This window comes from Tsukamurella pulmonis (genome assembly GCF_900103175.1).
Taxonomy (GTDB): Bacteria; Actinomycetota; Actinomycetes; order Mycobacteriales; family Mycobacteriaceae; genus Tsukamurella; species Tsukamurella pulmonis.
Genome location: NZ_FNLF01000002.1, coordinates 281,565 through 394,512, shown reverse-complemented (window position 1 = coordinate 394,512; position 112,948 = coordinate 281,565). Strand labels below are relative to the sequence as shown.

The 112,948-nt window shown below is 69.5% G+C and carries 110 protein-coding genes, 1 tRNA gene and 2 pseudogenes (2 of these 113 only partly in view); 48 read left to right on the top strand and 65 right to left on the bottom strand.

All coding sequences use genetic code 11. The annotated features are described in order from the left end of the window. On the top strand, positions 1-488 hold the 3' portion of the coding sequence (locus BLQ62_RS02200; protein WP_139184141.1) for a hypothetical protein. 16 nt of this gene lie to the left of the window's left edge; the window shows 488 of its 504 coding nt (coding positions 17-504); its start codon lies beyond the left edge, outside the window; it ends in the stop codon at positions 486-488. A gap of 323 nt (positions 489-811) precedes the next feature. Here BLQ62_RS02200 and BLQ62_RS02195 read toward each other — a convergent pair. Next, positions 812-896: transfer RNA gene (locus BLQ62_RS02195), tRNA-Ser, on the bottom strand. Positions 897-936: 40 nt separating this feature from the next. Beyond that, positions 937-2,112 carry a thiolase family protein gene (locus BLQ62_RS02190; RefSeq protein WP_068565019.1) on the bottom strand — a complete coding sequence of 392 codons (1,176 nt, stop codon included), beginning with the start codon at positions 2,110-2,112 and terminating at the stop codon, positions 937-939. 184 nt (positions 2,113-2,296) lie between these two features. Here BLQ62_RS02190 and BLQ62_RS02185 point away from each other — a divergent pair, with 184 nt between their 5' ends. Further along, positions 2,297-3,262 (top strand): NAD(P)H-quinone oxidoreductase, encoded by a 966-nt coding sequence (locus BLQ62_RS02185; RefSeq protein ID WP_068565022.1) that lies wholly within the window; start codon positions 2,297-2,299, stop codon positions 3,260-3,262. Beyond that, the gene (locus tag BLQ62_RS02180) at positions 3,259-4,248 is read left to right on the top strand and encodes a hypothetical protein (RefSeq protein ID WP_068565023.1); all 990 of its coding nucleotides are present in this window, start codon (positions 3,259-3,261) and stop codon (positions 4,246-4,248) included. The genes BLQ62_RS02185 and BLQ62_RS02180 overlap by 4 nt, the downstream gene beginning before the upstream one ends. 4 nt (positions 4,249-4,252) lie before the next feature. Here the strand turns inward: BLQ62_RS02180 and BLQ62_RS02175 are convergent, their stop codons facing one another. Together BLQ62_RS02175 and BLQ62_RS02170 are read right to left on the bottom strand one after the other, a co-directional pair. Beyond that, positions 4,253-4,894, bottom strand: coding sequence for a LysE family transporter (locus BLQ62_RS02175; protein ID WP_068565025.1), 642 nt, complete (start codon positions 4,892-4,894; stop codon positions 4,253-4,255). 3 nt (positions 4,895-4,897) lie between these two features. After that, on the bottom strand, positions 4,898-6,154 hold the full coding sequence (locus tag BLQ62_RS02170; RefSeq protein WP_082756343.1) for a cysteine desulfurase-like protein: 1,257 nt from the start codon (positions 6,152-6,154) through the stop codon (positions 4,898-4,900). A gap of 69 nt (positions 6,155-6,223) precedes the next feature. Between BLQ62_RS02170 and BLQ62_RS02165 the strand changes: the two genes are divergently transcribed. From BLQ62_RS02165 to BLQ62_RS02145, 5 genes are all read left to right on the top strand, one after another. Continuing rightward, complete coding sequence (locus BLQ62_RS02165; protein ID WP_068537131.1) at positions 6,224-6,730, top strand: bacterial proteasome activator family protein; 507 nt, start codon at positions 6,224-6,226, stop codon at positions 6,728-6,730. A gap of 102 nt (positions 6,731-6,832) precedes the next feature. Further along, positions 6,833-7,690, top strand: coding sequence for a galactan export ABC transporter permease subunit Wzm/RfbD (gene wzm, locus BLQ62_RS02160; RefSeq protein ID WP_068565027.1), 858 nt, complete (start codon positions 6,833-6,835; stop codon positions 7,688-7,690). A gap of 1 nt (position 7,691) precedes the next feature. Beyond that, a complete protein-coding gene (wzt, locus tag BLQ62_RS02155; protein ID WP_068537136.1) occupies positions 7,692-8,489 on the top strand; it encodes a galactan export ABC transporter ATP-binding subunit Wzt/RfbE in 798 nt (265 codons plus the stop codon). Beyond that, positions 8,482-9,384, top strand: a complete 903-nt coding sequence (gene glfT1 / locus BLQ62_RS02150; RefSeq protein WP_068565029.1) for a galactofuranosyltransferase GlfT1 — start codon at positions 8,482-8,484, stop codon at positions 9,382-9,384. The genes wzt and glfT1 overlap by 8 nt, the downstream gene beginning before the upstream one ends. An 80-nt stretch (positions 9,385-9,464) precedes the next feature. Next, a complete protein-coding gene (locus BLQ62_RS02145) occupies positions 9,465-11,105 on the top strand; it encodes an acyl-CoA synthetase (RefSeq protein ID WP_068537140.1) in 1,641 nt (546 codons plus the stop codon). Between the two features lie 79 nt (positions 11,106-11,184). Here the strand turns inward: BLQ62_RS02145 and BLQ62_RS02140 are convergent, their stop codons facing one another. The 6 genes from BLQ62_RS02140 to BLQ62_RS02115 form a co-directional block, all read right to left on the bottom strand. Beyond that, positions 11,185-11,601, bottom strand: a complete 417-nt coding sequence (locus BLQ62_RS02140) for a DoxX family membrane protein (protein ID WP_068565031.1) — start codon at positions 11,599-11,601, stop codon at positions 11,185-11,187. 101 nt (positions 11,602-11,702) lie between these two features. Continuing rightward, positions 11,703-12,887 (bottom strand): MFS transporter, encoded by a 1,185-nt coding sequence (locus BLQ62_RS02135; RefSeq protein WP_139184140.1) that lies wholly within the window; start codon positions 12,885-12,887, stop codon positions 11,703-11,705. A gap of 147 nt (positions 12,888-13,034) precedes the next feature. Beyond that, positions 13,035-14,681: a glycosyltransferase family 39 protein gene (locus tag BLQ62_RS02130; RefSeq protein ID WP_068565035.1), complete on the bottom strand. Its 1,647-nt coding sequence runs from the start codon at positions 14,679-14,681 to the stop codon at positions 13,035-13,037. Beyond that, positions 14,681-15,121 carry a GtrA family protein gene (locus tag BLQ62_RS02125; protein ID WP_068537148.1) on the bottom strand — a complete coding sequence of 147 codons (441 nt, stop codon included), beginning with the start codon at positions 15,119-15,121 and terminating at the stop codon, positions 14,681-14,683. The genes BLQ62_RS02130 and BLQ62_RS02125 overlap by 1 nt, the downstream gene beginning before the upstream one ends. Before the next feature lie 29 nt (positions 15,122-15,150). Further along, the gene (locus tag BLQ62_RS02120) at positions 15,151-15,642 is read right to left on the bottom strand and encodes a hypothetical protein (RefSeq protein ID WP_068565037.1); all 492 of its coding nucleotides are present in this window, start codon (positions 15,640-15,642) and stop codon (positions 15,151-15,153) included. Then, on the bottom strand, positions 15,632-15,847 hold the full coding sequence (locus BLQ62_RS02115) for a helix-turn-helix transcriptional regulator (RefSeq protein ID WP_068537152.1): 216 nt from the start codon (positions 15,845-15,847) through the stop codon (positions 15,632-15,634). The genes BLQ62_RS02120 and BLQ62_RS02115 overlap by 11 nt, the downstream gene beginning before the upstream one ends. Positions 15,848-15,997: 150 nt before the next feature. Between BLQ62_RS02115 and BLQ62_RS02110 the strand changes: the two genes are divergently transcribed. Beyond that, positions 15,998-16,258: a hypothetical protein gene (locus BLQ62_RS02110; RefSeq protein ID WP_068537154.1), complete on the top strand. Its 261-nt coding sequence runs from the start codon at positions 15,998-16,000 to the stop codon at positions 16,256-16,258. A 13-nt stretch (positions 16,259-16,271) separates the two neighbouring features. Then, on the top strand, positions 16,272-18,092 hold the full coding sequence (gene glmS, locus BLQ62_RS02105) for a glutamine--fructose-6-phosphate transaminase (isomerizing) (RefSeq protein WP_068565039.1): 1,821 nt from the start codon (positions 16,272-16,274) through the stop codon (positions 18,090-18,092). Here glmS and BLQ62_RS02100 read toward each other — a convergent pair whose 3' ends face one another. Genes BLQ62_RS02100 through doeB2 form a run of 4 tightly spaced genes read right to left on the bottom strand, consistent with a single transcriptional unit; the run spans position 18,093 to position 23,124 of the window. Further along, complete coding sequence (locus BLQ62_RS02100; RefSeq protein ID WP_082756345.1) at positions 18,093-19,472, bottom strand: NAD-dependent succinate-semialdehyde dehydrogenase; 1,380 nt, start codon at positions 19,470-19,472, stop codon at positions 18,093-18,095. It abuts the gene before it with no gap. Next, on the bottom strand, positions 19,469-20,692 hold the full coding sequence (gene doeA, locus BLQ62_RS02095; RefSeq protein WP_068565041.1) for an ectoine hydrolase: 1,224 nt from the start codon (positions 20,690-20,692) through the stop codon (positions 19,469-19,471). The genes BLQ62_RS02100 and doeA overlap by 4 nt, the downstream gene beginning before the upstream one ends. After that, positions 20,689-21,942 carry an aspartate aminotransferase family protein gene (locus BLQ62_RS02090; protein WP_068565043.1) on the bottom strand — a complete coding sequence of 418 codons (1,254 nt, stop codon included), beginning with the start codon at positions 21,940-21,942 and terminating at the stop codon, positions 20,689-20,691. Before BLQ62_RS02090 ends, doeA begins: the two co-directional genes overlap by 4 nt. Positions 21,943-21,975: 33 nt before the next feature. Next, a complete protein-coding gene (gene doeB2, locus BLQ62_RS02085) occupies positions 21,976-23,124 on the bottom strand; it encodes a N(2)-acetyl-L-2,4-diaminobutanoate deacetylase DoeB2 (protein ID WP_068565046.1) in 1,149 nt (382 codons plus the stop codon). Positions 23,125-23,250: 126 nt separating this feature from the next. Here doeB2 and BLQ62_RS02080 point away from each other — a divergent pair, with 126 nt between their 5' ends. Next, positions 23,251-23,484: a sigma factor-like helix-turn-helix DNA-binding protein gene (locus BLQ62_RS02080; RefSeq protein WP_139184139.1), complete on the top strand. Its 234-nt coding sequence runs from the start codon at positions 23,251-23,253 to the stop codon at positions 23,482-23,484. Here the strand turns inward: BLQ62_RS02080 and BLQ62_RS02075 are convergent. Then, positions 23,453-24,613, bottom strand: a complete 1,161-nt coding sequence (locus BLQ62_RS02075; protein ID WP_068537166.1) for an acyl-CoA dehydrogenase family protein — start codon at positions 24,611-24,613, stop codon at positions 23,453-23,455. The genes BLQ62_RS02080 and BLQ62_RS02075 overlap by 32 nt on opposite strands. 96 nt (positions 24,614-24,709) lie before the next feature. On the opposite strand from BLQ62_RS02075, the gene BLQ62_RS02070 reads away from it, so the two are divergent. The 4 genes from BLQ62_RS02070 (at position 24,710) to BLQ62_RS02055 (ending at position 29,524) form a co-directional block, all read left to right on the top strand. Beyond that, positions 24,710-25,336: a TetR/AcrR family transcriptional regulator gene (locus tag BLQ62_RS02070; RefSeq protein WP_068565048.1), complete on the top strand. Its 627-nt coding sequence runs from the start codon at positions 24,710-24,712 to the stop codon at positions 25,334-25,336. Positions 25,337-25,404: 68 nt separating this feature from the next. Next, the gene (dprE1, locus tag BLQ62_RS02065) at positions 25,405-26,835 is read left to right on the top strand and encodes a decaprenylphosphoryl-beta-D-ribose oxidase (RefSeq protein WP_068565050.1); all 1,431 of its coding nucleotides are present in this window, start codon (positions 25,405-25,407) and stop codon (positions 26,833-26,835) included. Between the two features lie 21 nt (positions 26,836-26,856). Further along, positions 26,857-27,618 carry a decaprenylphospho-beta-D-erythro-pentofuranosid-2-ulose 2-reductase gene (dprE2, locus tag BLQ62_RS02060; protein WP_068537172.1) on the top strand — a complete coding sequence of 254 codons (762 nt, stop codon included), beginning with the start codon at positions 26,857-26,859 and terminating at the stop codon, positions 27,616-27,618. A 10-nt stretch (positions 27,619-27,628) separates the two neighbouring features. Then, positions 27,629-29,524: an arabinofuranosyltransferase gene (locus BLQ62_RS02055; RefSeq protein WP_082756348.1), complete on the top strand. Its 1,896-nt coding sequence runs from the start codon at positions 27,629-27,631 to the stop codon at positions 29,522-29,524. On the opposite strand, the gene BLQ62_RS02050 is transcribed toward BLQ62_RS02055, so the two are convergent. Next, entirely contained in the window at positions 29,525-30,349 is an 825-nt protein-coding gene (locus BLQ62_RS02050; protein ID WP_068537174.1) for a hypothetical protein, read from the bottom strand. A gap of 300 nt (positions 30,350-30,649) precedes the next feature. Between BLQ62_RS02050 and BLQ62_RS02045 the strand changes: the two genes are divergently transcribed. From BLQ62_RS02045 to BLQ62_RS02030, 4 genes are all read left to right on the top strand, one after another. Then, a complete protein-coding gene (locus BLQ62_RS02045) occupies positions 30,650-31,258 on the top strand; it encodes a hypothetical protein (RefSeq protein WP_068537178.1) in 609 nt (202 codons plus the stop codon). 130 nt (positions 31,259-31,388) lie between these two features. Continuing rightward, positions 31,389-32,186: an SDR family NAD(P)-dependent oxidoreductase gene (locus BLQ62_RS02040; RefSeq protein ID WP_414929909.1), complete on the top strand. Its 798-nt coding sequence runs from the start codon at positions 31,389-31,391 to the stop codon at positions 32,184-32,186. Positions 32,187-32,259: 73 nt separating this feature from the next. Beyond that, positions 32,260-33,282, top strand: a complete 1,023-nt coding sequence (locus BLQ62_RS02035; RefSeq protein WP_068565116.1) for an ABC transporter substrate-binding protein — start codon at positions 32,260-32,262, stop codon at positions 33,280-33,282. A 174-nt stretch (positions 33,283-33,456) separates the two neighbouring features. Beyond that, complete coding sequence (locus BLQ62_RS02030) at positions 33,457-35,121, top strand: TIGR03767 family metallophosphoesterase (RefSeq protein ID WP_068565054.1); 1,665 nt, start codon at positions 33,457-33,459, stop codon at positions 35,119-35,121. 24 nt (positions 35,122-35,145) lie between these two features. On the opposite strand, the gene BLQ62_RS02025 is transcribed toward BLQ62_RS02030, so the two are convergent. Genes BLQ62_RS02025 through BLQ62_RS02015 form a run of 3 tightly spaced genes read right to left on the bottom strand, consistent with a single transcriptional unit; the run spans position 35,146 to position 37,003 of the window. After that, positions 35,146-35,721: an energy-coupling factor transporter transmembrane component T family protein gene (locus BLQ62_RS02025; RefSeq protein ID WP_068565057.1), complete on the bottom strand. Its 576-nt coding sequence runs from the start codon at positions 35,719-35,721 to the stop codon at positions 35,146-35,148. Further along, on the bottom strand, positions 35,721-36,404 hold the full coding sequence (locus BLQ62_RS02020) for an energy-coupling factor ABC transporter ATP-binding protein (protein WP_068565059.1): 684 nt from the start codon (positions 36,402-36,404) through the stop codon (positions 35,721-35,723). The genes BLQ62_RS02025 and BLQ62_RS02020 overlap by 1 nt, the downstream gene beginning before the upstream one ends. Then, on the bottom strand, positions 36,401-37,003 hold the full coding sequence (locus tag BLQ62_RS02015) for a biotin transporter BioY (RefSeq protein WP_068565061.1): 603 nt from the start codon (positions 37,001-37,003) through the stop codon (positions 36,401-36,403). The genes BLQ62_RS02020 and BLQ62_RS02015 overlap by 4 nt, the downstream gene beginning before the upstream one ends. A gap of 40 nt (positions 37,004-37,043) precedes the next feature. Between BLQ62_RS02015 and BLQ62_RS02010 the strand changes: the two genes are divergently transcribed. Continuing rightward, complete coding sequence (locus tag BLQ62_RS02010) at positions 37,044-37,625, top strand: TetR family transcriptional regulator (protein ID WP_068537190.1); 582 nt, start codon at positions 37,044-37,046, stop codon at positions 37,623-37,625. Here BLQ62_RS02010 and aroQ read toward each other — a convergent pair. Next, entirely contained in the window at positions 37,622-38,062 is a 441-nt protein-coding gene (gene aroQ, locus BLQ62_RS02005) for a type II 3-dehydroquinate dehydratase (RefSeq protein ID WP_068537192.1), read from the bottom strand. The two genes, BLQ62_RS02010 and aroQ, sit on opposite strands and share 4 nt — an antisense overlap. Positions 38,063-38,269: 207 nt before the next feature. Here aroQ and BLQ62_RS02000 point away from each other — a divergent pair, with 207 nt between their 5' ends. Further along, positions 38,270-38,581, top strand: coding sequence for a hypothetical protein (locus BLQ62_RS02000; RefSeq protein WP_068565063.1), 312 nt, complete (start codon positions 38,270-38,272; stop codon positions 38,579-38,581). A gap of 59 nt (positions 38,582-38,640) precedes the next feature. Here BLQ62_RS02000 and BLQ62_RS01995 read toward each other — a convergent pair whose 3' ends face one another. Continuing rightward, on the bottom strand, positions 38,641-39,696 hold the full coding sequence (locus BLQ62_RS01995; RefSeq protein ID WP_068537196.1) for a hypothetical protein: 1,056 nt from the start codon (positions 39,694-39,696) through the stop codon (positions 38,641-38,643). Next, positions 39,693-40,118: an ImmA/IrrE family metallo-endopeptidase gene (locus BLQ62_RS01990; RefSeq protein WP_114653093.1), complete on the bottom strand. Its 426-nt coding sequence runs from the start codon at positions 40,116-40,118 to the stop codon at positions 39,693-39,695. Before BLQ62_RS01990 ends, BLQ62_RS01995 begins: the two co-directional genes overlap by 4 nt. A gap of 101 nt (positions 40,119-40,219) precedes the next feature. Between BLQ62_RS01990 and BLQ62_RS01985 the strand changes: the two genes are divergently transcribed. From BLQ62_RS01985 to BLQ62_RS01975, 3 genes are all read left to right on the top strand, one after another. Then, a complete protein-coding gene (locus BLQ62_RS01985) occupies positions 40,220-43,471 on the top strand; it encodes an arabinosyltransferase domain-containing protein (RefSeq protein WP_068565068.1) in 3,252 nt (1,083 codons plus the stop codon). 110 nt (positions 43,472-43,581) lie between these two features. Then, positions 43,582-46,986 carry an arabinosyltransferase domain-containing protein gene (locus tag BLQ62_RS01980; RefSeq protein WP_082756352.1) on the top strand — a complete coding sequence of 1,135 codons (3,405 nt, stop codon included), beginning with the start codon at positions 43,582-43,584 and terminating at the stop codon, positions 46,984-46,986. A gap of 9 nt (positions 46,987-46,995) precedes the next feature. Next, positions 46,996-50,232 (top strand): arabinosyltransferase domain-containing protein, encoded by a 3,237-nt coding sequence (locus tag BLQ62_RS01975; protein ID WP_068565069.1) that lies wholly within the window; start codon positions 46,996-46,998, stop codon positions 50,230-50,232. Between the two features lie 28 nt (positions 50,233-50,260). On the opposite strand, the gene BLQ62_RS01970 is transcribed toward BLQ62_RS01975, so the two are convergent. From BLQ62_RS01970 to BLQ62_RS01930, 10 genes and pseudogenes are all read right to left on the bottom strand, one after another. Next, entirely contained in the window at positions 50,261-51,754 is a 1,494-nt protein-coding gene (locus BLQ62_RS01970; protein ID WP_068565072.1) for a carboxylesterase/lipase family protein, read from the bottom strand. Positions 51,755-51,764: 10 nt separating this feature from the next. Next, positions 51,765-53,537 carry a BCCT family transporter gene (locus tag BLQ62_RS01965; protein ID WP_068565073.1) on the bottom strand — a complete coding sequence of 591 codons (1,773 nt, stop codon included), beginning with the start codon at positions 53,535-53,537 and terminating at the stop codon, positions 51,765-51,767. A gap of 122 nt (positions 53,538-53,659) precedes the next feature. Next, entirely contained in the window at positions 53,660-54,340 is a 681-nt protein-coding gene (locus tag BLQ62_RS01960) for a TIGR00266 family protein (protein WP_068537209.1), read from the bottom strand. 64 nt (positions 54,341-54,404) lie between these two features. Continuing rightward, entirely contained in the window at positions 54,405-54,686 is a 282-nt protein-coding gene (locus BLQ62_RS01955; RefSeq protein WP_068565076.1) for a putative quinol monooxygenase, read from the bottom strand. Between the two features lie 51 nt (positions 54,687-54,737). Then, on the bottom strand, positions 54,738-55,040 hold the full coding sequence (locus tag BLQ62_RS24065; RefSeq protein ID WP_279386765.1) for a rhodanese-like domain-containing protein: 303 nt from the start codon (positions 55,038-55,040) through the stop codon (positions 54,738-54,740). A gap of 75 nt (positions 55,041-55,115) precedes the next feature. Then, positions 55,116-55,613, bottom strand: a pseudogene (locus tag BLQ62_RS24060) (cupin domain-containing protein); the annotation flags it as partial. A 77-nt stretch (positions 55,614-55,690) separates the two neighbouring features. Then, entirely contained in the window at positions 55,691-56,665 is a 975-nt protein-coding gene (locus BLQ62_RS01945; protein ID WP_231857573.1) for a glycine betaine ABC transporter substrate-binding protein, read from the bottom strand. Further along, entirely contained in the window at positions 56,662-57,459 is a 798-nt protein-coding gene (locus BLQ62_RS01940; protein WP_068565078.1) for an ABC transporter permease, read from the bottom strand. Before BLQ62_RS01940 ends, BLQ62_RS01945 begins: the two co-directional genes overlap by 4 nt. Next, complete coding sequence (locus tag BLQ62_RS01935; protein ID WP_068565080.1) at positions 57,456-58,628, bottom strand: ATP-binding cassette domain-containing protein; 1,173 nt, start codon at positions 58,626-58,628, stop codon at positions 57,456-57,458. Before BLQ62_RS01935 ends, BLQ62_RS01940 begins: the two co-directional genes overlap by 4 nt. Beyond that, on the bottom strand, positions 58,625-59,269 hold the full coding sequence (locus tag BLQ62_RS01930) for an ABC transporter permease (RefSeq protein ID WP_068537218.1): 645 nt from the start codon (positions 59,267-59,269) through the stop codon (positions 58,625-58,627). Before BLQ62_RS01930 ends, BLQ62_RS01935 begins: the two co-directional genes overlap by 4 nt. A gap of 208 nt (positions 59,270-59,477) precedes the next feature. Between BLQ62_RS01930 and helR the strand changes: the two genes are divergently transcribed. Beyond that, positions 59,478-61,676, top strand: coding sequence for an RNA polymerase recycling motor ATPase HelR (gene helR, locus BLQ62_RS01925; RefSeq protein ID WP_068565082.1), 2,199 nt, complete (start codon positions 59,478-59,480; stop codon positions 61,674-61,676). A gap of 18 nt (positions 61,677-61,694) precedes the next feature. Here the strand turns inward: helR and BLQ62_RS01920 are convergent, their stop codons facing one another. Next, a complete protein-coding gene (locus tag BLQ62_RS01920) occupies positions 61,695-62,309 on the bottom strand; it encodes a DUF1345 domain-containing protein (RefSeq protein WP_068537222.1) in 615 nt (204 codons plus the stop codon). 48 nt (positions 62,310-62,357) lie between these two features. Between BLQ62_RS01920 and BLQ62_RS01915 the strand changes: the two genes are divergently transcribed. Then, a complete protein-coding gene (locus BLQ62_RS01915; protein WP_068537224.1) occupies positions 62,358-62,942 on the top strand; it encodes a TetR/AcrR family transcriptional regulator in 585 nt (194 codons plus the stop codon). Between the two features lie 2 nt (positions 62,943-62,944). On the opposite strand, the gene BLQ62_RS01910 is transcribed toward BLQ62_RS01915, so the two are convergent. From BLQ62_RS01910 to BLQ62_RS01900, 3 genes are all read right to left on the bottom strand, one after another. After that, positions 62,945-64,132, bottom strand: coding sequence for a hypothetical protein (locus BLQ62_RS01910; RefSeq protein ID WP_139184137.1), 1,188 nt, complete (start codon positions 64,130-64,132; stop codon positions 62,945-62,947). Between the two features lie 139 nt (positions 64,133-64,271). Further along, entirely contained in the window at positions 64,272-65,633 is a 1,362-nt protein-coding gene (locus BLQ62_RS01905) for a purine-cytosine permease family protein (RefSeq protein WP_068565086.1), read from the bottom strand. Continuing rightward, complete coding sequence (locus tag BLQ62_RS01900) at positions 65,633-66,028, bottom strand: YybH family protein (RefSeq protein ID WP_068537230.1); 396 nt, start codon at positions 66,026-66,028, stop codon at positions 65,633-65,635. Before BLQ62_RS01900 ends, BLQ62_RS01905 begins: the two co-directional genes overlap by 1 nt. Positions 66,029-66,250: 222 nt before the next feature. On the opposite strand from BLQ62_RS01900, the gene BLQ62_RS01895 reads away from it, so the two are divergent. Further along, positions 66,251-67,135 carry an Lrp/AsnC family transcriptional regulator gene (locus BLQ62_RS01895; protein WP_068537233.1) on the top strand — a complete coding sequence of 295 codons (885 nt, stop codon included), beginning with the start codon at positions 66,251-66,253 and terminating at the stop codon, positions 67,133-67,135. A gap of 6 nt (positions 67,136-67,141) precedes the next feature. Here the strand turns inward: BLQ62_RS01895 and BLQ62_RS01890 are convergent, their stop codons facing one another. Further along, positions 67,142-67,852 (bottom strand): DinB family protein, encoded by a 711-nt coding sequence (locus BLQ62_RS01890; protein ID WP_068537235.1) that lies wholly within the window; start codon positions 67,850-67,852, stop codon positions 67,142-67,144. A 211-nt stretch (positions 67,853-68,063) separates the two neighbouring features. Next, on the bottom strand, positions 68,064-69,554 hold the full coding sequence (locus BLQ62_RS01885) for an NlpC/P60 family protein (protein ID WP_139057836.1): 1,491 nt from the start codon (positions 69,552-69,554) through the stop codon (positions 68,064-68,066). A 283-nt stretch (positions 69,555-69,837) separates the two neighbouring features. On the opposite strand from BLQ62_RS01885, the gene BLQ62_RS01880 reads away from it, so the two are divergent. Together BLQ62_RS01880 and BLQ62_RS01875 are read left to right on the top strand one after the other, a co-directional pair. After that, positions 69,838-70,203 (top strand): BlaI/MecI/CopY family transcriptional regulator, encoded by a 366-nt coding sequence (locus BLQ62_RS01880; RefSeq protein ID WP_040765956.1) that lies wholly within the window; start codon positions 69,838-69,840, stop codon positions 70,201-70,203. Positions 70,204-70,260: 57 nt separating this feature from the next. Beyond that, complete coding sequence (locus BLQ62_RS01875) at positions 70,261-71,232, top strand: M56 family metallopeptidase (protein ID WP_019201638.1); 972 nt, start codon at positions 70,261-70,263, stop codon at positions 71,230-71,232. Positions 71,233-71,427: 195 nt separating this feature from the next. Here the strand turns inward: BLQ62_RS01875 and BLQ62_RS01870 are convergent, their stop codons facing one another. Continuing rightward, a complete protein-coding gene (locus BLQ62_RS01870; RefSeq protein ID WP_019201637.1) occupies positions 71,428-71,964 on the bottom strand; it encodes a hypothetical protein in 537 nt (178 codons plus the stop codon). A gap of 221 nt (positions 71,965-72,185) precedes the next feature. Here BLQ62_RS01870 and BLQ62_RS01865 point away from each other — a divergent pair, with 221 nt between their 5' ends. Next, a complete protein-coding gene (locus tag BLQ62_RS01865; protein ID WP_160126343.1) occupies positions 72,186-73,304 on the top strand; it encodes a prolipoprotein diacylglyceryl transferase family protein in 1,119 nt (372 codons plus the stop codon). 67 nt (positions 73,305-73,371) lie between these two features. On the opposite strand, the gene BLQ62_RS01860 is transcribed toward BLQ62_RS01865, so the two are convergent. The 8 genes from BLQ62_RS01860 to BLQ62_RS01825 all read right to left on the bottom strand — a co-directional run bounded on the left by BLQ62_RS01860 (position 73,372) and on the right by BLQ62_RS01825 (position 82,640). After that, positions 73,372-74,628, bottom strand: a complete 1,257-nt coding sequence (locus BLQ62_RS01860; RefSeq protein ID WP_082756359.1) for a L,D-transpeptidase — start codon at positions 74,626-74,628, stop codon at positions 73,372-73,374. A 187-nt stretch (positions 74,629-74,815) separates the two neighbouring features. Continuing rightward, positions 74,816-75,523: a TlpA family protein disulfide reductase gene (locus BLQ62_RS01855; protein WP_082756361.1), complete on the bottom strand. Its 708-nt coding sequence runs from the start codon at positions 75,521-75,523 to the stop codon at positions 74,816-74,818. Then, complete coding sequence (gene lnt / locus BLQ62_RS01850) at positions 75,520-77,037, bottom strand: apolipoprotein N-acyltransferase (protein WP_082756363.1); 1,518 nt, start codon at positions 77,035-77,037, stop codon at positions 75,520-75,522. The genes BLQ62_RS01855 and lnt overlap by 4 nt, the downstream gene beginning before the upstream one ends. 222 nt (positions 77,038-77,259) lie before the next feature. Beyond that, the gene (locus BLQ62_RS01845) at positions 77,260-78,057 is read right to left on the bottom strand and encodes a cytochrome c biogenesis CcdA family protein (RefSeq protein ID WP_068565094.1); all 798 of its coding nucleotides are present in this window, start codon (positions 78,055-78,057) and stop codon (positions 77,260-77,262) included. Then, positions 78,057-78,620: a TlpA disulfide reductase family protein gene (locus tag BLQ62_RS01840; RefSeq protein ID WP_019201631.1), complete on the bottom strand. Its 564-nt coding sequence runs from the start codon at positions 78,618-78,620 to the stop codon at positions 78,057-78,059. Before BLQ62_RS01840 ends, BLQ62_RS01845 begins: the two co-directional genes overlap by 1 nt. A gap of 198 nt (positions 78,621-78,818) precedes the next feature. Continuing rightward, on the bottom strand, positions 78,819-80,312 hold the full coding sequence (locus BLQ62_RS01835; RefSeq protein WP_068565096.1) for a multicopper oxidase family protein: 1,494 nt from the start codon (positions 80,310-80,312) through the stop codon (positions 78,819-78,821). A gap of 310 nt (positions 80,313-80,622) precedes the next feature. Continuing rightward, complete coding sequence (locus BLQ62_RS01830; protein ID WP_068537247.1) at positions 80,623-81,873, bottom strand: sensor histidine kinase; 1,251 nt, start codon at positions 81,871-81,873, stop codon at positions 80,623-80,625. Then, positions 81,870-82,640: a response regulator transcription factor gene (locus BLQ62_RS01825; protein WP_068537249.1), complete on the bottom strand. Its 771-nt coding sequence runs from the start codon at positions 82,638-82,640 to the stop codon at positions 81,870-81,872. The genes BLQ62_RS01830 and BLQ62_RS01825 overlap by 4 nt, the downstream gene beginning before the upstream one ends. Before the next feature lie 349 nt (positions 82,641-82,989). On the opposite strand from BLQ62_RS01825, the gene BLQ62_RS01820 reads away from it, so the two are divergent. Then, entirely contained in the window at positions 82,990-84,069 is a 1,080-nt protein-coding gene (locus tag BLQ62_RS01820; protein WP_068537251.1) for a PLP-dependent cysteine synthase family protein, read from the top strand. Beyond that, entirely contained in the window at positions 84,066-85,370 is a 1,305-nt protein-coding gene (locus tag BLQ62_RS01815) for an MFS transporter (protein WP_068537254.1), read from the top strand. The genes BLQ62_RS01820 and BLQ62_RS01815 overlap by 4 nt, the downstream gene beginning before the upstream one ends. 83 nt (positions 85,371-85,453) lie before the next feature. On the opposite strand, the gene BLQ62_RS01810 is transcribed toward BLQ62_RS01815, so the two are convergent. The 3 genes from BLQ62_RS01810 to BLQ62_RS01805 form a co-directional block, all read right to left on the bottom strand. Continuing rightward, on the bottom strand, positions 85,454-87,715 hold the full coding sequence (locus BLQ62_RS01810) for a heavy metal translocating P-type ATPase (protein WP_414929908.1): 2,262 nt from the start codon (positions 87,713-87,715) through the stop codon (positions 85,454-85,456). A 69-nt stretch (positions 87,716-87,784) separates the two neighbouring features. Beyond that, positions 87,785-87,967 carry a hypothetical protein gene (locus BLQ62_RS23160; RefSeq protein ID WP_139057781.1) on the bottom strand — a complete coding sequence of 61 codons (183 nt, stop codon included), beginning with the start codon at positions 87,965-87,967 and terminating at the stop codon, positions 87,785-87,787. A gap of 5 nt (positions 87,968-87,972) precedes the next feature. After that, positions 87,973-88,185, bottom strand: a complete 213-nt coding sequence (locus tag BLQ62_RS01805) for a heavy-metal-associated domain-containing protein (RefSeq protein WP_019201623.1) — start codon at positions 88,183-88,185, stop codon at positions 87,973-87,975. A 245-nt stretch (positions 88,186-88,430) separates the two neighbouring features. Here BLQ62_RS01805 and BLQ62_RS01800 point away from each other — a divergent pair, with 245 nt between their 5' ends. The 5 genes from BLQ62_RS01800 (at position 88,431) to BLQ62_RS01780 (ending at position 91,808) form a co-directional block, all read left to right on the top strand. Beyond that, positions 88,431-88,706 carry a YHS domain-containing protein gene (locus BLQ62_RS01800; protein ID WP_019201622.1) on the top strand — a complete coding sequence of 92 codons (276 nt, stop codon included), beginning with the start codon at positions 88,431-88,433 and terminating at the stop codon, positions 88,704-88,706. Next, positions 88,703-89,038 (top strand): metal-sensitive transcriptional regulator, encoded by a 336-nt coding sequence (locus BLQ62_RS01795; RefSeq protein ID WP_019201621.1) that lies wholly within the window; start codon positions 88,703-88,705, stop codon positions 89,036-89,038. The genes BLQ62_RS01800 and BLQ62_RS01795 overlap by 4 nt, the downstream gene beginning before the upstream one ends. Before the next feature lie 52 nt (positions 89,039-89,090). Further along, the gene (locus BLQ62_RS01790; protein ID WP_040765953.1) at positions 89,091-89,909 is read left to right on the top strand and encodes a hypothetical protein; all 819 of its coding nucleotides are present in this window, start codon (positions 89,091-89,093) and stop codon (positions 89,907-89,909) included. Positions 89,910-89,994: 85 nt separating this feature from the next. Continuing rightward, positions 89,995-91,332: an MFS transporter gene (locus BLQ62_RS01785; RefSeq protein ID WP_231857574.1), complete on the top strand. Its 1,338-nt coding sequence runs from the start codon at positions 89,995-89,997 to the stop codon at positions 91,330-91,332. 143 nt (positions 91,333-91,475) lie between these two features. Then, a complete protein-coding gene (locus tag BLQ62_RS01780; RefSeq protein WP_068565098.1) occupies positions 91,476-91,808 on the top strand; it encodes a hypothetical protein in 333 nt (110 codons plus the stop codon). 16 nt (positions 91,809-91,824) lie between these two features. On the opposite strand, the gene BLQ62_RS01775 is transcribed toward BLQ62_RS01780, so the two are convergent. Both BLQ62_RS01775 and BLQ62_RS01770 read right to left on the bottom strand, forming a co-directional pair. Further along, complete coding sequence (locus tag BLQ62_RS01775; protein ID WP_068565100.1) at positions 91,825-92,208, bottom strand: hypothetical protein; 384 nt, start codon at positions 92,206-92,208, stop codon at positions 91,825-91,827. 58 nt (positions 92,209-92,266) lie between these two features. Next, positions 92,267-94,220: pseudogene (locus BLQ62_RS01770) on the bottom strand (heavy metal translocating P-type ATPase). Between the two features lie 101 nt (positions 94,221-94,321). On the opposite strand from BLQ62_RS01770, the gene BLQ62_RS01765 reads away from it, so the two are divergent. Further along, a complete protein-coding gene (locus BLQ62_RS01765) occupies positions 94,322-94,696 on the top strand; it encodes an ArsR/SmtB family transcription factor (RefSeq protein WP_068565102.1) in 375 nt (124 codons plus the stop codon). A 165-nt stretch (positions 94,697-94,861) separates the two neighbouring features. Here BLQ62_RS01765 and BLQ62_RS01760 read toward each other — a convergent pair whose 3' ends face one another. Further along, positions 94,862-96,259, bottom strand: coding sequence for an MFS transporter (locus BLQ62_RS01760; protein ID WP_082756367.1), 1,398 nt, complete (start codon positions 96,257-96,259; stop codon positions 94,862-94,864). A gap of 47 nt (positions 96,260-96,306) precedes the next feature. On the opposite strand from BLQ62_RS01760, the gene BLQ62_RS01755 reads away from it, so the two are divergent. The 3 genes from BLQ62_RS01755 to BLQ62_RS01745 all read left to right on the top strand — a co-directional run bounded on the left by BLQ62_RS01755 (position 96,307) and on the right by BLQ62_RS01745 (position 98,026). Then, a complete protein-coding gene (locus BLQ62_RS01755) occupies positions 96,307-96,657 on the top strand; it encodes an ArsR/SmtB family transcription factor (RefSeq protein ID WP_068565126.1) in 351 nt (116 codons plus the stop codon). Between the two features lie 26 nt (positions 96,658-96,683). Continuing rightward, positions 96,684-97,556: a hypothetical protein gene (locus tag BLQ62_RS01750; RefSeq protein ID WP_139184136.1), complete on the top strand. Its 873-nt coding sequence runs from the start codon at positions 96,684-96,686 to the stop codon at positions 97,554-97,556. Between the two features lie 116 nt (positions 97,557-97,672). Beyond that, positions 97,673-98,026, top strand: a complete 354-nt coding sequence (locus BLQ62_RS01745; protein WP_068565106.1) for a hypothetical protein — start codon at positions 97,673-97,675, stop codon at positions 98,024-98,026. Between the two features lie 60 nt (positions 98,027-98,086). Here BLQ62_RS01745 and BLQ62_RS01740 read toward each other — a convergent pair whose 3' ends face one another. From BLQ62_RS01740 to BLQ62_RS01710, 7 genes are all read right to left on the bottom strand, one after another. Continuing rightward, the gene (locus tag BLQ62_RS01740) at positions 98,087-98,500 is read right to left on the bottom strand and encodes a GNAT family N-acetyltransferase (protein WP_224644785.1); all 414 of its coding nucleotides are present in this window, start codon (positions 98,498-98,500) and stop codon (positions 98,087-98,089) included. Positions 98,501-98,610: 110 nt separating this feature from the next. Then, positions 98,611-100,032, bottom strand: coding sequence for an FAD-dependent oxidoreductase (locus tag BLQ62_RS01735; RefSeq protein ID WP_068526158.1), 1,422 nt, complete (start codon positions 100,030-100,032; stop codon positions 98,611-98,613). A 105-nt stretch (positions 100,033-100,137) separates the two neighbouring features. After that, on the bottom strand, positions 100,138-100,803 hold the full coding sequence (locus BLQ62_RS01730; RefSeq protein ID WP_068565108.1) for an arsenate reductase/protein-tyrosine-phosphatase family protein: 666 nt from the start codon (positions 100,801-100,803) through the stop codon (positions 100,138-100,140). A 43-nt stretch (positions 100,804-100,846) separates the two neighbouring features. After that, the gene (locus BLQ62_RS01725) at positions 100,847-101,296 is read right to left on the bottom strand and encodes an arsenate-mycothiol transferase ArsC (RefSeq protein ID WP_068565110.1); all 450 of its coding nucleotides are present in this window, start codon (positions 101,294-101,296) and stop codon (positions 100,847-100,849) included. Then, entirely contained in the window at positions 101,296-102,411 is a 1,116-nt protein-coding gene (gene arsB / locus BLQ62_RS01720) for an ACR3 family arsenite efflux transporter (RefSeq protein WP_083350781.1), read from the bottom strand. The genes BLQ62_RS01725 and arsB overlap by 1 nt, the downstream gene beginning before the upstream one ends. Next, positions 102,408-102,782 (bottom strand): ArsR/SmtB family transcription factor, encoded by a 375-nt coding sequence (locus tag BLQ62_RS01715; RefSeq protein ID WP_068526162.1) that lies wholly within the window; start codon positions 102,780-102,782, stop codon positions 102,408-102,410. Before BLQ62_RS01715 ends, arsB begins: the two co-directional genes overlap by 4 nt. A 46-nt stretch (positions 102,783-102,828) precedes the next feature. Further along, the gene (locus BLQ62_RS01710) at positions 102,829-103,218 is read right to left on the bottom strand and encodes a heavy metal-responsive transcriptional regulator (RefSeq protein ID WP_068526163.1); all 390 of its coding nucleotides are present in this window, start codon (positions 103,216-103,218) and stop codon (positions 102,829-102,831) included. A gap of 65 nt (positions 103,219-103,283) precedes the next feature. Here BLQ62_RS01710 and merA point away from each other — a divergent pair, with 65 nt between their 5' ends. From merA to BLQ62_RS23155, 3 genes are all read left to right on the top strand, one after another. Continuing rightward, positions 103,284-104,708, top strand: coding sequence for a mercury(II) reductase (merA, locus tag BLQ62_RS01705; RefSeq protein ID WP_068526164.1), 1,425 nt, complete (start codon positions 103,284-103,286; stop codon positions 104,706-104,708). Positions 104,709-104,746: 38 nt separating this feature from the next. Next, positions 104,747-105,409, top strand: coding sequence for an organomercurial lyase MerB (gene merB / locus BLQ62_RS01700; RefSeq protein WP_074850279.1), 663 nt, complete (start codon positions 104,747-104,749; stop codon positions 105,407-105,409). Between the two features lie 231 nt (positions 105,410-105,640). After that, positions 105,641-105,892, top strand: coding sequence for a hypothetical protein (locus BLQ62_RS23155; protein ID WP_133298647.1), 252 nt, complete (start codon positions 105,641-105,643; stop codon positions 105,890-105,892). Here BLQ62_RS23155 and istB read toward each other — a convergent pair. Together istB and istA are read right to left on the bottom strand one after the other, a co-directional pair. After that, positions 105,889-106,716, bottom strand: coding sequence for an IS21-like element helper ATPase IstB (istB, locus tag BLQ62_RS01695; protein ID WP_068526535.1), 828 nt, complete (start codon positions 106,714-106,716; stop codon positions 105,889-105,891). The genes BLQ62_RS23155 and istB overlap by 4 nt on opposite strands. After that, a complete protein-coding gene (istA, locus tag BLQ62_RS01690; RefSeq protein WP_231703188.1) occupies positions 106,713-108,470 on the bottom strand; it encodes an IS21 family transposase in 1,758 nt (585 codons plus the stop codon). Before istA ends, istB begins: the two co-directional genes overlap by 4 nt. Before the next feature lie 238 nt (positions 108,471-108,708). On the opposite strand from istA, the gene BLQ62_RS01685 reads away from it, so the two are divergent. Beyond that, positions 108,709-108,933 (top strand): hypothetical protein, encoded by a 225-nt coding sequence (locus BLQ62_RS01685; protein ID WP_068563593.1) that lies wholly within the window; start codon positions 108,709-108,711, stop codon positions 108,931-108,933. Between the two features lie 168 nt (positions 108,934-109,101). Here BLQ62_RS01685 and BLQ62_RS01680 read toward each other — a convergent pair whose 3' ends face one another. Further along, positions 109,102-109,563: an ArsI/CadI family heavy metal resistance metalloenzyme gene (locus BLQ62_RS01680; protein ID WP_068526166.1), complete on the bottom strand. Its 462-nt coding sequence runs from the start codon at positions 109,561-109,563 to the stop codon at positions 109,102-109,104. Positions 109,564-109,658: 95 nt separating this feature from the next. Here BLQ62_RS01680 and BLQ62_RS01675 point away from each other — a divergent pair, with 95 nt between their 5' ends. The 3 genes from BLQ62_RS01675 to BLQ62_RS01665 all read left to right on the top strand — a co-directional run bounded on the left by BLQ62_RS01675 (position 109,659) and on the right by BLQ62_RS01665 (position 111,308). Continuing rightward, positions 109,659-110,012 (top strand): Rv2640c family ArsR-like transcriptional regulator, encoded by a 354-nt coding sequence (locus tag BLQ62_RS01675; RefSeq protein WP_068526167.1) that lies wholly within the window; start codon positions 109,659-109,661, stop codon positions 110,010-110,012. A 304-nt stretch (positions 110,013-110,316) separates the two neighbouring features. Beyond that, the gene (locus tag BLQ62_RS01670) at positions 110,317-110,688 is read left to right on the top strand and encodes a hypothetical protein (RefSeq protein WP_068526168.1); all 372 of its coding nucleotides are present in this window, start codon (positions 110,317-110,319) and stop codon (positions 110,686-110,688) included. Next, positions 110,685-111,308: a hypothetical protein gene (locus BLQ62_RS01665; protein ID WP_068563591.1), complete on the top strand. Its 624-nt coding sequence runs from the start codon at positions 110,685-110,687 to the stop codon at positions 111,306-111,308. Before BLQ62_RS01670 ends, BLQ62_RS01665 begins: the two co-directional genes overlap by 4 nt. Here BLQ62_RS01665 and BLQ62_RS01660 read toward each other — a convergent pair. Both BLQ62_RS01660 and BLQ62_RS01655 read right to left on the bottom strand, forming a co-directional pair. Then, positions 111,283-112,335: a hypothetical protein gene (locus BLQ62_RS01660; RefSeq protein ID WP_068563588.1), complete on the bottom strand. Its 1,053-nt coding sequence runs from the start codon at positions 112,333-112,335 to the stop codon at positions 111,283-111,285. The two genes, BLQ62_RS01665 and BLQ62_RS01660, sit on opposite strands and share 26 nt — an antisense overlap. A gap of 468 nt (positions 112,336-112,803) precedes the next feature. Further along, positions 112,804-112,948, bottom strand: the 3' portion of a protein-coding gene (locus BLQ62_RS01655) for a TniQ family protein (protein WP_082756132.1). The gene runs 2,471 nt beyond the window's last position; only the last 145 of its 2,616 coding nucleotides appear in the window; the start codon falls outside the window, past its right edge — the gene reads right to left on this strand; it ends in the stop codon at positions 112,804-112,806.

The following is a 112,948-nucleotide window of genomic DNA, read 5'->3' as shown; positions in this document are numbered from 1 at the left end:
CTGGTGAAGTTTTGGCCGGTGAAATTCTTCGCGATTCGACCTTCGGTGGTCTACTTCGCTATGGCACTCGAACTACGAAGTTTCCCGCCGACTTCGAGGCCAGGGAGGGGCCGTGGGCGCAGACGACTGATACTGGAGTGATCATGGTGTCGACCGGCTACTTCGGGGCGGAATCGCAAGTGGCCGAGCTCGCAAGAACGACGCGATCACCGATCACTGTCTTCCTATGTGGCGAGACCACCGGCTTCTTAGCGCTTAACTACTACTCCGACGGTCAACTGCTCCGGTCCGTCAAGGAAGGCCCGGCCGGCAACCGCGAATCCGGCTCGCCCCTGCCCTACGAACTTGAGATCGCCCAATCCTGGTGGGGCGAGAATTTCCGCGGCTACGAACGCTACAGCAGCATCTTCGCCCAAACGGCCCGCTGCGACCTCAACATCCTTGCCGCGACGACCAGCATAGAGGTCCTCGAACCGCCGCTAACGTAACCGCCGGTTGGCGGATCGCAGCCGCAACGAACTCACGACACCTTATCGACCAGCACAGTGCCCTTAGGTTCCACAGCAGGTGCCTCCCCTTGGTCGGACTCCACGACGCTCGACTAGTCGCAGAAAGCAATTCTCTAGTTTAGAGAATCGACACCCAACTTAGCCGATACGCTCTGATTTGATGCGCTACAGGTCGTAGCGCTCTGGTCTATGCAGCTCAGAGCGGTTGTAGTCAGTGGGCCATGACCCCAGCCGAACCCAAGCCCCCCGATCAACCTGACCCTCGCCGCATTCGGCACACGCGTACGCGCCCCCCTTAACTGCGGAAGCGGAGGGATTTGAACCCCCGGTGGTTTCACCCACGCTCGCTTTCAAGGCGAGTGCATTCGGCCGCTCTGCCACGCTTCCCTAGCGCCGTACGATACCGGACCCACCGCAGAACCACTGTTCAGAGACGTTCGATGATCGTTCCGTTGGCCATGCCGTTGCCCTCACACATCGTCTGCAGGCCGTAGCGCCCGCCGGTCTGCTCGAGGTGGTTGACCAGCGTCGCGAGCAGGCGAGTGCCGGACGCGCCGAGCGGGTGCCCCAGGGCGATGGCGCCGCCGCGCGGGTTCAGGCGGGCGGGATCGATGTCGAACTCGGCGGCCCAGGCCATCGGCACCGAGGCGAAGGCCTCGTTCACCTCGAAGGCGTCGATGTCGTCGGCCCGCAGGCCGGCGCGGTCGAGCACCTTGTGCGTCGCGGGGATCGGGCCGCTGAGCATGACCTCCGGGTCCGACCCGACCACCGAGAACGCGTGGAACCGCGCCCGCGGGGTCAGGCCCAGCGCCTCCGCCTTCGCGGCGCTCATGATGAGCGCGGCGGAGGCACCGTCGGTGAGCGGCGACGAGTTGCCCGGCGTGATCGACCAGTCGATCTCGGGATACTGCTCGGCGAACCGCGGGTCGGCGAAGGCCGGCTTCAGCCCGCCCAGCCCCTCCGCGGTGGTCGACGCTCGGACGGTCTCGTCGACGGTGTGCGTTCCGCCGCCGGGCAGCACGACAGGAACGATCTCCCGATCGAAGCCGCCGGTGGCCTGGGTGGCCGCCGCACGTCGGTGCGATTCGGCGGCGAACACGTCGAGTGCCTCGCGATCGAACTTGCCTCGGGCGGCGAGCAATTCGGCCCCGATCCCCTGGTGCGGCAGGCGCGGGAACCGCGCGGCCAGCGGAGCGAACGGAGCGCCGCCGGCGGAGCTGGTCCCCATGGGAACGCGGCTCATCGACTCGACGCCGCCGGCGATCACCACGTCGTAGGCACCGGCGATCACGCCCTGCGCCGCGAAATGCGCGGCCTGTTGCGAGGATCCGCACTGCCGGTCGATCGTGGTGCCGGGCGTCTCGACGGGCAGCCCGGCGGCGAGGGCGGAGACGCGTGCGATGTTGAGCGCCTGGTCCCCCACCTGCTGCACGCACCCGCCGATCACATCCTCGACGAGCGCGGGATCGAGGTCGTTCCGCTCGATCAGGGCCGCGATGACACCGGCGAACAGATCCACGGGATGCACGGGGTGCAGGGCGCCGCCCGGCTTCCCCTTCCCCGACGGGGTGCGGACGATGTCGACGATGACGGCTTCGGTCATGACGGGGACTCCTCATGGGTGCGGCTGCGGCCGTCACGGCCTCCCGACCGCAGCGCCACGCTTGAAGTGACAGAATGTTCATTCACTTCTAACACATCGCACGGCCCGCCACCACGTTCTCGCGAAGTCGGGACCGACGCCACGGCACGCGCGACACCCGCACCCGGTGTGCTACCCATGAACCATGAGGGCGATCGGAGTGGACGAGACCACGCAGAACCTGCAGCTCATCGACCTCCCGATACCCGAGCCCGGTCCCGGGGAGGTGCGGATCGCCGTCGCGGCGACGGCCGTCAATCGCGCCGATCTGATGCAGCGCAGGGGTCTCTACCCACCGCCGCCCGGCGCCAGCCCGATCCTCGGCCTGGAGGTCTCCGGCACCGTCGACGCGGTGGGACCGGACGTGGAGGGCCCGGCGATCGGCGACGAGGTGTGTGCGCTGCTGTCCGGCGGCGGCTACGCGCAGTACGCACTCGCACCCGCCGCGCAGTGCCTGCCCGTCCCCGCCGGCGTCTCCCTCGTCGACGCCGCGGCGCTGCCCGAGGTCGCCTGCACCGTGCACTCCAACCTCGTCACCGAGGCGGGACTACGCGCCGGCGAGACGGTCCTGCTCCACGGCGGCGGCAGCGGAATCGGTACGCACGCCATCCAACTCGCCAAGGCGCTCGGCGCGACCGTCGCCGTCACCGTCGGGTCGGAGTACAAGGCGCAGCGCTGCCGTGAACTGGGCGCCGACATCGTGATCGATTACCACACCGAGGATTTCGCCGAGGTCATGCAGGACCGCGCCGACGTGATCCTCGACATCATGGGCGCCAAGTACCTGCCGCGCAACGTCCGGGCGCTCGCACCGCAGGGACGACTCGTGATCATCGGCCTGCAGGGCGGAGTCGAGGGAACACTGAACATCGCTGCGCTGCTGGCCAAACGGGGCCGAGTCAGCGCCACGAACCTGCGCGGTCGGCCCGCCACCGGACCGCACAGCAAGGCCGAGGTGGTGGCCGCGGTGCGCGCGCAGGTCTGGCCCCTGTTCGCCGACGGTGCGCTGCGCCCCGTCGTCTCCGCGCGGCTCCCCCTCGCCGAGGCCGAGGCCGCCCACGAGCTGGTGAACTCGCCCGAATCCGTCGGAAAGGTCCTGCTGACACCATGATCGACGACCTCGCCACCCGCCTCCTGGAGGCGCAGATCGCGTTCGCGCGCAAGCAACTGCGCGACACCGCCTACCACGCACTCGTCATCGACGAGGTGGACCACGCGCTCGCCGTGGCCTCGGAGCTCACGCTCGCCGAGGCCGTCACGCCCGACATGATCAAGGCCGTCGCCGCGAAGTACGCGGTGCAGGTGCCCGTCGAGGGCGCGATCCCCGAACTCGTCGGCGAGATCGCCGGCCGACTGCACCGGCACCCGGTCAACGAGACCACGCTCCTCGAGGAGGTGATCGATAGCCACAGCTTCGAGAAGCTGCTGATCACCGTCACCGAGATGGACCTCACGCGGCGGGTGCTGCAGGCGGTGTCCGAGAGCCCCGTGACCGAGGACGCGGTCGCCTCGGTCCTGCACGCCGCCGCGACCTCGGCGGCCGATGACGCGACCCGCGCCCTGGCCCGGAACGCGGTGACGCGCACCGTCGCCGGTGCCGCCGCCCGGGCACTGCGCCCCGCGCTCCCCACGCTCGGCCAGCGCGCCGATGCTGCCGCACGACGGGGCGTGCGGTTCGCCCTGCGCCGCGTGGTGGCGGCCGAGGGGGACGAGACCCTCGCCGATGCGATCCGCGACTCCTGGCGCCGGCAGCGCGGCACCGCGGTCGCCGAGTACCGCGGGCTCCTCACCGACGGCGACATCGAGGACGTCGTGGTCCTGATCTTCGAGTTCTGGCGCACCTTCCGCGATACCGACTACTTCCGCGCCCTCCTCGACGAGGGGATCGATCACGTCTTCGACAAGTACGGCGACGCCTCCCTCTACGAACTGCTCGCGGAGCTGGGCGTGGGCCGCGAGGACATGGTCGAGGAGGCGCTGCGCTTCGGCCCGCCGGTGATCGCCACGCTCGACGAGCGCGGCGTCATCGAGGACCTGCTGCGCCGCCGCCTCACCCCGTTCTTCGAATCCGAGGAGTACCGCGCCGCGCTCGGCTGAGCGATCAGACGAACGCCGTCACCAGCACCACGACCGCGAACACCGCGACGATCCCGCCGCCGATCGCGGTGACCATGCGCTGCATGCGCGCGGTGGACCGCGACCGCAGGACGGCGCCGAGCCCGATCAGCACGAGATTCCATCCGAGCGAAGCGATGCCGACCCCGACGGCGAAGACGGTCGCCACCGGGGGACGATGCAGCCCGTCGCCGAGGCCGACGGCGATCGCGCCGAAGTACAGCAGCGGGAACGGATTCACCGCGGTCAGCCCGAAGAACAGCGCGAAACGGGCCCACCCCGAGGCCCCGCCGACGGGTTCGGCACCGTCGGCCTCCGCCGGAGCGGGCCGGAAGGCCTTGCGCACCATGAGCGCCGCCACGACGAGCAGCAGTACGCCGCCCACCGCGGCGGGCCAGCGCCCCCACTGCGAGACGAGCGGCGAGAGCACGGATCCGGCGGCGAGGGCCAGGACCGCGAAGAGGAGATCGGCGGTGCCGACCCCGGCCGCGGCGGGCACCGCGCGGCGCCACCCGCGGGAAGCGCCCTCGTGCAGCAGCATCACGCCGATCGCACCGAGCGGGAGGACCGCGCCGAGGCCCGCGACGATTCCGGCACCGAAAGCGGCGGCGAGCGCCGACGGTCCCACCGCCTAACCCAGGGAGGCGAGGGCGCGGACGAGCTGGTCCACGTCGTACGGAGTCGAATAGGGCGCGAGGCCCACGGTGACCGCGCCCCCGTACTCCGGCACGCCCAGGCCGGCGAAGTAGCGGCTGGGCACGTTGGACAGGGCGCACACTCCGTTGTCGGCGAGCCGCTTGGCCGCCTTCGCGGCGGGCACGCCCGGCATCGTGAACGAGACGGTGGGCACGCGCCGCTCCGCGCGGCCGATGATCGCCACCTGCGGCGCGGAGGCCAGCGAGTTGAGCAAGTAGAACAGCAGTCGCTGCTGGTACTGGCGCAGTCCGAACATGGACTGCTCGAGCCGATCCCGGCGGGTACCGACTGCGGACTCGTCGAGCCCCGCGAGGTGATCGATCGAGGCGATGAGGCCGGCCAGCATCGCGTACTGGTGCTCACCGAGCTCGAATCGCTCCGGTCCCGTCAGCGTGGGGTCCGGGTTGACCCCGCGCAGCCGGCCGAACATCGACGGGTCGCGGAAGATCATGGCGGCGACCTGCGGGCCGCCCCACCGGTTCGCGCTGACGATCAGCACATCGGCACCGAGACGCTCGATGTCGAGCAGCTCGTACGGCGCGGCGCTGGTCGCGTCCACCACGAGCAACGCCCCCACGCGGTGCGCCGCCGCCGCGGCGGCGGCCACGTCGATGACGGTGCCGATCGTGGACGAGGCGTAGGAGACCGCGATGACCGACGTCGCCGGCCCCGAGAGCTCCTGGAACTGCCAAGCCGGCACCTCACCGGTCTCGATGTCCGCCTCGACCCACCGCACGCGGCCCCCGCCGCGATCGGCGACCCGCAGCCACGGCGCCTGATTGGCCTCGTCGTCGAGGCGGGAGAGCACGATCTCCGAGCCGAGCCCGAGGCGCGCGCTCAGCGATTCCGCGAGCGAGTTGAGCAGTTGCTCCCGGCTGGGCCCGAGCACCACTCCCTCGGGCTTGCCGCCCACCAGTTCCGCCACGGCCAGCCGCGCTGCCTGCACGATCGACCGCGTATGTGCGGCTGCAGCATAGACGCCACGGGGGTTGCTCACGAACCCGCGGAAGGCGTTCGCCACGGCCGAGGAGACCGCCCCGGGGATCTGCGCACCGGCCTGCGGATCGAAGTGGATCCACCCGTCCCCCAGGGCAGGGTAAAGCCCCCGGACGCGGGCGACATCGAATGCGGAAACCGCAACCGCAGTCGAAGCCCGGCCGGGTGCACCCTGACCTTCTGAGAACGTGTTCACTGGCTCGCAGATTACACCGCCGCTCGGACGAGTTCCGGGTCGCCCGCGGCGAGCTGCCAGAATGGTGCTATGAGTGATCGCAACGAGGTGGAGATCATCCCCGCGTCCGCCGACCCCGGCGCCGCTGCCGCGTCCGAGGAGACGGACGCCGCCGACGAGCTGCACAGCATGGTCGAGCAGCCCGCCAAGGTGATGCGGATCGGCACCATGATCAAACAGCTCCTCGAGGAGGTGCGGGCCGCGCCGCTCGACGAGGCCAGCCGCGCCCGGCTCAAGGAGATCCACCGCACGTCGATCAAGGAGCTCGAGGACGGGCTCTCCCCCGACCTGCAGGCCGAACTCGAGCGCCTGGCGCTGCCCTTCACCGACGAGTCGACCCCGTCGGACGCCGAGCTGCGGATCGCGCAGGCCCAGCTCGTCGGCTGGCTGGAGGGCCTCTTCCACGGCATTCAGACCGCGTTGTTCGCCCAGCAGATGGCCGCGCGGGCGCAGCTCGAGCAGATGCGGCAGGGAGCCCTGCCTCCGGGGATGACGCCGGGACCGGAGTCGCAGACGGGCCACGGCCAGTACCTGTGACGGTGCGGCGGCCGCGCGCGGGGCGCACCGTCGGGCCGCACCCGCGGCGTGGCCGCTCGACGTGCGCCGGGCGCACCGTCGGGACGGGTACCCTGGCCTACCGTGCCCGTCGATAGCCCCACCGCCTCCCAACCGGCGCCCCTGGTCTCGGACTCGCGGACCTTCCGGCGCGCCATCCGCGACCTGGTCGACGGTGCCACCGTGCACCGCGAGCTGTGGCTGGAGTTGGGCTGGCAGGACATCAAGCAGCGCTACCGCCGGTCGGTGATCGGCCCCTTCTGGATCACCATCGCGACCGGTGTCACCGCCAGCGCGCTCGCGCTGCTGTGGTCGGTGCTGCTCGGCGCCAATGTGAAGGAGCTGCTGCCGCAGCTCACCGTCGGCTTCGTGCTCTGGGCGTTCATCCAGAGCTCGATCGTCGACGGTGCCGAGGTCTTCATCGCCAACGAGGGCCTGATCAAGCAGCTGCCCGCGCCGCTGTCGGTGCACGTCTACCGCCTGGTGTGGCGGCACATGCTCTTCCTGGCCCACAACATGATCATCGTGGTGATCGTGCTGGCGATCTTCCCGCCGAAGCAGTGGTCGTGGACGCAGCTCAGCGTGATCCCGGCCTTCGGCATGCTCGCCGTCACCGGCGTGTGGGTCTCGATGTGCTTCGGCATCCTCGCCACCCGCTACCGCGACATCGCGCCGCTGCTCACAGCCCTCACCCAGCTGCTCTTCTACATCACCCCGGTGGTGTGGACGCTGGAGACGGTGCCCGGCGGCAACAGCGAGCGCGCCCAGCTGGTCAAGCTGAACCCGCTCTACCACTACCTGGAGATGGTGCGCGGGCCGCTCACCGGCAAGCCCTTCGATCCCCAGCACTGGTACGTGGTGATCGGCTGCACCATCGTCGGCCTCGCGCTGACGCTGGTGCTCATGAAGCAGTTCCGTTCCCGAGTCGCGTATTGGGTGTGAGATGAGCGTTTCCATTCGGACGCAGGGCGCCTGTGTCGACTTCCCCGTCTTCGACGCCAAATCCCGCTCGCTCAAACGCGCCGTCATGGGCTCGGCGGGCGGCAAGGTGATGGCCGACGACCACGCCGTGGTCGTCGAGGCGCTGCGCAACATCACCATGAACCTCGACGAGGGCGACCGCGTCGGCCTCGTCGGCCACAACGGCGCCGGCAAGTCGACGCTGCTGCGGCTCCTCGCCGGGATCTACGAGCCGACCCGTGGCACCGCCGTCGTCAAGGGACGCGTCGCCCCGGTCTTCGACCTCGGCGTCGGCATGGACCCCGAGATCTCCGGCATGGAGAACATCATCATCCGCGGCCTGTTCCTGGGGCAGACGCGCAAGTCCATGCAGCGCAAGGCCGACGAGATCGCCGAGTTCACCGAGCTGGGCGACTACCTCGCGATGCCGCTGCGCACCTACTCCACCGGCATGCGCGTGCGCATCGCCCTCGGCGTGGTCACCTCGATCAATCCCGAGATCCTGCTGCTGGACGAGGGCATCGGCGCCGTCGACGCCGAGTTCATGCGCAAGGCCCGCAAGCGCCTGGCCGAGCTGGTCGAACGCTCCGGCATCCTCGTCTTCGCCTCGCACTCCAACGAGTTCCTCGCGCAGCTCTGCGACCGGGCCATGTGGATCGACCACGGCGAGATCCGCCAGGAGGGCGGCATCGAGGAGGTCGTGACCGCGTACGAGGGCGAGGACGCCGGCGCCCAGGTGCGCAAGGTGCTCGACATGCTCGAGGCCGAGAAGAATGAGTGAGACCGTCGTCGCCGTCGTGGTGACCCACGACCGCGCCGAGCTCCTGGCGACGTCGCTCGAGGTGCTCAGCTCGCAGGAGCGCCCCGTCGACCACCTGATCGTCGTGGACAACGCGGCGCAGGAGCAGGTCCGCACGCTCGTCGAGGCGCAGCCCGTCGCCACCACCTACCTGCCCTCGCAGTTCAACCTGGGCGGTGCCGGCGGCTTCGCGCTGGGCATGCTGCACGCGCTCGCCCTCGGCGCCGACTGGATCTGGCTGGCCGACGACGACGGGCGCCCCGAGGGCCCGCGGGTCCTCGCGACGCTGCTCGACGCCGCCGAGCGGCACGGGCTGGCCGAGGTCTCCCCCGTGGTCGCCACCATCGACGATCCCGAGACGCTGGCCTTCCCGCTGCGCCGCGGCCTGGTGTGGCGGCGCAAGCGCTCCGAGCTGATCGATCCGGCGGCACCGTCGGACGACGTGCTGCCGGGGATCGCCTCGCTGTTCAACGGCGCGCTGTTCCGCAAGGACACCGTCGCGGCGGTCGGGGTGCCGGACCTGCGGCTGTTCATCCGCGGCGACGAGGTGGAGATCCACCGCCGGCTGGTGCGCTCCGGCCTGCCCTTCGGCACCTGCCTGACCACTGCCTACCTGCACCCCAACGGCGCCGACGAGTTCCGGCCGATTCTGGGCGGGCGCATGCACACGCAGTACCCGGACAACGAGACCAAGCGCTTCTTCACCTACCGCAACCGCGGCTACCTGCAGTCGCAGCCGGGCATGCGCAAGCTGATCCCGCAGGAGTGGGCGCGGTTCGGCTGGTTCTTCCTGGTGCAGCGACGGGACGTCGCGGGCTTCCGGGAGTGGCTTCGGCTGCGCAAGCTGGGGCGCGACGAGCGGTTCACCCGGCCCTGAGGCCCGCTCGGGCACCGTCGCGGCGGGGCTTATTGAAGCCCTCTCAACAGAGGTTGGGCGATGCCTCTATCATCGTCGTCATGGGAACGAGCCTGGTCTCCGATCTGTTCGCACAGGGCCATGCCCTCACGCGCATGCTGCAGCGACGGGTCGTCGACCCCGCGCGCCCGGACGTGGCGCTGCGCGCCCTCGGCTACAACCGGCAGTACGGCCCGCAGGCCGCGCTGGTGATCAAGGGCGCTGCGGAGAGCCCGGATCGCACCGCCATCGTCGATGAGCGCGGCTCCCTGACCTACGCGCAGTACGAGGCCCAGTCGAACGCGCTGGCCCGCGGGCTGCGCGCGTCCGGCCTCAAGTCCGGCGACGTCATCGCCGTCCTCGCCCGCGATCATCGCGGCCTGCTGCTCATCATCAGCGCGGCGGCCCGCGCCGGCATGCGGCTGGCCATGATGAACACCGGCTTCGCCAAGCCCCAGTTCGCCGAGGTCTGCGAGCGCGAGAAGGTGCAGGCCGTCTTCCACGACAGCGAGTTCACCGACCTGCTGGACGCGCTGCCCGAGGACATGCCGCGCTACCTGACCTGGGTCGACGACGCCGACGACGTGCCCGAGGGCGCCCAGACCATCGACCAGCTCGCGGCCGGCCGCGACGCCAAGCGCGTGCCCCCGCCCGAGAAGCAGGGCGGCTTCATCATCCTGACCTCCGGGACCACCGGCCTGCCCAAGGGCGCCACCCGCAGCAAGGTGCCCTCGCTGGCGACCGCGATGCTCGTCGACCGCATCCCGTTCAAGCGGCGCGGCACCGTCGTCATCGCCTCGCCGATCTTCCACTCCACCGGCTTCGCGATGTGGTCGGCGGGGATGTCGGTGGGCTGTACCACCGTGACCATGCGCCGGTTCGATCCCGAGAACACGCTCAAACTGATCGCCGACAACCGCGCCGACATGCTGGTCGCGGTGCCCACGATGCTCACCCGCATGCTGAGCCTGCCGGCGGAGACCCTCGCGAAGTACGACACCAGCTGCCTCAAGTCCGTCGTGGTGGCCGGGTCCGCCGTCTCCCCCGAGCTGTCCGAGAAGTTCCAGGACGTCTTCGGCGACGTGCTCTACAACGTCTACGGCTCCACCGAGGTCGCCGTCGCCACCGTCGCGACGCCGCGCAACCTGCGCACCGCGCCGGGCACCGTGGGCAAGCCGCCGGTCCTGACGACGGTGCGCCTCTACGACGCCGACGACCAGCTGATCGAGGGCGTCGGCAAGCGCGGCCGCGTCTTCGTCCGCGCCGGCGCACCGTTCGAGGGATACAGCGACGGCCGCACCAAGCAGATCATCGACGGGCACCTCTCGTCGGGCGACATGGGGCACTGGGACGAGCACGGCCTGCTGCACATCGACGGCCGCGACGACGACATGATCGTCTCCGGCGGCGAGAACGTCTACCCGCTCGAGGTGGAGAACCTGCTGGTCACGCGCGACGACGTGGTGGAGGCCGCCGTGATCGGCGTGCCCGACCCGGAGTTCGGCCAGCGGCTGCGCGCGTTCGTGGTCATCGAGGGCGGCGCCCCGGCGGACGACGCCGTCGAGGACCTGACCAAGGACCTCAAGGACTTCGTCCGCGCCAACCTGGCGCGCTTCAAGGTCCCGCGCGACGTGGTCTTCCTCGACCGGCTGCCCCGCAACCCCACCGGCAAGATGGTCAAGCGCGAGCTGCCGAAGGACTGACGACGAACGTCCGGCCGCCGTCTCGACGATCGTCGAGACGGCGGCCGGGCGTTCTCCGCTTCGCGCAGCGACTCGGCGATCAGAAGGCCGGGAACAGCGGGCCGGTCAGGCCCAGCGGCACGGACTGCAGGACGTTGACGACGTAGAACAGGATCAGGGCGCCGCCGATGATGGCGAGGTTCTTGTTGAAGGAGATCTGCTCGGTCTGCTTGACCTGCGGATCGGTCTGCGTCCAGAAGTCGTGCATCATCAGGGTCACCGGCACCAGGAACAGCACCAGCAGCAGCGCGCCGAGGTCGGCCCACACGCCGAAGATCACGGACAGGGCACCGAGCAGCGCGAGCACGCCGCTGGCGAGCACGCCCAGCTTCGCGGCCGGGACCTTCTTGGCGGCGGCGTACTGCGCCATGCCGTCAGCGTTGACGAAGTGGCCCACTGCGGAGAGCAGGAAGACGATGGCGATCAGGATGCGGCCGATCAAAAAGACGACGTCCATGTCGAATGACTCCTCGTTCTGGGGCGGCGCACCGTGCGCCGCGACACGAGAACTATAACCGGACCACGGTCCGTATCATTCCGCACCGGGTGTGCGCTCCGTCACGCCGGTGAGCGGCCCGCCCGCGTCCCCGTCGTCGCCCAGACCACGACCGCGAGCGCGAGCAGCGGCAACCCGATCGCGACGGACGTGCTCAGCGCCGAGCGCAGGTGCAGCGCCTCGACCACCACGGAGTAGACCGCGCCGGCGCCCATCTGCAGGAAGAAGAACAGCCCCGCGCCGACGCCCTGGGCGCGCAGATCGAGTTCCAGCAGGCCCGCCTGCGCGAACGGGATGGCCGCGCCCACGCCGAGGAAGCCGACGGCGAGCGGGAGCACGACGGCGGCGACGGTCGGCACCCCGGCGGCGGCGAGCCCGACGAGCGCGGCGGCACCCAGCGCCGAGCCGATGGTGCACAGCCGCACCGCGGTCCGGGCCGACGAGGCGCGGCGGATCACCACGCTGCCCGCGATGTAGCCGAGCGCGGGCACGATGAGCAGTAGCCCGTACTGGATCTCGGTGACCCCGTGCAGCCCCTGCAGGATGAAGGCGGACTGCTCGATGAACAGGAAGTAGCCCATCCAGGCCAGCGAGATCACGACGGCGTGGCGAGGGAATCCCCGGTGGGAGAGCGCCTCCGCCACCCCGCGCCCGACCGCGCGCGGCGACGGCGCGACCGGCGACGCGGGGGCGGCGGTGGGCACGAGGCGCAGGAAGGCGAGCGCGAGGAGCACCCCGACCGCGGCCAGCGCCAGGAACAGCGCGCGCCACGGCGCGACCTGCACCAGCGCCGATCCCAGGAAGGGCGAGAGCGCGGGCGTCGCGGCGATGACGATCGACAGCGACGTGAGCAGGTGCATCCGCGCGTCCGTGGGATAGCGACGCTGGATCACCAAGCGGCACAGCACCGTCGCCGAGGTCCCGCCCACCGCCTGCACGAACCGTGCGGCGCCGAGCACGGCCACCGTCGGCGCGGCGGCGGCGAGCACGCCGCCCAGGGCGAACACCACCAGCCCCAGCGCCTGCAGCGCCCGCGCGTCGAACCGATCGGCGAGCACGCCGGCGGCGAACATCGAGACCGCGTAGCCCGCCATGTAGCAGGAGAGGGTGAGCTGCACGGCCGAGACCGACGTGTGCAGGTCGATCGCCATCTGCGGAGTCGACGGGTTGAGCAGGCTCAGCCCCAGCTGCGGCGCGGTGACCGCGACCAGCAGCATGAGGGTGCTCCACCGTCCGGGCGCGGCCACGGGCCGACCCTCTCGCGCGACGACCGCGCTCGCCTCCACCACCACCGCTCCCCTCGCTCGAACCGCGCCGATCGCCTCGACGGTCCGAGGATGGAGACGACCACCCTCATCGTATCTACGGCTAACGAATAGTTCGCGCCGACTCCCTCACCAGTAGCTGTGCCGGGTCCGCGGCAGCGGCTGCGGATCGGGCCCCTCGGCGGGCGGCGGCTGCACCAGGTGCACCACCTGGAGGATGTGGAACTGCTCCTGGTGCACCACCGCGAGCCCGCCGTAATCGAGCGAGACCTGCATGTCGGTGCCCATGAACTGGAACGGGCGGAACGTCCACCAGAGGTTGCCGTTCTCCTGCCGGTAGTCCACGTCGGTGCGGTCGGCATCGGCCATCACCCAGGCCGCGGTGCACTCGTCGGCCGCCCAGGAGGCCCACTGGTTGACGCCCTTCTCCTTGTCCCACAGCTTGCCCTCGGTGCGACGGTCACCGTCGTTGCCCATGTCCCGCAGGCCGTCGAACATGCCGGGCAGACCGTCGTGGGCGATCCGCAGCGACGGCCACGCCCAACTCGGCTGCACCTGGAAGAAGACGCAGTCCCCGGGGCGGGCGTGGTCGCGGATGTAGCGCGCCGCGTAGCTGAAATCGCTGCCGCCGGGCTTGGACAGCGGGCTGTGCTGCCACAGGTAGCCGGGGATCGCGGCCACGGTCAGGAGCACCAGCACCGCACCCCCGGCGACCCGCGGCCGCGGCAGGGCGCGTGCCACCGTCGTGACCGCGACGGCCAGCACGAGCACCACCCCCGGCACCGTGAAACTCACGTACCGCCCCACGTACGACGGCACGACCGGCGAGACCAGCAGGATCGCCGCGAGCGGCACCAGGGCGCCGGCCAGGCCGCAGCGCAGCGCGAGCAGCAGGTCCGACGGGACGCCGCGCCGCCACCACAACAGCGCGGCGACGGCGATCACGAGCCAGGCCGCCACGGCGAACGCGACCGAGTGGTCGAACCACTGATCGACCAGCACGTTCTGGAAGATCCGCCATCCGGGCCAGCGCAGCCAGGAGACCTGGCCGCGCTGGGTCGCCGCGAGGATCGCGACCGGGCTCGCGAGCGCGAACGCCGCGACGGACGCCGCGAGGGCGGGCCGCAGGACCGCGCGGGTGCGGGTCCGCGGATTCGACGCGAGGACGGCCACCACCGCGAGCACGAGGGTCGCGGAGTAGAGGAAGAGCACGGTCGCGAGCGCCAGCGCCGCCACGTAGGCGAGCCAGGCCCGCCGGGCGCCGGCCGTCCCGGTCGACGATGCCGCCCGGTGCGCCGCGATCAGGACCAGCGCGGCGGAGGCGATCACCCAGGAGTAGGAGCGGGCCTCCACGCCCGTCCACGTGATCCGCGGCAGGACCAGGGCGATCACGCCGGCCACCAGTGCGAAGGCATCGCCACCGAGCCGGCGGGCCAGGACGTAGCAGGCGGCCGTCGCCGCGCCCACGCCGAGCGCGGAGAACGCGCGCAGGGCGGTCTCGTCGAGGCCGAAGACCAGGGAGAACGTGCGCACGCCCCAGTAGTAGAGGCCGTGCACCGCGTCGATGTTCGTCAGTAGGTGCCACAGCTCGCCCGGCGTGCGGTCGATGGCGGAGGCGGTGGCGAGCTCGTCGAACCAGAACGACGGCCGCCCGCCGTGCCACAGCGAGGCGAGGACGCCGGCGAGCGCGAGGGCCCAGGGGACGATCAGTGCGCGCCGGGGCGGGCGCCCGTCCCGGTCCTGCCGTCGTGGCCCCGACGGAGTTCCCGGGGCCATCACATCAGCTTGAAGATCACCGTGCGCTGGACGATGAAGTTGACGACCGTCGCCGTGCCCTGGGCGATGACGAAGGCGATCGCACGGATGGCGTACTCGCCGACAGTGTCACCCTCGGACGCGGGGAACAGCGCGAGGATGCCCAGGTAGAGGCCCGTCTGCACGCCGTACATGGTCACGTACAGGGCCCAGACGGCGAGGAGTCGCTTGGTACTGGGCTCGGCCTGGAAGGTCCACCGGCGGTTGAGCAGGTAGGCGGTCGTGGTGCCGCAGATGAAGCCGACCGTCTTCGCGATGAAGTCGCTGGTGCCGAAGCCCATCGTCAGGATCAGCGTGATGCCCAGGTCGACGACCGCCGAGAACGCACCGGTCAGCACGAAACGGATCAGCTGCGTCTTGAGATCGAGGTGCTCCCGATCGGCGGCTTCGGAGGTGGTCACGAGGTCTTAGCGTACCGAGAGTTCCTTCGTTACTCGAATACGTCGTCGTCGGCGGCGGCCGCGGCCTCCCTGCGACGCTCGGCCCGTCCCGCCAGGAGGACCGCCCCACCTGCGAGCCCGGCGCCCACGAGCCCACCCACGGCTGCGCCCGCGATCGTGCTCGCATCCCGGTCCACCTGGAGCGCGCACCAGATCGCGAGGTAGGGGATCAGGATCGCCGCCATCACGGCCTTGCGCGTCGGAGTGAGGAAGGCGCGGGTGATGGACGCCAGCGGCACGTCGTGCCTCGTGCAGTAGCGATACGTCGCCAGCTGGGTCGCGAGCAGCAGGAGCAGCACCGCCATCGAGGTGATCCTGGCACCCTCCGCCGCAGCGATCAGCGAGGCGAAGAGAGCCGCCGGCGCGGCCCAGTAGTACCCCACTGCCATTGCCCGGTAGTACTCCTCGCGATTGCGCTCGTCTCCCCAGGCGGGGTCCGACGGGGCGAGGATGAAGTCCTCGATGCGACTCTCAGCCGACATGATCGTCCTCCTTCAAGGGAAACAGGTCCTCCACCGTGGAATCCAGAGCCCGAGCGATCCGCAGCGCCAGGTAGACGCTGGGCGCGTAGTCCCCCTTCTCCACCGAGACCACCGTCTGCCGGCTCACGCCGACCGCGGCGGCCAGTTCGGCCTGGGTGATGCGCTCCGCGCGCCGGCGCACGCGCACCGGATTCTCGTCGTCCACACCATCGAGTCAAGCCGACTTGACATTGAGTGTCAAGCATTCTTGTCACAACCCCTTTCACGGAGTGCAGATATGCCGATTTCGCCACTTTCCTGCCCGATTCCGGGCAGGAAATTGACAGCGCACCGTCGGGGCCGGAAGATCGAACCCGTGCCGGACAGCGATCTCGTGGATCACATCGCGCGGACCACGGGGCTCTCCGCCACCGAGGCCGTGCGCGTGATCGATGACGTCACGGCCTATTACCGGGAGCCGGTCGAGGAGTTCGTCCGCCGCCGCCATCGCGACCTGCAGGGTCGCGGCGCCAAGAACGCGGAGATCTTCGCGACCCTCGCCGACGAGTTGAGCAGCCGGCTCGTCGCCGCCCCCGATCTCACCGAGCGGCAGCTGCGCCGCCTCGTCTACAGCTAGGAGCCGCCTGAGCATGTGCGGAATCGTCGGATACATCGGTGGCCAGACGGCCGTGGACATCCTCGTCGACGGGCTGACCCAGCTCGAGTACCGCGGGTACGACTCGGCGGGCATCGCCGTCCTCGGCCCGTCGGGCGCCAAGCGCGTGCGCAGCCTGGGCCGCGTGCGCGACCTGGAGGCCGCGCTCCCCAAGCGCCTGGCCGGCAAGACCGGCATCGGCCACACCCGGTGGGCCACGCACGGCGCGCCGTCCGAGGCCAACGCGCACCCGCACACGGACGCGACCGAGCGGATCTTCGTGGTGCACAACGGCATCATCGACAACGCCCGCGACCTGCGGGTCGAGCTCGAGGCCCAGGGCGTGGAGCTCACCTCCGACACCGACACCGAGGCCGTGGCCCACCTCATCGCCCGCAGCGAGGCGGAGACCCTCGAGGACGCGGTCCGCGCGACCCTGCACCGGCTCAGCGGCACCTACGCGCTGGCCGTGATCGACACCGCACACCCGGACCGGATCGTGGTGGCCCGCAACGGCTCCCCGCTCATCCTCGGCGTGGGCGACAAGGAGATGTTCGTCGCCTCCGACATCTCCGCCGTGGTCCGGCACACCAGTCAGGTGGTCCACCTCGACGACGGCGAGTGCGCCACCGTCACCGCCTCCGGCTTCCGCATGTTCAGCGCCGACGACGCCCGCGCGGTCGCGAAGTCCGCCACCACGGTGGACATCTCGCCCGACGACCTGGAGCTGGGCAACCACAGCCACTTCATGCTCAAGGAGATCGCCGAGCAGCCGAGCTCGCTCGAGCGCATGCTCTCGGGGCGCCTCGACGAGCGCTTCGCCACCGCCCGCCTCGACGGCCTCAACCTGGACGCACAGGCCATGCGGCGGTTCAAGCGCGTCAAGATCCTCGGCTGCGGCAGCGCCTACTACATGGGTCAGCTGGGTGCCTCGCTCATCGAGGAGCTCGCCCGCATCCCCGCGGACGCCGAGCCCGCCAGCGAGTTCCGCTACCGCAACCCGATCGTGGAGCCGGACACCCTGTACGTGGCGGTGAGCCAGTCCGGCGAGACCGCCGACACCGCGTTCGCCGTGCAGGAGGTCAAGCGCAAGGGCGGCACCATCGTCGGCCTGGTCAACGTGGTCGGCTCGACCATCGCTCGCGAGGTCTCCGGCGGCATCTACCTGCACGCCGGCCCCGAGGTCTCCGTGGCCTCCACCAAGGCCAACACGCACATGGCGGTCGGCTTCGCGCTGCTCGCGCTCGCCCTGGGCCGCGTCCGCGACCTCTCGATCACCGACGGCACGCGGATCGTCAAGGGCCTCAAGGCCCTGCCGGCGCAGATCGGGGAGATCATCAACGAGCCCGGCGATGTCGAGGACGCGGCGAAGCTGCTGGCCGAGGCGCCGAGCCTGTTCTTCATCGGCCGCGTGCGCGGCTACCCGACGGCCCGCGAGGGTGCGCAGAAGTTCAAGGAGATCAGCTACCGGCACGCCGAGGCGTACCAGGCCTCCGAGCTCAAGCACGGCCCGCTCGCGCTGATCAGCCCGGATATGCCGACCGTCGCCATCGTCCCCGACGACGAGCTGCTGGACCGCAACATCGGTGCGCTGCACGAGATCGCGGCGCGCGGCGGCGACATCGTGGCGATCACCAACCCGGGCGTCGAGCTGCCCGAGGCCAAGGTGACGCTCACCGTGCCGAAGAACGAGCCGGAGCTGGACCCGATCCTGCACATGATCCCCACCCAGCTCCTCGCCTACTACGCGGCGCTGAGCCTGGGCCTGAACATCGACCGGCCCCGCAACCTGGCGAAGTCGGTCACCGTCGAGTAGTCAGTCCCGCTTCGGCCCCACCCACACCTGCTGGGCGTTGACGAACTCGTGGATGCCGGCGCGGCCGAGCTCGCGGCCGTAGCCGGAGCGCTTGATGCCGCCGCTGGGCAGCCGCGGGTCGGTCTTGACGATGCCGTTGACGCTGACCTGCCCGGCCTCGAGTTCGCGGGCCATGGCCTCGCCGCGGGCGGTCTCCGTCCACACGCTCGCGGCGAGGCCGTACTGCGTGGCGTTCGCGAGATCGACCGCGTGCTCGGCGTCGACCGCGGTCATCACCGCGGCGACGGGTCCGAAGGTCTCCTCCGCGCACGCCGCCATCCCCGGGCGGACGCCGGTGAGCAGCGTCGGCGGGTAGTAGAACCCGGGGACGTCCGGCACCGAGCCGCCGAGGAGGCAGGTGGCGCCCGCCGTCACGGTCTCGGTCACCTGGCGGTGCAGGGCGTCCCGCAGGTCCGCGCGCGCGATCGGCCCGACCTGGGTGTCGTCGTGCCGCGGATCTCCCATGCGCAGGGCGGCGAGACGCGAGCGGAGGGCCTCGACGAACTCGTCGTGCACGGAGCGCTCCACGATGATCCGCTTGGCGGCGATGCACGACTGCCCGGCGTTGATGATCCGCGACAGCGCGAGGGTCTCGGCGGCGGCCTCGATATCGGCGTCCGCCAACACGATCGACGGGTCCGAGCCGCCCAGCTCCAGCACCGCCGGCTTGATCTCCGACGCCGCGACCGAGGCGACGGCGGCGCCCGCACGATCGGAGCCGGTGAAGGAGACGGCGCGGATCCGGCGGTCGCGGATGACCCCGGCCACGTCGGGCGTGGCCACGGGCAGGGATGCGAACACTCCGTCGGGCGCGCCGACCGCGCGGAAGGCCCCCGCGATCGCGGCCGCGCAGCCTGGCACGTGCGGGTCGTGCTTCATCACCGCGGTGTTGCCCGCCATGAGCGCGGGCGCGCAGAACCGGAATGCCAACCAGAACGGGGCGTTCCACGGCAGGACGCCGAGCACCGGGCCGAGCGGGAGGTACTGCACGTAGCTCGAGGTGGCGTCCGATTCGACGACGTCCGCGGCCAGGTACCGCTCGCCGTGCTCGGCGTAGTGCTCGGCGGCCCACGCCGCCTTGACCACCTCGCCGCGCGCCTCGGTGATGGGCTTGCCCATCTCCTCGGTCATCACGTACGCGTAGTCCTCCACGCCCCGGCGCAGTTCTGCCCCGACCGCGCGCAGCAGCTCCGCCCGCTCGGCGAAGCCGGTGCGCCGCCAGTCGCCGAACGCGGACTCGGCATGGTCCAGGGTGGTCTCGATCTCGACGGGCCCCGCCGCGGGCACCTCGCGGATCGGCTCGCCGGTCGAGGGATCGATCGCGGTCAGCATCGTGGTCATGGCAGTACCTCCGCCTCGGTCGTCGTCTCCTGCAGCGCCGCATCGCCTCCCGTGGGGCCCTCGTGCACGGTGAAGTCCTCGTCCAGCGTGAAGAAGGACTCGCACCCGTCGTCGGTGATGCGGATCGTGTCTGAGATGCCGACGGTCTTGTCGCCGTCGACGCCCCACATCCACGGGATCACGTGGAAGGTCATGCCCGGCTCCAGCGCCGTGAAGTCGCCGGGGTTCAGGCTCAGGATGTAGCCCTCGTCCCACGACGGCGGGAAGGCGATGCCGATCGAGTAACCAGAGCGGGTGACCAGGCGGGCGCCGACGGTGTTGTCGGAGATGATCCGGCGCACCAGCGAGTCGGCGTCGGAGACCGTCATCCCCGGTCGCATCAGCGACTTGAGTTCCGCCAGGGCGAGTTTCATCCGCTCCTGCGCCTCGTACATGGTGGGCGAGAGCTCGCCGTTGACCGCCGTGCGCATGAGCGCCGCGTGGTACCGGCGGTAGCAGCCGCCCACTTCGAGGAAGACGTGCTCGCCCGGCTCGATGGTGCGGCCCTCCCACGTCGCGTGGCCGATCATCGACCGCGGGCCCGACGCCACGTAGGGCATCACGGCGGGGAACTCGCCGCCGGCGCGGAACATCGCCGAACTGATCGCCGCCGCCACGTCGTTCTCCGTGTTGCCGGGGACCGCGGCCTCCAGGCCGGCGGCCATGCCCGCCTCGGCGGCCCGGGCCGCCTTGCGCATCACGGCGATCTCCGCCTCGGACTTGGTCGCCCGGCCGGCCTCGACGATGCCGAAGCAGTCCATCAGCACACCCTGCTGGAACGAGGTGTGCACGCGATCCTGCTGGTACGCGGGGAAGAAGTAGCTGTTGCGCTCGTAGCCCACGCGTTTGGTCCCGAGGCCGCCCTCCTTGAGGGTGAGCACCAGTTCCTGGATGGCGTCGCCGGTGTCGGGATACGGCCGGGTCCGCTCGACCCAGGTCCGCGCGATCACGTTGGACTCCTCCATCGCGCGGGTGATCATCACGGGCTCGTCGTCGAGCGGCACCACCAGCGCCTGGAAGAAGGAGTAGCCGGTGGTCTGGTAATCGGTGAGGTACATCAGGTTCTCGGGGTCGGTGATCACCACCGCATCGAGCCCGCGCTTGTCCATCCGCTCGCGCAGCTCGGTCAGCCGCCGCTCGTACTCCGCGGGCGGGAAGGTCATGTCGTCGCGCTGCTTCATCGCGTCACCCCCGTCACGGCGCGCTCGAGGATGTCCAGGCCCTCGTTCAGGTCTTCGTCCGGGATGGTCAGCGGCGGAATCAACTTCAGCACCCGCCCACCGCTGCCACAGGGGCCGATGAGCAGTCCGGCGTCGAAACACTCCTTCTGCACGGCCTTGGCGAGGGCTCCGTCGCCGGTGTCGAGGGCCTGCATCATGCCCTTGCCCCGCACCTCCCAGTCGCGGTCCGGGTGCGCGGCGGCGATCGCGGCGAGGCGCTCGCGCATCGCCTCGCCCTTCGCGGCGACGGCCGTCATCAACTCGTCGTCGGCGAAGTAGTCCAGGGCGACGGTGCCGGCCACCATCGACAGGCCCTGCCCGCGGAAGGTGCCGGTGTGCGCCCCGGGCGACCAGTGCGCATCGACGGCGGGCTTGTTGAGGTTCATGGCGATCGGTGTCCCGTAGCCGCCGAGGCCCTTGGCGAGGGTGATGACGTCGGGGTCCAGCCCGTATCCGTCGAAGCTGAAATAGCTTCCCGTTCGCCCGCATCCGGCCTGGATGTCGTCGATGATGAACAGTGCCCCGCTCTCGCGGGCCAGATCCTGCACGGCGTGCAGCCAGTCCGCGCTCGCGACGTTGACACCGCCTTCGGCCTGCACGGCCTCCACCAGGAAGGCGGCGGGGGCGGTGTGCCCGCTCGACGGATCCGCCAGCGCCGCGGCGTAGTCCGACAACGCCGTCTTGCCGCCCGGCGCCGTTTCGAAGGGCAGCCGCACCACGTCACGCAGCGGGACGCCCGCCCACTGCCGGAAGGCGTCGTTGGCAGTGGCGGCGAGCGCGCCCAGGGTCATGCCGTGGAAACCGTGGCTGAACGCGACCACCTCGCGGCGGCCGGTGGCCAGGCGCGCCAGCTTGAGCGCGGCCTCCACCGCGTTGGTGCCGGTGGGCCCTGTGAACTGCATGCGGTGGTCCATGCCCCGCGGCGCGAGGATCACGTCGTGGAAGCGGGTGATGAAGTCGCGCTTGGTGGTGGTGTAGGTGTCGAGGCTGTGCGCCACGCCATCGGATTGGAGGAAATCGATCATGGCGCGCTTCATGTTCGGGTTGTTGTGCCCGAAGTTGAGCACGCCCGCGCCGGCGAAGAAGTCGATGTAGCTCTTCCCGGCCTCGTCCACCTGCCGCGCGTTGGAGGCCGACGCGAAGACGGTGGGGAAGTTCCTGCAGTACCCACGGACTTCCGATTCCCAGTTCTCGAACGCTGCTGTGTCCATGCGAATTCCTTTCGTTCCGTGCGACTCTTCGGGTCAGGGCGGCTCCGGCGCCCCCGCGAGACCCACCAGCAGGCGTGCGGCGGGGTCGAGCAGGGCATCGTCGAAGTCGTATTCGGCGCTGTGCAGCGGCGCCGTGGTCCCGGAGCCGAGGAGCGTGAAGGCTCCCGGGATCCGTTGCAGGTAGTAGCTGAAGTCCTCCGAGGCGAGGACGGGGGTCGCGGCGGCGGGCTCGGGCCAGCCTGCGCCGAGCACCGTCGTGAGTCGCTCGCGCAGCTCGGTCGCCGGGCCCGGATGGTTGACGGTGGCGCCGTAGCGCACCGTCGTCTCCACCTCGGCGCGGACCCCGTGCGCGGTGGCGGTGGCCCGGGCGATCTCGTCGATCAGGCGGAAGATCCGCGTACGGGCCTCGTCGTCGGCGGCACGCACGCTCCCGGCCAGGGAGGCGGTGTCGGGGGTGACGGTGGCGGCACTCGCGGCGTGCAGGGAGGTCACGGCGACGACCGCGGCCTGGGCGGGCGAGGTCCGGCGCGCGACGACCTGCTGCAGCGCGACCACCACGGCCGCGGCGGCCAGGACGGGGTCGCGGGTGGCCTCGGGCTGCGACGCGTGCCCGCCGCGGCCGACCAGCTCGACCTCGAAGGTCCCGTTCGCCGACATCACGGGACCGTCGGGGCACAGGGCCCTGCCGAGCGGGAGCCCGGGCCAGTTGTGCCAGCCGAAGACGACGTCGACGCCGTCCAGCGCACCGTCGGCGATCATCCCGCGCGCACCGTGCCCACCCTCCTCGGCGGGCTGGAAGAGCAGGGTCACCGGCCCGGGGAGGGCGCTCTCGTGCGCGTGCAACCAGCGGGCCGCGGCGAGCAGGGCGGCCGTGTGGCCGTCGTGCCCGCAGGCGTGCATGACGCCCTCGATCGTGGAGGCGTACGGCAGGCCCGTGGCCTCGTGGATCGGCATGCCGTCGAGGTCGGCGCGCAGCGCGACGTGCCGGCCCGGCGCCTGCGGAGCGAGGCGGACGACGGTGCCCGTGTCCGCACAGGCCCGCCACGCGAGGCCGATCGCATCGAGTTCGGCGCGCACGGCCGCGGCGGTGGTGTGCTCCGCCCAGGCGAGTTCGGGGCGGCGATGGAGTTCACGTCGGAGTTCGGTTGCCCGGGCTACGTTCTCGACCCAAGAATCGTTCACAAGGACCTCCTCGGATCGGGTATCCGTCTCGGTCCTTTTCAACCTACCGCGAACCGTCCGAAGGTGTGCGGCCATCATCCGATCGGCGGATGTGCGCGCGCAAAACACTCCCTAGCGTGAATCCTCGTGGGGCATGGGATGCATGCGGTCGATGCGCGGATGCGGGCGGTACTTCCGTCCGAGCTGTACCGCGTTCTGCGCCTGCGCCTGATCGAGCGGCGGACCGTCGAGGACACGGCGCGCCTGCTGCGGATCACGCCCCAGGCGGTGCGGGTGCGGCAGCACCGCGCGCTGGAACGGATCCGCGGCGCGCACGAGGTCTTCGCGCTCAGAGACTCCGGGCGATCAGCTCTTTCATGATCTCGTTGGTGCCGCCGTAGATCTTCTGCACCCGCGCGCCCGCGTAGAGCTGGGCGATCGGGTACTCCATCATGTAGCCGTAGCCGCCGAAGAGCTGCAGCACGCTGTCGACGACGCGGCACTGCATGTCCGTGGCCCAGAGCTTGGCCATCGACGCGGTGGCGGCGTCCAGCGTCCCGTCGATCGCCCGGCCGATGCAGTGATCGATGAGGGTGCGGCCCGCGAAGACCTCGGTCTTGGCGTCGGCGAGCACGAACTTCGTGTTCTGGAAGTCCGCGATCGGCCGGCCGAAGGCCTTGCGCTCCTTGGTGTACGCGATGGCCTCGAGCACGGCCTTCTCGGCCGCGTCGACGCCGCCGATGGCGATGCTCAGGCGCTCGCGGGGCAGCTGCCGCATCAACTGGACGAAGCCCTGGCCCTCGACCCCGCCCAGCAGGTTGTCCACTGGCACGCGCATGTCCGTGAACGCGAGCTCGCGCGTGTCCTGGCCGTGCTGCCCGATCTTCTTGAGCACGCGCCCGCGCTCGAATCCCGCGAGGCCCGCGGTCTCCGCGACGATGAGCGAGATGCCCTTCGCTCCCTGGGCCGGATCGGTCTTGGCGACGATGATGAGCAGATCGCAGTGGCTGCCGTTGGAGATGAAGGTCTTGCTGCCGTTGATCACGTACTCGTCGCCCTCGCGGACGGCGGTGGTGCGCACCGCCTGCAGGTCCGAGCCCGTGCCGGGCTCGGTCATCGCGATCGCGAGGACCGCCTCGCCGGACGCGGCCTGCGGCAGCCAGCGCGCCTTCTGCTCCTCGGTTCCGCATTCGGCGATGTAGTGCGCGCAGATCGTCGAGTGCACGCCGTAGCCGAAGGCACCGTCGCCGGAGAGGACGAGCTCCTCCAGAACGACGGTGTCGTGCCCGAAGTCGCCGCCGGCACCGCCGAGGGACTCGGGCAGCTCGGTGCACAACAGCCCCGCGGCGCCCGCCTTGTTCCAGAACTCGCGGTCCACCTGGTGCTGCTCGGCCCACCGCTCCTGGTTCGGGGTGGCTTCGCGGCGGAAGAACTCTGCGGCGTGCCGGCGCAGCTCCGTGTGCTCCGGGGTCTCCCAAGCGGGGCGGTAGTCGGGGAACAGTGCGGTCATGGGCGGTCTTCTCTCTCGTCGGCAAGCAGGCTATACGTTCGTATAGTCCACTATGCGCATGTACAGCGCAAGGGTCGAGCGACTAGGCTTTCCCAGGTGGAGGGCACACCCGCGGCCGAGGTCGCCGCGACCGACGAGGATCTGACCGCCAAGGCGCGGATCCGCAACGCCGCGCTGGAACTGTTCGCCGCCCAGGGCACGAGCGCGGTCTCGCTGCGCGCCGTCGCGGCGCGGGCCGGGGTCACCGTCGGACTGGTGCAGCACCACTTCACGACGAAGGACGGGCTGCGCAGCGCCGTCGAGGAGCAGATCGTCGAGTTCCACGCCCGGGCGATCGCCGGGGTGCCCGACGAGGGGCCGCCCGCCGAGGTGGCGGCGGCCCGCGACGCCGCGGTGCGGGCGATGCTCGCCCGCCGCCCTGCGGTCGTGGACTACCTGCGCCGCTCGTTCCTCGAGCCGAGCGGATCGCAGCTGCTCATCCGCCTCACCGAGCTGGGCCGCAGCGAGGTCGTGCGCCTGCGCGCCGCCCATCTGGCCTCCACCGACCGCAGCGAATCGGACCAGGTGATCGGCCTGATGGTGCGGCAGCTGGGCACCCTGTTCCTGCAACCGTTGGTGGACGCGATGTGGGAGCACCTGCGCACGCCGGAGGCACCGTCGCAGGCGAAACCGGTGCTGTCGGTGAGCACCGAGCCCGGGCCCCCGGACCGCCCGGGGGTGTGACCAAGACGAGGTCACAGCCGCCGCAACCTCAGCATCGACTCAGGTTGGGCGCGGTAATCTGATGGGCGATGTCCGAGACAACTCTTCCCTATCTGCCCATCTCGACGCGCAAGCTGGTGGGCTGGTCGCGCACCACGCCGATCGAGGGCCACGTGCTGTCCACGCCCGACGTGGACCAGATCGCCAAGGCCGTCGCCCTCGTGGCCGACGCCGAGGCCGACAAGCCCGCCTACCTGCGACGCGGCGTGATCGCGCGCGGGCTGGGCCGCTCGTACAACGAGTCGGCGCAGAACACCGGCGGCCTCACCATCGACATGACGCCGCTGAGCGCCATCCACGACATCGACGCGGAGAGCGCCGTCGTGGACGTGGACGCCGGCGTCGACCTCGACACCCTGATGCAGGCGGCGCTGCCGTACGGCCTCTGGGTGCCCGTGCTGCCCGGCACGCGCCAGGTGACGATCGGCGGTGCCATCGCCCACGACATCCACGGCAAGAACCACCACAGCCAGGGCTCGTTCGGCAATCACATCCTCGAGATGACGCTGCTCACGGCCGACGGCAGGGTGCTCACGCTGACCCCGAAGGGCTCGTCCGACGATCCCGACGGCGAGCTGTTCTGGGCCACCGTCGCGGGCGTCGGCATGACCGGCATCATCCTGCGCGCGAAGATCCAGATGAAGCGCACCGAGAGCGCCTACTTCATCGCCGACACCGAGCGCACCGGCTCGCTGCAGGAGACGATCGACCTGCACCTGCAGGACGGCTTCGAGGACGGCTACGAGTACGCCTCGGGCTGGTTCGACGCGATCAGCGCGCCGCCGAAGCTCGGCCGCGGCACCTTCTCCCGCGGCAACCTGGCCACGCTCGACGAGCTGCCGGAGAAGTACCGCAAGGATCCGCTGAGCTTCAACAACAAGCCGCTGATCAGCTTTCCCAACATCTTCCCCAACGGGCTGGCGAACAAGTTCGACTTCTCGCTGGTGGGCGAGGCCTACTGGCGCGCCGGACCGCCCAGCCAGGGCAAGGTGAAGAACCTCGCGGGCTTCTACCACATGCTCGACGTCTTCGGCGGCTGGAACAACGCGTACGGCCGCACCGGCGGCTTCTGCCAGTACCAGTTCATCGTGCCCACCGGCAACGAGCCCGAGTTCATCAAGCTGATCGAGGACATCCAGGCCTCCGGCAACGTGAGCTTCCTCAACGTGATCAAGCTGTTCGGCGACGGGAACCAGGCTCCGCTGAGCTTCCCGTTCAAGGGCTGGAACGTCTGCCTCGACTTCCCCGTCAAGCGGGGACTCGCCGAGTTCCTCAACGAGCTCGACGTGCGCATCATGGCCATGGGCGGCCGCCTGTACACGGCGAAGGACTCGCGCACCACCGCGGAGCGCTTCCACGCCATGTACCCGCAGATCGACGAGTGGATCGCCACCCGCCGGAAGATCGACCCCACGGGCGTCTTCATCTCCGATCTCGGCCGCCGCCTCGAACTCGCCTAAGACCTGTAAGGAAGCATTCGCATGATCAACGCCGTCGGCGTCCCCCAGTCCATCCTGCTGCTCGGCGGCACGTCCGAGATCGGCCTGTCGATCGTCGAGGAGTACCTCGCCAAGGGCACGCAGCGCGTCGTACTCGCCGCGCTGCCCAACGATCCGCTGCGCGAGCAGGCCGTCGCCCAGGTCAAGGCGGGCGGCGCCGCCTCGGTCGAGGTCATCGACTTCGACGCGACCGACTTCGACGGCCACGAGAAGACCATCGACGCCGCCTTCGCCGGTGGCGACATCGACGTCGCCATCGTGGCCTTCGCCCTCGACTTCGACGCCGAGGAGCTGTGGCAGAACCAGCGCAAGGCCGTGCTCCTCGCGCAGGTGAACTACACCGGCGCCGTGTCCGTCGGCGTGCTCCTGGGCCAGAAGATCAAGGAGCAGGGCCACGGCCAGATCATCGCGATGAGCTCCGTCGCCGGCCTGCGCCCGCGCCGCAGCAACTTCGTCTACGGCTCCTCCAAGGCCGGCTTCGACGGCTTCTACCTCAACCTCGGCCAGGCGCTCGAGCCCTTCGGCGGCTCCGTCCTCGTGGTCCGGCCGGGCATGGTGCGCACCAAGTTCTCCGCGCACGTCAAGGAGGCGCCGCTGACGATCGACAAGGACGTCATCGGCAAGCTCGCCGTCGACGCCGCGATCAAGGGCAAGTCGCTCGTCTACGCGCCCGCGCCGTGGGGCTTCGTCAGCTTCGGCCTCAAGAACATCCCCCAGCCGATCTTCAAGAAGCTCCCGATCTAGTCTGGCCCGCGTGACTGATACGCGCACCGAGCCCGGCACCGTCGCCCCGACAGCACCACCGCGGGCCCGGGACCTGGTCCTCGACCTCGCCGCCGCCGCGATCCTCGCGGCGGCGGTCGGCGTCATCGGGTGGTTCGCCATCAGCTCGGTCGACTGGCCCGCGTACAGCAGCTCCAACGTCACCCGCGCCTTCGCCACCGTCTTCCAGGTGATCGCGATCGCGGTGCTCGCCGGCTGCGCCGTACTACTGAGCCGGCCCGTTCGCGCGTGGCAGGCGCGCACCGCCCGCCTGCTCTCGTTCGCGACGGTGGCGGGATTCGTCACCGTCACCCTCGGGCTGCCGCTCGGCGGCACCAAGCTCTACCTGGGCGGGATCTCCGTCGATCAGCAGTTCCGCACCGAGTACCTGACCCGGTTCACCTCGTCGCCGCGGCTGGCGGACATGACCTACATCGACATGCCGCCGCTGTACTCCCCCGGCTGGTTCTGGCTGGGCGGCCGGTTCGCGAAGGTCTTCGGCATGGAGGGCTGGGAGGCCTTCCAGCCGTGGTCGATCATCTCGCTGGCCGTCGCGGCCGCCGTCGCCCTGGCCCTGTGGCTGGCCGTCACGACGCCCGCGCGGGCCCTCGCCGCGACGCTGGCCACCACGATCGCGATGCTGCTCTACGGCTCGGCCGAGCCGTACGGCGCCGCGGTCGCCGTCGTGCTGCCGCCGGTGCTCATCATCGCCTGGTCCGCCATCCTGCACGGCCGCCGCGGCGCCCTCGTCCTGACGGGCGTGTACCTCGGCGTCGCGGTGTGGTTCTACACCCTCTACCTCGGCGTCGCGGCGTTCACCGTGGTGCTCATGGGCCTCGTCGCCCTGGCCGCCACGTGGTTCCGCGAGCGCCGCTTCGAGTGGCGCTACCCGGCGCGGGTCGCGGTGATGGGCGTGATCGCCATCGTGATCGGCATCCCCGCCTACGGCCCCTTCCTGCTGCGCGTGGCCCGCGACGGCACCGACTCCAAGGGCTCCGCCTTCCACTACCTGCCCGAGCAGGGGTCGGTCCTGTCCCTGCCGATGCTGCACTTCTCGCTGCTCGGTGCACTCGGCCTGATCGGCATCGTCTGGATCCTGGTCAAGGCGCGCACCACCGCGTCCGCGCAGGCGCTCGGCCTGGCCGTGGCCGGCTCGTACCTGTGGGCGCTGCTGTCGATGGCGGCCTCCCCGGTCGGCACGACACTGCTCGGCTTCCGCACCGAGCCGGTGCTGCACGTCCTGCTCGCCGCCGCCGGCGCGCTGGGCGCCGTCACCATGGTGGGCGCGCTCGGCGAGGGTTACCCGCGCTACCGCGACGCGGGCGTCGTCCTCGGTGCCGTCGCGGCGATCGGTGTGGCGCAGACGATCCCGGCGCAGCTGGCCGGGGAGATCGCCGTCGCGTACTCCGACACCGACGGCCACGGCGAGCGCGGCGACCGCCGGCCCGCGGGCGCGGAATCGTCGTACAAGGACGTCGACGCCGCGATCCTGGCCGCGACGGGCAAGCCGCGCACCGACACCGTCGTGCTCACGGCGGACTACGGCTTCCTCGCCGTCTACCCGTACTGGGGCTTCCAGAACCTCACGTCGAACTACGCGAACCCCCTGGCGCACTTCACCGCCCGGTCCGCGGCGATCGAGTCCTGGTCGGAGCTCGAGACGCCCGACGAGTTGATCAAGGCCCTCGACGAGACCCCGTGGCGCGCCCCGGACGCCTTCGTCTTCCGGCGTTCGTCCGACGGGCTCTCACTGCGCCTGGCCGAGGACGTGTACCCGAACGACCCGAACGTGCGCCGGTACACCGTCGTCTTCCCCGAGAAGCTCTTCGAGGACCCGCGATTCACCGTCACCGAGACCGGTCCGTTCGTCGTGATCGTGCGGAAGTAGTCAGCCGAGCAGGTTCCGGTAGCGGGACTGCTCGACCCGGCGCCGCACGTGCCTGCCGGCCGCCGGCCCGAGGAGCGCACCGAGCGCGTCGACCGCGCGGCCGAGCTCCGCGGCGGGCCACTCGCCGGGCCGGAGCGCCGCGGGCACATCCGCCGCCGTCCCGATCAACTGCCGGGCGGCGCGAGGCCGGCCCTCCAACTCGCGGAAGGCATCGGCGTCGGACAGGGTGCTGTCGGCGGGAGTGGGCTCGAGCGCGGCGATCTCGGCGCGCATCCGGGCCGCGAGATCGTCCAGGCCGAACGCCTGCCGCGCGAGCAGGCGCGCCTCGTCGTCCGGCAGGGTCAGCTCGCCCACGACGACGAAGCCGACGGCGCGCGCCCGCGCGATCTCCGCACTGAGCCCCGGCGTCCGGTCCCACGGCCCGACCAGCACGCCCGGCCGCGGCTGCCCGAACCCCAGCCGTTCGGCTTGAGCGAGGAGGCGGTCACGGGTGCGGCGCTCCCGCTCGGGCACGTCGTACACGATGGTCCGGAACGTGCCGTCCCAGGGGGGACCGGCATCGCCGCGGATGCGCAGGAACTGATCACGCATCCGGCCGAGGCGGTACACGCTCACCCTGCCGCGCGGTTCGACGGAGAGCAGTCCGGTCTCCCGCATCCGGCTCAGCAGCGTGCGCGCCGCGGCGGCGGCGATCCCCAGATCGCCCAGGAGCTCGACCAGCAGCGGCCCCGGGACCGACTCGGCGTCAAGGCAACCGAACACGAACGGCACCTTCGCAAGATTCGGCGTGGTGAGTCGCTTCGACACGCCATCGATCTCCGGCACCGGCCCAGAGTACTTGACAAGAGCCGACCACTCGACCACGTTGTTATTCATAATGACTACGTATCGTGGGCGATTTGAATCTATACTCGATCCGTACGCAGGACGGGCGACGCCTCTCGATGCCCGGCTGTCCGACCTTCTCCCGCCCGACCTGTACCGCGTGCTCCACCTCCGCGTCGTCGAGCGGCGCACCGTCACTGAAACCGCCCACCACCTGCGCATCCACCCCGAAACGGTGCTCCTCCGCCAGCACCGGGCCCTGCAGCTCCTGCGCCGCGCCGTACGACGAAGGGATCCCCGATGAAACGCACCCTCCTCGCGACCTGCCTCCTCGTGGCCGGGCTCACGGGCTGCGGCACCGATCGCGATGCGGCCGAGGCCCCGTCGTCCACGGCACCGGCATCCGCGGTGCCCGCGGCATCGGGCCCGCCGCTCCCGCCACCCGACCCGCGCGTCGCCGGGCAGGTCGAGAAGATGAAGGCCCTGGAGTACATGGTCGGCCAGTGGCACGGTCGCGGGACCTCCTTCGACCGCACCGGGAAGCGCTCCGAGTTCGAGCAGACGGAGACCGTCGGCTACCGGCTGTCCGGCGAGTTGCTCCTGATCGAGGGGCGGGGCACCCACGCCGAGAACACCGAGAGTCTCGCGTTCCGCGCGCTCGCGACGGCGCGTTGGGACGCCGCCACCCAGCGGTACCTGTGGTGGGCGGCGAGCCGGGGGAGCGTCCTCGAGGTACCGCTCGAGGTGCGCCCGGACGGCTTCACCTGGTCGTTCTCCTCGCCGGGGTTCAGCTTCCGCAACACGGCGACCTTCGGAGCGGACACGTGGTCGGAGAAGTCGGAGCAGAGTTTCGACGGTGGCCTGACCTGGCAACCACAGGTCGAGATGACGCTGACGCGCGTCCCGTGAACCGGGTCGGCGCCCCGCCGGTCCGCCGACGTCTCGCTAGGCTGGCGAACGTCGCGCGGTTCCGCGCGGCGGCCGTGACCCCGCGCGCAAAGGTGGCGAAGTGTCCTTCACGCGATCGATCCAGGACTTCATGCAGCGCCGCAGCCTGCTACCCGAACCGCTCGACGCCGCGCTCTCCGGGAAGGGCCGCACGCTGCGCGGCCTGCGGATCGTGGTGACCGGGGCGTCGTCGGGCATCGGGCGCGAGGCGGCGCTCCAACTGGCCGAGCGCGGCGCCCACGTCATCGCCGTGGCGCGGCGCGAGAGCGAGCTCGAGGAGCTGTGCGCGCTCACCGGCGGCGAGTACCGGGTGTGCGACCTGACCGACACCGACGCGATCGACGGGCTGATCACCGGCCTGGGCGAGGTCGACGTGCTGGTCAACAACGCGGGGCACTCGATCCGCCGGACGATCGCCGACTCCACCGAGAGGTTCCACGACTACCAGCGCACGATGAACCTCAACTACTTCGCGGCCGTGCAGCTCTCGCTCGGCGTGCTGCCGGGGATGATCGAGCGCGGTCGCGGACAGATCGTGAACGTGTGCACGTGGGGCCTGCTCGCCAACACCTTCCCGAAGTTCTCGGCGTACGCCGCGTCGAAGAACGCGCTCGCGATCTTCGGGCGCAGCCTCAACGCGGAGCGGCCGCACCCGGGCGTCCGTGCGACCAACATCTACTACCCGCTGGTGCGCACCGAGATGATCGCGCCCACCGCGGAGTACTCGGGCGCCTCCGCGCTCGAGCCGGACGAGGCCGGCCGGTGGATCGTCCGCGCGATCACGCACCAGCCGGTCGAGGTCTCCCCCGCCGCCCTGCGCGCCCTGCTGCCGGTGGTGGACCTGCTCTCCCCGTCGGCGTCGGACCGGACCATCTCGTCGCTGACCTGAGCCGCGACCAAGCCGTTACCCGGCCGAACTTTGATGTGCCTCACCTAAGACATCCGCTACGCTTCGGCGCGTGATGAATCGATCCTTCGCCCGCCGGCTCGCGCCCGCGGTCGTGCTGCTCGCCGCACTCGTCGGCGTCAGCTCCTGCTCGAACTCGACCGACGACGCCAAGAACGCGGGCAACACCGAGGTCGCCACCGGCGGCGAGCGCTTCGGCACCGCGGACGCGGAGACCGCCAAGCTCGGCACCGACGCGGCGCCCGGCGTCTTCCCGCGCACCGTCAAGCACGCCCGCGGCGCCACGGAGATCCCCAAGAAGCCCGAGCGCATCGTCGTGCTCGACAGCGGCGAGCTGGACTCCGTGATCACGCTGGGCATCAAGCCCGTCGGCATGGTGGTCACCGACGGCGCCAGCCCGATCCCGACCTACCTCGCGGACAAGGTGCAGGGCGTCGAGACCATCGGCAAGAACACCACCCTCAACCTCGAGGCCATCGCCAAGCTCAAGCCCGACCTGATCCTGGGCAGCCAGCTGCGCGTGGACAAGCAGTACGACCAGCTCTCGGCCATCGCGCCGACGGTCTTCTCCATCCGCCCGGGCTTCCCGTGGAAGGAGAACTTCCGGCTGATCGGCGCGGCCGTCGGCGAGGAGCAGAAGGCGAAGGACGCGCTGAACGCGTACGCGGACAACGCCAAGGCGCTCAGCGCGAAGTTCACCGGCGCCAAGCCGACCATCTCGCTGGTCCGCTTCATGCCGGGCAAACTGCGCCTGTACGGCAACAAGTCGCTGATCGGCGTCATCCTGCAGGACGCGGGCCTGCCGCGCGCCGGCAACCAGGGCGTCGACGAGTTGGCCACCGAGATCTCGCTGGAGAACATCTCCCAGGCCGACGGCGACTACATCTTCTACTCCAGCTACGGCAAGCCCGAGAACACGGGTGAGACCGCGGCGCTGGCGAATCCGGGCTGGCAGCAGTTGAGCGGGGTGCAGAAGGGCAAGGCGTTCCGCGTGGACGACGACGTCTGGTACCTCGGCCTCGGCCCGACCGGCGCCAATCTGATCGTCCAGCAGCTGGGCGAGTACCTGGCGAAGTAGCGCCGCACCCGCACTCACGCCTGCCCCGGCGACGCCCCGCCTGCATCCGCGCAGGTCGTTCAACCACGCGTCGCCGGGGTCGGCGTTGTGCGTACGCACCCGTCGCTGACCGGTTACCAATGTTACGCGTGTTGTTCATGTGTCTCATGAGGTTTATCTCTAGGGTCACTTCCCATGACCACACGCCGGGGATTCCTGCGCGCGGGCGCCGTCGCCGCGCTCGCCACCGCCACTGCGGCCGCCACCGCCCGCATCGCCCACGCCCTCCCGGGGGCGAGCATCGCCGCCCGCATCACGGGCACCACGATGGAGCGGGTCAGCGTGCCCGGACAGGCGCGCACGGGCGGCTACCGCCCCCTGGTCGACGGTGCCGGCTGGCCGGTGTACGTGCGCCAGGAACTCGCGACCGCGGGCGGCACCCGCGAGGCGATGCGCACGCCCCTCGCCTCGTTCGTCCAGCTCACCGACATGCACATCGTCGATGCGCAGAGCCCCGCGCGGTTCGAGTTCGTCCACCCGTTCCAGGCGCCGGCCTTCCGCCCGCAGGAGACACTGACCACGCAGGGTGCCGTGTCCCTCGTCGAGCGGATCAACGCGATCGCGAGCGGCCCGTTCACCGGCCGTGCCTTCGACTGCGTGATCACCACGGGCGACAACACCGACAACCGCGAGACCGCCGAGCTGGGCTGGTTCCAGACGGTGCTCTCCGGCGGCACCGTCGTACCCAACACGGGCGCACCCGATCGCTTCGAGGGCCTGCAGGCGCACGGCGCGGCACTGTACTGGCAGCCGGAGTCGCCGTACTGGGACATGTACAAGGACAAGGGGTTCCAGCAGATTCCCGGCTTCCTGCGCGCGGCCATCGGGGCGCACACCAGCCCCGGGCTGCGGATGCCCTGGTACGCCGTGGTCGGCAACCACGACGACAGCCTGCTCGGCACCCTTCCCAACGGCATCGCCGACTGGCTCTACCTCTCACCGGTCAAGTTCGACATCCCCCACACCGACCCCGCGGCACTCGCCATCGCCCGCGCGCTCACCACGGACCCGTCGCAGCTCGGGCCGATGCTGACTCAGCTCAAGCTCTCCGGGCCGGTCATCCCGGTCACCGTCGATCCGAAGCGCGCCCCGTTCAGCCCGCGCGAGTTCGTGCGCCGGCACTTCGATCCGGCCGTCACCGGCCCCGGCCCCGTCGGTCACGGCTTCTCCAGCCCGGACGGCCCCACCTGGTACTCCTTCCAGCTCGCGCCGGGCGTGGTCGGCATCGCCCTCGACACCACCAACAACCTGGGCATCGCCGAGGGCACCATCGGCGAGAAGCAGCTCGCCTGGCTGATCGCGCAGTTGAAGGCCCACGCGGACCAGCTGGTGATCGTGTTCAGCCACCACACGTCGAAGTCGATGACCGCCAAGCTGCCCGACCCCGAGGAGCCCGGCGAGAAGCAGTACGACGGCGGCGTGGTGGTCACGACGCTCACCGAGCACCCGAACGTGATCGCCTGGGTCAACGGGCACACCCACAAGAACGAGATGATCGCGCACGCGGGCCCGACGCCGAAGCAGAGCTTCTGGGAGATCAACACCGCGAGCCACGTCGACTTCCCGCAGTTGGCACGCATCATCGAGGTGGCCGACAACCGGGACGGCACGATCAGCCTGTTCACGCCGCTCATCGAGGCGGCGAGTCCCGCGACGGCCAACCCGTCGGACCTCAGCGCGCGGGGGCTGGCGAGCCTCTACCGCGAACTCGCCTACAACGACATCCACCGCGACGACACGCTTCTCGGCGCCGAGGCCGACCGGAACTGCGAGCTGTTGCTCCCCCACCCGCTGCGCTGATCGGCCGCCGGCCGGCGCGACGGGCTAGATGCCGCGGGCGGCGAGGGCCTCGCCGAGCAGGTCGGCGTCGCGGATCAGACGGATGAGCACCGTCGGGAGCACGCGGATCAGCGAGGCGCGCTGCCCGCGCGCCCAGGCCGCCTCGCGGGTCTGCCGGACGACGGCGATCACCGTGGGGATGGAGCGGATCGTCAGCGCCACCAGCAATTCCACTCGCCAGCCGAGCACTCGCCCGGCCAGCACGGCGAGATCGGTTGCGCGGGTGGTGAAGACGAGCAGGTTGCCGGCGAGCACACCGACCACCAACTGGCCGACGGGCCCGACGGCGGCGCGCGCACCGTCGGAGATCCCTTGGCTCAGTAGGTAGAACGCCGTGAGCACCGCGGCGAAGACCAGCGCCGGACGCAACGCCCGCCACAGGTACACGGGGCCGAGCCGCGCCACCGGGAACAGCGCCGCGACCGCCAGCGCCGCGACGGCCAGCGGCACCGGGCGCGGGAAGATCGCGAGGAAGGTGACCAGCGCCAGCATCGCCACCAGCTTCACCGCGGCCGGCAGCCGGTGCAGCGGAGAATCGCGGGGGACGTAGCGGCCCAGCATCAGCGGGCCGCCAACGCGCGGTAGAAGGCGATCGATTCGGCCGGCGGACCGTCGTGCACGAGGGCGCCGTCGTCCATGACCAGCACCCGGTCGAAGTCGTCGAGCAGCTCGAGATGGTGGGTGAGCAGGACGACCTGCTGCTCGAGCGCGGCGAGCCGGTCGCGGACCTTGAGCACGTTGCGCAGGTCGAGCAGGGTGGTGGGCTCGTCGCAGACGAGGATCTCCGGCTCGGTGACCAGCACGGACGCGAAGGCGAGCATCTGCTTCTGTCCCGAGCTGAGCAGCTGCGCGGGCGCGTCGGCGTGATCGGCCAGGCCGAACTCGGCGAGCACCTGCGCCACGCGCTCGGTGTCGACGGGTCGCCGTCGCCCCCGGCCCGGCGGCCGGAGCGAGAGCGCGACGTCCTCGGCGGGCGTGGGCATGACGATCTGGGCCGAGGCGTCGGCGAACATGAAGCCGACCTTGCGGCGCACCTCGGAGCGCTTGCGCCGCACGTCCAGCCCCAGGGTCTCGACGGTGCCGCTGTCCGGGATCACCAGCCCGTTGAACGTGCGGGCGAGGGTCGACTTGCCCGAGCCGTTGGCGCCGATGATCCCGATCCGGCGCTCCGTCAGCTCCGCGGTGATGCCCCGCAGGACCGGCCGCTCGTCGTAGGCGTGGCGGACGTCCTCGAGGCGGATCATGCTCTCTTCTCGGACACGGCCTTCTCGGCGGCGGCGCTCCCCCGTCGGGCGATGGGCGGGTAGGCGCGCGCCACCATCACCACGACCAGCGAGGTGATGACCACCTTGATCAGGTCGCCGGGCACGAACTGCAGCCCGAGCGTGAGCTTGGCGAACAGGCCCGATCCGGTGCGCCAGCCCAGCCACGGCAGGCCGATCGCGTAGACGATCACCATGAGCCCGATGATGTTGGCGAGGCCGACCGTGACGGGGTTGGTGCGGCCCCACTTGTCGACGAGCCAGCCCGTGACCAGCGCGCCGATGATGCCGCCGATGAGGAAGCCGCCCGTCGGGCCGGTGATCACCGCGAGGCCGCCGCGGCCGCCCGCGCCGATCGGCAGTCCCACCGCGATGAGCAGCACGTACAGCGCCACCGAGGCGCCGCCCCACGGGTACCCCAGCAGCGAGGCGGCCAGCATGAACCCCAGGGTCTGCAGGGTGATGGGGGCGATGCCGCTGATGGTCACAGTGGGGGCCGCCAGCACCGCGGTGAGGGCGGTGAAGACGGCGATGAGGGCGAGATCGCGCGGGGTGGCGCGGTACGTGGCGGCGTTGAACACGGTTCAAGAATCGTCGGGGCGCTGGGCTAGAGTCAAGTCCGTGGCCATCAACCGCTCCGACGTGCTGACCTCCGCGATCGCCGTCCTCGACCGGTCGGGCCTGCCGGACCTGACGATGCGGCGCGTGGCGGCCGATCTGGGCGTCGCGCCGGGGGCGCTGTACTGGCACATCCCGAACAAGCAGTCGCTGCTCGCGGCGATCGCCGACACCATCCTCGCCGATCCCGCGCTGGCCGCCGCCGCGTCGAAGTCGCGGATGCGCTGGGACCGGCAGCTCTCGGGGTACGCCCACGCGCTGCGGGCGGTCCTGCGCAAGCACCGCGACGGCGCGGAGGTGGTCTCGGCGTCCCTCGCCTCGCAGCTCGGCACCAGCAACCTGCACGCGCAGATCGCCGAGATCGCCGCCTCGGCGGGTGCGGCGCCGGCGGACGCGCGCGCCGTCGCGCTGACGCTGACGCACTTCGTCGTGGGCTTCACCTTCGAGGAGCAGACCCGCGAGGCCATGGCCCGGGCCGGCGCCGTGGCGGGCGAGATCGATCAGATCGCCACCGACCGGGCCTTCGCCGGCGGGGTGGACCTCGTCGTGGACGCGCTGCGCGCCCGCACGGCCGCCTCCGCCTAGGACAGGTCGACGGCGCGATCCACCGCGTAGCGGTACCCGGCCGGCCCGAAGCCCGCGATCACGCCGGCGGCGATCGGGGAGACGTACGAGTGGTGCCGGAAGGGCTCGCGGGCGTGCACGTTGGAGATGTGCACTTCGATGATCGGCACCTCCGGGATCACCAGCGCATCGGCGAGCGCGACGGAGGTGTGCGTCCACGCTGCCGGATTGATGACGATCGCGGAGAAATTCCGTTCCCGCGCAACTGCGTGGATCCAGCCGAGGAGCTCCGATTCATCGTTAGTCTGACGAACTTCTACTTCGGCTGATCGTTCACTCGCCGCTTTCCGACAGATCTCGACGATGTCGGCGTACGAATTATCGCCGTAGACCTGGGGCTGGCGGACTCCCAGCATGTTCAGGTTCGGTCCGTTGAGCACCAGAATGCGGGGTCCCATGGCCCCAGAATAGCGGCCTCCCCGACAGCGGAAATGGGATAGTTGTCCCACGCCGTGCGCATCTGACTCGCGGATCATGTAATCTCCCAGTATTCGCAATCTGGAAGGGAGGGCCTCATGACTACGTTCGCGGCCAAGTTGAATCGACTTTTCGAGGTCGTGCATCCAGCAGACCGAGGTCCCTACACCTCGTCGGAGTTCTGCAGGATGGTCGAAGAGGGCGGCGGCAAGCTGTCCGTCCCCTATCTGTCGCAGCTGCGCTCCGGCCGGAGCTCGCGTCCTGCGTACGACATGGTGGCGTCCATCGCGCAGACCTTCGGTGTGCGCGCCGAGTACTTCTCGGACCCGCTGTACGAGCGTGAGGTCCTGGCGGACCTCGAGCTGACTCGCGAGCTGCGCGAGTCCGGCATGCTCGAGATGGCACGCCGTTCGACCAAGCTGTCGGCGGACCGTCGGGCAGCCCTCGCGGGCCTGCTCGCCGAGTTCGAGGCGGAGGACGGCAAGGAGGGCACGGCCTAACGGTCGTCGCCTTCCCGGGCCGTACGGCCCGCCGAGTCGGTCACCGACTCACCCGGGGCTCAGCGCACCCGCTCCAACAGGGGCGACGGGGTGTGCTGGGCCCTTTTCGTGATCGCGGCCGTCCACCGCGAGGTGCGCCAGTCCGGCGGCGGCGCCAGATCGACGGCGTGCACCGAGCCGTACGGCGCGACCCGGTCCAGCCACCGCGCCACCGCCGCGGCCCGATCGACCGGGGACGCGTCCCCCAGCTTGCCCGGGCCGGGGCTGGCGAGCAGCGCCCAGCCGTCGAGGACGACGACCGCGCGGGACTCCGCCGTCTCCATCCACCCGCCACCCGGGCGCGCGACGGCCTCCAGGTCGGGGAAGAGCTCCCGCACCTGCTCGTACGCCGGCCGGAACGAGATCCACTCCAGGACCGTGATGAGGACCGTGGTGAACCACGAGGCCATGAGCACCAGCGTCCAGCCGGCGAAACCGGCGTTGAGCATGAGCCGGTTCAGGCGCAGCACCCACTCCCCGACCTGCACCTGCTGGATCAGCACCCCGCCCGCGATGACGTTCGCCACCGCCACGGTCGCGAGCAGCACGCCGCCGACGGCGAGGATCCGCAGCTGCATCCGGTGCACGCGGGTGCGCTTGGAGACCCGCCAGGAGGACAGGGCGACGACCAGCGCGGTGGCGCCCAGGCACGCGTAGACCAGGGCCGTCTCCAATGCCAGCCCGAACTGGCCGCCGAAGCCGAGGCCCGTGACGTCGCTCCCGTGCGCGGACGCCGCAGCGGCGGCGATCGACACGCCCACGACGGCGAGCGGCACTCCCCACACCGTCATCCGGGCACGCGTCAGCCGCCCGTCGAGCGCGAACGCGAAGACCAGGGCCCCGAAACAGGCGACGAGCAGCAGGACGCGCTCGATCGTGACGACCTCGTGCTCGACCAACTCGAACACGTCCCCCAGGGCCGCGATGACGACCGGGGTGTCCAGCGTGACCATCACCGTGAGCGCGACGGCCGTGAGCAGAGCGCCCGCAGCCGGCGCCGTGCGGTTGGCACGCCACCTACTGAACCGTTCCAGCGCCCCCAGCAGCAGGATGGGCGCGACGAGCGAGGCGATCATCCGAGCAGTTCGTCGACCACCGAGTCGACCCGGGTGATCGTGTGGCCCGCCCGGACGCGGCGCACCAGTAGCGTGGCGAAGGACTCGGCCTCCGCCTCGCACCGCGCGGCCCTGCCGCTGTCGGGATCGGACGAACACCCCTGTTCGTGGCCGAGCACCAGGTGCCCGAGCTCGTGCGCGAGCGTCTGCTCGAAGGTGGCAACGCCGGTGGAGACCACGAGCAGGTCGCGCTCGTCCGAGCGCAGCCACATCCCGTGCACGCCGACGGCCAGCGTCATACGCTGTACGTCGATCCGTCTGCCCAGGTGAACGGCGTACGCCTCGACCACCTCGGCGACCGTGCTCGGGCCCGAGCCGACCTTCGGGGTGACCGCGCGCACGACGGAGCGCACTGCGCGCGTCGGTCGATCGGATCCCCTCATGCCGGAAACGATACGTCGGTTCGTCGGCTCGTCGTACACCAAGCGGTCGTTCGCGTCGGATCGAACGGATTCGAGCAGGTCGCGACGTCTAGACTCGCGGGGTGCCCGAACCGTCCGCCGCTGCCCGCGCAGCCCGCACCACGGCCCGGACCGCCGCACTGACCGGCGTGCTCGGGGTGCTGTTCGCGCTGCTCACGCCGTTCATGCCCGTCAAGCAGACCACCGCGGCGCTCGACTGGCCGCAGCGCGGCTCCCTCGAGGCGGTCACCGCTCCGCTGCTCTCCTACGTACCCGACCGGATCGACGTCTCGATCCCCTGCGCCGCCGTCGACGCGCTGCCCGGCGGCGTGGGAACACTCGTCGCGACCGGCCCCGTCGACTCGCCCGACACCGTGCGACGTGGCATGACGATCGGCGTGAGCACCCAGCCCGACCAGCGACGCATGCTCGAGGTGGTGGTGCGCAACACGCCGCTGCTCGTGGTGGACACCGCGGCGCTGCGCGCGCCGGGGTGCGGCGCGATCGTCTTCTCCGGCGACTCGAAGACCGTGCACGCCGAGGTCACGGGCGTGACCTCGCCCGACGGTGCGCCGCTGGCCGGCGGCAAGGACAACGGCTTCGACTACCGGCCGCAGACCGTCGGCGTCTTCACAGATCTGCACGGCGCCGTCACGGACAGCACACGAATTCAGTTCCGTGCGGATGTCGACACCCGCTACACCACCGTTCCGGCCGCCGCGCGGTGGGTCGTGATCGTGCTGGCGATCGCTCTCATCCTCACCAGCCTGCTGACGCTGCACCGTCTCGACGCCGCCGCGGACGGCCGCCGGCACCGTCGGATCCTGCCCGCGGGCTGGTGGCGCCCCAGCAAGCTCGACAGCACCGTCATCGCCCTGCTCGTGGCCTGGCATTTCATCGGCGCGAACACCTCCGACGACGGCTACATCCTCACCATGGCGCGCACGGCGGAGGCCGCGGGCTACACCGCGAACTACTACCGCTGGTACGGCGCGCCCGAGACCCCGTTCGGCTGGTACTACCAGGCCTTCGCCTGGCTCTCGCACTTCTCCACGGCCAGTCCGTGGGTGCGGCTGCCCGCGCTCCTGTGCGGCATCGCGACCTGGCTCATCATCAGCCGCGAGGTGGTGCCCCGGCTCGGCCGCGCCGCGCGCTCGCGGTTCGCGCTGTGGGCGGCCGCCGGCGTCTTCCTGGTGTTCTGGTTCGCCTTCAACAACGGCCTGCGCCCCGAGCCCGTGATCGCGCTGGGCGCGCTGCTCACCTGGTGCTCGGTGGAGCGCGCGATCGCGACGGGGCGGGTACTGCCGTTCGCGGCCGCCGCCGTCTTCGCGGGGTGGACGGTGGCCGCCGGCCCGACGGGGATCATGACGGTCGCCGCGCTGCTCGCCGGGATCCGGCCCGTGGGGCGCCGCATCCTCGCCCGGGCCCGGACGAGCCCGGCCGGCTTCCGGCTGACCGTCGCCGCGTACGTCGCGCCGGTGCTGGCCGCGGGCGTGCTGCTGGTGCCGATCATCTTCTCCAAGCTCACGGCGTCGGCCTTCGTCGCGAAGACGCTCATGCAGTCCGATGTGGGCACCGTCGTCGACACCAAGAAGTGGTACAACGAGATCGACCGCTACTCGGCCCTGTTCACGTTCACGGCCGACGGCGGCGTGGCCCGACGGTTCGCGGTCATCATCATCATCGCCTGCCTGCTACTCACGGGCGCCGTGCTCCTGCGCAAGGGCCGGATCCCCGGCGCGAGCCTCGGCCCCGGCCGACGCCTGGCGGCCGTCACGCTCGGCGCCCTGATCCTGCTGATGTTCACCCCGACCAAGTGGACCCACCAGTTCGGCGCCTTCGCCGGGCTCGGCGGCGCGCTCGCCGCGCTCGCGGCCATCGCCATCGCGCCCGCCGCGCTGCGCAGCGCCCGCAACCGCGCGCTCAGCGCGTCCGTGGTGCTGCTGGTGCTGGGCCTGTCCTTCAGCGGCCCGAACGGCTGGTGGTACGCCAGCAACTACGGCGTCCCCTGGGGCGAGTCGACGGTCCTGGCGCTCGGCTCGGTGTTCTTCGCCGGAGCGGGCATCGCCCTGCTCGTGGCCGGCTGGCTGCATTTCCACGAACCCGATCCCGCCCCGGTGCCGCCCCGCGCGAAGCGGATCGTCGATCTGTTCGGCAGGCAGTCGTCGATCACGTGGGCCGCGTGGGCGGTCGTGGTGCTGTGCGTCGGCTCGATGGCGGCGACCACCGGCATCACCCAGTTCTCCTCGTTCTCGAACGGCAAGGCCAACCTGCGCGCACTCGGCGGCGACCCGTGCAACCTCGCCGACTACGTGCTCACCGAGCCGGATCCCACCTCGGGCCTGTTGCTCCCACTCGACGGGAACATCCGCGACGGTCTGGCCGGTCCGGGCACCGCCGGGGTCTCGCCCGACGGGGTGCCGACGATCATCAACGCCACCACCAGCTCGAACACCGACGACTCCAGCACCTCGCTGGACGCGATGGCGCGCCTGCCGCAGGACACCACGTCAGGCCGCACGTCGACCGCCGGGATCAACGGCTCGCACATGCGCCTGCCCTACGGGCTGGATCCGGCGCGCACCCCGGTCCTGGGCTCGTACTCGCAGGAGGCGCAGTCCAAGGCGCAGGTCGTCTCGAAGTGGTACCCGCTACCCGCGAAGGCCGCGGACCGCTCGCTCATCACGCTCTCGGCGGCCGGCAAGTTCACCGAGGACGAGCTCTACCTCGAGTACTCGACGGACGCGCCCGCCCCCGGCGCCGAGCCGAAGGTCGCCGGCAAGCACTCGTTCATCGACATCGGCCCGAAGCCCGCGTGGCGCAACCTGCGCCTGCCGCGCACCGACCTGCCCGCCGATGCCACGGCCGTCCGGGTCGTCGCGGTGGACGACGACCTGGCGATCGACCACTGGCTGGCCGTCACCCCGCCGCGGGTGTCGAAGCTGGTCACGGCGCAGGAGCTGATCGGTTCCACCGAGCCGGTGCTGCTGGACTGGACCTCCGGCCTGGCCTTCCCGTGCCAGCGCCCGTTCAGTCACAGCAACGGCGTCGCCGAGGTGCCGCAGTGGCGAATCACCCCCGATCAGAACCTCTCGCCGGTGACCACCGAGTGGGAGGGGACCCTGGGCGGCGGCCCGCTGGGTTGGACGCAGATGCTGCTGCAGCAGGAGAAGATCCCCGGCTACCTCCAGGGCGATCTGGGCCAGGACTTCGGCGAGGTGATGCGCCTGGTGCCGTACTCGCAGGCGCGTGCGGCCGATCTCACACTCGGCACCCGCACCGTGTGGGGCACCCACGTCGAGGCGCCGATCCGCAAGGATCGGACCGATTCCTGAGCGGCTTTCCTGACCTGCGGCATCGCGCGGACTGAGAATCCGTTAAGCGATCGGCTCCGGCCCGGACGGCGAATCGGTTCTCGCAGCGCATTCGCATACCATGAGCATCCGTGTCCGTGCCTACGTCCAGCTCCGAGCAGGAGCCCGCGCCGCAGCGGCCCGCCGCCGGCGATGCCCCGCGCGGCGTCACCGTCGCCCGCCTCGTCGCGGTCGTCGCCGGCGCCGTCGGCCTGCTGCTGTGCCTGCTGACCCCGCTGCTCCCCGTCCAGCAGTCGACCGCCTCACTCGATTGGCCGCAGCTGCGGCCCGGGGCCGAGAGCGCGGAGGTCTCGGCCTCCCTGGTCACGCAGGCGCCCGCCGACCTCACCGCGACGGTGCCGTGCGCCGCGATTAACCGCGCGGCGACGACCGGCGGCACGGTGCTCTCCACCCTGCCGGTCGGCTCGAGCAGCGCCCGGGAACTGGGCATGAACGTCGTGGTCGGCGCGCCCGGCCCCGGCCAGTCCGTGACCGTCTCCTCCCGGAACACCGTCATCGCCGCGGCATCGCTCGACCGCCTCCGCGGCTGCTCGCAACTGCGGCTGTGGTCGAATCCGGCCGAGGTCGGCGCCCGCTTCGAGGGCACCGACGTCGCGGGCACCATCGCCACGGAGAGCCGGCCGGTCATGGGCGGCGTCTACACCTCGCTGACCGCGGCCGACGTCACCGCCGCGGGGCCCGGGATGCGCCTGCACGCCGATCTGGACACCCGGTTCGAGCTCTCCGCCTCCCCGCTCAAGGCGGCCGCCATCACCATCGGCCTCCTCTGCGTCCTCGCCTCGCTCGTCGCGCTGTGGTTGCTGGACCGCGCCTTCGGCCACCACCGGCGCCCCCCGCACCGCACCCTCGGCCGGATGCTGCGCCCCCGCCTCGTCGACGTGGCGGTGCTGGGCGGCCTCGGCCTGTGGACGGTGCTCGGCGCGGGCAGCTCCGACGACGGCTACATCCTGTCGATGGGCAAGGTGGCCCCCGAGGCCGGCTACACGGCGAACTACTACCGCTTCTTCGGCGCGCCCGAGGCACCGTTCGACTGGTACTACACGTTCCTCTCGCACTGGGGCTCGATCAGCGCGAACGCGATCTGGATGCGGCTGCCCATGCTGGCCGCGGGCGTCGTGGTGTGGCTGCTGCTCAGCCGCGTGCTGCTGCCGCGCCTCGGTCCGGGCGTGCGCCGCTACCCGCTGGCCGTGTGGGCCGCGGGCGCGATGCTGCTCGCGTTCTGGTTCCCGCTGGCGTCGGGCCTGCGCTCCGAGCCGATCATCGTGCTCGGCACGATGGTCACCTGGGTCGCGGTCGAGCGGGCCGTCGCCACGCACCGGGCACTGCCCGCCGCGATCGCGGCGCTGGCCACGGGCCTGACGCTGGGCCTCGCCCCGCAGGGCGTCGTGGCCGTGGCGCTGCTGCTGGCCTCGTCGGCCGCGGTCCTGCGCGTGCTCGTCGCCCGACGGCGCGAGGCGGGCCTGGCCGCCCTCGTCGTGCCCGTCCTCGCCGCCGCCGCGGTCATCGTGCCCATCGCCTTCCGCGACCAGTCGCTGGCGTCGGTGGCGGAGGCGATCCGGATCCGCTACGAGGTGGGCCCGGCCGCGCCGTGGACGCAGGAGTACCTGCGCTTCTTCTTCCTCACCAACGAGACCACCGACGGCTCGCTGGTGCGCCGCGTACCGGTCTACCTGTTCGTGATGTGCCTGTTCGTGGGGCTGTTCGTGATGCTGCGGGCGCGCCGGATCCCCCGGATCGCGCCGGGCCCCGTGTGGCGGCTGGTCGGCGCCGTGTTCATCACCGCCGCGCTGCTCACGCTCACGCCCACCAAGTGGACGGTGCACTTCGGCGTCTACGCCGGCTTCGCCGCCGCGCTCGCGGCCGTGGCGACGGTGGCCGTGGTCGAGGCCGCGCGCACGTCCGTCCGCAACTTCACCTTCTTCCTCACCGGGATGCTGTTCGCGCTGGCCGCGGCCTTCGCCGGGTTCAACCTGTGGTCGTGGCCGTACCTGTGGGGCGTGCCGTGGTTCGACCGCCAGCCCGAAGTCGCGGGGATCACCTTCAGCAAGGCCTTCCTCGTGCTCGCCGGCCTGGCGGGCGCGCTGGCGGCGTGGCAGCACTTCCGGCTCGATTTCCGCGGCCGCGGCGAGGGCGGCCTGGTCGAGGACGGCACCGTCGACGAGGCCGCGCTGGCCGATAGCGCACTGGCGACCCACACCCGGGCCGATCGCGACCAGGCGCTGCGCAGCCGACGCCGGCTCCAGCTGGCCTCGCTCCCCCTGGTGCTGGTCCTGGGAATGCTGGTGCTCGGCGAGGGCGCGATCTTCGCCAAGGCGTACGTCTCGAACCCGTCGACCTACACCGTGGCCAAGGGCAACCTCGACGCGCTGCGCGGCGACAGTTGCGGGATGGCGAGCAAGGTCCTGGTGGAGACCGATCCCAACGCCGACATGCTGACCTCGGCCGAGGGACGGCCGACCGCGCAGGCGCTGGTCGGGCCCGGATCGCGGGGCTTCCTGCCGACCGGTGTCCCGAACGAGCTCAAGCCGCTGGCGATCAGCTCGGCACCGGGCCAGATCAACATGGCCTCGCCCATCACCTCGCCGTTCACGTCCACGGCGGCCACCGCCGGCACCGGCGGCGGGACCGGCCCGCGCACCGTCAACGGCAGCACCGCGGCCCTGCCCTTCGGGCTCGACCCGGCCCGCACGCCCGTGGTGGGCTCGTACGGCCAGAACACGGTGCCGGCCGAGCTGTTCAGCGACTGGTACTCGCTGCCGGCCCGCTCGGCGGACCGTCCCCTGGTGTCCTTCGCGGCCTCCGGCGCGATCTCCTCGGTCGGCCCGACAGGGAAGAAGGAGTACGGCCAGCCCGTGACCCTGGAGTGGGCCGAGCGGCGCGCCGACGGCACGATCGGCGCCCGCGGCGCGATCGACCCGATCGATCCCGGGCCGAACAAGCCCTGGCGCAACCTGCGGGTGCCGATGGAGGCGATCCCGCCGACCGCCAACGTCGTGCGGATCCACGTGCGCGACCCGAACCTCGGCGATCAGCAGTGGGTGGGCGTGACGCCGCCGCGCGTGCCCCGGCTGCGCACCCTGCAGGAGGTCGTGGGCGAGACCGATCCGGTGCTGCTCGACCTGCTGGTGGGCCAGCAGTTCCCGTGCCAGCGCCCCCTGGCCATCCGCAACGGCACCTACGAGCTGCCGAAGTGGCGCATCCTGCCCACCCGCAAGGACGCGCTGTCGACCTCGGGCACGTGGCAGGCCCGGGAGGCCGGCGGCCTGCTGACGGTGCCCGACACCCTGCTGCGCACGACGACGATCCCCACGTACATGGCCGGGGACCTCACCCGGGACTGGGGCGAGCTGCAGAAGTACACGCCGCTGGCCGAGGACGCCCCCGCGGCGGAACTGACGGTCGGTGTCCAGACACGGTCGGGGTGGTGGCGCCAGGGACCGATCCGCGCGCTGACCGACCAGACCGTGAAGAACTAGGAAGCCGAGATGACCAGCGAGAACTCGACCGCATCCGCGACGGTGCCGCCGGAGCAGCGCTACGGGAAGTGGCGGATCGTGGCCGCCGTCGCCGGCCTGCTCGGCTTCGTCCTGGCGATCCTCACACCGTTCCTACCGGTGAAGGAGACCACCACCGCGGTGCACTGGCCGCAGAACGGGCGCGTGAGCAACGTCGACGCGCCCCTGGTGTCGTACACGCCGATCCGCCTCGACGTGACGCTGCCCTGTTCACTCGTTGACCAGCTGCCCGCCGCCGGCGGGACGCTGCTGCGCACCCTGCCCGAGGACGGTCCGCGTCCGGGCCTGCAGGGCCTGGTGATCCGGGCGGACGCGAAGAACGTCATCGTCGCCGATCGCGACGTTCCGCTCGCGACGGCCGACCGCGCCGACGTGGCGCGCAACGCACCGGGCTGCGCGATCCGCTTCGTCTCCACCCCGGAGAACACCACCGCCGAGTTCACCGGCATGCCTCCCGGCGCCGAGACCTCCAACCAGCTCTCGAACTCGGTCGACGACCCGAACCTGCGCCCGCAGGTGACCGGCTTCTACACGGACCTGCCCGCGTCGACCCCGATCGACGGCATCGACGTGCAGACCCAGGTGGACACCCGGTTCAACACCTCCCCGTCGACGATCAAGCTGATCGCGATCATCGTCGGCATCGCCTCGACGATCCTCGCCCTGGTCGCCCTCGGCTTCGTGGACATGCGCGACGGCCGCGGGCACATCCGGTTCATGCCGCAGGGCTGGCTGCGCCCGCGCCCGGTCGATTTCACCGTGATCGGCGTGCTCGGGATCTGGTGGCTGATCGGACCGAACACGTCCGACGACGGCTACCAGATCACGATGGCCACGCAGGCGAAGCACAGCGGCTACCTGATCAACTACTTCCGCAGCTTCGGCGTGCCGGAGAACCCCGTCGGCTGGAACGACTACCTGTTCACCGCGATCTCGCACGTCACCACGGCGGCGCCCGCGATGCGCCTGCCCGGCCTGGTGCTCGGCCTGCTGACATGGCTGATCATCTCGCGCGAGATGATCCCCCGGCTGGGGCGCGCGGTGCGCAACAACCCCGCGGCGCTGTGGGCGGGCGCGGGCGGCTTCCTGCTGATCTGGCTGCCGCTCAACAACGGCCTGCGCCCCGAGCCGGCCGTGGTCTTCTTCTCCCTGCTGACCTGGGTCTCGGTCGAGCGCGCCATCGCCACGGGGCGGCTGCTGCCGGTGGCCATCGCGGTGCCGTGCGCCGCGCTCTGCGTGGGCGCCGCGCCCGGCGGCCTCATCGCGGTGGCGGCACTGCTCGCCGCGTCGCGCCAGATCATCACCCGCATCGTCAAGCGCCGTAAACGGGACGGGCTGCTGCCGCTGATCGCACCGATCCTCGCCTCGGGCATGGCGTACCTGTTCTACGCCTTCTTCACGCCCACGGCGGCGAGCCTGCGGGAGGCGATCACCGTCAAGGGCATCACCGGCCCCACCCTGGACTGGTACGAGGAGAGCGTCCGCTACTACTACCTGATGCTCGAGACCGAGGACGGCTCGGCGGTGCGCCGCATCGGCGTGCTGACCGCCTTCCTGTGCCTGCTGACGGTGCTCGTGTTCATGCTCCGGCGCAAGCGGCCCGCCGGCATCTCGTCGGGCCCGGTGTGGCGCCTGATGGCGGTCTTCTTCGCCACCATCGTGCTGCTGGCCTTCACCCCGACCAAGTGGACGCACCACCTGGGGCTGTTCGCGGGCTACGCGGCGGGCATCGCCGCGGTGGCGGCCACACTCACGATGGCGCCGATGATGCGCTCGAAACGCAATCGCGTGTTCTTCGCGGCCGCGATCCTGTTCATCGCCGGCATCTCCTTCGCGGCGCGCGTCGGCTACTACTGGGTGGGCACCTACGGCATCCCGTGGAACACCATGCCGCCGCAGATCCTGGGGCTGCAGGTCTCCTGGGTCCTGTTCTTCGCGTCCATCGTGACGGCGCTGTACGGGCTGTGGCTGCACTACCGCCGCGACTACGCGCCCGAGCCCACCACGAGGGGCTCGCGCACCCTCCCGACGCTGGCGATCGTCACCATGCTGATGGTGCTCTTCGACATCACCACGATGGCCAAGGGCGCGTACGCCCAGCGCGGCAGCTTCTCCTGGACCGCGTCGAACGTACGTGCGCTGCAAGGTGATACGTGCTCGATGGCGGACTACGTGCTGATGGAGACCGATCCGAACGCCGGTCAGCTGCGTCCGGCACCGCGGCCCGACGGCTCCGTGCCCACAGCCGCGCAGGCGCTCGCCGGCACGTCCACGGGCTTCACCCCGACGGGGGTTCCCGGCTGGCTCTCGACGCTCAAGTCGAACCCCGGCCACAACACCGACGTGACCAACGTCGATCAGCCGGAGACCGTGGGCGGCAAGCGAAATCCCGATCCGAAGACCGACGGCGTGCCGCTGCCCTTCGGCCTGAACCCCGCCACCACCCCGGTGCTCGGCTCGGCCGGCGCGTCGGGCCTGGCGAACCTCACCACCGACTGGTACACGCTCGGCGCGATCGACGAGTCCACCCCGCTCGTGACCCTGTCGGTGGCCGGGCCCGTCGCGGCGACCGGACTGAACGGCGTTCCGCGCGAGGGCCGCACGCTGTTCCTCGAGGCCGGGCACCGGTCCGCGAACGGTGCGGTGCAGCCACTCGGTCGGCTCGCGCCGCTGGACGCGTGGACCAACAACAACTGGCGCAACCTGCGCTTCCCGACCGCCGACCTGCCGCGCGGGGCGAACACCGTGCGCGTGGTGATCGACGACCGGGTGCCCTCGCCGGACCCCGTCGTGGTGACACCGCCCCGGATGACGCCGATGAAGACGCTGCAGGAGTTCCTGGGCCGCGACACCGTCGTGGCGCTGGACTTCATGGTGGCCTTCGCGTTCCCGTGCCAGCACCAGGTGCGCGCCGTGAACGGCGTCTTCGAGCGCCCCGAGTACCGGATCTCGCCCGACTACCTCGCGACGATCAACACGTCGAACACGTGGCAGGGGTGGAAGACCGGTGGCCCGCTGGGCGTGACGGACGCGATGTACCACGAGCAGATCGTCCCCACCTACCTCAAGGGCAAGTGGGCGATGGACTGGGGCACGCTGACGAAGTACACGCCGTGGACCGCGGCCGAGCCCGCGCAGCTCGAGCTCGGCACCACGACGCGGAGCGGCTGGTACACACCGGGACCGATGCGCTCCGCGCCGTACTGATCGGCGACGGCGCACCGGCCGGTCCGCGCTAGCGCACTCCGTCCCACAGGGCGCGGAGCTCCGGCGCGGGATCGACGACGGTGCCGCCCTCCCCGCCGAACACCCGCACGGTGCGGGCGGGGAGGTAGGGCGCCCAGCCCGGGTCCTCGCCGCGCGCGAATCGCACCCAGGCGCCGTGCGTCTCGTCGGCGACGGCCTGCGAGGGCGCGGGGCCGGTCAGATTCGTGACGCCGTCGGCGTGCAGGTTGTCGAACGCGAAGGCCAGCTCGACGGCGTGGCAGGCCCCGAGGCGGCCCCCGAGGGCCGTGGACGGCTCGTCGAAGCGGTAGAAGTGGGTCGTGGCGGGCGCGTGCTCGCGCGCCTCGGCGATCCGCACTGCGGGGATGCCGAAGAACCAGTCGGCCATGATGCGGCAGAACAGGTCCCCGGGCGATGCTCCGGGCTCGGCCGCGCGGTAGGCGGCGACCGCGGCCGCAGGGTCGGGCAGTCCGTACTTCGCGGCGGTGGGTGCGAGCGCCTCCTCGGGCAGCAGGTCGATCAGGCCGCCGGGAACGACGAAGAAGCGCGCCTCATCGGCGTTGGCGCCCACCAGGACCCGGACGTCGGCGCCCGCACCGCCCCGGATCGCGTCGATCGGGAGCGTGGGCAGCACGTCGCCGTCGATCACGGGCTCGAAGATCATCACGTTGCGCGTGAGCTCACCCCAGACGGTCGGGTCGGGGTTCGCCTGGATCTCGGCGTCCAGCGCGGTGGTCGCGTCGATCAGCGCGGCGGGCGGCACGGCGGCGAAGGCCGCGCGGACGGGCTCGATCCCGAGCCGCTCGGCGAGGGCGCGGGTGACCTTCTGCGCGGTCTCGCGGCTCAGGGCGTGGTGCCCGGCGCCGCTCTGCAGCACGGCCTGCGCGAACAGGCCCTGCGCCAGGGGTGATCCGAGCAGCGAGCCGACGCTCATCGCCCCGGCGGACTCGCCGGCGACGGTGACGCGGGACGGATCCCCGCCGAACGCGGCGATGTTCTCGCGGACCCACTGCAGGGCCATGATCTGGTCGCGCAGACCGAGGTTGGTGTGCGCGTCGCCGGTATCGAGGAAGCCCAGCGCGCCGAGGCGGTAGTTGATCGTGACGCACACGACGCCGTCGCGGGCGAAGGCGGCGCCGTCGTAGTAGCCGCTGCGGCCGCTGCCGTTGCGGAAGGCCCCGCCGTGGATCCAGACGAACACCGGTAGCCGCTCAGCGCCCTCCGGCGCCCACACGTTGAGGTTAAGGCACTCCGCCCCCGGGAAGTCCGGCTCGGCCGTGAGGATCTCGGCGACGGGGCCCTGGTAGCCCGGCTTGGGCACCGTCGGGCCGAAGGCGGAGGCGTCCCGCTCCCCCGCCCACGGCGCGGGCGGGGAGGCCGGCAGGAGCCACCCGGCACCGTCGAGCGGGGCTGCGTAGGGCAGGCCCAGGAAGCGTGCCACTCCCTGCTCGACGGTGCCGCGGACGCGGCCGGAACGGGTCTCGACGGTGACAGAGGAGGTCATACCCCCTTGTCTACCGGGAGTCGTCGCTCTTGGTCTCGATATCGACCTCGATCGGACCGGAGTGATCGGCATCGTAGACCTCGATCGTGACCAGCTCGCCGGTGTGCGGCGGGTGGTACAGATCCTCCGGGACCTCGCCGTCCGAGTAGACGGGCAGGTCCTCCGACGGCAGCACGTCGGTGCTGTCGTCGGTCACCGCGAGCGTGTTGGCGTGCCACCGCATGCGCTCGCCGAGCTCCTCGCGGTGTGCGCGCTCCGCCACGATGAGCGGGTCGTGCCACAGGTCCATCATCAGGCCCGCGCACATGCCGACCATCACCACGAGGAAGGGGGCCGCCGCGATGATCGCCATCTGTTTGATGCCCGTCAACGCGTCGTCGCCGCTCACCCAGAGCAGCAGGGCCGCAACGGTACCGGTGAGCACACCCCAGAAGATGGTGATCAACCGGTTCGGCTCCTCCGCGCCTCGCTGCGAGAGCGTGCCCATCACGATGGACGCGGAGTCCGCACCGGAGACGAAGAAGATGCCGACGAGGAGCACCACCAGGAACGCGGTGATCGTGGGCCAGGGCAGGTTGCCGAGGACGTCGAAGAGCATGACCTCCTCGTTCTCGGCCTTGCTGATGCCGAGGCCCGCCTGCTCCTGGTTGATCGCCGTGCCGCCGAAGACGGCGAACCACACCAGCGACACCAGGGTGGGCACCGCCATCACGCCGATGACGAACTCGCGGATGGTGCGGCCGCGGGAGATCTTCGCGAGGAACAGGCCGACGAACGGGGTCCAGCTGACCCACCACGCCCAGTAGAAGATGGTCCACGAGGCGAGCCACTTGCCCGCCTCCGGCTCGTTGGCGGCCGAGCGGGCCGACATGTCCATGAAGTCCGCCGCGTACGCGCCCATCGACGTGGGCAGCAGGTTCAGGATGAACACGGTCGGGCCGACCACGAAGACGAAGACCGCGAGCACCAGGGCGAGCACCATGTTGGTGTTCGACAGCCACTGGATGCCCTTGGCCACGCCCGACACCGCGGACGCCACGAAGGCCAGCGTCAGGAGCGCGATGATGGCGACGAGCAGCAGCTTGCTCGAGCCGTCCTCGGCCCAGCCGAGCCGCTCCAGGCCCGCACCGACCTGCGCCGCGCCGAGGCCCAGCGAGGCGGTGGTGCCGAAGAGCGTGGCGAAGATGGCCAGGATGTCGATGATCCGGCCGCCCACGCCGTGCCCGCCGGTGCGGTTGAAGATCGGCGCGAACACCGAGCTGATCAGCTGGCTGCGCCCGCAGCGGTAGGTGCTGTAGGCGATGGCCAGGCCGACCACGGCGTAGATCGCCCACGGATGGAATCCCCAGTGGAACATGGTGGTCGCCATGGCGACCGCCACGTCGTGGGCGTCCATGCCGGGGGGCGCGCCCACGAAGTGGTAGATCGGCTCCGCGGCGCCGAAGAACATCAGGCCGATGCCCATGCCCGCGCTGAACATCATCGCGATCCAGGAGACGGTCTTGAACTCGGGGCGCTCCCCGTCGCGTCCCAGCGGGATGCGGCCGAAACGGGAGAAGGCCAGAAAGACTGCGAACAGAACGAAGAAGCTGGCTGAAATCAGGAACAGCCAACCCAAATCAGTGATGATCCAATTGAGGACGTCGGAGGTCGTTTGCTTCAACCCGTCCGAATCCAGGAAACCCCAGAGGACGAACGCCAGAACCGCAGCGGCCGTCACACCGAAAACGACCCAATCGGTCGTCCGGCGATGGTCTCCTGCCTTATTAGTTACAGTAGCCATGATGCCACTAGATCACAGTGGCCATAGCGCCGGTCAAATCTCGGGCGAACTGACCCCGTGCCCGGGGAGCCGAACTAGACTGCCCGACCTGGGGCTTCGCCGCCGGATGACGGTTCGGCCACTCAGGCCGACGGAGCGACCGATCGCACCCACCCCTCGAGCCCGCGCGGATTACGGGACTGCAGCAGCACTCGGCCCGGGCCGGTGAATTCGAAGACCATTCCCTCGCCGGACTTCATGGACTGGATCCACTTCCCCTGAACGGCGCGCCGCATGGTGAACTGCATGTTCAGGTCGTAGGCCACCACGTGGCCGGTGTCGATCACCACCTGCTCACCCGGATGCAGGTCGATCACGTCGATCGCGCCGTAGCAGGCCACCAGGACCTCGCCCTGGCCGGCGGCCTGCAGGCCGAACGCGCCCTCGCCGCCGAAGAAGGTGCGCGCGCCGCCGAACTGGGTCGTGGTCTGCACGCCGTGCGAGCTGGCGAGCCAGCCGCCCCGGGTCACGTAGTAGGGCCGGTCCGGCTGGATCTGCAGCACGGCGATGTCGCCGGGGAGGGTGCCGGCGATGTCCACCCAGCCGCCCTGCTGGGGCGCGGTGAACGTGGAGACGAAGAAGGACTCGCCGGAGAGCAGGCTGCGCTTGAGCCCCTGCATGATGCCGCCCTGCGCCTGCGACTGCAGGTTCATCCCCGCCGAATGGGCGACCATCGCACCGGACTCGACGGTCATCGGCTCGTTCGGGGCCAGCTGGCACCGGGCCATGGTGAACGACGGATTGTGACGGAGCTGTACCTGCATGCCGTCAATCTAGCGAATCCGGACGGCCTGCGACGCGTGGCGCGACGGGCCGGGCACCGCCGCGTCAGTCCAGCGGGGCGCCGGTACGCAGTTCCAACGGCTCCACCAGCAGCGCGCCGACGGTCTGCATCATCTCCGTGAAGGCCGGGCCCGCGGCGTGCTCGCGCAGCGCCTCCGGGCTCTCCCACTCCTCGGTGAAGAAGAACTCGGTCTCGGTCTCCGCAGCGTTGTAGGAGATGCAGCCCGGTTCCTGCCGGACGAGCGGGAGCGCGGCCCGGATCGCCGCGCGCACCGCGTCGCGTCCCTCCGTGGTGGGCTTGACGGCGGCGGATACGAGTACGGTCACGATCTCTCCTCACGGGCGGGTTTCGCCCGGATGCTAGCGCGCCGAACGGGTTCAGCGCACCCGATCCGCCGCGACGGCGCGGTAGCCGCCGGCGAGATCCGCCGCGCGGTGCAGACCGATGTCCCGCAGGGCCGCGGCGGCCAGCGAGCTGGAGTAGCCCTCCGAGCACATGACGATCCAGCGCACGTCCCAGCCGGTGGCCTCGGGGACGCGGGCGTCCGAGGTGGGATCCAGCCGCCACTCGAGCACGTTGCGCTCGATCACGAGGGCACCGTCGATCTCCCCCTCCTCGGCGCGCTGCGCCGCCGGGCGGGTGTCGACGAGGATCGCGCCCGCCTCGAGCTCGGCGGCCAGGTCGACGGCCTCGACGCGGTCGATCCGGTCCCGGGCGCTCGCCAGGAGTTCGTCGACGCCGTGCCCGCCGGTGGGGCCCTCCGGCTCGTCGGTCAGTTCGCTGCGCACCCTGCGGAGCCTACCGCCGGGGGTGACCTCGTAGTACGACATCGCGGTCAGCGGCGGCGAATAGGCGTGCACCGAGAGGGTGGGTGTGGCCGCCTCCCCCGTCGCGGCGTCGTGCGCGTCCGCATGCCGGGTCACGTCGTGCACCCAGCCGCGGTCGAACGCGGCCTGCCCGCCCGCGTCGATGCGGCGCTCGCGCAGCGCCTCGCCGTCCCAGAGTCGTTCGGCGAGCGCTCCCGAGACCACCGTCAGCGCACCCGCCGAGCCGGCGTGATCGTGCAGTTCGGTCGAGCGTTCGGGCACCCAGCTGATCAGCCAGACGTCCACGTCGTCGTCGCCCCAGAGCCGGGTCGCCCACCGCTCGCCCACCGGCCAGTCGGTGGGGATCACGCGGTCGTAATGGCCCGCACACACCTTGGCCGCTTCGGTCGCGGTGAGCGCCAACAGGTCCGGTGCGTGCTGCGTCATGCGACTCAGTGTCGGACGGCACGCGGCCCCGGTGAACCATTGCGCTCAGCGCGACCGAAAGCACCCTCGAGCCGGGCTCAGCGGACGAGGCCGACCTCGCGGAGCCAGGTGGCCGCCACGTCGGCGGGGTCCTTGCCGTCGATGTCGATCTTCCCGTTGAGCTCCTGCATCGTCTCGTTGGTCAGCAGCGCGCTCACCTTCCCCAGCACGTCCTTGATGGCGGGGTACTTCGCCAGCGCATCCGAGCGCACCTCGGGGACGCCGTCGTACGGCAGGAAGAACTTCCGGTCGTCCTCGAGCAGCTGCAGGCCCAGCTTCCGGATGCGGCCGTCGGTGGCGTAGACGTCGCCCGCGAGGCAGGTGTCGCCCGAGATCGCGGAGTAGATGACGCCCGCGTCCATCGTGGTGACGGTGTTCGCCGGCGTCGCGCCGCCGAGCGGCACCTCGTACTTCTCGAGCAGTCTCCCGAGGCCGTCGGGGCGGGACTGGAACTCGGGATCCACGCACAGCGAGCGCTGCGCCGGCGGCAGCCGGAACAGGTCGCTGAGGGTGTTCAGGTTCAGCTGCGCCTTCTGCGCGGGGGTCACCGCGAAGGCGTAGGTGTTGTTGAACGGGGCCGGGCTGAGCACCTCGATGCCGTTGGCCCGCTCCGCGTCGCGCACGCGGGTCCAGAGCGCGGCGGAATCGCTGATCGTCTCGGTCTGCTTGAGGTAGCTCACCCAGATGGTGCCCGTGTACTCCCAGGAGACGTCGGCGGCACCGCTGGTCATCGCTCCGCGGGACGACATCGACCCCGGCGCGTTGGTGAGGTCGGTGATCTCCGCGCCTGCGGCCTGCAGGATCGTGGTGCTGATCTTGCCGAGCAGGATGCCCTCGGAGAAGGACTTCGAGGTGACGGAGATCTTCGCGCCCGCGAGCGGGCGCTGCCCGTCGACGGGCTCGGCGTGCACGAAGTGGCCGGACGAGCTCTCCAGCCCGCAGCCGGCGAGGACCAGAGACAGCGCGGTCAGCACCGGCAGCAGTGCGCGCCGCACGCGCGCCCGCCCGCTCACGCGGTCACCCCGCGCAGGCCACGCGGCGCCAGCAGGTACTCGGCGAGCCGGGCCAGCCAGTCGATGGCGAGCGCGAGCAGCGCGACGAGCAGGGCGCCCGAGAAGAGCAGCGGCGGCAGGTACAGCGTGACGCCGGTGGTGATGAGCACGCCGAGGCCGCCGGCACCGATGAAGGTGCCCAGGGTGGCGGTGCCGACGAGGATCACCAGCGCGGTCCGCACGCCGTGCAGGATCACCGGCACCGAGAGCGGCAGCTCCACCCGGACCAGCGTTGCGAAGGCCGAGAACCCCTGCCCCCGCGCGGCTTCGATCACGCGGCCGTCCACCTGCCGCAGGCCGGTGACGGTGTTCTGCAGGATCGGCAGCACGGCGTAGACCACCAGCGCGGCGACCGCGGTCCAGCGCCCCGTACCGAACCACATGGCGAACAGCACGACCATGCCCAGGACGGGCGCTGCCTGGCCGACGTTGGCGAGCGCCACGATGACGGGCGCGACGCGGGCGAACTTCTTGCGGGTCACCAGGATTCCCAGCGGAATCGCGATGAGCACCACGAGCACGGCGGAGACCACGGTCAGCCACACGTGCTGCGCCACCGATTCGCCGAGTGCGGACCACTGCAATTGCACGGCCTCGGTCTCCGAGAAGGTCTGTGTCGCGTGCCAGATGAGGTAGCCGACGAACCCGACGACCACCAGTAGCGGCTCGAGGACCAGGTCGATCGGCACGCCTCCGGCGAACCGGGGCGTGGGGCCGATGCGCGGTGTCTTGGGCGCCTTCGCCGCGGCGGTCACGACGGCGCCGCCCGGTAGGTGTCGGCGGCCTGTTCCGGATTGGCGATGGCCTGGCGCTCGCGGATCCGCTGCGCCACCTGCTCGATGGTGAGCGCGCCGACGACCTTGCCGCGGTGGGTGACCAGCACGCCGCCCTGGCTGGACGCCAGCATCAGATCGAGTGCATCCGCGAGGGTCGCGGTGCGCTCGGCGACGGGGAGCCGCTGATCGACGTACGTCGAGACCACCGGCTTGCTGAGCACCTCGGAGACCGAGGGCCAGGCGCGGGGCCGGTCGTGCTCGTCGACCACCACCACCCAGCTCAGTCTTGCCTCCTTGGCGCGCGCGGCGACCTCCTCGGACGGATCACCGGGACGGGCGAGCACCACGGGGGCGCTGGGGATCTCACCGACGGAGCTGAGCGAGAGGTGCTTGAGCGTGGCGCCCGAGCCGACGAACTCCTCGACGAAGTCGTTGGCCGGAGCCGTGAGGATCTCCTCGGGCGTGCCGAACTGCTCGATCTGGCCGCCCTCGGAGAGGATCAGCACCCGATCTCCGAGCTTGATCGCCTCGTCGACGTCGTGCGTGACGATCACGACCGTCTTGTGCAGGTCCTCCTGGATCGCCAGCAGCTGATCCTGCAGGCGCACACGGGTGATCGGGTCGACGGCGCCGAAGGGCTCGTCCATGAGCAGGACCGGCGGATCGGCCGCGAGGGCACGGGCCACGCCGACGCGCTGCTGCTGGCCGCCCGACATCTCCTTGGGGAAGCGGCCGAGGAACTCCGTCGGGTCGAGCCCGACGAGCTCGAGCAGCTCGATGACGCGAGCCCGGGTGCGGGCCTTGTCCCAGCCGAGCAGCCCGGGCACCGCGCCGATGTTCTTCTCGACCGTCCAGTGCGGGAAGAGGCCACCGGCCTGCACCACGTAGCCGATGCCCTGTCGCAGGTCGTCGACGTCGGCCTTGGTGACGTCCGTGCCGCCGATCAGCACGCGCCCGGAGGTGGGCTCGATCAGCCGGTTGATCATCTTCAGCGTGGTGGTCTTGCCGCAGCCCGACGGCCCGACGATCGCCACCGTCTCCCCCGCCTCGATGGCGATGGAGAGTTCCTTGACCGCCGGCTTGTCCTGCCCGCGGTAGCGCTTGATCACCTTCTCCAGCTCGATCGATACGCCCGTCGTTTGACTCATCGCAGTCCCTTCGAGACGGTGAGGCGGCCCAGCAGAACCAGGAGACCGTCGAGTACGAGCGCGACGGCCACCACGAGAACGGTGCCCACCAACGCGGATTCGAGTGCGCCCGCACCGCCGAGGCGGGCGAGGCCGGAGAAGATCAGGGAGCCCAGGCCGGGGCCCAGGACGTAGGCCACCACCGTGGCGACACCCACCACCAACTGCGTACTGACCCGGATCCCGGTGAGGATCACTGGCCAGGCGTTCGGCAGCTCGACGGTGGTCAGCACCCGCCAGCGGGGCATCCCCAGCCCGCGGGCGGCCTCCACCAGCGCCGGCGGCACGGCCTGCAGGCCGACGATGGCGCTGGTCAGGATCGGCAGGGTGGCGTAGAAGGTGAGCATCGTGACCGACGGGGTCACGCCCAGGCCGAAGACGATCAGCAGCAGGGCCAGCAGGGCGAGGGAGGGCACCGTCATACCGACGGAGGCGATGGCGGTGGCGAAGGCCGCGCCCGCGCGGGTGCGGTACACGAGCGACGCGATCACCAGTGCGATCAGCACTCCCAGCAGCACGCACTGGATCACCAGGGAGGCGTGTTGGTAGGTGAGGAAGCCGAGCTGACCCCCACGACCGTCGAGGAATCTTCGGAGGTCCACCCGTCAGAATCTACAGACAGTGGGGCTTTCGCGCGCGGTTCGCACCAGAGTGATCGCAAATGGTGGGCCCGGACGGCACCGGGAGAGGGCGCACAGCACCGAGGAATCCCTTTCCCTCTTCAACTTATAACGCACCCGGGGCCTTGCCGCAAGGCCCCGGTGAGCGCGCATACTCGCTGGCCGGATCCGATTTCGACGAGGTGGGTGCATGTCCGAGAACGAGAACGAACTGACCGACGAGTTGATGCAGGAGCGTGCGTACGTGGCGGGGTTGTACGCGCGGTTGGACGCCGAGCGGGCCCGGGCGCGTCGACGCTACTCCGACGCCCTGCGCGATCACGAGGGCCGGGCGGTGGACCGGGAGGGCGACGTGATGACCTCCGCGCGGGAGATGCGGCGCCTCGACGTCGCCGAGGAGGGGCTGGCCTTCGGCCGGCTCGACGGGGAGCCCGGCGGCACCGTCGGCACGCGGTACGTGGGACGCCTGGGCCTCTTCGACGACGAGGACGGCGAGCGCGAGCTGCTGCTGGACTGGCGCGCGCCGGCCTCGCGCCCCTTCTACACGGCGACGGGCGCGCACCCGGAGGGCGTGCACCGGCGGCGGCAGTTCCTCAGCCGCGGCCGGGAGGTGACCGCGTTCACCGACGAGATGCTGGGGCGTCCCGGCGCGGACGCCCGCGGCGACGCCGCACTCCTGGCCGCGGTCACCGCGCCGCGCGGCGCGGGGATGCGCGACATCGTCGCGACGATCCAGGCGGACCAGGACCGGATCATCCGCTCCGACGATCCCGGGGTCACCGTGATCGAGGGCGGGCCCGGCACCGGTAAGACGGTGGTGGCGCTGCACCGCGTGGCCTACCTGCTCTACACGCAGCGGGCGCGATTCGAGCGGCACGGCGTCCTCGTCGTCGGGCCGAACACGTCCTTCCTGCGGCACATCGACCGGGTGCTGCCCTCGCTGGGCGAGTCCGACGTGGTGTTCGCGACGCCCGGCACGCTCTACCCCGGGGTGGCGGCGCACGCCGAGGACGCGCCCGCCGTGGCACGGATCAAGGGATCCGCCGCGATGGCCGGCGTGCTCGCGGCGGCGGTCGCGGACGCCCCGCGCCTCCCGGAGGCACCCGTCACCATCGGGCTCGGTGACACGGACGTGCGGATCACCGCCGACGTCGTCGGCTGGGCGCGCGACGAGGCGCGGGAGAGCGGACGACCGCACAACCAGGCGCGCTCCGTCTTCCTCGACGTCCTCACCTGGGCGATCACCGAACGCGCGCTGGGTCGGGTCGGGAAGCAGTGGCTGCGCCGCGAGGACACGCGGGCGTGGGAGGAGATGCGCGGCAGCATGCTCGCGGACCTCGCGGTGGACGGGACGTTCCGGCGGACCGTCGACGCGCTGTGGCCAGTCCTGTCGCCCGAGCGGCTCCTCGCGGACCTGCTCGGCTCGCCGGAACGGCTGGCCGCGGCGGGGGCGGACCCCTCGCTGCTGCGGTCCGACGGTGCCGCCTGGACCGTCTCGGACGTGCCCCTGCTCGACGAGCTCGCCGAACTGCTCGGGCCGCACGAGGCCGCGGACGACGCGGCGGCGGCCGAGAACCGCAGGGAACAAGCGGAGTTCGCGGAGGGCGTGCTGGATTCGCTGGTGTCCCGGTCGGATTCGATGGACGACGAGGATCACCTCTTCGCCACGGACCTGCTCTACGCCGACGATCTGGCGGGTCGGTTCGAGGAGCGGGACACGCGCGATCTGGTGGAACGGGCCGCGGCGGACCGCACCTGGGTGTACCGGCACGTGGTGGTCGACGAGGCGCAGGAACTCTCGGCGATGGACTGGCGCGTGCTCATGCGGCGCTGCCCGTCCCGGTCCTTCACGGTGGTCGGGGATCTCACGCAGCGCAGCGCCCCCGCGGGCGCGCGGTCGTGGGCGGAGATGCTCGACCCGTACGTGGCGGGGCGGTGGGCGTACACCGCGCTCACGGTGAACTACCGCACCCCGTCGGAGATCATGGACGTGGCCGCGGAGCTGCTGGCCCGGTTCGCGCCCGGCACCGTCCCGCCGGAGTCGGTGCGCGCCTCGGGAACCCGCCCGTGGGCGCGGCGCGTGGGCGACGAGGAGGAGATCGCCGGGGCGATCGCGGACTTCGTCCGCGACGAGGCGGGCCGGGAGGGCACCTCCGTGGTGATCGGGCCCGACGGCACGCCGGGCGCGGTGCCGCCGGCGGAGACGAAGGGGCTCGAGTTCGACGCGGTGCTCGTCGTCGACCCGGAGGTGATCCTCGCGGACGGCGAGCGCGGTGCGGCGGAGCTCTACGTCGCGCTCACGCGGGCCACGCAGCGCCTCGGGGTGCTGCACCGGGAGCCGTTGCCGGAGAGCCTGTCCGGTCTCGCGGATCCCGCTCCCGCCCGGTGATCGCGGTGCGCGGCGTGCTCAGCCCCCACCCTTGATCCAGTCGAGGGCGATCGCCACGACGGCGGCGTTGAAGAAGAAGCTGAGCACGCTGTGCACGATCACCAGGCGACGGGTGGAGCGCCGGGTGACGGTCACGTCCGAGACCGCGAAGGACGTGCCGATGGTGATGGAGAAGTAGAGGAACTCGGTGAGCTGCGGGCGTTCGCAGTCGGGGAACTGCAGGCCCCCATCGGCGAAGTAGTCGCGCGCGTAGATCTGCGCGAACGCCGTGTGCAGCAGGAGCCAGGACAGGAGGACGGTGGCGGCGGCGACCGGCTGCAGGGCCGGATCGGGTTCCTCCCCTCGGGTGGCGATCATCAGCAGCCCGCCCACCAGGCCGGAGCCGCTGACCACCGTCGCGAACAGCGTGGTCTGCCAGCGCGGCGCCGCCATCAGGTTCGGGTCGTCCTCGTCGACGGGGATGCGCCGGTGCAGCAGGAACCAGCCCGCCGCCACGTAGGCGACGGCCGCCACGTTCCAGACGACCAGCAGCGGCAGCGCCGCGCTGCCGAAGACCAGGACCGCCACGAGCCAGGCCAGTCCGAGCAGCGTGAGGACCGTCTCGAGCAGGGGGACCAGGATCGAGCTGCGCATGCGGCCAGCATTGCACGGGGCTCGGCGCCCGGCGGATACGATCGCCTCGTGTCCCCCGCCCGCTCCAGCCCGTCGCGCTACGTCCAGCTGCGCTTCCTGGAGGCCGGCCTGGCGGTACTGGCCGAGCGCGGGCACGCGGCGCTCAAGCTGGCCGCCGTGTGCGCACAGGCCGGATCGTCCACGGGCAGCTTCTACCACGCGTTCCCGAGCTGGCCCGAGTTCACCTCGGCGCTGATCGGGTACTGGCGGGAGACGAAGAGCGACCGGATCATCGAGGCGGCCCGTCGGGTGCCGGACGCCCGGGAGCGGCTCCTCTCGCTCATCGACACCGGCATGACCCTGCCGCACGCCACCGAGGCCGCCATCCGGGTGTGGGCCGCCCACGATCCGGAGGTCGCGCAGCACCAGGCCCAGGTCGATCGCGAGCGCCGCGACGTGATCGCCGAGGCCTACACCGAGGTGCTCGGCGATCCCGCGCTCGCGCAGCAGTACGCGACCACCGCGTTGTACCTGCTCGTCGGGTACGAGAGCGGCACACTGCAATCCCCCGAGACGCTCGCCTTCGCCTTCCGCACCTTCAGCGACGTCGCACTCGGCGCGGCCGGAGACCCGCCCGATCCCGAGGGGCCCTGAGATCAGCCCTGGCGGGCGAACTGCACCGGCAGCCACGGATCGGTGTGGACGGTGTCCGGGCGCGGGAATCCCTGTCCTGGCGTGGGGATCTCGCTGATCGCACGGGCGAGATCGGCGAGTGGCGCCGCCTCCTCCTCCGCCGGCGCGGGGCGGGTGCGGGTGCGGTTCCGGAGCCGGATCCCGTACAGGGACAGGAGCATGCCCGCGGCGCCGGATGCCGAGACGGACCAGGCCAGGCGCGTCCCCGTATCGTCCGCCGCCCCCGCGAGCGAGCCCGCGGCGAGGGCGGGCGTCGAGTTCGTGCCCACTTCGGCCCGCAGCTGCGACTGGATCAGGGCGAGCTGCGCGTCGATCGACTTCAGGGCGATGCCCAGCTGCTTCAGGCCCGTCGAAAGGTTCGACGCCGCCGCGAGCGCCTGCGGTTTCGCCGCCTCGATCGTCGCGAGGCCGTCGCGCAGGGAGCGCGCCGCCGTCCGCGCCCGACCGAGGGAGGCCGACGACGACGCCGAGGCCTGCGACAACGACTCCACCGAGTCCGCGAGCCCGTCCGCGGTCTCCAGCGCGGTGAAGCCGTCGGTCGCAGCGATGACCTGGTCGAGCTGGGCGATGGTCTGCTTCGCCTCGGGCGTCGGCTGCGCGATGAGTCGCTTGCGCAGCAGCACGGCGTTGGTGCGGACCGACGTCGTCATTCCCGACAGGCCCTGCAGCTGCTCGATCGTGCCGGACCACCCCTGCGCCGATGCGGAGACCTGGTCGAGCGCGGCGGAGGCGCTCTCGGTCTCGTCCAGGCCGGCAGCCACCTCGGCCGCCCCTTCGCGGGCCGTGGCCACGCTGTCGAAGACCTGAGGCACCCCGGCCATCGCCGTGGTCAGGCCGGACGTCGACGAGGTCACCGCGTTCGAGAGCAGCGTGAACATGGTGCGCGAATCGTCGGCGGCCTTGAGGGCGACGCGGGCCGGTTCGGTGGTCGGCGCCTGCGCCCCGGCCGGCCCCTGCGCCGCCGGAACGGTGCGCACCGGCGGCGGCTCCGGCGGATCGGCGGGGGTCGGCGATCCGGTCAGCGCGTAGATCGCGCCGCCCACCGTCATGGCGCCGAACACGGCGAGGAGTCCGGTGCCGGCGACGGCGCGCATCGCGCGCGCGGAAAGGTGTCCCGCGTTACGCGCGGGGCGCTGTGTTGCTTCAGTCACACGGCGAGGGTAGCGGCGGACGCGCGATCCGGCTGGGCATGATCGTCGGCTAAAGATGTTGATACATCACACCCGAAAATGCTGGGCGCGTGCGCCACCCGGGTTCTCGCAGGCGGATCGCCGCGGAGGAGGAGCGTCGTCAAGACGATCGCGCTGCAACGGGTTCCTCCGCCGCTGTCGACCGGCCGCGCACCGTGGCGCTCGCGACCCAGTACAGGCCGGCGCTCACGAGGAAGGTCGGCACCGTGGCGCCGACGGGACTGACCCACACGTACGTGATCACGGAGGAGAAGGCCACGCCCACGACCCACACCGCGACCGCCACCGGGTTCCATCCGCCGCGGTACCAATAGGTGCGCGCTCCGGCCTCGGCGAGCGAGGCCGCGTACCGGCCGCGACGCAACACGTAGAAGTCCACGACGATGATCGCGAAGACCGGGATGAAGACGATCCCGATCGCGGTGAGGAAGGAGGTGAACTTGTCCAGCAGCGCGAGCCATGCCGAGCCTGCGATCGAGACGACACCCAATCCCAGCGCGGCGGGCAGGAATCGGATACGACCGGGCTCGGCGTTCACCAGCGAGGTGACCATGCCGTACACCGCCATCGAATTGGTGGCCATGACCGAGAAGAAGACCACCCCGGCGAGCGGGACGCCGAACTCGGCGACGATCACCGTCGGATCGAAGGGCGGCGCGTCCTCGCCGTTCGCGAGCAGCCACGCGATCGCGGTGGCGCCCAGGGTCATCGCGGCCACCGTCGAGGCGATGTAGCCGAGCCCCGAGCCGATGACGCCCCCGCGCTCCGTCCGTGCGAACCGGTTGATGTCGGCCGAGAGAACGGTCCAGGAGACGGCGGTGGCGACCACGATGTCGAAGATGCCGAGCCCGCTGAGGCCGTCGGGGTCGCGCGGTAGCGCGTTCAGGCGGGCGAAGCCGTCGCCGAACATGTCGAGGAAGAGGTAGGCCATGATCGCCAGGATCACCACGGCCAGAATCGGTTCCACCTTGGCGATGCCGGCGTGGCCGAAGATCGCGAGCGACACCACGATCACCTCGCACAGCACCGAGAACAGCGCCGGGTTGGAGTACCCCGTCTGCTGCTGCACCACGTAGTTCACGGTGACGCCGGCGAGCATCGCCTGCACCCAGCTCCAGCCCATGAGCACGGCGATGTTGGCGGCCACGGGGATCCGGCTGCCGCGCACGCCGAAGGAGGCGCGGGTGAGCGCCATCGTCGGCAGGCCGGTGCGGGTTCCGACGTTGCCGACCGCGACGAGCACCAGGGCACCGACCACGGTGCCCGCGAGGATCAGCCACAGCGCGCTGCTCAGCGACACCGACGGTACGAACAGCGTGCCGGTGAGCATCGTGGTGACCACGAGGTTGGCGGCCAGCCAGATCGCGAAGACGCGGCGGCCGCTGAGGTCGCCGGTCACCGGGGTGCCGTCGTCGGCGCCGGCGCTCAGGTGGGCGTCGAGGCGGCGGTAGGCGCGCAGCATCAGGCGACCGCGAGGTGCTCGTGGACGGCGATGAGCGCGCCGTCCTCGCCCACGGCGAAGACGATGCTCTCGCGCTCGCGGGTCTCCGTGCGGGTGCCGTCGCCGTCCTGGGTGACGGTGTGCACCGCGTGGCTGAAGACCGCCGTCCGCCCGACGACCGTCACCACGCGCTCGGTGCTCGCGCAGGAGAGGACGCGCCAACCGGAGTCGACCCAGCCGGCCCACAGTCGCTCGTAGGCGGCGCGGTCGGCCAGTGTGCGCGGTTCCGTGTGGAAGACGAAGCTCGCCCGCGGGTGGAAGCCGGCGAAGTAACGCTCGGTGTCCGTGGCGGCGAAGGCCTCGATGATCCGATCGGCTGCGGCGAGCACGTCGCCCGCGGGGATCGTGTGGTCCATTTCCAACTCCTGACCTGCGGTTCCCCGCGTCGGATCGGCCCACTGTAGGCGGCACCACAGGCGGCCGCAAGCAGTTCCGAATAGCGACGTCCTTCCGTCTGCAGGTTCTGCACTCGTGTGCTGCCTCTTATCTTCTTTCCGAGCGTGTCCGGCCACTTCCGTGCACTATTGGCGCAACGGGATCGACCGAAAAGTCGATGGTCGAAGTTCAGGGAGGCGGCGATGGACGGGGTGGACCGGCTCCTGGTGGACCTGCTGGCCGACGACGGCCGGCGCAGTCACCGCGACCTCGCGGCCGCCGCGGGGATCACCCGCGCCACGGTCGCCGCGCGGCTGCGCCGGCTCGCCGAGTCCGGCGCGTTCACGGTGCAGGGCGTGGTGCATCCTTCGGTGCTCGGCCGCGGCAGCATCTGTTACGCGCGGATCGCCGTCGACGGTGCCGCCGCCCCCGTCGCGGAGGCGGCGGCCGCGCTGCCGGAGGTGGTCTACGTGTCCGTCACCACCGGCCGGTTCGCCGTGGCCGCGGAGATCCGCACCGGCTCGGACGACGCGGTCGACGCCACCCTCACCCGCCTGCGCGCGATGCCGGGCGTGGCGCACGTCGAGGCGCTGGGCTACCGGGAGGTGATCCGGGACGCGGTGGGTCCGGTGGGCGAGCCGACGGCTCAGCTCGACGAGGCCGACGTGGCGCTCCTGCGCGTCCTCGAGACCGACGGCCGCGCCTCATACGTGCGGCTCGGTGCGGCGGCGGGACTCTCCGCGGCGGCCGCACGGCGGCGGGTCCTGCGTCTGGTGGCGGCCTCGGTGGTGCGGATCGGCCCCATCGCCAGCCGCGGCTCCGAGCACGCGCTGGGCATGGGGATCGGTGTCCGCGGCGACGTGCGGGAGGCCGCCCGCGAGGTGGGCGCGATCGCGGGCGCCGGCTTCCTCGCGCGCACGCTGGGCGCCTTCGACCTCCTGGTGACGGTGCGGGCACCGTCGGCCGCGGGACTGGCCGCGACGGTCGACGCGGTCCGGGCACTGCCCGCCGTCGGAACGGTGGAGACCTGGTCGCACCTGCGCTTCGTCAAGGAGTCGTACGCCTCGCTGAGTGCGGCCGCGGGCTGAGCGGACTCAGCCGGCGGCGAGTAGGTCGAGGTCGCGCACGCAGTAGCGGTGGTGCTCGAAGGTCTCGGTGAGGACGGTGCGCAGGCACTGCAGCACCGAGCGGCCACGCGCGTACGGCGGCCAGACGTCGTCGTCGGGCACCGGCGCGGGCACCGCGAGCCGCGCGGGCGTGATCCCGTCGAGCCAGGCCTCCAGCTCGGCGGTCTGGGCGGCGCGCACGGTCACGACCTCGTCGAACGGCGGATCGAGCGAGGGATCCACGCCGTGGGTGCCGCGGTAGGGGCCGGATTCCGGGCCGACGCCGAGCGGCGTGAACAGCGCGGTCGAGCCCCGGCAGCAGCGGCGGAACCAGGAGTCGTGGACGAAGACGAGGTGCCGCAAGGTCTGCGCCGCGGACCACTCGTCGTTCACGGTGCGATTCTCGATTCCCGGCGTACGCCGGATTCGATCGATCGTGGCGTCCCAGTCGGCGTGCAGCCGCGCCGCCGCGCGACGCAGATCCGCGGGATCGTCGGCGCGGATCAGCGGGCGCACCGGGTAGCGCCGGTCGAGCTCCGCCTCGACGTACGGCGTCACGTCGACCCCGTTCACCACGAGGCCGGCGACGAGCCCGTCGATCCGCACGTCCTGCATCACCGCACCCACGAAGCGCGCCCCGGACAGATCGCACTCCCGGAACTCGGCCCCGGTCAGATCCTCATCGGCGTAGCGGGCCATGTCCGGATGGTAGGCCGGGTGTAGGGTCCCGACCTACCTGGCGACTGTCAGCCTTCTCACCTGCACTGCATCACGCAGTCCCACGGAGTTGGCATCTCGCCAGTCCCAGCAACATGGCATTTCCACCACAGCATTCAGGCCGTCGCCGGACTCCCACTCCAGCAGCAGTACCGTTCCCACAGCCTTCGACAGGTCGTAACTAGAACTGGGTCTACGAATTGATCAGCCGGACCACGTAGGGCATCGCGCCGTCGGTGCGCAGCGGCGATACTTTGACCGTCGATCCGGACTCGGGTGCCTCAAGCATCTGGTTGTCACCCAGATAGAGCGCTTCGTGCTGGCTCGCATTCGGGCCGAAGAAGATCAGGTCACCCCGCTTGATCTCAGCGAGCGGAACCTTCTTGCCGATGTTGTACTGGTAGCCGCTGTAGTGCGGGAGCTTGATGCCGACGGCAGCAAATGCGAACAGCGTCAGGCCCGAGCAATCAAATCCCGGGTTCGCGAAGTCACGGAAGGTATCGGCAACGCCGCCGTCGCGGACCCCGACGGTGGGGCCGTTGATATCACCACCCCCCCAGGAATATCTGGTGCCGACCACCGACAGGCCCCGGGCAATGACCGTGTCAATCATTTGCTTGCCCGACATCGACGCGACTGACACAGGCGCTACTGGTGCCTGGATTGCAGGCACCTGGGCTGCCGCTTGAGCCGGGACCTGGGATGCGGTCTGCGGTTGCGGCGTGAACCCGAACAGGTTGCTCAGTTGCCCGAGCAACGACGACGCTGCGGTCGCGGCCGACGGTGGCCCCCCGGGCGCCGACACTGCCGGTGCCGCAGAAGGAGCCGCTACGGGTGTGCTTGCGTTCGGGGGTGCCGCCGGTGCAGGAGCCGGCTGCGAGGAAGGCACCGTCACTGTCTGCTGTTCGCTGACGACGTATTGGTCATAGATCCGCTGCTGACCTGCGGCATCCCCGGACTTCGCCTTCGCCTCGGCGAGCGCCCTTGCGGCCGTCTGCCGACGCAAATCCAACCGTCGGCGTTGATCGGTCGCCGAACGCAGCGCCTCCAGGGTCTGGGCCACCGACCCCTGCGCTCGGGTGCGGCGGTCGGCAGCCGCGCCAGCCGCTGCATCCGCGGAGATCTTCGCGATCCGCGCAGCATCGCGGCTCGATCGCGCCCGCCGCCGGGCGTCATTGAGGCCGGTGACAGTACCTGCCTGGGCGGCAGCAACGCGCCGAAGAACCGCAGTGCGGTCTACCGCCGTCTGCCCATCCGGGGCGGTCAGAGCATCCGCGACCCCGCCCGAGGTGTTCCCCTGCATGTAGGCGGCGCGGAGCATCTCATCGAGCCTGCGCTGAGCAGCATCCACTGCCTGGTCGGAAGCCACGGCCTCCCGATCCGCAACTACTACTGCATTCGTCGCGGCCCGCGCAGCGTCGGCGGCCAACGCCACGTCGATCACCGCCTTGTTCACCGACTGCCGCCGAATGTCAACGTCGTTCTGCAAAGCCGCGATCTGCTGATCAAAGTCCGCAAGGCGCACGATCAACGAAGGAACCACCGCGACCGAGTGACCTGCTCGAGGGTCGTCTCCCACGTGCCGCGCCCACGCAGGATCCGCTCCGCCGACCACGATCGCAGCCACGATCGTCACCGCCGCCGCCCGCTGCATTCCAGACGCCCATCGATGCTGATTCACCACGGAACATCTCCTTCAACGAGCCGACCGCCCCCCGCGGGGAGGTTGCGCCCACGCGAGGGGATCAGAAGCGGAATATTGTTGGTGCGCAATCTTTTTACGCAAAGTTTGACGCGCCGCACCGGCACCCCTTGAGTACCATCCGAACCGTACGTCACAGACGCCACAGAGGGAAGCGGTGATCGAGCAGATGCAGAGCCTTAACTGCCACCTACAATGGGGTTGGCCTGCGGTATTCAAGATTCAATCAAGATCCTGCTACTATCCACGATAGTACTAAGGAGGAGTGCGACCCTTGCCTGGTGAGTTGGAATCCGCGGTCATGCAAGTGCTCTGGGACAGTGAGCACGCCTTGAAGGTGCAGGAGGTGGTCGATGCCCTCGACACCGGGCGGGCACTGGCCTACACCACGGTGATGACGGTTCTAGACAACCTGCACCGCAAGCAGTGGGTCCAACGCGAGAAGGTCGGCAAGGCCTACTTCTACGAGCCGACACTCAGCCGCGCGGAGGCTGCGACCCAGGCGCTGCGTGACGTGCTGGATGCATCCGGCGATCCTGAGGCAGTGCTGCTGCACTTCACCGAGTCCGCGTCGGACGAGGAATCAAAGGTCATCCGGCGGGCACTACGCCGTCGGTCACGGCAGCAATAGACTAAGCCCGGTGCGCGAGATCCGAATCCGGACCCGGATGGAGGGAATGAGTACACGATGACGGTGTTCGCGGCATTGGTCGTCGCGGCGGCTGCGATCGCGGCTGCCGGACCTGTGCTGCTCACCCGCGCGGGGCGTACGCGGCTCGATCCAGTTGCCCTGCTCATCGGCTGGGTGGGAGCGCTGGCAATGCTTGGACTGCTGACGGCGTTAGCGATCGTGGCACTGTTGCTGCCGCTGCACGCAGACTACTCGGTAACCACTGCGTTCGGAGACTGCTGGTCCCTGGCGGTCCATGGCACCGTGCCGCAGGGACGCCGGGCGACCGGCGCCGCACTAGCCGCGCTCATTGCGGGCTCCGTCGTGATCTCCGGCGTGCGCTGCGTCTTCGTCCTCGCGCGCCGGCGGGCGGTCGCGACGTTGCATTGCGACCGAATAAGGCTGGTGGCCAGTCCAGCCGCCGGGGACGGCCGAGTGTGGTGCCTCGAGCACGACGCCCCCTTGGCATTCGCCATCGCCGCACCCAGGGGCGGGATGGTGGTGATCTCCCGCGGCCTACAGACCTTGTTGGCACCCTCCGAGCTGGCGGCAGTGCTGGCACACGAGCACGCACACCTCCGCGGTCGCCACCACCTGATCGTTGCCATCACTGAGGTCATCGGGCAGGTCCTGCGCCCGATCCCGCTGTGCCGGAACGCCCCGAGCGCCGTGCGGGAATTGGTCGAGGCGATCGCTGACGGAGCAGCAGCACGCCGTTGCGGGGCGGCCACGGTACACCGGGCCCTGCTGCAGATGGCCTCCGCACAATCGGTGCGGCAGCGATCAGGGACAGCCGGGCGGGGCCCTACTCTGGCGATGGCGACCACCGCGACCTCGGCGCGGGCCCGCCGCCTACAGCTCCCCGCAGCGAGCCGCAGTGCTCGCGTGCGCCACTGCGGCGCGGTCGCCGCGGCCACCGCCCTGGGATCAGCCGCTACGGTGGCGCTTGCAGCCCTCGTCGTGTCCGCTATTTCCTGCCCAGCGCTCTAGCCCGCTGCGCCCGTGGCGCAGCGTGACAGAGAGATTTGCCTGTTCCCCGGGGGGCCAACTGCGCAGCAACATCCGCTGCGACGCTTCATCGTGACTAGCGAGTGCGACCCACGAGTCGCATTTCAGCGACCGTACACCGAGTCCCGAGCGCCTACGTCCTTGAGCCACTACGCTCCGGTGCCGCTATTCGACGAGTCACGAATGCCGATGCCCGGCGGTCGTGTCCACAGCCACAGGCATCTTCGCCGAGGGGTCGCACACCCCGGCGGGGCATTCGCTCACCTGTAGCGGATGCTCAGGCTCGCCGCCCCGCCACGACCACCGTATCCCCCAGCGGGTGGCGACCGCGGCACCCATGGCGAGGGCCGAGACGACAGCAACCAGGGGCTGCAGCGGCGCCCACAGCGTCAACGCTCCCGACGCGCCCAACATCGCGACGACGACCTTGTTACACAACGGGCACCCCACCGCGAGCGTCGACAGGACCACACCGGAAGTGCCTCGCACAGCACCACGATTCCACCCGGCCACCACCGGAGCTGCCAGCCAGGCGGCCGCGAGAACGGTCACCACCACGAGGACGAGGTAGTCCCACCAGCGCACCGGCGTCATCCGGGTGAAGACAGGATTGGGAAGCACTCGGGAGGGGATCGCGATCACCAGTGCGATCAGCGCACCGCCAGCCGCTGCGTGCCACCACCGCACCCGTCCAATGACCGCCCTGCGGTTCATACCACTCACAGTGCACCCTCCTCACCTCGCGCTTGTCTTTCCTCGAACTCAGCATAACTACTAGATCACATAGTAGTTCTTGGTGGCGGGCCTGCCCGCCCCTCATCTACTATTCAACATAGTAGTTACCTACTAAGCGTGTTAGTAGCTCAATCTCGGGAGAGGCCTGATCGATGAAACATCTCTCTAGCGTGCCGGATCCAGACGTGGGCCTTCCAACGGTGACCGAATCCGTCGGCGCGCCGGTGCGGCATGACGCGGTGCAGGCGTCGGAGAGGATCTCGACGATCACCGGTCCGGTGGGCGGTTGCGACCCAGTGAACGAAGCGGAGCCACAAGGACTGTCCGCTACGTACGTGCTAGACGCGGTCAGCGCTCCCGGTGCGCTCCGGATGCAGTACGAGGGCCTACGGATCGGCGCCGAGGCCGACGATACGCAAGGGCGATTCACCTGCCAGCGCGATGTCAGTCTCGCGGCGGCCCGCGGGCGGCCGGTCGCTGTGACCGAGCGGCTATCGGGGATCCCGGCAGGCGAGTGGGATATTCGGGTGCGAGCAGCGTGGACACCGGCTGCGACGCAGGCGGGCGAGCTGGCGGGCGAGATGAAGCTTCCGGACCAGCAGATGCGGGTCCGGACGGTGTTCGCGCCTCTGGCACACGGGCCCGCGGTGGCAGCGTGGTGTTGGCCGCTGCTGGTGGGGCTCGGCGCTGTCGTCGCGGTCGCGCTCATGGCAGTGAACGTCTCCCTCGCTGGCGGCTCTGCATTCGCGGCGGTGGGGATCAGCGGTGTGGCCTGTGCTGTGGGGTTTCTCGGCGCGCGGTTGTGGTTCTTGGCAATCCATCGGATGCCGCTACGGAAGCTGCTGTCCTCCGGAGCCTGCATTCAGGGGTTCAACGCCGCTGCCGCGGTGGTCTTGGTGATGGGGGCGCCGGCGATCGGACTGTCATGGGGCGCGGTGCTCGATTCTGCTGCCCCGGCACTGCTCGCAGGGATGGCCGTCGGGAGGCCGGGGTGTTGGCTGACCGGCTGTTGCGCTGGAAAGGTCACCGTGTCGCGGTGGTCACTGTGGTCATCGGATCGGAGGGTGGCCGCTTCACGCTATCCGGTGCAGCTGTTTGAAGCTGCGGCGTGCGGGACGCTGGCGATAGGGGCCGAATTCCTGTTCCTGGGCGTCCGGCACTCGGGAGCGATCTTCGTGATCGGACTCGCTGCCTACGCGCTGATCCGGCAGGTGCTGTTTCCGCTGCGCTCCGACCCGCACACTCGGTGGGGGCGTACCGCAGTCGCAGCAGGTGCTACGGCCGCGATCGCGGTGGCGATATGGGTGATGACGTTGTGACGAGTCGGCGGGGCTACCGGGATGTGCTCAGACAGATCCGGACTGCCTCGCCCATTCTCCGTCCTGGTCAGCGGCCTTCCGACGACGCCAGGGCGCTGGCTTTGGTCCACTGCTGCCAGGGCACACTCCAGTCACCGTTCTGCCATTGCTCGAGAGGTGCGCCGCCAGTGTTGCGGATTTCGACGATGTCGCCGGGGACCGAGAAGTCGAAGAACCATCGAGCGTTGTCACCGTTGAGGTTGAGGCACCCGTGGGAAGTGTTCGTGTTGCCCTGCGCCCACACAGAACTGTCGAGTTGGTGCAGGTAGATACCGTCTGTGCTGATCCGTGTCGCGTAGTTGATCGTCTGTTTGTACCCCAAGCGCGAGTTGATCGGTAGCCCGTAGGTGGACGAGTCCATCACCACCGGGTTCGCCTTGTCCATCACGGTGTAGATGCCCCGTTGGGTCCAGAAGCTGATGGTGTTGCCGTTGATGATCTCGCTGCCGCCCATGCCCATGGAGGTGGGCATCGTACGGACGAGATTACCGCCGTCGTAGACGGTGACCGTCTTGGTCGCGTCGTCGGCGATCGAGACATGCGAGGCGCCGATGGTCGCACTGGCACGCACGTCCTCGGCGCCGTAGAGGCGCTCGCCCAGGCGGACACCGTATAGCGCGGCGTCCACGGTGATCTGAGTGCCCGGCGTGTGGTATTTCTCAGGTCGCCAATGCGCTTCGGTATTCGAGACCCAGCACCACGCTCCCTCGACCGCGGGTGTACAGGTGACTTTCATACGACGTTCTGCCTCGGCGCGGTCTGCGATGTCGGTGTCGAACTTCGCCACTAGCACCAGCCCCACACCGTAGGTCCGCCCTTCGCCGACCGGGATGCCCGCCGTCGTTGCCAGCTCCATCGTCACCTGCGCCTGTGGTGCGAGCGTGGTGAACGTGCTCTGCCGTTCGGTCCGGCGTCCTGCCTCATCGACCGCGACCGCTCGCAAGCGGTAGGTGCGGCCGAATCCAAGGGGCTCACCGGCCGACCAGAATTTGCGCGGTGCGTCCAACGTGCCGGCAACGGCACGCCCCGCCTCGTTGGTGAGCGTGACTTCGGCGAGGGCGCCAGTGCCCACGACATGGACAGTGACCGGTGTTCGTGGCGTGACTTCCGCGGCGCCGTCGGCCGGCGCCAACTCGATCCGTAGACCGGCGCCGGACGATTCCGGTGAGGACGAGGGGCCGCTCAGCGGCACCGCGCCCCACTCAACACCGCAGGCGGACGTGATCGCGACGGCTCCGATTCCGGTTGCCGTCCGCGCCAGCAGAGTTCGCCGTTGCAGAACCATTCAACCTCCCTCGATCCGCCTCATCGCGCAACTACTAATTTGCATAGTACTTTATGGTGAGTGGTCGAGCCCATCAGGCCCGCACGCGAGGTACTCTCACCCGCTGCGCCGGTACCGGCACCAGGCGCGGCGAGTCGTCGAGTAGGTACAGGGTGGGTGTTGTGACCCGTTCCATCGACTAAAGCGCTCACTTGCCCGGCAGCGAGGGTTGCGCCCTCGCAACAGCGTCCTCGATGTCCTGTACTGATCGGAAGACCAGCGGGTCCACGATCCGCTGCACGGAGCCGTCGGGGCGGACGAGAAAGGACAGCGGCAGCAAAGGCGGGATCTGCAGTGCCCTCGCCACCGCGCCGTCTGCGTCGATGATGCTCGGGTACGCGAGAGCGAGATCGGTGGCGAAGGTGCGGGCGTAACTCTCGACGTCGCGGACGTTGATCCCGAGTACCTGGACTGCCTCGGGGCGTTGGGCGTAGCGCGAGAGGATCGGCATTTCTTCGCGACATGTCCCGCACCAGGACGCCCAGAAGTTGAGCAAGGTGGTTCTTCCTACGGTGAGTTGTCCGAGGTTTATCACATCGGGGGTACTGAGGCAGGGCTCAGACAGATCAGCCAGGGGCCCAGCGGGTCGGGCTGATGCCGATTTCGTTCCGCCGCACTGCGGTTTAGGTTCACCACGGGCTAAGCTGGTCTGGAGTGGAGCCTCGGTTCCAGTGCGAGTGCCGGTGGAGGCCGTATCGTGGTCTCCTGGTTTTTCTGTGAGCGAGTGCGCGGTCGAGATGGCGATGAGCAGCAGCGCGGCAGCGATCGCGATCAGGGCCAATGCGTACCGGTGCCGGCGATGCCACGGCGGGGTTGAGGCGCTCTCGTCGGGTACGGGGGGGAGGGCGACGCTCATGGGCTCTTCTGCTCGTCGATGGGCACGGGCGTCGTATCGGCGGGGACCGACCGTTTGAGACCGGAGGTGCGACGTGCGCGCCGTTTGAACACCGTTGCGGCGATCAGAGCCGCAGCGGCCAGGGCGGACGTGATCGCTTCGGGCAACGCGCCCCAGCGGGTGGCGAGTGTGAGCCGGTCGTCGAGGGGAACTGTCGCGATCAGAGTATCCGCACTGAACAGTGCGGACTGGTCGGTGACCGTCCCGTCCGGGGTAACGACTGCGCTGACGCCACTCGTCGCGGCGATCAGGACGGTGCGGCGGTGCTCAATGGCCCGCAGTCGGGACATCGCCAGTTGTTGGAATGACATGGCCGTGCGGCCGAACGTCGCGTTGTTGGTGGGCACGGTGATCAGCTGAGCTCCACCACGTACAGATTCACGGATGAGGTCGTCGAAGGCCACTTCGTAGCAGATGGCAGCCGCGGTCGGTATGCCAGCGAGGGTGACAATGCCGTCACCATCGCCAGGCACGAACCGGCCGGCCTTGTCGGCGTATGCGGACAGGCGGGTTGCGACCGGCCGCATCGGTAGGTACTCCCCGAAGGGCACCAGTCGCCGCTTGATGTGTTGCTGCCCTGGACCGGAGCCGGGGTTCCAGACGATGGAGACGTTGCGTGATGTGCCGTCGTCGGCGGAGAGTACTGCACCGACGAGGACAGGTACGCCGAGCCTGTTGACCGTCTCATCGATCCGCGCGCGCACCTGCCGATCGCGCAGCGGGTCGATATCCGAGGCGTTCTCGGGCCAGACGATCATGGCGGGCCGGGGCATCTGGCCAGATTCGATGGCACTGGCGAGGTCCTCGGTGCGTCGTAGGTGATTCTCGAGCACTGCGGCACGCTGAGCATTGAAGTCCAGTCCTAGGCGGGGAACGTTGCCTTGGATCACCGCAACGGTCACGCTCGCTCGCGGTTCGTACGCTGGTAGCGCGATTAGGAGTGCTGCGCCGGCGAACGGGAGGATGCCACCAAGCGACGCACGGACAGCAGCGCGCGGTGACCTCCGCAGTGCCGCGCGGACCACGGCGAAACCGGAGCACCCGATGAGGGCGACCGCGAACGAGACAGCCGGTGCGCCGCCGACCGCGGCCAACTGTACGAGAGGCCCATCGGTCTGCCCGAACGCCAACTTTCCCCAAGGGAACCCGCCGAATGGCAGGCGGCTGCGCAGTGCCTCCGTCGCTGTCCACGCGCAGGCGCACCACAGCGGGTAGCCGGGGAGAACCACCATCCGGCTGACCAAGGCGCCGAACACCGCTACCGCGACGGCTTCGACCGCGGCGAGCGCGATCCACGGCCCAGCCCCAACGTAGATGCCTACCCACGGAAGCAAGGGCAGGAAGAACGCCAGCCCCGCGGCGTAACCGTACAGCAGGGCTTGGCCGATTCCGCAGCCCCACACGGCGGCGACCACGAGCGCGACACCGACCGGCGCCGCTCCCCACAGCGCGGTGGGTGGGAACGAGATGAACATCGCTCCGCCGCCGGCGGCAGCCAGAAGTAGCCTGACCGCTGTGTGCGTCCACGGCCAATGAGTCGGCCCCCACCGAGTGGATGTCGCGGATGGGAGCCTTCGTGCTGTCTGCGTGGTCACGAGTGAGATCTCCTCAATTCTGGACCGTGGTGGTGCTGCTCGTCGCGAGTCGTCTGGGCGATCGCGGGCGTACTGGTTGGTGCGTGTCGACGGCGATTCCTGTCAGATCGGCATGACGATGTTGGAGACGAAGAGCCGCCGGACCATGTCGACGAAGTCGGACCAGTAGCCGGTGACCAGGGCGAGTCCGACGACGATCATGAGCACGCCGCCGGCGACCTGGATGCGTCGGCTGTTGCGGCGAAGCCATCCGACGGCCCGCACCGCGGCGGTCGATCCGACGGCGAGTGCGATGAACGGCAGGCCCAGGCCTACGCAGTAGGCCACCACCAGCGCGGCACCGCGTGCCGGTGCAGCGTTGGTGCCCACAATGATCGACATGATCCCCGCCAGGGTGGGACCGATACAGGGAGTCCAGCCGAGCGCGAACACCCCGCCCAGCAGCGGGGCACCGGCAAGCGTGGTCCAGGGTCGTGGCGCAAAACGCACCTCGCGGGCAAGTGCCGGGACCAATCCGATGAACGCCAAGCCCATGATGATGGTGATTCCCCCACCTATCCGCATCAGCGTCTCTGCATTGAGCCGAATCGTCGCCGCCAGACCAAACACCGACATCGTCATCAAGAGGAAGGCCGCTGTGAACCCGCCGACGAACAACGCGGCTGCGCCGAGCACTCTCCACCGACCGGACCGGTCTACCGCCTTTCCGCTGCCGCCGAGCTCTGCGATCGACGTCGCTGGAGCCTCGGCGCCGACCAGCCCCGCGAGGTACGACAAGTAGCCGGGAACAAGGGGCACGATGCACGGCGAGGCGAAGGACACCAACCCGGCGAGCAGGCATGCCCCGATCGCCAGGATCAGCGGACCTGACACGGCGGCGTCGGCAAAGGCTTGTCCCATCAGCCCTCCCCGGCGACGCGGTCCACGGCATCGGTGAGGGTCTTCTCGTCGATCGTCGTCAGGTATGCCGCGGCCACGCGATGCTGCCGATCAAGGACGAAGGTCATCGGCACTACTGTGGTCGGATACTGCTCACCGAGCGCTAGCAGCGTCTTGCCAGGGGGATCGTAGATCGACGGATAGGTCAGCCCGTGGGAGCGGATGAAGTCCCGCGCCGCATCGTCGCCGGCGGTTTCACGAACGTCGATACCGAGAAACTGCACACCCTTGGACTTGCGCGCCGTGTACACCTTTTCCAGAGCAGGAGCCTCGAGACGACAGGGGGCGCACCAGGAGCCCCAGACGTTGATCACCACGACCTTTCCGGCGTAGTCCGACAGTCGCAGCGTGGCCCCGGGATCAGTGACACTACGTCCGGACAGCTCACCGACGACGCTGCGCCGCTCGGGCGGGTAGAAGTGCCTGGCCTTGCCATCCGGAGCGATGATCCCGCCATCACGTGCCCGGTCGCTGAGCTGAACGCACCCGCCGAGCAGCATCGCGACCACAAGCACCGCGATCACACCGGCGCACCGGCGCAGACTCGAGCTGCCGCTCGGGGGACAGTCATCATCGCCCAGCGATGCCCGTGTGGACTGTCGTCGCATCCTCACCCCTTCTCGGCGGCTAACGAACCAGCCACCAACTACTAAGTAGCATAGTAGTTGGTGGCTGGTCGGTCGCACTCGCCATCGGGGGCAGCCGCGGAGACGTCGGTCGCGTCAGGTGTACTTGAGGGTGGTCATCATGCCCATCTCCATGTGATAGATGTTGTGGCAGTGCAGGGCCCAGGTTCCGGGGTTGTCCGCGTCGAGGTCGACCTCGACCGAGCCCATGGGCTTGATGAGCACCGTGTCCTTGCGCAGTCCGCCACTGCCGGGGAGGCCCCAGGTGTGGCCGTGGATATGCATGGGGTGAAGCATCATCGTTTCGTTGGTGATCTGCATCCGCAGTCGCTGGCCCTTGCTGACGCGCAGAGGCGTGTCTTCGCCGTGCTTCTTGCCGTTAATGCCCCAGGCGTACGGGTCCATCTGGCCGTTGAGCGCGACCTTGATCGTGGAGTCGGGCTGGGCGTCAGGAAGGCGCGCGGAGTCCGCGGCGGCGAGTTCGGTGGCGCCGAGCAGGACCGCGCCGTCCAGTTCCGCGGGGCGAATGTCGGCGGCGGGTGCGGCGCCAGAGCCTGTGCGCAGGACTGCCAGAGCCTGGCCCTTCTTGCCCTCAGCCGCGGCGACTAGCGGAAACGCGCCGTCGCCTGCGGTGACGGTCACGTCGTAGCGTTCCCCCATAGCGACGAAGAGCGCGCGGGCCTGCATGTCGTTGACCCTGTGTCCGTCGGTGTGGGTGACGGTCATCGTGTGACCGCCGAGGGCAACGCGGAAGACGGTGTCGGAGCCGGCGTTGATGATCCGCAGGCGGATGCGTTGTCCGGGCTTGGCGCGGAACTCGGTCGGCGCCGCAGGGATCCGGCCGTTGATGAGGTAGTGCGGGTAGACCACGTCACCAGCATCGCCCAGCGGAGAGCTTCCCATGCCAGGCATCGAGGAGTGGTCCATGCCACCCATCCCGCCCATCCCGGTCTGCAAAGGTCCGGTCTTGGCCTGGAAGTCGGCAAGGATCTGGTCAGGGTTCTTGCCGATGCCGTCGGTCCAGTCATCGAGGACGACGATCCACTCCGCGTCGAAGGCGCCTCGCTCATTGGGGTCGTCGATGATGATCGGAGCGTAGAGGGCACGGTCGAGCTGGGCACCGACGTGGGGATGGAAGTAGTGGGTACCGGCGTCCGGGGCGGTGAACTCGTAGACGAATCGCCCCCCGGGGCGCACAGCATCCTGGGTGACGCCGGGAACGCCGTCAGCTTCGTTACGCAGGCGGATGCCATGCCAGTGGATGGTGGTGTCGGCGGGAAGCTTGTTGTCGAGGGTGACGCGGAGGAAGTCTCCGGCGTTGGCGCGCAGGACCTTGCCGGGGAGGGCGTCGTCGTAGGCCCAGGTACGGGCGGTGATACCGCCGAGGTCTACGGTGGTCTCGCGCGCGGTGAGGGTCGTCTCAACGACCTTCTGTCCGGCCTGGGGTGTGGCCTGTAGTGGCGGTCCTTGCAGCGCACGAGAGGCACCACTCGGCGTGCTGGCGGTCTTGTCGCCACATGCGGCGAGCGCGCCGACGCTGAGCGCGGCGAGACCGCCGAAGAGGGCTGTTCGTCTGGTCACCGGTGTCATGAATTGGTTCCTTGGTTTGACGTCGAGGAAGTCGGGGGCGGCCCTGCTTAGGGGGCAGCGGGGCTGACTGTCGGGCTGCCGTCGCCCATCCCTGGCATACCCGACATACCCGGCATGCTTGTGTGAGGTGTCGGCGATGAAGTCGGGGAGCTGCTCATCGAGTGGCCTGCGGGCATCGACGGTTGGGTTGAGGTGGGGGTAGTGCTGGTGTCGTCGTTCATGTTCATCGTGGACATGTCGTCGCCGCAGGCGGTGACGGCGAGGGCAATAGTGGCGGTGACGGCGGCGGTGGTGATCAGTCGTTTCGGGTTCATCGGTTCGTCTTTCTGGCAGGGATTCTCTGTGGGGTTCGTTGAAGGGGCGGTCGGGGTAGTGGGCTCGAGGCTGTACCGGGTTCCGGTGGTGGGTGTTCTCGCTTGGTGTTGCGGCGTTTGTAGACCGGCAGGGTCAGGGTGAACTGGGCGCCTTGTCCGGGCCCGCGGCTGGTGGCGGTGAGGGATCCGTCGTGGGCCTCGGCGAGCGCGCGGGCGATAGTCAGGCCGATACCGCTGCCGCCGGCGTCGCGGCTGCGAGAGGTGTCAGTGCGGTAGAAGCGGTCGAAGATGTGTGGGAGGTGTTCGCTGGCGATGCCTTCGCCTGTGTCCTCGACGATGATGTCGATGAGGTTGTGGTCGCGGCGGCGGCTACTGACCGTGACGCTGCCTCCCGGTGGGGTGTGTCGGCGTGCGTTGCTGAGCAGGTTCGCGAGGGTCTGGCCGATGCGGGCACGGTCGGCGTCGACGAGGTCGGTGGTGGTGGGCCCGAGGCCGAGGTGGATACCTACAGCGTCGTAGCCGGGTTGCGCCTCACGGACCGCGGCGGTGGTGATGTCGTTGACCGCGGTCGGCTCTGCTTCGACGCGTAGTTGTCGTTCGCCGGCGCGGGAGACAGCATCGATGTCGTCAGCGAGTCGCTTGAGGCGACCGGTGGCGCTGCGGATGACGCCGTACATTTGCACGCCTGGTGTGCGGATGCCGTCCTCGGCGGCTTCGATTTGGGCGGTGATGGTGGTGATCGGCGTCCGAAGTTCATGGGCGAGGTCGGAGAGCATCTGCTGGCGGATCTCTTCGGTGGTATCGATCTGCTCGGCGAGTCGGTTCACGCTGCGGGTCAGGTCGCTGAATTCGCGGCCCAAGCGGCTGGGCGGGACGCGAATCGCGTGGTTGCCGGCGGCGATGTTCGCCGTCGAGGTCACCACGGCGCCGATGGAGCGTCGGACGCGGCGGGTGATCAGCCAACTGACGACGAGTGCGAGGACCATGGAGCTCAATAGGGCGACCGAGACGGATACCACCAGTGAGGAGGCGAACGCCTCCTCGACGTGTTTGGCTTGGGGTGAGGCGGTCGGCAGGCCGGCGTGGGCCATGTGGGTGTGGAACAGGTGCGGTGCGACAGTCCACGCCACCAGCGCGGAGGCCCCAGCGCCAGCGGCGATGACGATGGTCTGGGCGATGAACAGCCTGGTGGTGAACCCCGAACGTGGGCGACGGGTGCGCCGTGCGTCGGATCGGGGCGCGCTCATTGCTTCGACCGGCCGTCACCCATTCGGTAACCGATGCCGCGGATGGTGCGGATGTAGCGCCGTTCGGTGGTGGTGTCGCCGAGCTTGCGACGCAGGCTGGCGATGTGGACGTCGACGACGTGTGCATCGCCGACCCAGGTCGGTCCCCAGAGTTCGGCGAGCAGTTGGTCGCGGCTGAACACCATGCCCGGGCGGCGCGAGAGGACGTCGAGAAGGTCGAACTCGGTGCGGGTGAGAGCCGCGGGTCTACCGGCGACGCTCACCTCCCGACCGCTCGGGTCGATTAGCAGATCCCCGATGCGGCGCTCCGCGCCCTGTGCCACGGCGGGCCCGTTGACGGTTCCGGCGCGGGGGCGGCGCAGCATTGCTTCGATTCGGGCGATCAGCTCCCGCGGGCTGAACGGTTTGGTCAGGTAGTCGTCCGCCCCGACCGACAGGCCGACCAGGGTGTCGACTTCGTCGGCGCGGGCGGTGACCATGACAACGTAGGCGTCCGAGAAGGTGCGCAGTTGCCGGCACACTTCGACACCGTCGAGCGAGGGCAGCCCGAGGTCGAGGACGACGACATCCGGTGGAGTTCGGTGCGCGGCGGCGACTGCGGCCGCTCCATCGCCGGTGATCTCGACATCGAAACCACTGCGCTGAAGGTAGTCGGCGATGACCTCGGCGAGGTCCGGCTCGTCCTCGACAACCATCGCGCGCAGGCCCAGCTTCGGCCGCGGTTCGGTCACCGCCGTCGGCTTGGGCTCGGCAACAATCGCATCCATGCCTCCCATCGTGGCCTGACCGTATGCCCAGGATCGACCCGAGGCGCGGTTCTTGAGCAAATCTTGATCTTGAGCACACATAACGGCCTGGTTAGGGCACGCACAGTCGAGGGCGATCAGATACCCCTCACCGGACTGATCACCGGTGGCACGTCTTCACCCGGCGGGCCACGGGCACGCCATCTGCCGACTCACGCTGACCGTCCTGGTCCTGCAAGACCGTCGCGGCGGGTGGCGTGCCACACACCTGTGCCGCCCTTTTCCGCTTCCGAAAGGACCCCAGCACGTGAGCACCGAAGTGACCACGGTTCCTGATTCTCGCCCCCCACTGTCATTGCTGCACCCGCCGTTGCCCGCCCGGTCACTCGTCGACATCGGACCTGTCTCGGAGCGCCCGGCGGCCCTGGTCGGCAACACTCCGGTGATGCGGATCGCCGAACCGTTCGCGCCGGCCGGGCACGGGTTCTGGGCCAAACTCGAGGGGTTCAATCCCGGAGGAATGAAGGACCGGCCGGCCCTACATATGATCGAACGCGCGAAGGCGCGGGGGGATCTCTCCCCGGGCGCACGGATCGTGGAGTCGACCAGCGGGACTCTCGGGCTGGGGCTGGCTTTGGCGGGCATCGTGCACGGTCATCCGGTGACGCTGGTGACCGACCCTGGGCTGGAGCCGATCCTGACCCAGATGCTCGCCGCGTACGGCGCCGAGGTCGACTTGGTGACCGAACCTCATCCGACCGGAGGTTGGCAGCAAGCGCGCCGAGACCGAGTCTGTGAGCACCTGGCTTCGGACCCGACTGCCTGGTGCCCGGATCAGTACACCAACCCGGATAACGTCAGCGCGTACCAGCCGCTGGCACTCGAGCTATTGACCCAACTCGGGCACATCGACGTACTGGTCTGTTCGGTCGGCACCGGTGGACATTCAGCTGGGGTCAGCCGCACCCTGAGGCAGTTCCTGCCAGACCTACAGCTCATCGGGGTCGACACCGTCGGGTCGACGATCTTCGGGCAGCCCGCGCGCAAGCGGCTCATGCGAGGCCTGGGCTCGAGCATATACCCGGAGAACGTCGACTACTCGGCGTTCTCCGAGGTGCACTGGGTGGCGCCCGCGGAATCGGTGTGGGCGTGCCGGACTCTTGCCGCGACGCACTATGCCACCGGCGGCTGGAGCGTCGGTGCCGTCGCCCAAGTGGCCGGATGGATCGCCGGCACTCGCTCGCCTGACACGGTCGTCGCCGCGATCTTCCCCGACGGCCCCCAGCGCTATTACGGAACGGTCTACAGCGACGAGTTCTGCAACGCCAACGACATCAATCCGACCGTGGCGCCGCCGTCGGCGCCGATCACCATCTCCGACCCGACCTCCACTGTCGTGCACCGCTGGTCCCGCACCACCGCTGTCTGCAACCCGCTGACCATCGTATGAGGGGGCCGCTCGCCACGTTCCGAACGTTCGACCGGCCCAGCCAGGTGTTGATGGTCAATCAGTTCACCATCAACCTGGGCTTCTACATGCTCATGCCCTACCTCGCCGGGTACCTCGCAGGCCCCGTCGGGCTCGCAGGCTGGGCCATCGGGCTCGTCATGGGGATTCGCAACTTCTCCCAGCAGGGCATGTTCCTCATCGGCGGCACCCTCGCCGACCGTCTGGGGTTCAAGCCCCTTATCGTCGCTGGGTGTCTACTGCGGACCATCGGATTCGCCTTGCTGGCGACGGTGGACTCGCTACCCGCACTACTCATCGCATCCGCAGCTACTGGGTTCGCCGGGGCGTTGTTCAACCCAGCCGTGCGCGCGTACCTCGCCGCCGACGCCGGCGACCGGCGGATCGAGGCATTCGCCATCTTCAACATCTTCTACCAGGGCGGCATCCTCATCGGCCCGCTGGTCGGGGTGGCACTGATGGCCTTCGACTTCCAGGCGACATCGGCGGTCGCCGCCGGAGTGTTCGGCGTGCTGACCATCGCACAGATCCTCGCGCTGCCGCGCGACCGACGCGATCGCACGGACCTAGCCGGCCCACGGCAGTCGGTCCTCGCTGACTGGCGGATTGTGGCCGGCAACCGCCCGTTCGTCCTGTTCTCCTGCGCGATGATCGGCTCGTACGTGCTCTCCTTCCAGGTCTATCTCGCGCTGCCACTGCACGCGGCGTCGATCACAGGCAGCGAGCAGGCCTCGTCGTACCTGGTCGCAGCCGTGTTCGTGGTCACCGGTGTGATTGCCGTGGCCGGGCAGCTGCGGATCACCGCGCTGTTCCGCAGCAGGTTCGGGCCCACCCGTAGCCTTGGCATCGGGATGGCGCTGATGACAGCTGCGTTCGTGCCGCTCGTAGCCGTGCCGACCACGGCGCTGGCCGGGCAGGCCGCCGCGATCGCGGCGCTGTTGCTGGCGGCAGCGGGCCTGGCGATAGCCACGGCGACCGTCTTCCCCTTCGAGATGGACACCGTCGTCAGCCTCTCCGGCAATCGACTCGTCGCTACCCACTACGGGCTCTACAACACGGTGGTCGGCGTGGGGATCCTGGCCGGCAACCTCGGCACCGGGGCGCTCATGTCATTGGGGAACCGGCTCGGGTTCCCGGCGCTGATCTGGCTCGTGCTCATCATCGTCGGTTCCGGCGCGGCACTCGCGCTGCGGGCGCTCTATCGAGCCGGCGCGCTGAGTGGGCCCGAGGCCGCGGCCCGCGAGGCGGACGTGGCCGTTGAGGCGGGAAGGGATCGTCGGTGACCTGCTGTCCAGCGTCTGTGCTGCGGTGTTCCGCTACCCAGGGCCCCGACCCTCCGCGGTGGAGGGCTGGGGCCGGGGCGGCGTTAGCTGGCGACGCTGGTGAAGCCACGCAGCCGCAGGCTGTTGCCGACGACGAAGACGCTGGAGAAGGCCATCGCGGCGCCGGCCAGCATCGGGTTGAGCATGCCCGCCGCAGCGACCGGTATCGCAGCGGTGTTGTAGGCGAATGCCCAGAACAGGTTCGTCTTGATCGTGCTCAGCGTTTTGCGAGAGAGCCTGATCGCGTCAACGGCGCTGCGCAGGTCTCCGCGTACCAGGGTGATGTCGGAGGCTTCGATCGCGACGTCGGTGCCAGTTCCCATTGCCAGGCCCAGGTCGGCCTGGGCCAGCGCGGGTGCGTCGTTGACGCCGTCGCCGACCATGGCGACGACCTTGCCCTGATCCTGCAGGCGCTTGACCACCGACACCTTGTCCTGCGGCATCACCTCGGAGATGACCTCGTCGATGCCGACTTCGGCCGCGATTCGTTGTGCGACGGCGGCGTTGTCACCGGTGAGCAGCACCGGCTTCAGTCCCAGGGCCCGCAGTTCGCTGATCGCCTGGGCGCTGGTCGGCTTGACCGCGTCAGCGACAACGAGGATGCCCGTCGCCTGGCCGTCCCACCCGACCGCCACGACGGTCTTGCCGTCCGCTTCGGCGTCCCGTTTCACGGCCGCCGTCCGAGGGGAGAGTTCGAGTGCCCAGTCGGCCAGGAAACTCTCGCGGCCCACGATCACGGCATGCCCGTCGACCACGCCCTGCACCCCTTGCCCTTCGACGTTGGCGAAACCTTCCGGTGTGGGCAGTTCTCCGCCACTGTCGCGAGCCGCGGCGGCAATGGCCTGGGCGATCGGATGCTCGGAGGCGTTCTCCAGCGCGCCGGCTAGCCGTAGCAGTTCGTCAGAGTCGGTGCCGTCCTCTGCAATCACCTCGGCCAGCGTCATCTTGCCGGTCGTGACCGTTCCGGTCTTGTCGAGCACGATGGTGTCGACTTTGCGGGTGGACTCGAGCACTTCCGGGCCCTTGATCAGTACACCCATCTGGGCTCCACGACCCGTTCCCACGAGAAGCGCTGTCGGCGTGGCCAGTCCGAGTGCACACGGGCAGGCGATCACGAGCACGGCGACCGCGGCAGTGAACGCGGCCGCGACGGGGAAGCCAGCACCGAGCCACGCGCCGAGGGTGGCGAACGCGATCGCGATGACGATCGGCACGAACACACCCGAGATCCGGTCCGCGAGCCGTTGCACCTCGGCCTTCCCCGTCTGCGCGTCCTCGACGAGCTTGGCCATCTGCGCGAGCTGCGTATCCGCTCCGACCCGGGTGGCGCGCACCTCAAGCCGTCCTCCGGAATTGACCGTCGCTCCGGTCACCGTGTCCCCAACGGAGACCTCGACCGGGACGGACTCGCCGGTCAGCATCGACGCATCGATGGCCGAGGATCCGGACGTGACCACCCCGTCGGTGGCGACCTTCTCCCCCGGTCGGACCACGAAGGTGTCGCCGACGGCCAGCTCGGCGACCGGGATCCGAACCTCCGCGCCGTCACGCAGCACTGCCACGTCCTTGACGCCGAGCTCGAGGAGCGCGCGCAATGCTGCTCCGGCCTGCCGCTTGGACCTCTTCTCGAAGTAGCGGCCGGCGAGCACGAACACCGTGACCCCTGCGCCGACCTCGAGGTAGATGTTGCCTGCTCCGTCCGACGGAGCGATCGAGAACTCGAACCCGTGTGTCATCCCGGGCGTGCCGGCGGTGCCGAGGAACAACGCGTACAGCGACCACAGGAACGCTGTTAGGGTGCCCATCGAGATGAGGGTGTCCATGGTGGCGGTTCCGTGTTTGAGGTTCATCCACGCCGCCCGATGGAACGGATAGGCACCCCAGACGATCACTGGCGCAGCGAGCGTGAGCGATGCCCACTGCCAATAGGTGAACTGTAGGGCCGGTGCCATCGCCATCGCGACTACCGGCACCGCCAGCACAGCCGAGCCGATCAGCCGCTGCCTCAGGGACGTCAGCTCCGGGTCCATGTCCTCGCCGGCAACCCCAGCACCAGGTCCTCCAGCCCCCGGCGTCGAGGACCGCGGGAGAGTCGCCGAGTAGCCGGTCTTTGCCACCTCGTCGATCAGCGCCTGCGCATCGAAACCCTCGGGGACGTGCACCTTCGCCTTCTCCGTGGCGTAGTTCACCGTGGCCTCGACCCCATCGAGCCCGTTGAGTTTGCGCTCGATCCGGTTCGCGCACGAGGCGCACGTCATCCCGCCGATGTCCAGCTCGACACTACGGCCGCCCGACGGCGCTGACACACTCATCATTTTCCTCGATCCGTACTTGCGGTCTATCGCCAGGCCTGTGGCCCGCGCTGCTTCATTGCGTCACTGCTGGTGGCCGCCACCGTGCGGGGCGCCCGGTTCACTCGCCGGCACGGCGGGCGATCCACCGGGGGCACGGTGCTCCCACCGCGCGACCGCCGAGTCGGGTACTGCCACCCCACCGATCACATACGCGCTGGCGAAGACACCGGTCACCGCAACCACGTAGACGATCAGCCTGCGCATGGCACTCATGGATTGCGCACTGCCGAGTAGCCAGCCTCTTCCACCGCGGCGAGAACCCGCTCGTCGGTCACCTGCTGCGCTCCCGTGACACGCAGCCGACCCGTCTGCGCGCTGACCTCGATGGACTCGACACCGGGGATAAGGCTGACCTCCTCGCGGATGGACATTTCGCAGTGGCCGCAGGTCATGCCTGTCACCTGGTATTCGCTGGTCGTCATCGCCTTCTCCTACCCAGTTCAGATACCCCCTGTGGGTATCTCCAAATCATGCTTAACATACCCCAGGCGGGTATGTCTAGGCCCTCCTGTCGCGGCGAGTGCGCCGGAGCGGTGGTCGCGCGGCCGATCCCGAGCAACCCTTGCGGTCAATACCCCGCCGGGGTATATATTCGGGGTACCCGGCTGGGGTACCCGTTCAGGTGAATGTGAGACGGTCGGGGGGCCTGAGATGAAGGAGTTCGACGATGACCGACAATGCACACCGACAGTCTTGCTGTGGGCACACCGGCCCCGGCGAGCAGTCGCTCGAGCTGACCCGCAGCGCCCGGCAGGCGGGCACAGGCGGTACCGACACGGCGGAGTGCCCCGTCATGACCGGCACGGTGGTGGACAAGTCTGCCGCTGTCAGCAAGGGCCTCTACCGCGACTTCGAGGGCACGCGGTACTACCTGTGCTGCGCCGGGTGCGGGCCTCGGTTCGACGCCGACCCACACAAGTACGTTACGGCGGCCTCGGCGTGAGCACCGATATCCCCGCGGTTGCGGTCGAGCGGGCCGAGTGCTGTGCGGCGCAGCACGGGTATTTGACCGATAAGTCGCGCTATCTGATGCGGGCGAAGCGGATCGAGGGACAGGTGCGTGGCATTGAGCGGATGATCGATGAGGACCAGTATTGCATCGACATCCTGACCCAGATCAGTGCCGCGACGAGCGCCCTGCAAGGGCTCGCCTTGGCGTTGCTGGATGACCACATGCGGCACTGCGTCGTCCAGGCCGCCCGCTCAGACCAGCAGGAACTCGACACCAAGCTGAACGAAGCGACTGCCGCGATCACCCGTCTCGTCCGATCATGAGTCCACCCGGGGTGTCGTCCCGGTGGCTGTCGTTTCCGCGAAGGAGCACGTTATGGAGCACGGTTCGCATACCGATCACACAGGACACGCCGGTCACGGCGTTGGGCCCGAAGTGCCACAGGGGCTGCAGGTCGCCGCTCGAGGCTATCGCTTCGAACCGGCGATCCAGATCGTCGACGCCGGGACCGTGGAACTTCGCTTTGTGATCCTCGGGCCCGACGGCGAGCCGCTAGTCACCTTCGAGGAACGTCACGACAAGCAGTTGCACTTGATCGTTGTGAGCCGCGACACCAGCGTCTTTCACCACGTCCATCCGTCGATGGACAGTGCCGGGTCCTGGACTGTGCAGCTGGCGCTCACGCCGGGAGTGTGGCGGGTCTTGGCCGATTTCGTGCCGCAGGGCGCGCCGGACGGGCTCACGCTCGGTGCCGACCTGTTCGTGCCTGGCGGGTTCCATCCTCGGCCCTTGCCTGAGTTGAGAAGGGCCTGGACCGGCGGCGACTACACCGTCACGCTCGAGGGCGATCTCGTTGCCGCCCAAGCCGGGGAGCTGCAGGCCGTCGTCACCTGGAATGGCGTCCCGGTGACCGATCTGCAGCCCTATCTTGCTGCGTACGGCCACCTGGTGGCGTTGCGGGCCGGTGACCTCGCTTACCTGCATATCCATCCCGAGGGGAGCCCGTCGGACCCGCAGACGCCTGCAGGTCCCCGGATCCGGTTCCACGCGGTCGCTCCCTCCGTGGGAACCTACCGGCTGTTCCTGGATTTCCGACATCAGGACACCGTCCGGACCGCGGACTTCACCCTCGTTGCCACCGGGGGCACCACCGGTGCAGTCACTGGCGGTGCGAGCGCGCACCACCATCAGTAGCGCTGATTCAGGCAGTACTAGGTTTTCCGGAGCCCGGGGTGGCGTGCGCTGCGGGCCCTGTTCGATCGACGTCGTCGCCAACTAGTTGGGAGCCATCGTGGGGCCTTTTTCTCATCGCGATTTCCGCCTGTTGTTCAGTGCGCAGATCGTTGCGCTGCTCGGCACCGGGCTAGCGACGGTCGCCCTCGGGCTGCTCGCCTACGACATCGCTGGCTCGTCCGCAGCGGTCGTCCTGGGAACGGCGCTGACGATCAAGATGGTTCTCTATGTCGTTATCGCACCGGTGGCGGCGGCGTACGTCGACCGGCTGCCGCGACGCGCGTTCCTGATTGCGCTGGACCTGTTCCGTGCGGCGATCGTGCTGGCGTTGCCGTTCGTCACTGAGGTCTGGCAGATCTACGTGCTCATCGGATCACTGCAGGCGGCGTCGGCCGCGTTCACGCCTACGTTCCAAGCCGTGATCCCCGACATCATCACCGACGAGCGCGAGTACACCACCGCGTTGTCGGCCTCGCAAGTTGCATACACGATGGAGAGTCTGGTCAGCCCGGTCGTGGCAGCGCTGGCGTTGCTGGTGATCGAGTTCAATGTGCTCTTCGTCGGTACCGCGATCGGGTTCGTCCTATCCGCGGTGCTGGTACTGCAAGCCAAGGTGCCCAACGCGAAACCCTCGGGTGCCGCGCGGCCAACGGACCGGATCTTCGCCGGCCTGCGGATCTTCACAAGTACCGCCAGCTTGCGGGGAGTCATCGCGGTCAACTTCGCCGTCGCCGCGGCCGGTTCGATTGTCGTGGTGAACACGGTCAACTACGTCCGTGACCGACTGAGCGGATCCGAGTCCGATGTCGCGTGGATGATGGCGGCGTCCGGCGGTGGAACCCTAGCTGTGGCACTGGCGGTACCTCGCCTGCTCGACCGGGTGACCGCTCGTGCCGTGATGCTCACCGGAGCCGGCCTGCTCACCGCCGCGGCTACCGCGGCGGTTGCCATGGCTGCGGTGGACCGGCCGAGCTGGGCGGTGACCGCAGTGATCTGGCTGGCCAGTGGTGCCGGCTCAGCGCTGGCGATCACCCCGACCGGAAAGGTGCTGCGGGCTGCTGTGGCGCCCGCGAACGTTGCTGCCGTGTTCGCGGCTCAGTTCTCGCTCTCGCACCTCGCTTGGCTCATCGCCTACCCGATCGCGGGTTGGGGGGCCACGCGATTCGGTCTCGTACCCGCCTGGGGGGTACTCGCGCTGATCGCCGGCGCCGGTGCGATCGCCGCGCCGCTGCTATGGCGGCGCGGCGTCGTGCCCGCTGGCACGCAGGTACCGGCCCCCGCGGAGGAAGATAGCGCGGTCCTACCCGATGAGGCATGGCGTCACGCTGCGGCTGCCGACGGGACCCTGACCGAGTGCCAGTGCACCTGCACACAAGCCGCGTAACGCCCAGGCGACGGTCCAGCCAACGATCTTCCAGCACCTTTGCCGGGATATCGCGGCCTCCTCATCTCAAGCAGGAAACCAATCCTGATAGACGCGAGCTGGCCGCCCCCGTCACCACTGTCCGGTGGGTGGATACTGACGCTATGGCGACAAGCGACGAGGCTGCGCAGTTCGTTTCAGGCAATGACCGGCTGGCTCAGATCCTGTCCGATCCGGAGCGCCGGACACGCGTGGACGCCATCACCTCAGAGATGGCCTTGATCGACCGTCAGTACCGCGCGGCTGTTCAGTTGCTCGACGGCGCGTTGGCCGCGACAAGCTCCATAGCCGGTCCCGCCGTCACCGCTGAGGTTCTCGATGAACTCCATCGGCACCTCACGGCCGCCGGCGCTCAGGGCATCGGCATCACGCTCACCTTCGCCGGTCACGAAATGACGGTGCCGCTCGAACGGCGTAGTGCCAACACCGAACGGTGAACCACGTCGCCGAACCTTAGACGGTCGGCGTGTCAGGGACGAAGCCGCTCGCTGCGGCGTCCGCGGCGCACAGGGTGCGGGCCCAGCTCCCGCGGTGCGAGGGAGCGCCCTCGGCGCCGCATTCTTCGCAGGTCCGCTCTGATCGCCGCTCGGCCGCGCGGATCAGGTCACCGAACCCGGGCCGGGTCCGGTCGGGCTCGAATTCGACGTAATAGCGCAGGCCGCCGAACTTCTCCTTGACCTGCACCAGCTGGTAGCTCGGATCGATCGCGCTCAGTTTCCGGTCCAGGTCGATGATGATCGGGTACCAGCCAGGCCTGATTTCGAGCATCGGGTACGCCCCGGGCAGGAAACGAGCTCGGATACTCGCCAGTGCGTCGGCGATGGGATCGTCGGCCATGCCCGCGAGCCTGCCAGCCGGCCACCCGCTCGACCAAGCCCGGTCCCACCCCGCCCTGCTACGCGGGCCAAGCGTTGCGGCGCAGTAGCCGCAGCCCGTTGAGGCCGACAATGATCGTCGAGCCCTCGTGACCGGCCACGCCGAGCGGCAGCGGTAACGTACCCACCAGATCCCAGACGACCAGGACCGCGATGAAGCTGGCGGCGATGGTGAGGTTGGCGACCACCACGCGGTGCGCACGCTGAGCGAAGGCGATGACGGCGGGAACCGCGGTGAGGTCCTCGCGCACGATGACGACGTCCGCTGCCTGCAGGGCGAGATCCGAACCGGCGCCGCCCATAGCGATTCCGACGTCCGCGGTAGCCAGTGCCGGGGCGTCGTTGACGCCGTCACCGACCATGGCCACCGCCCGCCCGCCGGTGCGCAGCTCGTCGATGGCAGCGGTCTTGCCGTCCGGGAGCAACCCGGCTCGGACGTCGGTGATGCCGACCCCGTCCGCGACCCGATGCGCGGCGCGCGGATTGTCCCCCGTAATGAGTGTGGTGCCGATTCCGGCGTTGCCCAGCGCAGTGACGGCGGCGCGGGCATCGGCTCGTTGAGTGTCGGTGAGCGCCAACACCCCGATGGGGGTTCCATCCCTGGTGACGACGACCGCTGTGTCGCCGCGGCTTTCGAGTTCTCCGACCAGGCCAGCCGCGTGGGGTGGCAGCACGGTGTCGCTGGTGTGCGGCGACAGTACCGCGATTCGGTGTCCGTCGACGGTGCCGCTGACGCCGCTACCGGGGTCGGCGACGAAGTCGGTGGCCGTGCGCACCTCGATCCCGCGCGCGTGCTGCGTCGACGATCGCCGCGGCGAGCGGGTGTTCGCTGAGCTTCTCGACGGCGGCAGCCATCCCCACGAGCGCGTCAGCGTCGAGGTCTGGGCCGGGGGCGAAGGGTTCGGCGGCGGCGAGCGCAGGCCGACCGGAGGTGATGGTGCCGGTCTTGTCGAAAGCGACCGTGTCGATCGTGGACAGGTTCTCCATCACCACCGCGGACTTGACCAGCACGCCGCGGCGGCCGGCGTTGGCGATCGCCGCGAGCAGCGGCGGCATCGTCGCAAGGACCACCGCGCAGGGCGAGGCGACGATCATGAAGGTCATCGCCCGTAGCAGTGCGGACCGCAGTTCCGCGCCGAACAGGAGCGGGATCGCGAACACCGCGAGCGTGGAGATGACCATGCCGATGGAGTAGCGCTGCTCGACCTTTTCGATGAACAGCTGCGCGCGCGCCTTCGTCTGTGAGGCCTGCGTGACCATGGCGGCGATGCGGGCGACGACCGAATCCGCTGCGGGCCGATCCGCGTGGATGGTCAACGCTCCGGTGCCGTTGAGGGTGCCAGCGAAGACAGTGTCTCCCACGTGCTTGTCGACGGGCAGCGGTTCACCGGTGATCGTGGCCTGGTCGACCTCGCTCGCCCCGTCGATGACGGTGCCATCCGCGGCGATCCGCTCGCCGGGGCGGACGCGGATCATATCGCCGACCTCAAGGTCTGCCGCCGCGATCGTGCGTTCAGTTCCGTCCGCGTCGAGCAGGGTGGCACTGTCGGGGGCGAGATCGAGCAGCCCGCGGACGGAATCTTCGGTTCGCGCCGTCGCCCACGCCTCGAGTGCACCGGACGTAGCGAAGATGACGATCAGGAGCGCACCGTCGGTGATCTGTCCGATCGCGGCGGCGCCGATCGCGGCGACCACCATCAGCAGGTCGACGTCGAGGGTCTTCTCGCGCAACGCCTGCAGTCCAGCCAGCGCCGGCTCCCACCCGCCGGCGGCGTAACAGGCCAGATACAGCGCCCACCACGACCAGGCCGGCGCGCCGGCGAGCTGCGCGGCCAGACCGAGCAGGAACAGCCCGAGTGCCGCTGAAGCCCAACGAACTTCGGCGAGGTCGAACGGTCGGGTGCGAGGCGCCCCAACAGCGAGCACCTGTGCGCTCCGATCCGTAGCACCGGATCGGACAGTCGCCGCGTTCATCGCCGACCCCCTTCCTCGAGTCAGGTTCGTGCGGCACACCCACACAACATCAGCATATCTGAACATCTCTTCATATCAATGGTGGAGGGTATGATCCCGTCATGGGACATGGGATCGGCGACGAAGCCGCCGCAGTGCCGGGTCCGCTCGATGCCGCGACCGCCGAACGGGTCGCGACGACGCTGCAGGCGCTCGCCACGCCCAGCCGCCTGCGGATTCTCTCGCAGTTGCGGGGGCAGGCGATGGCGGTCGGTGATCTCGCGGCCGCCGTGGCGATGGAGCAGTCGGCGGTATCGCACCAGCTGCGGCTGCTCCGCAATCTCGGGCTGGTAACCGGTGTGCGGGAGGGCCGCAGCATCGTCTACAGCCTCTACGACAGCCACGTCGCTCAACTCCTCGACGAGGCGGTCTACCACAGCGAGCACCTCCGGATGGGCCTGGCCGATCGGCCGGCGACCGCCGCCGCTACCACCTAGCCGCCGGGAGGTCTGTCGCAAACTGAGCCGCTCGATGGGGCTGGCTTGCCGTCTCAAACACAGTGGTCCTCGAGGTACGCAGCGTCCTTACCCTTCGCCGCGGCTCCCTATCGCCAACTGCCGGGCTCGTATCCGGCGGCAGCCGCTCGTCCGTTCGCGTCCCCGTCAGACGGGCCAGCGGACGTGCTCGGTGTCGATCACGAACGGGTGCCGGTGCCGGTAAAGGCCGTCGCCCATGGCGACGGCGTCGACGAGATGCTCTGAAGCGGTCGCCGAAGCGAGGTGCTGGTGCTCGAGCTCGGCGGGGTCGCGTCGCGGCCATGCCCGCGCGGCGACCAGCAGTCCGACTACGGATAGTCCGGCGAGGACCGCGAACGCTGAGCCGAAACCGGCGGTGGAGCCTAGCCATCCGGCGATCGGGTAGGTGATCAGCCAGCACAGGTGCGAGAGCGAGAACTGCGCAGCGAAGACCGCTGCCCGGTCAGCGGGCACCGACGAGCGGCGCAGTACCTGCCCGACCGGCGTGAGGACCAGGCCCATCCCGACCCCAATCGCCGACCACACCACCACCGCCGCCGGCCACAGCAGCGCACCAGGCACCAGCACCATCGCTGTTGCCGCCGCGGCGGCAACGACCAGCACACCGCCACCGGTGAACATGACCGGACGCTCCGGCACCCGATCGAGCAGCCGCGGCAGCACCAGCGCCACGACCATGGTCCCGATCCCCGACGCTGCGAGCAGCCACGCCACCCCCACCTGCGAACCACCAAGCCTGTCCCGCACCAGGTTCACGGTGCTGACCATCACGATCGCCCCGGCGCCCGCGACCGCCAGATCCAAACCCAAGACCCCACGCAACCGTGGGGTCGCCGCAAAGATCCACGCCCCCGCGAAAGTGCGGTCGAACACCCCACCCCGGGCACTGCTCACCGCATCCGGGATCGACGTCGAGACCACCAGCACCGCCGAGAGGACGAGCCCGACGACGGTGAACCCGAACAGCCAATGGAAGCTCATCACCACGAGCGCCACCGCCGCGAGAATCGGACTCAGGAGAGACTCCATCGTCGATGCCAGCTGCGAGGCGGACAGCGCCAGCGTGTACTGCGCGTCATTGGCGACGATGTCGGGAATCACGGCCTGAAAGGTGGGGGTGAACGCCGCCGAGGCCGACTGCAGCACCGCGATCAGCACGTAGATCTGACACACCTGATCAACCCACGGCAACGCCAGCACCACCGACGCCCGGATCAGATCCAGACTCACCAACAGCAGCCGCCGTGGCATCCGATCCACATACGCCGTCGCCAGTGGCGCGATCAGCACGTAGGCGAGCATCTTGATCGTCAACGCGGTCCCGAGCACGGCGGCGGCCCGCGGCCCCGCCAGGTCGTAGGCGAGCAGGCCGAGAGCGACGGTCGTCATCCCCGTCCCGAACAGGGCCACCACCTGCGCAGTGAACAAGTGCCGGTAGTCACGGTTCCCGTACAGCGACCGCGCCGACGAACCCGGCGACGGCGTTGGTCCAAGACCAGGTCGTGGCGCGCGCTGCTGCGACATGGGTTCTACCTCCGAGGTGGGCGGTACCGATCAGATATCATGTGCTTGTGTACGCACATGATGTCACATCGGAGATTGACCGGACACCCCCCGACGAGCAGATCGACGCCGCAGCCCTTGCGCTGAAGATGCTGTCCGTGCCCGCCCGGATGAAGATCCTGTGGGCGCTCAGTGCCGCTGGAGAGCTGGACGTCACCGCCCTGACCGAGCAGGTCGGTCAGGCCAGACCTGCAGTCTCCCAGCACTTGGCGAAGCTGCAGCTCGCCGGCCTGGTCGCACATCGGCGCGACGGGCGCCGGCTGCTGTACCGAGTTCGCGGCGGACACGTGCGGCGCCTGCTCATCGAGGCGCTCAACGCCGCCGAGCACCAGCTCCACGACCTCCCCGAGCACGACTGACTGAACTTCACAGTTTGGATCAGGTAGTGGCCGAATGGTATTCGCGCGCGCGGTTCGCACACCCACTTCGAGTCACGATCCGGCACCACCGCACAACCTCCGATGCTGTTACTGGCACGCTAGTACCAATGTCACGAAGATCAGATCGCAACCGCACCCCGCGCCACAAGCCCGAGCCTGCACCGCTGGATCACACACCGCTGATGACGGCATTGCGGCAGGTAGAGATCGCCGTCAACGGCTTCAACCGCGAGGCCGCACGGATCGAGACCGAGTACGGCATCGCGATCTATCCAGAGCGGGTGGGCAACATGCACACCGATCTGGCTCGCTACATCGAGGTCGCGATCGGCATCGTCGCACGCAAGCTGCCGGTCGCCGTGTACGGGGCGGACAGCCGGCGCTGGACAGGCCCCCAGTCCCCGCGGCAGGTGTTCGCCCTGTACGAGGCGGCCGGCGACAACACAGCCGACTACCTGACGCAGATGGCTCTCAACGCCGAGCGGATCAAGGCGAAGAAGGACGACCTCGACCGCAGCCTCAAGCAGAAGTGCCTACGGCCGAAGACGAACGGGAAACCGTGTCAGATGCGGCCGCTGTACCAGGCCGGGGTCGGCCACCAAGAAGGCTTCGGCTGCTGGCGTCACGCCACCGACGAGGAGAAGCTCGAGCTCGAAAGGTCGCGAATCATCATTGAGGTCAAGACCGGTTGCCCCGGGTGCAAGGCCGGACCCGGTGAGGCGTGCCTGATCCCCACCGAGGACGGCCTCACCCCCGCCCAGGCAGGCCTGACGATGGTCGACGGCGAGTGGCCCCGGGTCCGGGTCCTCGGCGGCGTCGAAATCCACGTCCCACGGATCGAACTGATCCATCCCCGCGTCCTCGAACCCGCCGGGTAAGTCACTGGTGGCGGCACCGCGAAACCAGGTCCGAAGACTGCTCACCCGGTAGCGGCCTAAATGAACACCACCTAGCGTTCGGGGCAGCGAGCCCTACGACGAGACGAGGAGTTCCCATGGCTAACGAGCCGAATGTCCAGCAACCGCAGGACGCCAACGATCCACCGTCGGAGACGGTGGTTGAGCTCGCGGACGGTATGCGCGGCCGGTGGGTGGTGGCATCCCAGGGATCTACGCACGTATGGGATCTGGACACGTTGACCTACACGCGCCGTCCCGGCCCCGCCAGCCCCTCGGGGGCGTTCGACTACGACGGCATCGCGCACCGGATCACGAGGGTGACCCGCTGGCCGCGTGTCGGTGATCAGTCGCTGGTCTGGTTCGACGATCCCGCGAGTCCCTTCGACACCGAGCAGTTCCGCCGCTCGTCGGTGATCGTGTCGATCACCCGCGCCCCAGAGGGGACGTAGAACGAAACCGGGCGACGGTTCCGAAGTCGGGGACGCCGGGTAAGTCCAGGTCGGCGGTAGTCAGCGTCGGCGTTCGATGCGAACCACGTCCCGCCAACGGCCGTCGCGTTGGCCGATGCGTTCGCGGGTGCCGACGGTGCGGAACCCGGCGCCCCGGTGCAGCGCCAGGCTGGCGTGGTTCTCGGGGAAGATTCCGGTCTGGATGGTCCACACCCCGGCAGCGTCGGCGGACTGGATGAGGGCCTGCAACAGCGCGGCTCCGATGCCCTGCCCGGCGTGGCCGGAGTCGACGTAGACGCTGTGCTCGATGACGCCGGCGTAGACGCAGCGCCCCGAGACGGGCGCCGCTGCAACCCACCCGGCGACCTGCCCACCTGGGGCGAGGGCGACGACGCGGTGCTCAGGTAGGTGTCGTTGGTCGAAGTCCGTCCAGCCGGGTGCGGCGGTTTCGAAGGTGGCGTTGCCGGTGTCCATGCCGGCTTGGTAAATCGCGAGGACCTGTGGCCCATGCTCGGGCCGCATCGCAACGATCGCCGGGTCCGCCGCTCGTGCGGCGGACCCGGTTGAGTCGTGGGGGCTGGTGGTCACCTGTTCAGGCTAAGGACGCTGCGCTGATGGTGCAGCTGGTGCTCGCGGACCCAGTTCTGGGCGGCGACCTGCACGGCGTCCCACGGGGACCCGAGGGGCGGGGTGTAGGACAGGTCGAGCTCGGAGAGGGCGTCGACGCTCATGCCGTGGTGCAGGGCGGTGGCGTAGGTGTCGACGCGCTTGGAGATCTCGGCCGTGCGGTGCCCGATGAGCTGGGCACCGAGTAGTGCGCCGGTGTTCTGGTCGCCGGTGATCCGGATGCTGATGGGGGTGGCACCCGGGTAGTAGGCCTTGTGATCGTCCGGTGTGGAGGTCGTCGACACCGGCACCCAGCCGCGGTCGGCGGCAAGGGCTTCGGTCTCTTTGAGGCCGGTGCGGGCGGCGACGAGGTCGAAGATCTTCACGACCTGGGTGCCGAGGGAGCCGGTGTAGCGGGCGGTGCCGCCGAGGGCGTTCTCGCCGGCGACGCGGCCCTGCTTGTGCGCGGTGGTGCCGAGCGGGAGCCAGGTGATGCCGAGCTGGCGGTGGTGGGTGTGCACGGCGTCGCCGGCGGCGAAGACGTCGGACAGATTGGTGCGCATCTGCTCGTCGACGGCGATCGTGTTCTTGATGCCGAGCTGCGCGCCCGCTGCGGCAGCGAGGTCGGTGTCGGGGCGCACGCCCACGACGACGAGCACGAGATCGGCGGTGAGGTGATCGCTCTGGCCGTCACTGCTGGTGGTGACGGTCAGGGCGCCGGTGTCGGTGCGGTCGACCGCGGTGACCAGGGTGTGGGTGCGGACGTCGACCCGGTTGCGGACCAGTTCATCGTGGACGAGGGCGCCGAGTTCGGGTTCGACAGTGGGGAGCACCTCAGGGAGGGCTTCGATCTGGGTGACGGTGATGCCGCGGGCAGTGAGACCTTCGGCCATTTCCAGGCCGATGTAGCCGGCGCCGATGATGATCGCGGTCTTCGGGTCCTTCGTGGTGAGGGTGTTCATCACGGCGAAGGTGTCGCCCATCGAGTGCAGCAGGTGCACGCCGTCAGCGGGGCCGAGGTGGTCGAGGCCGGTGATCGGCGGCCGCACGGACACAGCGCCGGTGCCGATGACGAGGACGTCGTAGTCGAGGTCCCGGGCGGCGCCGTCCGGGCCGGTGACGGTCAGGCGGTGTCCGGCCGGATCGATCGCGGTAGCTCTGGTGTCGGTGTGCACGGTCATGCCGGTGGCGGCGAGGTCGGCGGCGGTGCGGTGGGCGAGGTTGCTCCAGTGGGTGACCTCGCCGGAGACGTAGTACGGGATGCCGCAGATGGAGAAGTTCGGGTAGGCGTCGGCGACGACCACGGTGACCTCGCTGGTGGGGTCGAGTTCGCGGGCCCGCAGGGCGGCGGAGATCCCGGCGTCCGATCCGCCGATGGCGATGATCTTGCGTGCAGACATGGGGTGTCGGTTCCCTTCCAAGGACAGGCAAATGAGGTGTGAGCAGGCACAGCGGCGCTGACGGCGGTGAGCGGGCCGTCGAGCAGGTCGATCCAAGGGGGTGGGTCAGGTGGTGGCGGGATGGAGCTCGGCGAGGAGGGTTTTGACGCGGCGGTCGAGGTCGTCGCGGATCAGGCGGACGGTCTCGATGGGGTGGTTGTCGGGGTCGGCGACCTGCCAGTCCAGGTACCGCTTGCCCGGGTAGACCGGGCAGGCGTCGCCGCAGCCCATGGAGATCACCACGTCCGCGGCGGCGACCACGTCGTCGGTGAGCGGCTTGGGGAACTCGGCGGCCAGGTCGAGCCCGACCTCGGTCATGGCCTGCTCGACGATCGGGTTGATCACCGCGGCGGGCAGCGAGCCGGCGGAGCGCACGTGTACCGCGCCGGCCGCGTGGTGTGTCAGGAGCGCGGCGGCCATCTGCGAGCGGCCCGCGTTGTGGACGCAGATGAACAGCACCTCGGGCACGGTCTTGGTGCTCGCACCGGTCGACTGCGCCAGGGCGGCGAGACGCTCGGCGGCGAACCGGCCGGCGAGAGTCACCAGGTGAGTGTGGATGCGGGCGGTGCGCCGCAGCGCGGTGTAGGACTCGAAGACGACCCGTTCGACGGTCTGCTCGGAGACGATCCCGCGGTACTGGGCGGCGAGCCGCTCCGCGGTCCGCGCCAGCAGGGCCTGGGGCATCAGCAGTTCCGGTGTTCCGGCCGACTCGGTCGTGGCGTTGGCGTTCATCCGACTTTCTCCCGCTTCTCGGGCTTCCCGGCCTGCTCGGTCGCTACCGGGTGGTGAGTTCGGCTGCCAGCGCGGTGACGCGGGCGGCGATGTCGTCGCGCACGAGGCGCATCCGCTCGATCCCGTCGATGCCCCGCTCCGACGGCTCGTCGGTATCCCAGTTGACCAACGCGACACCGTCCGGGGTGTCGACGACGGCTTCCCGGCCGAGAGTGACCACCAGGTCCACCCGGGCGAGCAGCGCCGGGTCGATCGGTTTCGGGGTCTCACCGGTGATGTCGACACCGACCTCAGCCAGCGACTCGGCGGACAGGCCGTTGACCACGGACCCGGGCTTGGTGCCGGCCGAGTACACGGCGACCGCGTCGCCGGCGGTCTTACGCATCAGACCGGCGGCCATCTGCGACTTGCCGCCGTTCTTCACGCACACGAACAGAACACTCGGCGTGCCCGATTCGGTCTCGGTATCAGGCTTGGTCTGGTTGTCGGGCATCAGTTCATACTCCTGGACGAATCAGCTGCGGTCGCAGCGGAGGACGGGGTGAGGGGGAATCGCTTGCGCAGGGCGAGTGAGACGTAGACGAGGCCGACGAGGACCGGCACCTCAATGAGCGGTCCGACGACGCCGGCGAGGGCCTGGCCGGAGGTGGCGCCGTAGGTTGCGATCGCGACGGCGATGGCGAGCTCGAAGTTGTTGCCGGCGGCGGTGAACGCGAGCGTGGTGGTGCGCTCGTAGCCCAGGCCCATGACGGCGCCGAGCAGGTAGCCGCCGCCCCACATGATCGCGAAGTACACCAGCAGCGGCACCGCGATCCGGGCGACGTCCCACGGGCGGGAGGTGATCTGCTCACCCTGGAGCGCGAAGAGGATGACGATGGTGAACAGCAGCCCGTACAGGGCCCACGGCCCGATCTTCGGGAGGAACTTCGCTTCGTACCAGTCGCGGCCCTTGGTCTTCTCGCCGATCCGGCGCGAGAGGTAGCCGGCGAGCAGCGGAATGCCGAGGAAGATCAGCACCGATTTGGCGATCTGCCACGGTGAGGTGCTGATCGTGGTCTGCTCCAGACCGAGCCAGCCGGGCAGGATCGAGAGATAGAACCAGCCGAGGACGGCGAACATGATCACCTGGAACACCGAGTTCAGCGCCACCAGCACGGCCGCCGCCTCGCGGTCGCCGCAGGCCAGGTCGTTCCAGATGATCACCATCGCGATGCACCGGGCCAGGCCGACGATGATCAGACCCGTCCGATACTCGGGCAAGTCGGGCAGGAAGATCCAGGCGAGGGCGAACATCAGCGCCGGGCCGAGGACCCAGTTCAGCAGCAGCGAGCCGAGGAGGAGTTTGCGGTCGCCGGTGACGGTGTCGAGGCGGTCGTAGCGGACCTTCGCCAGCACCGGGTACATCATGATCAACAGCCCGAGCGCGATCGGCAGCGAGACACCGTCGACCTGGATCTTCTCCAGCGCGGTGTTCAGCCCGGGGATCATCCGGCCGAGCAGCAGGCCGGCGACCATGGCGACACCGATCCACACCGGCAGGAACCGGTCGAGGGTGGAGAGCTTGCCGACGACCGGCTGATGCTCAGTCGTCGGGGCGGGGCTGGTCACGAAAGAACCTCCAACGAGATGGCGGGGTCACCGGACTGCAGGATCCCGGCGAGCGAGGACAGGACTTCGGGGATGACGCGGTAGTACACCCACGAGGCGCGGCGCTCGGACTCGAGCAGGCCTGCGGTCTTGAGGACCTTGAGGTGGTGCGAGATCGTCGGTTGCGAGACGTCCACCGCCGGCGAGATGTCACACACGCAAGCCTCGCCTCCCTCGTGGCTGGCGATCAGGCTGAACAGGCGCAGCCGGACCGGGTCGGCCAGGGCCTTGAACACCGCCGCGAGGTCGACGGACTGCCCCTCCGACAGAGGCTCACGGACCAGCGGCGAGCACCGCACGGTCACATCGGTCAACGGAATCGAATTCGACACACATCAATATTGACAGATATCGATGTTGGACACAAGCGTGTCTGGGTTATAGGTAGCGACAGATATCTTCGCTAGCGCACGACTTCGGATCGGTGTGTTCGGCAGCTTGGCGTAGGTGGGTGATGTTGTCGCGCAGTGCGATCAGTTCCGCGATCTGTTGATCGAGGTGGTGGATCGACCTGTCTAGCTGGTCGCGTACGTGATCACATGGGGCTTGGCCGGTGCCGCGTATGTCGATGATTCTTTTGACTTGCGCGAGAGTGAGTGCCGCCGCCTGCCCCCTCTTGATGAATTGCACGATGCCGATGGCGTCGGGGGTGTAGTTGCGGTATCCACCGGCGGTACGTCCCGGTTCAGGGAGGAGCCCCGCTTCCTCGTAGTACCGCAGCGTCGATGGCGTGGCGCCAGATTTGCGGGCGAGTTCTCCGATCCGCATCGGGTCCTCCCTGTCCGGATTCTGGGCTTGACCTTCAAGGGTACTGGAGGGTTGATGATGGTGACATGAGTGAAGAGTTTGATCTTGCGATCGTTGGTTCGGGTGCTGCAGCGATGGCGGCGGCGATCCGCGCAACAGCCATGGGCAAGTCCGTGGTGATGATCGAGCGAGGCACTTTCGGCGGCACCTGTGTGAATACCGGTTGCGTGCCGTCGAAGGCGTTGATCGCCGCGGCGCAGGCACAGCACACGGTCTCTGATGCTGGCCGGTTCCCGGGGGTCGGTGCGACCGCCGTGCCGGTAGATATGGCCGCCCTGGCGGCGGGGACACGGCGCTTGGCAGAGTCGATGCGGTCAGAGAAGTACGTTGCCGTTGCGGACTCGTACGGCTGGCGCCGCGTCCAGGGTGCGGCCGCGTTCGCGGGAACGCGGGCAGCGCCATCGCTGGTGGTCACAGCTCCCGATGGGACTACCGAGACGATAATTGCTCGACGGTACTTGGTGGCAACAGGGGCCCAACCGTCGATTCCGTCGATTCCCGGACTCAATCTGGTCGACTACCTGACGTCGACGACCGCGATGGAGTTGACCGCAGTCCCGGAATCACTCCTAGTGATCGGCGGCGGGTTCATCGCGCTCGAGCAGGCGCAACTCTTCGCGCGACTGGGGGCGAAGGTAACCGTTTTGGTGCGGTCCAGGATCGCTTCGGCCGAAGATGCTGACGTCGCAGATGCTCTCCTGGAAGCGCTCGCTGACGAGCACATCGAGGTAGTGCAGCTCGCGACCGCGACCTCGGTCGACACCGAGGCGGGTGAGGTCGTCGTGACCGCCTCCAGCCCTGGTGGACAAGGCGACTTCCGTGCGGCGAAGCTGCTCGTCGCGACGGGCAGAACCCCGAATACTAGAGGTTTGAATCTGGAGACGGTTGGAGTCGACACGAGCACCAGCGGCGCGATCCTCGTGTCGAATCAGCTCAGAACATCAAACCCGCGTGTGTGGGCAGCGGGCGATGTGACCGGCCATCCCGAGTTCGTCTATGTCGCAGCCGCGCAAGGCACAACGGTCGCCGACAACATGTTCGGACAGACCCCGCGGTCGTTGGACTACACGCACCTGCCGCGCGTGATGTTCACCAGTCCGGCAATCGGGAGCGTCGGTATGACCGAGACGCAGGCCCTCGCAAGCGGAATCCGGTACACGAGCTCGCTTCTTCCGCTCACTCACGTACCCCGGGCCCAAGTTGACCGAGATACCCGAGGCTTCATCAAGCTCATCGCAGACTCCGATAGTCATCGAGTCCTCGGAATTTCGGCGGTCGCGAATAGTGCCGGCGAGATCGCCGCCGCTGGGGTCTACATCCTCGAAGCAAGGATGACCGTCGAGCAGGTCGCCCGGACATGGGCGCCCTACCTGACCATGGCCGAGGGCATCAAAATCGCCGCACAATCCTTCAGCACCGACATCGCCCAGCTCTCCTGCTGCGCTTCCTAATTCCTGATTCCACCGATCCGCAAGCGAAGTCCCAGACAATGACCAATCCACTCGATCGACTCATCACCCCCGAGGGGTCCGGCCTCGATCCGGCAGTCCTGGTTCCCCTACTCAGGCTCCTCTCCAAGGGAAACCCCGTCAGCGTAGAGGACTTAGCAGCTGCGGCCGGACTGTCGGAACCCGATGTACGGGAACGACTCCAATCCGTTTCCGACACCGAATACGACGATCGCGACCAAATAGTCGGGCAAGGACTGACCCTCCGTCCGACCCCGCATCGGTTCACCGTCGCAGGTCACGAACTGTTCACGTGGTGCGCACTCGACACCCTGATCTTCCCCACACTCCTAAACCAGTCAGCCACCATCGAGTCGACCTCACCCGCGAGCGGTCAAACGATCAGAATCTCTGTCACGGCAGACACCGTGACCAGCATCGAACCCGACACCGCAGTGCTATCGCTCGTCGACCCCGATGACCTCAGCTCGCTTCGAACGTCGTTCTGCAACCAAGTGCACTTCTTCGCCTCCCCACACGATGCCCAAACGTGGACGCGCGAAAATCCCGGCAACCAACTCCTCGACATCACCCACGCGCACGCCCTCGGGAAAGCTCTCGCTGAACAAGCGCTCATCAGCCCGGACACAGCCCGACAGGCCGGATGCTGCTCGCCGGATCAGCACGAAGGAACCGCCCAATGACCAACACAGTGAAATCGCCCCTCGCACGCAGGACAAGAGAGATCGGCCGATGGGGCACCGCCGCCCGGACAGTGATCGGTGCCGCTTTCGTGGGAGCCGGGATCATCATCGGACCTTCCACAATCGACCTCATCATCGCGGTCGCTGGCTATGTCAAGTTGATCTGGCCCCGGTAGGGCGGTTTCATTCGGCCCCACCTGAGTGGGGCCCTGAGCCGCTAGAGTCCGGGGTGTGGATGGGCGGCCGCGGGTGCGCAGTGTGGTTGCGCCGACTGGTTGGGATCGCGAGTCGGTGCGTGCGTATGCCGAGTTCGTGATCGCGCGTGATGATCAGCTCGGTGATCAGGTATCGGTCCGGGTGAAGATTAAAGACGGGGAGCCACTGCCGAACCTGACGACCCGGTGGACCGTGGTTTATGTCACTCACCAGAACCGGGCCTTGCGCCGGCATCTGTCGGTAGTCAAGGACGAACGCCGCGCTTAGCCCGCGGTAGCTGCTGCTTCGGTGTGAGCCAGGCGGTAGCTGTGAGTGCCGGTTTCGATGATGGTGCCGCGGTAGGTGAGCCGGTCGACGATCGCGGCGCAGAGTCGTGGGTCGGTGAAGGTGTCTGTCCAGCCGGAGAAGGACTGGTTGGAAGCGATCGCGACGCTGTTCTTCTCTTCGCGTTCGGTGAGGACTTGGAAGAGCAGTTCGGCGCCGCGGCGATCGAGTTCCATGTAGCCGAGCTCGTCGATGATGAGCAGGTCAACGCGGCCGTAGCGGTTGATGGTCTTCGCGAGCTGCTTCTCGTCAGCGGCCTCGACCAGCTCGTTCACTAGTTTGGTGGCGAGGGTGTAGCGGACTCTAAAGCCTTGCTCGGCGGCAGCGGTTCCCAATCCGATCAGCAGATGGGATTTGCCGGTTCCGGAGTCGCCGATGAGGCAGAGCGGCAGTCCGTGGCGGATCCAGTCGCCGGTGGCGAGCTGGTGGATGGTGGCGGGTTCGATGTCGGGGTTGGCGTCGAAGTCGAAGTCCGCCAGCCACTTCTCCCGCGGGAACCCCGCGGCTTTGACGCGGCGAACAGTGGAGCGGCGGTCCCGGTCGTCGACTTCGGCGAGCAGGAGTTCGGCGAGGAACCCCTGGTAGGACAATTGCTGCTTGGCGGCGGCGGTGAGGTGCTGGTCGATCATCGACCGCACTGTCGGCAGGCGTAGGCGCCGGCAGGCCTGGTCAACGGCGGCGAGGGCGGCTTCTTCGGTGAGGCCGCCCCGGCGGCGCAACGACGGGGCCAGCGCATTCGTCTGGTTCTTATTGGCGGTTGCGGTCATAGCCGGGTGGGCCTTTCAATCGGTGGTGGGTCCAGCGACTCAATCGGTGGTGGGTCCAGCGACGCAGGTAGCGCGTCGGAGGCAGTGCGTCGCCGGTGCTGCGGGAGCAGGCGGTCGTAGGCCGTAACGCTGGGCAGCGGTCGCCGGTCGGGTGGCAGGCCGGCGATCACCGCCGCGGGGTCTGCGAGCCGTCGTTGGGTGAGGCTGACAACTCGTTGCTCGCGTCGTTCGGCATGGCGATCGAGATGACGGCCAGCGTTGGCCCCACCTGTCTGGTCGGCAGCGACCGAGGCGTGCGCGAGCAGGCGGGCTTCGGCGCGGCGAGCCTCAACGGCGACGACCTCGGCGCTCACCGCCCCGACCCGCAATGCAGCATCGATGCCGGCGATCACCGCCGCGGCGGGCAGGCTGCGGTGCAGCAGCAGGACGTCGATCAGCTCGCTGGTGCCGTCGGTGTCGCCGTTGACTCGTCGGGCGGCGGCCCAGAACGCATCATGGCTGGCGGTGAACACCCCGGCAGCGCGGGCCTGCGCCAACGCCGTTGATCCCGGCAGGGCACCGGGTTTGAACTTGAGCACCTCGAGGTAGTGGTCGAGGTCGATCTTCGCGGTGCCGCGGCCGGCGACCCGTGGATGCCGCGCGACCAGGGTCCGGCCGTCGTAGACCAGCAGCTGGGAGGCTTGTAGTGAGACGCGGACTCGGCGGCCGATCAGGTGCGCCGGCACCGAATACTTCACCATCCGAACGGTGATCATCGCCGACCGATCGACCCGTGGTGTGAGGATCAGGCCCGGGTCGAAATCCTCCACCGGCAGCGGCGCGAGCGCTGCTCGGTCGTGCTCGTAGTCCTGGCCGATGGTGCGCAGTCGTCCGTCGATCCGGCGGCCCTCGTCGCGGTCCTCCCAGGCTTTGATCTGCTCGTTGAGCTCATCGAGGGACTCGACCTGCGGCATTGGGGTCAGCCGGTTGCGGCGGAACCATCCGACCTCGCCTTCAACGCCGCCCTTCTCGTGCGCCCCGGCGATGCCGGGCTGGCAGTAGAACGGATCGAATCCGTAGTGCGAGTGAAACAACGTCCACCGCGGGTTCTCCTGTCGCCGCCGGTCTCCGCCCTGCAGGACCGCGACCACCGCCGAGGTGAGATTGTCGTAGCGGATATGCCGGGTCGGGACCCCGCCGAGCTCGCGGAACGCCTCGACGTGCCCTTCGAGGAACGCTTCCTGCCCGCCGGTCGGATAGACCCGGTGAATGGCCTTGCCCGAGTGCGAGAGCCGGTAGACGAACATGTGGCACTTGGTCTTCACCCCGCCCAGGATCACCCAGACCTCGCCGAAGTCGACCTCCGCCTCCGCGCCCGGGGCGTGGTCCTGGGCGATGAACACCTCCGTCCGGCGGCCGGCCTCCACCTCGATCTGCGCCCGCCGGACCCGCACGTAGTCCCGCACCGTCGAATACGACAACTCGACCGCATCGTGCTCGATCGCCAGGCGTTCCCGGATCCGCGTCGCGGTGTGCCGCTGCTTACGCGGAGCATCCAGATCCGACCGCAACATCTCATCAATCGCCGCCTTGAACCGGTCCAACCGCGGCGACGACCGCTCCGGCGTCTTCCGCGGCGGCGGCTCCGCCGATGACAACGCCTGCCGCACCGTCCTCCGGTGCACGCCATGCTTGCGAGCCAACGCCCGGATACTCATGCCCTCGACCCGGGCGTCCCGCCGGATCTGCGCGAACAGCTCCACCTTCGATCCCATCATTGGCCACCACCTGCTTCGGCTCGGAAACGATGTTCACGAGCAACCATCAGGTGGGGCCAGATCAAACCGTCGCAACACCACCGGCGAGTCGCAAACGGGGCCAGGTCTAGCCGTCGAGCCGGGGCCTCTTCAAGCTGTCATAGCCACGGTCGCACTGGTCCCTGCCGCGATCACCCTCGCGGTTGTACTTCGGGGTCGTGATTCGGCACCACTGCGGGTCACAGGCGCGTGGGCCATGGCCACTAACACGCTGGTCTTCTTCGCGTTCTTCGCGCTCACCCCGCCGGCGGCAGCAACGTTCTACGGGCTTTCCATGCTGCTCGCCGCTAGCCGCGGGCTCGCAGCCTGCGAAGTGATGGCGGCATCGAACGTGATCCTCAACCGAAACGACCAAGTCGGTTGCCCTGTCTTTACCCCGATCGACCGCATCGAGGGATTCCACCCACGCGACTGCGCCTAACCGCAGATGCCTCTCCTCCAGCGCAGCCTCCGCCCAGGGGGACGCCGACCGCGAGAACCAGCCGGTACAGCGCAGTGCGGCCCGCTACTGCGTTTCGCGCCAGCGCTCTCTGGTAACCGCGTCGATGGCCGCCACCCGAAGCGGTGACGGCCATCGATCGAGGGCGGACTAGCAGCAGTTCGCCGCCGCAGGGGTGCAGCACGCGGCCGGCGTCGCTTCGGAGTCCTCGGCTGTCGTCGCCGGAGTGTGTCCGCCGTCGAAGGTCTCGGCGTCAGCGAGGACGGTGTAGACCTCCCAACGCTCGGCGTCGGGGGCGGTGACCCAGACCTTGTCCTGGGTGGCGAAGCAACAGGTGGCGCCGATCTCCTCCTCGGTGAACAGCTGCTCCTCGGTGAGGCGGGCGATCTCAGCGTGCACCTTGTCGCTGGAGTCCACCTCGACGCCGAGATGGTTGATGCTGCCGCCCTGGCCGGGGTTCTCCAGCAGGACCAGCTTGAGCGCCGGGTCGGCGACGGCGAAGTTGGCGTAACCGGGCTTGACCTTCGCCGGGCCCGTGCCGAACAGCTTGGTGTAGAACGCGATCGACTGATCGAGGTCATCGACATTGAGGGCGAGCTGGACGCGGGACATGAGAACCTCCGAGGCTTCGACATACATCTAACTGTTGCTCGTTCAGTTCTAGACCACGCTTTGACATATGTCAACGAGTAGGTAGATTGAAGCGTATGCCCAAGACGCTCCCCGTCGTCGACATCAGCGCCCCGATCTGCTGTGCTCCGCTGGCCGCCGGCGTGATGGACGAGGCCGCGGCACTCGAGCTCGCCCTGCGCCTCAAGGCCCTCGCCGACCCGGCCCGGATCCAGCTGATCTCGATCCTCATGGCCGCACGTCCAGGCGAAATCAGCACCGGCGACCTCGCCGACACGGTGGGCCTGTCGTCGGCGACCGTCAGTCACCACCTGAGCCAGCTCAAGAAGGCCGGCCTCGTCAGCTCCGAGCGGCGCGGGATCAACGTCTTCTACCGGGCCGAACCTGACTCCCTTGAAGCGCTCCGGGCCGTCCTGGCCACGTGCTGCTAGCGCGAACGCGCCTCTCGCGCGCAGGTAGTGGCTGCACGACACCGTCGCGAGGCTCCCCGGCACAGCACCAGCACGATCGCCTGCGGCAGGATCGACACGCGTGGACCACATCGAGCAGCAGCTAGAGCAACAGCTCCGCGAACGCGGCATCCCCCTCACTGCGGCTGAGTTCCTCCGCGCCGTCCTCGAAGCCCTCGACGACGGCGCTTCCGTGCCTTAGCGGGACAGCGGTCGGCACGAGGAACATGCGCTGTAATCCGCAGTACCAGTGACTGTTCGGTCCTTGACTGCTAAAATCAGCAGTATGCTTCCCACGGGTCCCCGGACGATCGACAGCTTCCGCCGGATCACCATCCCAGCGAAGGTGGCGAAGGCGTCCGGAGTGCGGCAGCCTTCGTGGGTCCGGATCGGTGTCGTCGCCGACCAGAGGATCGTCGAGATCATTCCCACTCGCGGCCCGCGCGGGACGAAGCCGTCCGTACGAGGTAACCCGGATCGTCCGCGGCGGCTGCGGACGTCGCGACAGATCGCGCTGCCGGCGGCGGTCCTCGACTCGGTCGGTCTGGACATTGGGAGCGTCGTGGCGTTCCTGGCCCTGGAGGACCGCATTCATCTGTTCGCCGCGTCGCGGGTCATCGCGCCGGAGCCCGCGCCCGTGGGAGAGGAAGACCAGTGACGGCGCGGCGACGTACCCGGTCAATCCACGCAGAGGCGGGTCAGCTCCCCCTGTTCGACGTCCCTGCCGTCGCGCCGGCGGATCTGGTCGACCCGGCCGTGGTCGCAGCTGCGGAGCTCGTCCTCGATCGCTCAGTGTCGGTGTTGCCACGGACCGAACTGTCGGGGCTTCGCGGGTATCCGGTGGTCCGATGGTCGCCGAGCATCGCCGAACGGATGTCGGCCGGGGCGGGACCGATGCTCGACGCGCAGGTCCTCGAGCTGTGGGAGATGTGCCCGGCGGAAGGCGCTGGCGCGCCGCCAGCGGCACCGTTGAGCATCGTCGGGTTCGTCGCCACCGGGCAGTGGAAGAGGGCCCTGTACGTCGCCAGCGAACTTCGCGGGTTCGGGGAAACCGTGGTGCTGACCGAGCGGCGCCCCACGGCGCTGAGCTTGACGGCGGCGGACCTCGCCGACGTGAGTGTCGTGCATACCTCTCACGCCGGCGAGGAACTGCTGGTGCGGGGATCGAAGGTCGCCGATCCGCCGCGGATCGTCGCGGTGCGGTACTGGAAGGAGCGGCTCTTCGCTCACGCCCTCGCGACAGGGGTGTCGATCACGCCGCAGCCGGCTCCGGCGTAGCGCCGATCCACGCGGACAGGGCTCGTTTACGTTTCCAGTCCCCGCCGGTGAGCTGCTCGATCTCGATGTTGCTCTCGTGGGCGGCCTCGCACATCGCCGTCCACGCCTGCGGGCCGTTGTGCGCGGCGATAGCGGTGGCCAATCCGCGACCGAGCATCGCGACCGCGGAGACCGAATGGGAGAACGCTGCTGCCTTCGGGATGTCGGCGGTGCGGATCCAGGTCAGGTCCCGCCCACCGCAGAGTGCGCAGTCGCAGCACCACGCGGCGTGGGACTCGTCCTTGAGGTAGTGCCGCTCGAACGCGGTCAGCGACGTGTACGCCAGCAGCTCCGGGAGGATGAACGACACCGACCCGCTGCTGCCGCCCCCGCCGATGTCGGGGTAGATGTGCCGGTACGTCGTCGACGAACCCAGCGCCGCGCCCGCGGCGCCGTACGCCAGCGCCCCCAATCCCGCCGTGTCACTGCGCAGTAGCAGCACCGGGACATCTGCCGTGAGGACGTGCACCAGCCCGGTCACGACGTTCGTCCGGTCGAACGGGTCGTCGGTGTCCTCGACCATCAACGCCACGGGGATGCCGTGCGCGTTGATCTCAGACCGGAGCGAATCGGCGGCGTGCGAGAGCCACCAGCTCGCGATCGGCAGCGCCGCGATCACCTGTCCACCGAAGCGGGCCGCCGTCTTCAAGGTGGTCCGCAGCCCGGCGGTGTCGCCCTTGGCCACATAGCCGGAATCGGTCAATGCCCACGTCAGGCCCGCGCTACGTTGCACGGTGATCCAGTCGCGGGTCGGCTCCGCCGTCGCCATCTTCCGCTGCCGGCCGCTGTAGAGGTTCGCGTCGAGCAGCAGGGCTGCGTCGGGGCACTTCTTGCGGGTCTGATCCGCCGCGGTGCTCGCCACCGCGGTGCGGTGGTTCCGGGACTGCCACGGCACGGTGTAGACCGCGCCGACACCTTCCGACGCGATCAGAGCGCGGGTCGGGTCGATCAAGGTCGTCGGGACCTGAACGAACAGGTCCGTCGGCATGCCCTCGAGCCGGTGCTGTCCGACCTGAATGGGCCGGGCCCCACCAGCCCTAGTAGTGCTGGTGGAATCGGTAGTGCGATCAAAGTCGCGACTGTCGTTGGTCAACGGTGCCTCCTCAAGGCGTTGTGGATGAGCCACCACGCCGAGGTCCGCATCGCTCGCCCACACCGACCGTTCCGGTGTTTGGCGAACCCGCGCACACCGTCTACCATCGGAGGCGTCATCCAAAGACATTCGCAACGGTCACGGTATTGAGGGCACGAACCCTCGGAGCGGTGATTCAGTTGTTCAGCAGAGCCCGGTTCGTCGGCAAACGAGCCGGGCTCCGGCTGTATCCATTCTAGAGCCTCACCACGACAGGTTCCGGGACGTGAATCGCGCTTCGTCGCTCCTGGCCCTACCGACGCGAGGACATGCGTGGAGGCTAGGGCATTCCGAACCCCGCCTTCGCCACCTGAGAGGCCAGGTTCAGGAATTTGGTGCACCGCTTTGCCCACCGGGAGACTCGCTAGCCGTTCCGTCCAGCTTTCGAATGGCGGCGATCACCCTCCGTCCGTGCGCGGTCAGGGTCATTGGGCGATTGCGCTCGGCACGGTCGAACAGAGCTCCGCCG

Coding starts and splice junctions, on each gene's coding strand:
- BLQ62_RS02140 (WP_068565031.1), bottom strand. CDS start 11,601: ATGGACGTCGTCTTTTTGATCGGCCGCATCCTGATCGCCATCGTCTTC.
- BLQ62_RS02020 (WP_068565059.1), bottom strand. CDS start 36,404: ATGATCCGCCTCGAGGACGTCCGCCACGCCTACGACGAGCGGCCGGTC.
- BLQ62_RS01895 (WP_068537233.1), top strand. CDS start 66,251: ATGGACGGGGTGGACCGGCTCCTGGTGGACCTGCTGGCCGACGACGGC.
- BLQ62_RS01790 (WP_040765953.1), top strand. CDS start 89,091: ATGGAGCACGGTTCGCATACCGATCACACAGGACACGCCGGTCACGGC.
- BLQ62_RS01740 (WP_224644785.1), bottom strand. CDS start 98,500: ATGGACACCGGCAACGCCACCTTCGAAACCGCCGCACCCGGCTGGACG.
- BLQ62_RS01745 (WP_068565106.1), top strand. CDS start 97,673: ATGGCTAACGAGCCGAATGTCCAGCAACCGCAGGACGCCAACGATCCA.
- BLQ62_RS01805 (WP_019201623.1), bottom strand. CDS start 88,185: ATGACGACCAGCGAATACCAGGTGACAGGCATGACCTGCGGCCACTGC.
- BLQ62_RS02075 (WP_068537166.1), bottom strand. CDS start 24,613: ATGACCGCACTGTTCCCCGACTACCGCCCCGCTTGGGAGACCCCGGAG.
- BLQ62_RS01855 (WP_082756361.1), bottom strand. CDS start 75,523: ATGAGCGTCGCCCTCCCCCCCGTACCCGACGAGAGCGCCTCAACCCCG.
- BLQ62_RS02145 (WP_068537140.1), top strand. CDS start 9,465: ATGGGAACGAGCCTGGTCTCCGATCTGTTCGCACAGGGCCATGCCCTC.
- BLQ62_RS01830 (WP_068537247.1), bottom strand. CDS start 81,873: ATGAGCGCGCCCCGATCCGACGCACGGCGCACCCGTCGCCCACGTTCG.
- BLQ62_RS01970 (WP_068565072.1), bottom strand. CDS start 51,754: ATGACCTCCTCTGTCACCGTCGAGACCCGTTCCGGCCGCGTCCGCGGC.
- lnt (WP_082756363.1), bottom strand. CDS start 77,037: ATGTTCATCTCGTTCCCACCCACCGCGCTGTGGGGAGCGGCGCCGGTC.
- BLQ62_RS02000 (WP_068565063.1), top strand. CDS start 38,270: ATGGTCGAAGAGGGCGGCGGCAAGCTGTCCGTCCCCTATCTGTCGCAG.
- merB (WP_074850279.1), top strand. CDS start 104,747: ATGACCAATCCACTCGATCGACTCATCACCCCCGAGGGGTCCGGCCTC.
- BLQ62_RS01960 (WP_068537209.1), bottom strand. CDS start 54,340: ATGCAGGTACAGCTCCGTCACAATCCGTCGTTCACCATGGCCCGGTGC.
- BLQ62_RS02130 (WP_068565035.1), bottom strand. CDS start 14,681: ATGGCCCCGGGAACTCCGTCGGGGCCACGACGGCAGGACCGGGACGGG.
- BLQ62_RS02165 (WP_068537131.1), top strand. CDS start 6,224: ATGAGTGATCGCAACGAGGTGGAGATCATCCCCGCGTCCGCCGACCCC.
- BLQ62_RS02025 (WP_068565057.1), bottom strand. CDS start 35,721: ATGCTGGGCCGCTACGTCCCCCGCGATTCTCCGCTGCACCGGCTGCCG.
- BLQ62_RS01990 (WP_114653093.1), bottom strand. CDS start 40,118: ATGAGGGGATCCGATCGACCGACGCGCGCAGTGCGCTCCGTCGTGCGC.
- BLQ62_RS01760 (WP_082756367.1), bottom strand. CDS start 96,259: ATGTCGCAGCAGCGCGCGCCACGACCTGGTCTTGGACCAACGCCGTCG.
- doeA (WP_068565041.1), bottom strand. CDS start 20,692: ATGAAGCAGCGCGACGACATGACCTTCCCGCCCGCGGAGTACGAGCGG.
- merA (WP_068526164.1), top strand. CDS start 103,284: ATGAGTGAAGAGTTTGATCTTGCGATCGTTGGTTCGGGTGCTGCAGCG.
- BLQ62_RS02190 (WP_068565019.1), bottom strand. CDS start 2,112: ATGACCGAAGCCGTCATCGTCGACATCGTCCGCACCCCGTCGGGGAAG.
- BLQ62_RS01825 (WP_068537249.1), bottom strand. CDS start 82,640: ATGGATGCGATTGTTGCCGAGCCCAAGCCGACGGCGGTGACCGAACCG.
- BLQ62_RS02035 (WP_068565116.1), top strand. CDS start 32,260: ATGAATCGATCCTTCGCCCGCCGGCTCGCGCCCGCGGTCGTGCTGCTC.
- BLQ62_RS01710 (WP_068526163.1), bottom strand. CDS start 103,218: ATGCGGATCGGAGAACTCGCCCGCAAATCTGGCGCCACGCCATCGACG.
- BLQ62_RS01775 (WP_068565100.1), bottom strand. CDS start 92,208: ATGGCCGACGATCCCATCGCCGACGCACTGGCGAGTATCCGAGCTCGT.
- BLQ62_RS01735 (WP_068526158.1), bottom strand. CDS start 100,032: ATGTCTGCACGCAAGATCATCGCCATCGGCGGATCGGACGCCGGGATC.
- istA (WP_231703188.1), bottom strand. CDS start 108,470: ATGGGATCGAAGGTGGAGCTGTTCGCGCAGATCCGGCGGGACGCCCGG.
- BLQ62_RS01875 (WP_019201638.1), top strand. CDS start 70,261: ATGACGGTGTTCGCGGCATTGGTCGTCGCGGCGGCTGCGATCGCGGCT.
- BLQ62_RS01815 (WP_068537254.1), top strand. CDS start 84,066: ATGAGGGGGCCGCTCGCCACGTTCCGAACGTTCGACCGGCCCAGCCAG.
- dprE2 (WP_068537172.1), top strand. CDS start 26,857: ATGATCAACGCCGTCGGCGTCCCCCAGTCCATCCTGCTGCTCGGCGGC.
- BLQ62_RS01765 (WP_068565102.1), top strand. CDS start 94,322: ATGGGACATGGGATCGGCGACGAAGCCGCCGCAGTGCCGGGTCCGCTC.
- BLQ62_RS01965 (WP_068565073.1), bottom strand. CDS start 53,537: ATGGCTACTGTAACTAATAAGGCAGGAGACCATCGCCGGACGACCGAT.
- BLQ62_RS23160 (WP_139057781.1), bottom strand. CDS start 87,967: ATGCGCAGGCTGATCGTCTACGTGGTTGCGGTGACCGGTGTCTTCGCC.
- BLQ62_RS01725 (WP_068565110.1), bottom strand. CDS start 101,296: ATGCCCGACAACCAGACCAAGCCTGATACCGAGACCGAATCGGGCACG.
- BLQ62_RS01800 (WP_019201622.1), top strand. CDS start 88,431: ATGACCGACAATGCACACCGACAGTCTTGCTGTGGGCACACCGGCCCC.
- BLQ62_RS01890 (WP_068537235.1), bottom strand. CDS start 67,852: ATGGCCCGCTACGCCGATGAGGATCTGACCGGGGCCGAGTTCCGGGAG.
- BLQ62_RS01680 (WP_068526166.1), bottom strand. CDS start 109,563: ATGTCCCGCGTCCAGCTCGCCCTCAATGTCGATGACCTCGATCAGTCG.
- BLQ62_RS01920 (WP_068537222.1), bottom strand. CDS start 62,309: ATGCGCAGCTCGATCCTGGTCCCCCTGCTCGAGACGGTCCTCACGCTG.
- BLQ62_RS01900 (WP_068537230.1), bottom strand. CDS start 66,028: ATGGACCACACGATCCCCGCGGGCGACGTGCTCGCCGCAGCCGATCGG.
- BLQ62_RS01685 (WP_068563593.1), top strand. CDS start 108,709: ATGGCCACTAACACGCTGGTCTTCTTCGCGTTCTTCGCGCTCACCCCG.
- BLQ62_RS01835 (WP_068565096.1), bottom strand. CDS start 80,312: ATGACACCGGTGACCAGACGAACAGCCCTCTTCGGCGGTCTCGCCGCG.
- BLQ62_RS01845 (WP_068565094.1), bottom strand. CDS start 78,057: ATGGGACAAGCCTTTGCCGACGCCGCCGTGTCAGGTCCGCTGATCCTG.
- BLQ62_RS01675 (WP_068526167.1), top strand. CDS start 109,659: ATGCCCAAGACGCTCCCCGTCGTCGACATCAGCGCCCCGATCTGCTGT.
- BLQ62_RS01780 (WP_068565098.1), top strand. CDS start 91,476: ATGGCGACAAGCGACGAGGCTGCGCAGTTCGTTTCAGGCAATGACCGG.
- BLQ62_RS02120 (WP_068565037.1), bottom strand. CDS start 15,642: ATGTCGGCTGAGAGTCGCATCGAGGACTTCATCCTCGCCCCGTCGGAC.
- glfT1 (WP_068565029.1), top strand. CDS start 8,482: ATGAGTGAGACCGTCGTCGCCGTCGTGGTGACCCACGACCGCGCCGAG.
- wzt (WP_068537136.1), top strand. CDS start 7,692: ATGAGCGTTTCCATTCGGACGCAGGGCGCCTGTGTCGACTTCCCCGTC.
- BLQ62_RS01870 (WP_019201637.1), bottom strand. CDS start 71,964: ATGAACCGCAGGGCGGTCATTGGACGGGTGCGGTGGTGGCACGCAGCG.
- BLQ62_RS01670 (WP_068526168.1), top strand. CDS start 110,317: ATGCTTCCCACGGGTCCCCGGACGATCGACAGCTTCCGCCGGATCACC.
- BLQ62_RS01660 (WP_068563588.1), bottom strand. CDS start 112,335: ATGCCGACGGACCTGTTCGTTCAGGTCCCGACGACCTTGATCGACCCG.
- BLQ62_RS01730 (WP_068565108.1), bottom strand. CDS start 100,803: ATGAACGCCAACGCCACGACCGAGTCGGCCGGAACACCGGAACTGCTG.
- glmS (WP_068565039.1), top strand. CDS start 16,272: ATGTGCGGAATCGTCGGATACATCGGTGGCCAGACGGCCGTGGACATC.
- BLQ62_RS02180 (WP_068565023.1), top strand. CDS start 3,259: ATGATCGACGACCTCGCCACCCGCCTCCTGGAGGCGCAGATCGCGTTC.
- BLQ62_RS02045 (WP_068537178.1), top strand. CDS start 30,650: ATGAAACGCACCCTCCTCGCGACCTGCCTCCTCGTGGCCGGGCTCACG.
- BLQ62_RS01905 (WP_068565086.1), bottom strand. CDS start 65,633: ATGCTGCGCGCCTACCGCCGCCTCGACGCCCACCTGAGCGCCGGCGCC.
- BLQ62_RS01935 (WP_068565080.1), bottom strand. CDS start 58,628: ATGAGTCAAACGACGGGCGTATCGATCGAGCTGGAGAAGGTGATCAAG.
- istB (WP_068526535.1), bottom strand. CDS start 106,716: ATGACCGCAACCGCCAATAAGAACCAGACGAATGCGCTGGCCCCGTCG.
- dprE1 (WP_068565050.1), top strand. CDS start 25,405: ATGTCCGAGACAACTCTTCCCTATCTGCCCATCTCGACGCGCAAGCTG.
- BLQ62_RS01860 (WP_082756359.1), bottom strand. CDS start 74,628: ATGGTTCTGCAACGGCGAACTCTGCTGGCGCGGACGGCAACCGGAATC.
- BLQ62_RS02030 (WP_068565054.1), top strand. CDS start 33,457: ATGACCACACGCCGGGGATTCCTGCGCGCGGGCGCCGTCGCCGCGCTC.
- aroQ (WP_068537192.1), bottom strand. CDS start 38,062: ATGGGACCCCGCATTCTGGTGCTCAACGGACCGAACCTGAACATGCTG.
- BLQ62_RS01975 (WP_068565069.1), top strand. CDS start 46,996: ATGACCAGCGAGAACTCGACCGCATCCGCGACGGTGCCGCCGGAGCAG.
- BLQ62_RS01995 (WP_068537196.1), bottom strand. CDS start 39,696: ATGATCGCCTCGCTCGTCGCGCCCATCCTGCTGCTGGGGGCGCTGGAA.
- BLQ62_RS02185 (WP_068565022.1), top strand. CDS start 2,297: ATGAGGGCGATCGGAGTGGACGAGACCACGCAGAACCTGCAGCTCATC.
- BLQ62_RS02040 (WP_414929909.1), top strand. CDS start 31,389: ATGCAGCGCCGCAGCCTGCTACCCGAACCGCTCGACGCCGCGCTCTCC.
- BLQ62_RS02090 (WP_068565043.1), bottom strand. CDS start 21,942: ATGGACACAGCAGCGTTCGAGAACTGGGAATCGGAAGTCCGTGGGTAC.
- BLQ62_RS02100 (WP_082756345.1), bottom strand. CDS start 19,472: ATGACCACGATGCTGACCGCGATCGATCCCTCGACCGGCGAGCCGATC.
- helR (WP_068565082.1), top strand. CDS start 59,478: ATGTCCGAGAACGAGAACGAACTGACCGACGAGTTGATGCAGGAGCGT.